107 protein-coding genes and 1 tRNA gene (2 of these 108 running past the window's edge) are annotated in these 115343 nt (G+C 64.0%); 36 read left to right on the top strand and 72 right to left on the bottom strand.

Annotated features, from left to right (window positions below):
• On the bottom strand, positions 1-872 hold the 5' portion of the coding sequence (locus tag FJ423_RS12830; protein WP_140842171.1) for a LacI family DNA-binding transcriptional regulator. Its footprint begins 172 nt before the window's first position; only the first 872 of its 1044 coding nucleotides appear in the window; its start codon is at positions 870-872; the stop codon falls past the left edge of the window.
• A 240-nt stretch (positions 873-1112) separates the two neighbouring features.
• Between FJ423_RS12830 and FJ423_RS12825 the strand changes: the two genes are divergently transcribed.
• The 4 genes from FJ423_RS12825 (at position 1113) to FJ423_RS12810 (ending at position 5851) form a co-directional block, all read left to right on the top strand.
• Positions 1113-2267, top strand: a complete 1155-nt coding sequence (locus FJ423_RS12825; RefSeq protein WP_140842169.1) for a dihydrodipicolinate synthase family protein — start codon at positions 1113-1115, stop codon at positions 2265-2267.
• Between the two features lie 80 nt (positions 2268-2347).
• Positions 2348-3454, top strand: a complete 1107-nt coding sequence (gmd, locus tag FJ423_RS12820) for a GDP-mannose 4,6-dehydratase (protein WP_140842167.1) — start codon at positions 2348-2350, stop codon at positions 3452-3454.
• 11 nt (positions 3455-3465) lie between these two features.
• A complete protein-coding gene (locus tag FJ423_RS12815; protein ID WP_140842164.1) occupies positions 3466-4434 on the top strand; it encodes a GDP-L-fucose synthase in 969 nt (322 codons plus the stop codon).
• Entirely contained in the window at positions 4421-5851 is a 1431-nt protein-coding gene (locus FJ423_RS12810) for a hypothetical protein (protein ID WP_246680154.1), read from the top strand. The genes FJ423_RS12815 and FJ423_RS12810 overlap by 14 nt, the downstream gene beginning before the upstream one ends.
• Positions 5852-5984: 133 nt before the next feature.
• On the opposite strand, the gene FJ423_RS12805 is transcribed toward FJ423_RS12810, so the two are convergent.
• Positions 5985-6059, bottom strand: a tRNA-Val gene (locus FJ423_RS12805).
• A 115-nt stretch (positions 6060-6174) separates the two neighbouring features.
• Positions 6175-6537 carry a response regulator gene (locus tag FJ423_RS12800; RefSeq protein WP_006199474.1) on the bottom strand — a complete coding sequence of 121 codons (363 nt, stop codon included), beginning with the start codon at positions 6535-6537 and terminating at the stop codon, positions 6175-6177.
• A gap of 150 nt (positions 6538-6687) precedes the next feature.
• On the opposite strand from FJ423_RS12800, the gene FJ423_RS12795 reads away from it, so the two are divergent.
• Together FJ423_RS12795 and hisN are read left to right on the top strand one after the other, a co-directional pair.
• Positions 6688-7644 carry an N-formylglutamate amidohydrolase gene (locus tag FJ423_RS12795; protein WP_095766700.1) on the top strand — a complete coding sequence of 319 codons (957 nt, stop codon included), beginning with the start codon at positions 6688-6690 and terminating at the stop codon, positions 7642-7644.
• 357 nt (positions 7645-8001) lie between these two features.
• A complete protein-coding gene (gene hisN, locus FJ423_RS12790; RefSeq protein ID WP_140842162.1) occupies positions 8002-8775 on the top strand; it encodes a histidinol-phosphatase in 774 nt (257 codons plus the stop codon).
• 58 nt (positions 8776-8833) lie between these two features.
• On the opposite strand, the gene FJ423_RS12785 is transcribed toward hisN, so the two are convergent.
• The gene (locus FJ423_RS12785; RefSeq protein WP_140842160.1) at positions 8834-9286 is read right to left on the bottom strand and encodes a hypothetical protein; all 453 of its coding nucleotides are present in this window, start codon (positions 9284-9286) and stop codon (positions 8834-8836) included.
• A 294-nt stretch (positions 9287-9580) separates the two neighbouring features.
• On the bottom strand, positions 9581-10537 hold the full coding sequence (locus FJ423_RS12780; protein WP_140842158.1) for an alpha/beta hydrolase: 957 nt from the start codon (positions 10535-10537) through the stop codon (positions 9581-9583).
• Positions 10538-11152: 615 nt separating this feature from the next.
• Here FJ423_RS12780 and FJ423_RS12775 point away from each other — a divergent pair.
• Together FJ423_RS12775 and FJ423_RS12770 are read left to right on the top strand one after the other, a co-directional pair.
• On the top strand, positions 11153-11620 hold the full coding sequence (locus tag FJ423_RS12775) for an Hsp20 family protein (protein WP_095766320.1): 468 nt from the start codon (positions 11153-11155) through the stop codon (positions 11618-11620).
• Positions 11621-11755: 135 nt separating this feature from the next.
• On the top strand, positions 11756-12508 hold the full coding sequence (locus tag FJ423_RS12770; RefSeq protein ID WP_140842156.1) for a sulfite exporter TauE/SafE family protein: 753 nt from the start codon (positions 11756-11758) through the stop codon (positions 12506-12508).
• Between the two features lie 10 nt (positions 12509-12518).
• On the opposite strand, the gene FJ423_RS12765 is transcribed toward FJ423_RS12770, so the two are convergent.
• Together FJ423_RS12765 and FJ423_RS12760 are read right to left on the bottom strand one after the other, a co-directional pair.
• The gene (locus tag FJ423_RS12765) at positions 12519-13412 is read right to left on the bottom strand and encodes an MBL fold metallo-hydrolase (protein ID WP_140842154.1); all 894 of its coding nucleotides are present in this window, start codon (positions 13410-13412) and stop codon (positions 12519-12521) included.
• Between the two features lie 25 nt (positions 13413-13437).
• Positions 13438-14487 (bottom strand): low specificity L-threonine aldolase, encoded by a 1050-nt coding sequence (locus FJ423_RS12760; protein ID WP_140842152.1) that lies wholly within the window; start codon positions 14485-14487, stop codon positions 13438-13440.
• A 490-nt stretch (positions 14488-14977) separates the two neighbouring features.
• On the opposite strand from FJ423_RS12760, the gene gltB reads away from it, so the two are divergent.
• Positions 14978-19714, top strand: a complete 4737-nt coding sequence (gene gltB, locus FJ423_RS12755) for a glutamate synthase large subunit (protein ID WP_140842149.1) — start codon at positions 14978-14980, stop codon at positions 19712-19714.
• Positions 19715-19856: 142 nt separating this feature from the next.
• Positions 19857-21311: a glutamate synthase subunit beta gene (locus tag FJ423_RS12750; protein WP_140842147.1), complete on the top strand. Its 1455-nt coding sequence runs from the start codon at positions 19857-19859 to the stop codon at positions 21309-21311.
• A 41-nt stretch (positions 21312-21352) separates the two neighbouring features.
• Here the strand turns inward: FJ423_RS12750 and FJ423_RS12745 are convergent, their stop codons facing one another.
• From FJ423_RS12745 to FJ423_RS12735, 3 genes are all read right to left on the bottom strand, one after another.
• Positions 21353-21760: an MAPEG family protein gene (locus FJ423_RS12745; protein ID WP_140842146.1), complete on the bottom strand. Its 408-nt coding sequence runs from the start codon at positions 21758-21760 to the stop codon at positions 21353-21355.
• 120 nt (positions 21761-21880) lie between these two features.
• Complete coding sequence (locus tag FJ423_RS12740) at positions 21881-23098, bottom strand: DUF459 domain-containing protein (RefSeq protein ID WP_140842144.1); 1218 nt, start codon at positions 23096-23098, stop codon at positions 21881-21883.
• 112 nt (positions 23099-23210) lie between these two features.
• Positions 23211-24431, bottom strand: coding sequence for a lytic murein transglycosylase (locus tag FJ423_RS12735; protein ID WP_140842142.1), 1221 nt, complete (start codon positions 24429-24431; stop codon positions 23211-23213).
• 235 nt (positions 24432-24666) lie between these two features.
• Here FJ423_RS12735 and galU point away from each other — a divergent pair, with 235 nt between their 5' ends.
• Positions 24667-25572 carry a UTP--glucose-1-phosphate uridylyltransferase GalU gene (galU, locus tag FJ423_RS12730; RefSeq protein WP_140842140.1) on the top strand — a complete coding sequence of 302 codons (906 nt, stop codon included), beginning with the start codon at positions 24667-24669 and terminating at the stop codon, positions 25570-25572.
• A gap of 158 nt (positions 25573-25730) precedes the next feature.
• Here the strand turns inward: galU and FJ423_RS12725 are convergent, their stop codons facing one another.
• Positions 25731-27494: an outer membrane beta-barrel protein gene (locus tag FJ423_RS12725; RefSeq protein WP_246680153.1), complete on the bottom strand. Its 1764-nt coding sequence runs from the start codon at positions 27492-27494 to the stop codon at positions 25731-25733.
• Between the two features lie 179 nt (positions 27495-27673).
• On the opposite strand from FJ423_RS12725, the gene FJ423_RS12720 reads away from it, so the two are divergent.
• The gene (locus tag FJ423_RS12720) at positions 27674-28675 is read left to right on the top strand and encodes a KpsF/GutQ family sugar-phosphate isomerase (RefSeq protein WP_140842136.1); all 1002 of its coding nucleotides are present in this window, start codon (positions 27674-27676) and stop codon (positions 28673-28675) included.
• A 55-nt stretch (positions 28676-28730) separates the two neighbouring features.
• Here the strand turns inward: FJ423_RS12720 and FJ423_RS12715 are convergent, their stop codons facing one another.
• From FJ423_RS12715 to FJ423_RS12665, 11 genes are all read right to left on the bottom strand, one after another.
• Complete coding sequence (locus FJ423_RS12715; RefSeq protein ID WP_095766329.1) at positions 28731-29195, bottom strand: NfeD family protein; 465 nt, start codon at positions 29193-29195, stop codon at positions 28731-28733.
• A 20-nt stretch (positions 29196-29215) separates the two neighbouring features.
• Entirely contained in the window at positions 29216-30166 is a 951-nt protein-coding gene (locus tag FJ423_RS12710) for an SPFH domain-containing protein (RefSeq protein ID WP_140541853.1), read from the bottom strand.
• A 240-nt stretch (positions 30167-30406) separates the two neighbouring features.
• On the bottom strand, positions 30407-31471 hold the full coding sequence (gene hemH / locus FJ423_RS12705) for a ferrochelatase (protein WP_140842134.1): 1065 nt from the start codon (positions 31469-31471) through the stop codon (positions 30407-30409).
• Positions 31472-31616: 145 nt separating this feature from the next.
• Complete coding sequence (locus FJ423_RS12700) at positions 31617-33752, bottom strand: bifunctional metallophosphatase/5'-nucleotidase (protein WP_140842132.1); 2136 nt, start codon at positions 33750-33752, stop codon at positions 31617-31619.
• Positions 33753-33942: 190 nt separating this feature from the next.
• Positions 33943-34317 (bottom strand): hypothetical protein, encoded by a 375-nt coding sequence (locus FJ423_RS12695; RefSeq protein ID WP_095766333.1) that lies wholly within the window; start codon positions 34315-34317, stop codon positions 33943-33945.
• A gap of 188 nt (positions 34318-34505) precedes the next feature.
• Positions 34506-35951 carry a homospermidine synthase gene (locus FJ423_RS12690; RefSeq protein ID WP_140842130.1) on the bottom strand — a complete coding sequence of 482 codons (1446 nt, stop codon included), beginning with the start codon at positions 35949-35951 and terminating at the stop codon, positions 34506-34508.
• 131 nt (positions 35952-36082) lie between these two features.
• Positions 36083-37018: a DUF3445 domain-containing protein gene (locus FJ423_RS12685; protein ID WP_140842128.1), complete on the bottom strand. Its 936-nt coding sequence runs from the start codon at positions 37016-37018 to the stop codon at positions 36083-36085.
• A 39-nt stretch (positions 37019-37057) separates the two neighbouring features.
• Complete coding sequence (locus tag FJ423_RS12680) at positions 37058-37720, bottom strand: aminotransferase class IV family protein (protein ID WP_140842126.1); 663 nt, start codon at positions 37718-37720, stop codon at positions 37058-37060.
• Entirely contained in the window at positions 37669-38814 is a 1146-nt protein-coding gene (locus FJ423_RS12675) for an aminodeoxychorismate synthase component I (protein ID WP_140842124.1), read from the bottom strand. The genes FJ423_RS12680 and FJ423_RS12675 overlap by 52 nt, the downstream gene beginning before the upstream one ends.
• A gap of 153 nt (positions 38815-38967) precedes the next feature.
• On the bottom strand, positions 38968-39672 hold the full coding sequence (locus FJ423_RS12670; protein WP_140842122.1) for a proton-conducting membrane transporter: 705 nt from the start codon (positions 39670-39672) through the stop codon (positions 38968-38970).
• Between the two features lie 353 nt (positions 39673-40025).
• Positions 40026-41864, bottom strand: a complete 1839-nt coding sequence (locus tag FJ423_RS12665; protein WP_181174785.1) for a M3 family oligoendopeptidase — start codon at positions 41862-41864, stop codon at positions 40026-40028.
• A 156-nt stretch (positions 41865-42020) separates the two neighbouring features.
• On the opposite strand from FJ423_RS12665, the gene FJ423_RS12660 reads away from it, so the two are divergent.
• Positions 42021-43568 carry a sigma-54 dependent transcriptional regulator gene (locus FJ423_RS12660; RefSeq protein ID WP_140842120.1) on the top strand — a complete coding sequence of 516 codons (1548 nt, stop codon included), beginning with the start codon at positions 42021-42023 and terminating at the stop codon, positions 43566-43568.
• A 379-nt stretch (positions 43569-43947) separates the two neighbouring features.
• On the top strand, positions 43948-45804 hold the full coding sequence (locus tag FJ423_RS12655; protein WP_140842118.1) for a DUF882 domain-containing protein: 1857 nt from the start codon (positions 43948-43950) through the stop codon (positions 45802-45804).
• Positions 45805-45875: 71 nt separating this feature from the next.
• On the opposite strand, the gene FJ423_RS12650 is transcribed toward FJ423_RS12655, so the two are convergent.
• Positions 45876-46514 (bottom strand): 2-dehydro-3-deoxy-phosphogluconate aldolase, encoded by a 639-nt coding sequence (locus tag FJ423_RS12650; protein ID WP_140842116.1) that lies wholly within the window; start codon positions 46512-46514, stop codon positions 45876-45878.
• Between the two features lie 170 nt (positions 46515-46684).
• Here FJ423_RS12650 and FJ423_RS12645 point away from each other — a divergent pair, with 170 nt between their 5' ends.
• From FJ423_RS12645 to FJ423_RS12635, 3 genes are all read left to right on the top strand, one after another.
• Complete coding sequence (locus FJ423_RS12645) at positions 46685-47602, top strand: rhodanese-related sulfurtransferase (protein ID WP_140842114.1); 918 nt, start codon at positions 46685-46687, stop codon at positions 47600-47602.
• Between the two features lie 123 nt (positions 47603-47725).
• Complete coding sequence (locus tag FJ423_RS12640) at positions 47726-48457, top strand: tellurite resistance TerB family protein (RefSeq protein ID WP_140842112.1); 732 nt, start codon at positions 47726-47728, stop codon at positions 48455-48457.
• A 239-nt stretch (positions 48458-48696) separates the two neighbouring features.
• The gene (locus FJ423_RS12635; RefSeq protein WP_140842110.1) at positions 48697-49458 is read left to right on the top strand and encodes an SDR family oxidoreductase; all 762 of its coding nucleotides are present in this window, start codon (positions 48697-48699) and stop codon (positions 49456-49458) included.
• A 12-nt stretch (positions 49459-49470) separates the two neighbouring features.
• Here FJ423_RS12635 and FJ423_RS12630 read toward each other — a convergent pair whose 3' ends face one another.
• Positions 49471-50655 carry a pyridoxal phosphate-dependent aminotransferase gene (locus FJ423_RS12630; protein ID WP_140842108.1) on the bottom strand — a complete coding sequence of 395 codons (1185 nt, stop codon included), beginning with the start codon at positions 50653-50655 and terminating at the stop codon, positions 49471-49473.
• Positions 50656-50737: 82 nt separating this feature from the next.
• Here FJ423_RS12630 and FJ423_RS12625 point away from each other — a divergent pair, with 82 nt between their 5' ends.
• From FJ423_RS12625 to denD, 4 genes are read left to right on the top strand one after another with little or no spacing between them, the layout of a single operon-like run.
• Positions 50738-51424, top strand: coding sequence for a GNAT family protein (locus FJ423_RS12625; RefSeq protein WP_140842106.1), 687 nt, complete (start codon positions 50738-50740; stop codon positions 51422-51424).
• 13 nt (positions 51425-51437) lie between these two features.
• Positions 51438-52421 carry a cation diffusion facilitator family transporter gene (locus FJ423_RS12620; protein ID WP_140842104.1) on the top strand — a complete coding sequence of 328 codons (984 nt, stop codon included), beginning with the start codon at positions 51438-51440 and terminating at the stop codon, positions 52419-52421.
• A 51-nt stretch (positions 52422-52472) separates the two neighbouring features.
• Entirely contained in the window at positions 52473-52679 is a 207-nt protein-coding gene (locus tag FJ423_RS12615; RefSeq protein ID WP_095766345.1) for a hypothetical protein, read from the top strand.
• A 2-nt stretch (positions 52680-52681) separates the two neighbouring features.
• Complete coding sequence (gene denD, locus FJ423_RS12610) at positions 52682-53674, top strand: D-erythronate dehydrogenase (protein ID WP_140842102.1); 993 nt, start codon at positions 52682-52684, stop codon at positions 53672-53674.
• Positions 53675-53864: 190 nt separating this feature from the next.
• Here the strand turns inward: denD and FJ423_RS12605 are convergent, their stop codons facing one another.
• The 5 genes from FJ423_RS12605 to FJ423_RS12585 form a co-directional block, all read right to left on the bottom strand.
• On the bottom strand, positions 53865-55031 hold the full coding sequence (locus FJ423_RS12605; RefSeq protein ID WP_140842100.1) for a hypothetical protein: 1167 nt from the start codon (positions 55029-55031) through the stop codon (positions 53865-53867).
• 628 nt (positions 55032-55659) lie between these two features.
• Positions 55660-56772 carry a nickel/cobalt transporter gene (locus FJ423_RS12600; RefSeq protein WP_246680152.1) on the bottom strand — a complete coding sequence of 371 codons (1113 nt, stop codon included), beginning with the start codon at positions 56770-56772 and terminating at the stop codon, positions 55660-55662.
• A gap of 103 nt (positions 56773-56875) precedes the next feature.
• Positions 56876-57544, bottom strand: coding sequence for a DUF1007 family protein (locus FJ423_RS12595; RefSeq protein WP_140842096.1), 669 nt, complete (start codon positions 57542-57544; stop codon positions 56876-56878).
• A 76-nt stretch (positions 57545-57620) separates the two neighbouring features.
• A complete protein-coding gene (locus FJ423_RS12590) occupies positions 57621-58523 on the bottom strand; it encodes a LysR family transcriptional regulator (protein WP_140842094.1) in 903 nt (300 codons plus the stop codon).
• Between the two features lie 2 nt (positions 58524-58525).
• Positions 58526-59722: an amidase gene (locus FJ423_RS12585; RefSeq protein ID WP_140842092.1), complete on the bottom strand. Its 1197-nt coding sequence runs from the start codon at positions 59720-59722 to the stop codon at positions 58526-58528.
• 539 nt (positions 59723-60261) lie between these two features.
• Here FJ423_RS12585 and odc2 point away from each other — a divergent pair.
• Positions 60262-61395, top strand: a complete 1134-nt coding sequence (gene odc2 / locus FJ423_RS12580; protein ID WP_140842090.1) for an ornithine/lysine decarboxylase — start codon at positions 60262-60264, stop codon at positions 61393-61395.
• Between the two features lie 342 nt (positions 61396-61737).
• Positions 61738-62262, top strand: coding sequence for an N-acetyltransferase (locus FJ423_RS12575; protein WP_224636875.1), 525 nt, complete (start codon positions 61738-61740; stop codon positions 62260-62262).
• A 119-nt stretch (positions 62263-62381) separates the two neighbouring features.
• Here the strand turns inward: FJ423_RS12575 and FJ423_RS12570 are convergent, their stop codons facing one another.
• The 7 genes from FJ423_RS12570 to flhA form a co-directional block, all read right to left on the bottom strand.
• Positions 62382-62666, bottom strand: coding sequence for an SCP2 sterol-binding domain-containing protein (locus tag FJ423_RS12570; RefSeq protein WP_027165149.1), 285 nt, complete (start codon positions 62664-62666; stop codon positions 62382-62384).
• Between the two features lie 191 nt (positions 62667-62857).
• Positions 62858-63385: a hypothetical protein gene (locus FJ423_RS12565; protein WP_140842088.1), complete on the bottom strand. Its 528-nt coding sequence runs from the start codon at positions 63383-63385 to the stop codon at positions 62858-62860.
• 30 nt (positions 63386-63415) lie between these two features.
• Positions 63416-63835, bottom strand: coding sequence for a hypothetical protein (locus FJ423_RS12560; RefSeq protein WP_140542843.1), 420 nt, complete (start codon positions 63833-63835; stop codon positions 63416-63418).
• Positions 63836-63843: 8 nt separating this feature from the next.
• Positions 63844-64413, bottom strand: a complete 570-nt coding sequence (locus FJ423_RS12555; RefSeq protein WP_224524267.1) for a rod-binding protein — start codon at positions 64411-64413, stop codon at positions 63844-63846.
• A 69-nt stretch (positions 64414-64482) separates the two neighbouring features.
• Positions 64483-64869, bottom strand: a complete 387-nt coding sequence (locus FJ423_RS12550; protein WP_140842086.1) for a hypothetical protein — start codon at positions 64867-64869, stop codon at positions 64483-64485.
• 2 nt (positions 64870-64871) lie between these two features.
• Positions 64872-65624: a flagellar biosynthetic protein FliR gene (gene fliR, locus FJ423_RS12545; protein ID WP_140842084.1), complete on the bottom strand. Its 753-nt coding sequence runs from the start codon at positions 65622-65624 to the stop codon at positions 64872-64874.
• Positions 65621-67708 carry a flagellar biosynthesis protein FlhA gene (gene flhA / locus FJ423_RS12540; protein WP_095766356.1) on the bottom strand — a complete coding sequence of 696 codons (2088 nt, stop codon included), beginning with the start codon at positions 67706-67708 and terminating at the stop codon, positions 65621-65623. Before flhA ends, fliR begins: the two co-directional genes overlap by 4 nt.
• Before the next feature lie 119 nt (positions 67709-67827).
• Here flhA and FJ423_RS12535 point away from each other — a divergent pair, with 119 nt between their 5' ends.
• Both FJ423_RS12535 and FJ423_RS12530 read left to right on the top strand, forming a co-directional pair.
• Positions 67828-68127 (top strand): putative quinol monooxygenase, encoded by a 300-nt coding sequence (locus FJ423_RS12535; RefSeq protein ID WP_140842082.1) that lies wholly within the window; start codon positions 67828-67830, stop codon positions 68125-68127.
• A gap of 322 nt (positions 68128-68449) precedes the next feature.
• Positions 68450-70231 (top strand): chloride channel protein, encoded by a 1782-nt coding sequence (locus tag FJ423_RS12530; RefSeq protein WP_095766358.1) that lies wholly within the window; start codon positions 68450-68452, stop codon positions 70229-70231.
• 99 nt (positions 70232-70330) lie between these two features.
• Here FJ423_RS12530 and FJ423_RS12525 read toward each other — a convergent pair whose 3' ends face one another.
• The 32 genes from FJ423_RS12525 to FJ423_RS12370 form a co-directional block, all read right to left on the bottom strand.
• A complete protein-coding gene (locus tag FJ423_RS12525) occupies positions 70331-71974 on the bottom strand; it encodes an MFS transporter (RefSeq protein WP_140842080.1) in 1644 nt (547 codons plus the stop codon).
• Between the two features lie 149 nt (positions 71975-72123).
• Positions 72124-73989, bottom strand: a complete 1866-nt coding sequence (asnB, locus tag FJ423_RS12520) for an asparagine synthase (glutamine-hydrolyzing) (protein WP_140842078.1) — start codon at positions 73987-73989, stop codon at positions 72124-72126.
• A gap of 159 nt (positions 73990-74148) precedes the next feature.
• Positions 74149-74415 (bottom strand): flagellar biosynthesis protein FliQ, encoded by a 267-nt coding sequence (gene fliQ, locus FJ423_RS12515; protein ID WP_095766361.1) that lies wholly within the window; start codon positions 74413-74415, stop codon positions 74149-74151.
• Between the two features lie 125 nt (positions 74416-74540).
• A complete protein-coding gene (gene flgD / locus FJ423_RS12510) occupies positions 74541-74948 on the bottom strand; it encodes a flagellar hook assembly protein FlgD (protein WP_140632323.1) in 408 nt (135 codons plus the stop codon).
• Between the two features lies 1 nt (position 74949).
• Positions 74950-75387: a flagellar biosynthesis repressor FlbT gene (flbT, locus tag FJ423_RS12505; RefSeq protein ID WP_095766363.1), complete on the bottom strand. Its 438-nt coding sequence runs from the start codon at positions 75385-75387 to the stop codon at positions 74950-74952.
• Positions 75384-75731: a flagellar biosynthesis regulator FlaF gene (gene flaF / locus FJ423_RS12500; RefSeq protein ID WP_040989989.1), complete on the bottom strand. Its 348-nt coding sequence runs from the start codon at positions 75729-75731 to the stop codon at positions 75384-75386. The genes flbT and flaF overlap by 4 nt, the downstream gene beginning before the upstream one ends.
• A 31-nt stretch (positions 75732-75762) precedes the next feature.
• A complete protein-coding gene (locus FJ423_RS12495; protein ID WP_140842076.1) occupies positions 75763-76812 on the bottom strand; it encodes a flagellar hook-associated family protein in 1050 nt (349 codons plus the stop codon).
• Positions 76813-76815: 3 nt separating this feature from the next.
• Positions 76816-78267 carry a flagellar hook-associated protein FlgK gene (flgK, locus tag FJ423_RS12490; protein WP_140842074.1) on the bottom strand — a complete coding sequence of 484 codons (1452 nt, stop codon included), beginning with the start codon at positions 78265-78267 and terminating at the stop codon, positions 76816-76818.
• Between the two features lie 29 nt (positions 78268-78296).
• Positions 78297-79550 carry a flagellar hook protein FlgE gene (locus tag FJ423_RS12485; RefSeq protein ID WP_140842072.1) on the bottom strand — a complete coding sequence of 418 codons (1254 nt, stop codon included), beginning with the start codon at positions 79548-79550 and terminating at the stop codon, positions 78297-78299.
• A 214-nt stretch (positions 79551-79764) separates the two neighbouring features.
• On the bottom strand, positions 79765-80433 hold the full coding sequence (locus FJ423_RS12480) for a response regulator transcription factor (RefSeq protein WP_095766367.1): 669 nt from the start codon (positions 80431-80433) through the stop codon (positions 79765-79767).
• A gap of 221 nt (positions 80434-80654) precedes the next feature.
• Positions 80655-81245, bottom strand: coding sequence for a transglycosylase SLT domain-containing protein (locus FJ423_RS12475; RefSeq protein WP_140842070.1), 591 nt, complete (start codon positions 81243-81245; stop codon positions 80655-80657).
• Complete coding sequence (locus FJ423_RS12470; RefSeq protein ID WP_140842068.1) at positions 81175-82524, bottom strand: flagellar hook-length control protein FliK; 1350 nt, start codon at positions 82522-82524, stop codon at positions 81175-81177. Before FJ423_RS12470 ends, FJ423_RS12475 begins: the two co-directional genes overlap by 71 nt.
• Positions 82521-84062: a chemotaxis protein MotC gene (locus FJ423_RS12465; protein ID WP_246680151.1), complete on the bottom strand. Its 1542-nt coding sequence runs from the start codon at positions 84060-84062 to the stop codon at positions 82521-82523. The genes FJ423_RS12470 and FJ423_RS12465 overlap by 4 nt, the downstream gene beginning before the upstream one ends.
• Positions 84059-85462, bottom strand: coding sequence for a MotB family protein (locus FJ423_RS12460; RefSeq protein WP_140842066.1), 1404 nt, complete (start codon positions 85460-85462; stop codon positions 84059-84061). The genes FJ423_RS12465 and FJ423_RS12460 overlap by 4 nt, the downstream gene beginning before the upstream one ends.
• Entirely contained in the window at positions 85459-86085 is a 627-nt protein-coding gene (locus FJ423_RS12455; RefSeq protein WP_140842064.1) for a hypothetical protein, read from the bottom strand. Before FJ423_RS12455 ends, FJ423_RS12460 begins: the two co-directional genes overlap by 4 nt.
• Before the next feature lie 3 nt (positions 86086-86088).
• Positions 86089-87747: a flagellar basal-body MS-ring/collar protein FliF gene (gene fliF / locus FJ423_RS12450; protein WP_140842062.1), complete on the bottom strand. Its 1659-nt coding sequence runs from the start codon at positions 87745-87747 to the stop codon at positions 86089-86091.
• A gap of 173 nt (positions 87748-87920) precedes the next feature.
• Entirely contained in the window at positions 87921-88991 is a 1071-nt protein-coding gene (locus FJ423_RS12445; protein ID WP_140842060.1) for a flagellin, read from the bottom strand.
• Positions 88992-89250: 259 nt separating this feature from the next.
• Positions 89251-90246, bottom strand: coding sequence for a flagellin (locus FJ423_RS12440; protein ID WP_140842058.1), 996 nt, complete (start codon positions 90244-90246; stop codon positions 89251-89253).
• A gap of 247 nt (positions 90247-90493) precedes the next feature.
• A complete protein-coding gene (gene fliP / locus FJ423_RS12435) occupies positions 90494-91225 on the bottom strand; it encodes a flagellar type III secretion system pore protein FliP (protein ID WP_095766375.1) in 732 nt (243 codons plus the stop codon).
• On the bottom strand, positions 91222-91716 hold the full coding sequence (locus FJ423_RS12430; RefSeq protein WP_140842056.1) for a flagellar basal body-associated FliL family protein: 495 nt from the start codon (positions 91714-91716) through the stop codon (positions 91222-91224). The genes fliP and FJ423_RS12430 overlap by 4 nt, the downstream gene beginning before the upstream one ends.
• An 18-nt stretch (positions 91717-91734) precedes the next feature.
• Positions 91735-92439: a flagellar basal body L-ring protein FlgH gene (flgH, locus tag FJ423_RS12425; protein WP_140842054.1), complete on the bottom strand. Its 705-nt coding sequence runs from the start codon at positions 92437-92439 to the stop codon at positions 91735-91737.
• A complete protein-coding gene (locus FJ423_RS12420) occupies positions 92436-92981 on the bottom strand; it encodes a MotE family protein (RefSeq protein ID WP_224524356.1) in 546 nt (181 codons plus the stop codon). Before FJ423_RS12420 ends, flgH begins: the two co-directional genes overlap by 4 nt.
• 68 nt (positions 92982-93049) lie before the next feature.
• Positions 93050-94138, bottom strand: a complete 1089-nt coding sequence (locus FJ423_RS12415) for a flagellar basal body P-ring protein FlgI (protein ID WP_224603773.1) — start codon at positions 94136-94138, stop codon at positions 93050-93052.
• 149 nt (positions 94139-94287) lie between these two features.
• Complete coding sequence (gene flgA, locus FJ423_RS12410; RefSeq protein ID WP_181174784.1) at positions 94288-94809, bottom strand: flagellar basal body P-ring formation chaperone FlgA; 522 nt, start codon at positions 94807-94809, stop codon at positions 94288-94290.
• Between the two features lie 6 nt (positions 94810-94815).
• A complete protein-coding gene (gene flgG / locus FJ423_RS12405) occupies positions 94816-95604 on the bottom strand; it encodes a flagellar basal-body rod protein FlgG (protein WP_095766381.1) in 789 nt (262 codons plus the stop codon).
• Positions 95605-95608: 4 nt separating this feature from the next.
• A complete protein-coding gene (locus FJ423_RS12400) occupies positions 95609-95938 on the bottom strand; it encodes a flagellar hook-basal body complex protein FliE (RefSeq protein WP_140842050.1) in 330 nt (109 codons plus the stop codon).
• Positions 95938-96354 carry a flagellar basal body rod protein FlgC gene (flgC, locus tag FJ423_RS12395; RefSeq protein WP_095766383.1) on the bottom strand — a complete coding sequence of 139 codons (417 nt, stop codon included), beginning with the start codon at positions 96352-96354 and terminating at the stop codon, positions 95938-95940. Before flgC ends, FJ423_RS12400 begins: the two co-directional genes overlap by 1 nt.
• 2 nt (positions 96355-96356) lie before the next feature.
• The gene (flgB, locus tag FJ423_RS12390) at positions 96357-96737 is read right to left on the bottom strand and encodes a flagellar basal body rod protein FlgB (RefSeq protein ID WP_140842048.1); all 381 of its coding nucleotides are present in this window, start codon (positions 96735-96737) and stop codon (positions 96357-96359) included.
• Positions 96738-96932: 195 nt separating this feature from the next.
• Positions 96933-97709: a hypothetical protein gene (locus FJ423_RS12385; RefSeq protein WP_140842046.1), complete on the bottom strand. Its 777-nt coding sequence runs from the start codon at positions 97707-97709 to the stop codon at positions 96933-96935.
• Positions 97690-99096 (bottom strand): flagellar protein export ATPase FliI, encoded by a 1407-nt coding sequence (fliI, locus tag FJ423_RS12380; RefSeq protein WP_140842044.1) that lies wholly within the window; start codon positions 99094-99096, stop codon positions 97690-97692. The genes FJ423_RS12385 and fliI overlap by 20 nt, the downstream gene beginning before the upstream one ends.
• Positions 99097-99100: 4 nt before the next feature.
• On the bottom strand, positions 99101-99823 hold the full coding sequence (gene flgF / locus FJ423_RS12375) for a flagellar basal-body rod protein FlgF (RefSeq protein WP_112096306.1): 723 nt from the start codon (positions 99821-99823) through the stop codon (positions 99101-99103).
• Positions 99824-99830: 7 nt separating this feature from the next.
• Positions 99831-100952 carry a DUF1217 domain-containing protein gene (locus tag FJ423_RS12370; RefSeq protein WP_140842042.1) on the bottom strand — a complete coding sequence of 374 codons (1122 nt, stop codon included), beginning with the start codon at positions 100950-100952 and terminating at the stop codon, positions 99831-99833.
• Positions 100953-101099: 147 nt separating this feature from the next.
• Between FJ423_RS12370 and motA the strand changes: the two genes are divergently transcribed.
• Genes motA through FJ423_RS12340 form a run of 6 tightly spaced genes read left to right on the top strand, consistent with a single transcriptional unit; the run spans position 101100 to position 105984 of the window.
• Positions 101100-101975, top strand: coding sequence for a flagellar motor stator protein MotA (motA, locus tag FJ423_RS12365; RefSeq protein WP_095766389.1), 876 nt, complete (start codon positions 101100-101102; stop codon positions 101973-101975).
• A gap of 34 nt (positions 101976-102009) precedes the next feature.
• Positions 102010-102945, top strand: coding sequence for a FliM/FliN family flagellar motor switch protein (locus tag FJ423_RS12360; RefSeq protein ID WP_140842040.1), 936 nt, complete (start codon positions 102010-102012; stop codon positions 102943-102945).
• Between the two features lie 30 nt (positions 102946-102975).
• Entirely contained in the window at positions 102976-103356 is a 381-nt protein-coding gene (gene fliN, locus FJ423_RS12355; protein WP_095766391.1) for a flagellar motor switch protein FliN, read from the top strand.
• A gap of 43 nt (positions 103357-103399) precedes the next feature.
• A complete protein-coding gene (locus FJ423_RS12350) occupies positions 103400-104422 on the top strand; it encodes a flagellar motor switch protein FliG (protein ID WP_140842038.1) in 1023 nt (340 codons plus the stop codon).
• 24 nt (positions 104423-104446) lie between these two features.
• Positions 104447-105529 carry a flagellar biosynthesis protein FlhB gene (flhB, locus tag FJ423_RS12345; RefSeq protein ID WP_140842036.1) on the top strand — a complete coding sequence of 361 codons (1083 nt, stop codon included), beginning with the start codon at positions 104447-104449 and terminating at the stop codon, positions 105527-105529.
• Positions 105530-105546: 17 nt separating this feature from the next.
• Entirely contained in the window at positions 105547-105984 is a 438-nt protein-coding gene (locus FJ423_RS12340) for a hypothetical protein (RefSeq protein WP_095766394.1), read from the top strand.
• Positions 105985-106145: 161 nt separating this feature from the next.
• Here the strand turns inward: FJ423_RS12340 and FJ423_RS12335 are convergent, their stop codons facing one another.
• From FJ423_RS12335 to FJ423_RS12320, 4 genes are all read right to left on the bottom strand, one after another.
• Entirely contained in the window at positions 106146-106916 is a 771-nt protein-coding gene (locus tag FJ423_RS12335; protein WP_140842034.1) for a helix-turn-helix transcriptional regulator, read from the bottom strand.
• Positions 106913-107623, bottom strand: a complete 711-nt coding sequence (locus FJ423_RS12330; protein ID WP_140842032.1) for a helix-turn-helix transcriptional regulator — start codon at positions 107621-107623, stop codon at positions 106913-106915. Before FJ423_RS12330 ends, FJ423_RS12335 begins: the two co-directional genes overlap by 4 nt.
• A 432-nt stretch (positions 107624-108055) precedes the next feature.
• Positions 108056-109087, bottom strand: a complete 1032-nt coding sequence (locus tag FJ423_RS12325; protein ID WP_140842030.1) for a histone deacetylase family protein — start codon at positions 109085-109087, stop codon at positions 108056-108058.
• Positions 109088-109128: 41 nt separating this feature from the next.
• Positions 109129-109782, bottom strand: a complete 654-nt coding sequence (locus tag FJ423_RS12320; RefSeq protein ID WP_140689327.1) for a TetR/AcrR family transcriptional regulator — start codon at positions 109780-109782, stop codon at positions 109129-109131.
• A gap of 249 nt (positions 109783-110031) precedes the next feature.
• Here FJ423_RS12320 and FJ423_RS12315 point away from each other — a divergent pair, with 249 nt between their 5' ends.
• The 5 genes from FJ423_RS12315 to FJ423_RS12295 form a co-directional block, all read left to right on the top strand.
• On the top strand, positions 110032-111699 hold the full coding sequence (locus tag FJ423_RS12315; protein ID WP_140842028.1) for an amidohydrolase: 1668 nt from the start codon (positions 110032-110034) through the stop codon (positions 111697-111699).
• A gap of 141 nt (positions 111700-111840) precedes the next feature.
• A complete protein-coding gene (locus FJ423_RS12310; protein ID WP_140842027.1) occupies positions 111841-112941 on the top strand; it encodes an ABC transporter ATP-binding protein in 1101 nt (366 codons plus the stop codon).
• A 9-nt stretch (positions 112942-112950) separates the two neighbouring features.
• Positions 112951-113874, top strand: coding sequence for an ABC transporter permease (locus FJ423_RS12305; RefSeq protein ID WP_140842026.1), 924 nt, complete (start codon positions 112951-112953; stop codon positions 113872-113874).
• Positions 113867-114670: an ABC transporter permease gene (locus FJ423_RS12300; RefSeq protein ID WP_140842025.1), complete on the top strand. Its 804-nt coding sequence runs from the start codon at positions 113867-113869 to the stop codon at positions 114668-114670. Before FJ423_RS12305 ends, FJ423_RS12300 begins: the two co-directional genes overlap by 8 nt.
• A 27-nt stretch (positions 114671-114697) precedes the next feature.
• Positions 114698-115343, top strand: the 5' portion of a protein-coding gene (locus FJ423_RS12295; RefSeq protein ID WP_140842024.1) for an extracellular solute-binding protein. The gene runs 389 nt beyond the window's last position; 646 of the gene's 1035 nt are visible here — the first part of the coding sequence; its start codon is at positions 114698-114700; the stop codon falls past the right edge of the window.

The following is a 115343-nucleotide window of genomic DNA, read 5'->3' as shown; positions in this document are numbered from 1 at the left end:
AGCGCCGGGCTGTAGTGCTCGGCCTCGGCGACGTCGTCGAAGCCGACCACGGCAAAGTCTGCGCCCGCCTCGAGACCGCGTTTGCGCAATGCCAGCATGACGCCGAAGGCTACCGCATCGTTGAAGCATAGCGCCGCGGTCGGTGGCTGCGGCACGGCAAGGGCCGTCTCCAGGCAGGCCATGCCGCCCTTGCGGCTGGTCTCGCCCTCGACGATCAGCCGGTCGGAAGCTGGGATGCCGAGCGTTTCGCAGGCTTCAAGGAAGCCGCCCAGGCGCTCCTGATAGACAACGAGATCGGATGAACCGCCGAAGAAGGCCAGGCGGCGATGGCCCCTGCGGATCAGGTGTTCGGCGGCAAGCACCGCGCCGCGATGATTGTCCGGCGCGATCACCGGAATGCGGCTGTCCGGCAGCCTGCGCATGGTGAAGACGATCGGGACGCCGGCCGTCTCTATCCGGCGGAAGGTGCCGGGCGTGGTGCCGCGCGCCGGCGAGACGATCAGGCCGGCGATGCCCTGTTCCATCAGCGACTTCAGCACCTCTTCCTGACGCACCGGGTTTTCCGCCGTGTTGGCGATGAAGGGGACGACGCCCGCCGCCTGGAAGACGCGCTCCATGCCGACCGCCAACTCGGCGAAAAAGGGGTTGGTGAGATCGTTGATCACCATGCCGATGACATTGGAATGGGCCTTGCGCAGATTGGCGGCGCCGCGGTTGTAGACATAGCCGACATCCTCGATCGCCTTGCGCACCCTGGTCGCGGTTTCAGGCCGGATCAACCCGCTGCCCTGCAGCACGAGCGACACCGTCGATTTGGACACGCCGGCCTCGCGGGCGATGTCCAGGATCGTCGCCTTGGCCCGGCTGGCCATCCTCGTCATGTCCTCCAAGTTTCGAGAAGATCTATTGGAACGTTCTAATCATCGATCCAAATCCGAGTCAATCACGATTCCGCTGAGATTCGAAAAATTGATTGGAGCGGTTCAAAACCTCAATGAATGTAAGGGCTATTCCAAAGGAGACGCAATGTCTTCCGGCTTGGATGCCGTGAATCATAAAGGTTCTTGATTTATTGGAACGTTCCATTTATAGCGACCGCACGGGAGAGTTCCATGGACATCACCTTGCCTGCGGCAAACGGCGACCGCGTCAGCTACCGGCTTGTCGGCAAACCGGTCGAACCGATCGAGGGCGCACGCTTTTCGCGCATCGCCTATGCCGCCGCCCATGTCGTTGCCGATCCCATCGCCATGACCGATCCGTGGTCGCGGCCGGCGGTCGACTGGGACAGGACAATGGCGTTCCGTCATCATCTGTGGCGGCTCGGCTTTCGCATCGCCGAAGCCATGGACACGTCTCAGCGCGGGATGGGTTTCGACTGGCCGAGCGCGAAGGAACTGATCCGCCGCTCGATCGCGGAAGCCAAAACGGTGCCGGGCGCCGACCTCGCGTCGGGGGCGGGGACCGATCACCTGGCGCCGGCGGCGGCCAAGACGCTCGACGACGTCATCGGCGCCTACGAACAGCAATTCGCCTTCATCGAAGGCGGGGGCGGCAAGGCGATCATGATGGCGAGCCGCGCGCTGGCGGCGGTGGCAAAGGGGCCGGACGATTATGCCCGCGTCTATGACCGCATGCTGTCCCAGGCATCGGGCAAGGTCATCCTGCACTGGCTGGGCGACATGTTCGATCCGGCGCTCAAGGGCTATTGGGGCAGCAACGATTTCGATACCGCGCTCGACACGGTCGTCGCCATCATCGAGCGGCATGCGGGCAAGGTCGAAGGCATCAAGATATCGCTGCTCGACGCGGAGAAGGAGGTCTTTCTGCGCAACCGGCTGCCCGACGGGGTGGTGATGTTCACCGGCGACGATTTCAACTATCCCGAACTGATCGCCGGCGACGGCAGGAGACACTCGCACGCGCTGCTCGGCATCTTCGACGCCATCGCGCCGGTGGCAAATGCCGCGCTGGCGAAGCTGGCGGAAGGTGACAAGGCCGGCTATGACGCGCTGATGGCGCCGACCGTGCCGCTGTCGCGAAAAATCTTCGAGGCGCCGACCGAATACTACAAGGCCGGCATTGTCTTCATGGCCTGGCTGAACGGGCATCAGGACCACTTCACGATGGTGGGCGGCATGCAATCGGCGCGCGGCATATGCCACTACGCGGATGTCTTCCGGCTCTCCGACCAGGCCGGGCTGCTGGCCGACCCCGATCTTGCCATCGCCAGGATGAAGACCCTGCTGGCGGTCGCGGGCGTTTAAGCCGGTCCCCGTGCGGGGATTTGCGTTTCGGCGATAAATCGTATTCGCTTGCCGAAAAATAGGCGCGGGCGCACATGGCAATGGCGGAGAAAGTCGCCCCGGCAGACAAGGTCGCCCTGGCAGACAGGGTCGCGCTTGTCACCGGGGTTACCGGGCAGGACGGGGCTTATCTGGCTGAGCTGCTGCTCGGCAAGGGCTATGTGGTCCACGGCGTCAAACGCCGGTCGTCTTCCTTCAACACCGAGCGCGTCGACGACATCTATGTCGATCCGCATGAGGACGGGGCGCGCTTCTTTCTGCATCATGGCGATCTGACCGACGCGACCAATCTGATCCGCCTTGTGCAGGAGACGAAGCCCAGCGAGATCTATAATCTCGGCGCGCAAAGCCATGTCCAGGTGAGCTTCGAGACGCCGGAATACACTGCCAATGCCGATGCGCTGGGGACGCTCAGGCTTCTCGAAGCGATCCGCATTCTCGGCCTCGAGAAATCGGTGCGCTTCTACCAGGCCTCGACCTCGGAGCTCTATGGCGATGCGGTCGAAGCTCCGCAGAACGAGAGCACGCCGTTCCGGCCGCGCTCGCCCTATGCGGCAGCCAAGCTTTATGCTTACTGGATCACGGTCAATTACCGCCAGGCCTATGGCATGTTCGCCGCCAACGGCATCCTGTTCAATCACGAGAGCCCGACGCGTGGCGAAACCTTCGTCACCCGCAAGATCACGCGCGCCGTTGCCGCGATCCATCACGGCCTGCAGGACACGCTCTATCTCGGCAATATCGACGCACGTCGCGACTGGGGCCATGCGCGCGACTATGTCGAGGGCATGTGGCGCATCCTGCAGCATGACGAGCCGGACGATTTCGTGCTCGCGACCGGCGAGGCACATTCGGTGCGCGAATTCGTGGAACTCGCCTTCGCCGAGGCCGGACACCGCATTCGCTGGCAGGGCAGCGGCGCCGATGAAGTCGGCATCGACGCAGCCACTGGCGCCGCGCTTGTGCGGATCGATCCGCGCTACTTCCGGCCGACCGAAGTGGATACGCTGGTCGGCGACTCCGCCAAGGCAAGAAAGGTTTTGGGCTGGTCGCACACCATCGGCTTCAAGGACCTGGTGGCGGAAATGGTTCGGGCCGACCTGGTGCGCACCGCCGGCGCTGCTTGGCGCAACGGCAGTTCAACCTAGGACCTGCGCTTATGGACAAGAGTTTTGATCTCAAAGGAAAGCGCATTTTCATTGCCGGCCACCGCGGCATGGTCGGCTCGGCCCTGGTGCGCCGCCTGGCTGGCGAGGATTGCGAGATCGTGACCGTGGCGCGCAGCGAGCTCGACCTTCTCGACCAGGCCGGCGTGCGCCGCTGGATGGAGGCCCGGCGGCCGGACGCCGTGATCATGGCGGCCGCCAAGGTCGGCGGCATCCTGGCCAATGACAGCTTCCCGGTGGATTTCCTTTACGAAAACCTCGTCGTGCAGACCAATGTCGTCGAGGCCGCCTTTCGCAGCGGGGTGCAGAAGCTCCTGTTCCTGGGCTCGTCCTGCATCTATCCGAAGCTTGCGCCGCAGCCGATCCCGGAAGACGCGCTGCTCACCGGCCCGCTCGAACCCACAAACGAATGGTACGCCGTCGCCAAGATCGCCGGGTTGAAACTTTGCCAGGCCTACCGGCGGCAACATGGCGTCGACTACATCTCGGCCATGCCGACAAATCTCTACGGTCCGGGCGACAATTTCGACCTCGACAGCAGTCATGTCGTGCCTGCGCTGATGCGCAAGGCGCATATGGCGAAGCTAACCGGTCAAAAGACCCTGCAGGTGTGGGGTTCGGGCCGGCCGATGCGAGAATTCCTGCATGTCGACGACGCCGCCGACGCCTTTGTCTGGCTTTTGAAGACTTATTCCGGCGACGGCCACGTCAATGTCGGTAGCGGTGAGGACATCACCATCGCGGAGCTTGCCGGCACCGTCGTATCGGTCGTCGGCGCCGGCGCCGAGATCGCGTTCGATCCGACGAAGCCGGACGGGATGCCGCGCAAGCTGATGGACGTCTCGCGCCTGTTCAAGACCGGCTGGAGGCCGGCCTATTCGCTTCGAGATGGATTGGAACAGACCTATGCCTGGTTCCTCGACCATGTCGAGAAAGGCGATATCCGTCTTGGCACTGCATGATTCTCAATCGAAACTCATCGCGGCGACCAGGGAGGACGGCTTGGGCGGCCGGCTTCTGGCTATGGTCAACGCCAAGGCGCTTGCCGACACGCTCGGCTATCGCTTCGGCTTTGCCTGGAAGCCGATCCATGATGACAAATTTCACTCGGTCGAGAAAGTCGACAAGATATTCTCCGCCGATTTCATCGAGAAGCACTGGCTGGGGGAGACGGTCGAATCATTGGGTTTCGATGTTCTCGGAGAGGTAGCCTTTAGCCGTGCCAGTCTCGATGCCGCGGCGGCACGGCGAAGGTTCCGCGGCTGGATCTGCAACGAGTTTGAGATACTGGATCATTTTCACGGCGGACCCCAACTCGTCCAACGATCGGAGACATTGCGAGGTTTCGGTTTTTCCAAGACCGTGAATCAGGCGCTCGACGCCGCCGACAGGTGCCTGTTTCCGGGGCCGATCGCCGCTTTGCATCTTCGCAGCGGCGACATCGTGCGCGGCAAGTATCGCTTCATGCTGCATTTCAGCGACAAGGTAGTGGCCTCGACCTTGGTCAAGGCTGTCGCGTCGGAGCTTTCGTCAAAAGGCCTGACAACTCTTCTGATCGGTCAGGATCGTGAAACGCTCGAATATCTGCGGTCGGAAACGGGAGCCTTGCTGGGCGACGATCTGGGATCGGCGGAATTCGCAGATGAGACGCTCAAGGCATTCTTCGAGATGAGGCTGATGGCGCGGTGCCAGAAAATCTATGCAGGCGGCAGCGTCTATGCGTCCGTCGCATCGACGATGGGCGATGTCGGTCTCGTCCATCCGAAAACCTTGTTCGACGGTTCGAGAGCCGCGGAAATGATTCTGGCCGAACTCAGCCGACATCAGGGCGATTACCACCCGCTCGAGGCGGCCTTCGGCTATCAAACCGCGTTTCTCGATCTCGAGGATCAAATCAATCCCGCGCGAGCAAGAGACATCCTGGAAAAGGCTCACGCGCTGGATCCGCACAACGACGTCTATCCGCTCAAAATCGCGGCGGCCTTTTTTCGCGAACGCGACTATCGGTCCGGCGAAGCCGTTTTGAAGGCGCTCATGACAAGACAGTTCGAAGCCTCTCCCGCAATGCCGTTGCGCGCGATTGGCGTGCTGGTCTGCCGAACATGGCGCGGTGATGTCATGTCGAAGGATTTCGAGTCCTTCTTCGCGGCGGCCGCAGAGGGGCATCCCTACGCCGCGGCGTGTTCGGCGCATATTCTCCATGCAACATTCGGGAAGGTGAAGCCGGCTCTGCGGATGATTGCGAAGTCGCTGGAGGCGGAACCGGCCAATGCCTTGTTCAAGAGAATCAAACGGCACATACGGCCATTGACGACGCCTCAGTCCGGTCCTCTGGCGAAGGCGCGGCTGCGACTCTGGAAGGCGGGGATCCGAATATAGGGGACGGGCTCGCCGTCTTAGGCGAAAAGGCTTGTGCTCGGTCGAAGAGGTCTCGGGTAGTCGCTAATCGCAGTGCAGCCAGACAGTCAGCCGCAGGGTCTGTGCTCGCCAGATATCTAAGTTATTGGAAGGATGGTGGGCGTGACAAGGATTGAACTTGTGACCCCTGCAATGTCAATGCAGTGCTCTCCCGCTGAGCTACACGCCCATCCGAAGCCGCGCATACACCACTTTTGATCCGGCGCGTCAATAGCGGGAATGTGGAAAGACGGCTTCCGTTTGTCGCATCGGCGCGGCGCATCGTCGATGCCTGCCGAACTGGCTCAGGCCGCCTGCAGCATCTTCTCGACCTCATTGACGAGATCGCGCAGGTGGAAGGGCTTCGACAGCACCTTGGCGTCCTTGGGCGCCTTGGAATCCGGATTGAGCGCGACTGCGGCAAAGCCTGTGATGAACATCACCTTGAGGTCCGGATCGATCTCGGTGGCGCGGCGGGCAAGCTCGATCCCGTCCATCTCCGGCATGACGATGTCGGTCAGGAGCAGCGAAAAAGGCTCTTCGCGCAGCCGCTCATAGGCGCTGGCGCCATTGTCGAAATCGCTTACCTGGTAGCCGGCGCGTTCCAGCGCCTTGACGAGGAAGCGGCGCATATCGTCGTCGTCTTCCGCCAGCAGAATGCGTGCCATCATATCCCGTCCGAATCACCCGCCCCAAGCCTGCCGCCGGGCAAGGCTGTTAACCATGCTGTATATGAGGATGTGTCGGTAAACATCAAGTGAATGAAGGGCGTCCCGCATCCGGTTCAAGCTGCGGTTTCGTCGCCCGAAATGCTGGACATGCCGCACGCAAGGTGGCAAGTTTTACGTCATGATGCAGTGTTGTTTCCTGGTTCGTGCAAATTGAAAACGGCAGCCGAGGATTTTTCGGTCGTCCCACCCTTCGAAATCCGATCGGGCGCCGAGCAGCGCGTCCCTTTCCTGTTCAACTCACCGCATAGTGGCCGCCACTATCCGGAGCGCTTCCTGGCCATGGCGCGGCTTGACCGCAACGCCATCCGCCGGTCGGAGGACTGCTATGTCGAGGAGCTTTTCGGCGGCGCCGTGCCGCTCGGCGCGCCACTGCTGGCGGCCAATTTTCCGCGCGCCTATCTCGATGTCAACCGCGAGCCGTGGGAACTCGATCCGCGCATGTTCGCGGAGCCGGTCCCGTCCTTCTGCAACATTCGTTCGGCGCGTGTCGCCGGCGGGCTGGGCACGGTGCCGAAGCTTGTCGGCGAAGGCCTCGATATCTATCCCGGCCGCCTGCCACTGGCCGAGGCGGTGGCGCGCATCGAAGCAGTGTACAAGCCTTATCACGAGACGCTGAAGCGGCTCCTGACCAGAACGCATGCCAGGTTCGGCTATGCCGTGCTGATCGACTGCCACTCGATGCCGGCCAGTATACGCGTCGGCGACAACGGTGTGCGGCCCGACTTCATCATCGGCGATCGGTTCGGAATTTCGGCCTCGCCGGCGCTCACCGAGATGGCCATCGGCCTGCTTGTCCGCATGGGCTACACCGTCGCGCATAACAAGCCCTATGCGGGAGGGTTCATCACCGAACATTATGGCAGGCCGGCGCGGCATCTGCATGCGTTGCAGATCGAGGTCAATCGCGGGCTTTACATGGACGAGCGGACGTTCCAGAAATCGGCCGGCTTCGACGCCTTGGCCTGCGACCTGACCCGCTTCTCGGCCGACCTGATGTCGATGCCCGACCACCATTTCGTCGATTTGCCGCTTGCGGCGGAATGACGGCGCGGTTGGCGCGCCGAGTTCTTGTATAAGCAATTCCGGACGGAAAACCGCTTCACACTTTCCCGGAATTGCCTGAAAAAAAGACCGCATCGTTTTCACGACACGGTCGAAGTCTAGGGAGGAAACGCCCAAGGAGGGCATGGACAGGAAAACCTGTCCGATGACAAAATTATTGTGCGCCGCACAAATGTCAATCGACAGCGGGCTTTTTTAATTCAATATGATGTGGAAATTCCGCTTCGGCGGCTCACATGTGACATTCGGGCAACAGAAAACGGGCGTCTGACCGGTCTTCAGCGCGCCTGTTCCGCGAGAAACAGGCAGCCGGCAACGGCCGCGATGGGGGAGAGCGACTTGGATATCAGCACCGATTTCATGCGGCGCATCGCGCATGCCGCCGCCGCCGAAACCCTGCCGCGCTTCCGCAGCCAGGGGGCGGTCACCAACAAGCTTACGGGAAGCTTCGATCCGGTAACCGAGGCCGATCGCGAAGCCGAGCGCGCGATCCGGACGCTGATTTCGTCCGAATATCCCGAGCACGGCATCCTCGGCGAGGAGCATGGCAGCCAGAATCTCGCCAGCCGACATGTCTGGGTGATCGACCCGATCGACGGCACCCGCGCCTTCATTTCCGGCATCCCAGTGTGGGGAACGCTGGTCGGGCTGACCGTCGACGGCGAGGCGGTCGCCGGCATGATGTCGCAACCCTTCACCTGTGAGCTGTTCTACGCCAACGCTTCCGGGTCGCATTATGAAGGACCGGGCGGCCCGCGCCGGCTCGCGACCCGCAAGACGACCGAACTCGCGCAAGCGACGCTGTTCACGACTACGCCGGCATTGTTCCAGGGCGATGCGCGCAAGCGCTATGACCAGTTCGAGACAAAGGTGCAGCTCGCCCGCTACGGCACCGATTGCTACGCCTTCGCCATGCTGGCGGCCGGCAGCATCGACATCGTCGCCGACCCGGGCCTGAAGCCTTACGACATCGTCGCACTGATCCCGATCATCGAGAAGGCCGGCGGCGTCATCACCACTTTCGAAGGCGGGCCGGCGGAGAAGGGCGGCGACATACTGGCGGCCGCGACGCCCGAGCTTCACGCGGCAGCGATGGCGGCGCTGCGCGGCTGAGCACCAGGCGGGCCCAAGAGACCGTTTCATGCAAAGCCGGCGCAGACTGCGGCGCGCTCTAGCTCTCGGTTGACGAAGGGTCTGCAAGGCGCAAGCCCCACAGAATGAGCGCGAAAGCAATGAGGCCGGTTGGCGCCGACGAATATCCGATGCCTTTGATCGCCGTCTCCTGAAAGGCGCTGCCGTGGAAGGCTCCGGCCGCCAGGGGCATCGTCTCGTTGCCGGCACCCCAGACGCTCGCCATCACGTAGGCGGCCAGAATGGCAAGAGCCGAATAGATCAGAAGCCAGAACGCAACCCGCGATGCGGCGGCGCTGAGATTGAGCCTTTCCCAAAGGAGACCCAGCGCCAGCAGGAGAACGGCCTCCAGGCCGCTGAGCGTATGCGCCGACAGCCCCAGGCGCGGTGCGGCGAGGTACGGGATTGCAAATCCTTCGAACGACGAAAACAGCAGCAGGGCGACGCCGATTTGCAACAGGCGATGTCCCTGACGTGACAGCGATACGTTCATGTCCGTTCCTCCTCCCGGCAGTGTCGGCTGGCGATGGCGCCCGGAAGGTATCTAGCGCTCCGTGCCTTGGCGGAAACGAGGTGTCGCTCCCGCGCGGGCGCGCCTTCCAGTCAGCCGTTTGTGCCCGCGTTTGCCGCAGGATTGGGAATGACTATGCAGCTGACAACGCCGGCAACGCTGGCAGCTTTCAGCCGAGATTTGGCGGACGGAGCGCCGAGGTCGCGAACCCATTGGCCATGAAGCTCGTGTGCCGGCCGTAACGCGCCGCCAGCGGCGGCCCCCCACGACCGGGCGTCAAGTGGCATCGCCGGTGCCGGGAATGAAGGCGTCGAAAGCGGCCAGGAGCTGCTCGCGATATATGTCCTTCTCCTGCAGGATTTCGTGCTGAGCGCCGTCGATCATCAACAGCGAGCCGACGCGCAGTTTCCTGGCATAGGCCTCCACCGCCTTGGTCGAGACCACCCGGTCGGCGCCGGCGGCGACGATCAGCATCGGCACCTTCACCCTTGCCATGAAATCCGGATCGCTGACGGCTTTCGCGGCCGCGGCGGCGGCCCTCAGCCAGCGGATGGTCGGACCGCCGAGCGCGAGCTGCGGCCAGGCCTCGTAGATACCGACATTGCGCCGGTAGCGCGCAGCATCCGAGGTCACCTTGTTCACCTCGAAAGCGGGCGGCACTTTCGGGCGCGGACCGAGCGCGGCATAGAGCCGGCCGAGACCCAGCGCGCAGAAAACCGTGCAGACGCGCCGGACCGTGGCGATCGAGACCGGCAGGTCCGGCACCTCGAGAAAAGGAGCCAGCAGCACCATGCGTCGCACCCGGTTGACCATCGACGGCGAGGCAAGCAGCGCAATCACCGCGCCCGTGGAGTGCGCGAGGATGTAATAGGGGCCGCGGCAGTCGGGCAGCACGATTTCTTCGAAGAATTGCTCGAGATCGCGCGTATAGTCACGGAAGCTGCGGACATAGCCGCGCTGGCGGTCACGCAGCAGGCGGCTGGAATCGCCCTGGCCGCGCCAGTCGAGGATGGCGACGCCGAAGCCGCGATCGGCGAGATCGCGGATGGTCTCGAAATATTTCTCGATGCATTCGTTGCGCCCGGTCAGCAGAACCACCGAGCCCTGCAGCGGGCGGCTGACAGCGGCAAAGACGCCATAGCGGATCTTCTTGCCGTCGCGTGTGGTGAAGAAGCCGCCCGCGGCATTCTGCGGCGCGGGATTGTCCTCGGTCAGATGGAAAAGATCCGTCATGCGGCGTCGTTGCTTGTTCTTTGCCCGGACGGGCGAGGCGTCGGCATGGTGATAGACGGCCAGGCGGCAAAAGCAAAGGCGTTGCGAGTATTTACGCGGTTGCCGCGCATGACCCCGAAAATCGGAATCGATTTCGGAAAGGATCATGCGCGAAATCAAAAGTGCTACTGCGTCCTTAGCGCGTCCAGAGGGCGCGCGGCGCTGCAGTGCGGGGAAGGCCGGAAGTGCCTGCGGTGCACTTCCGGCCTCTGTCGATCCGGGAGGAAGGGACGTTGCACCCGGTTCGGCCTCGTCGCGGCGCAGGGAAGGGGGCGCCGCTTGTCTCTCTGTCTTGACGCAATTCCAGACGGAAAACCGCTTCACACTTTTCCTGGAATTGCTCGAACTTGACCGAAGCCTAATGCCGCATGACTGAACGGATGCCGAAGCCGTGGTTCATCCACCGTTCATGAACGTGGCTGCATTGCGACCAAGGAAAACCTTGAAATGGCTTTTTGAGCTTCCCAAATGAATGCTGTGGCCGCCGATGTCGGGGCCGCTGGCCTATCCGGAACGCCTTTCGAGGGTTTCGCACCGGGTCATACGCAAACCATGTTGCTCAAAAGGAGAACACTCATGCGTCACGTCGATTTTTCCCCGCTTTATCGTTCGACCGTCGGCTTCGACCGGCTGTTCACCATGCTCGATTCGCTCGGCCAGCCCGAGACCGCGCAGACCTATCCGCCCTATAATATCGAGCGCACGGGCGAGAACGCCTATCGCATCTCGATGGCCGTTGCCGGCTTCTCGGAAGACGAGATTTCGATCGAAGCCCACCGCAACGTGCTGACCGTCAAGGGCGAGCGCAAGGAAGAGAACAACAGCGAGGGTTCCGAGCTGCTTTACCGCGGCATCGCCTCGCGGTCCTTCGAGCGCCGCTTCCAGCTCGCCGACCACGTCGAAGTGGAAGGCGCCACGCTGAAGAACGGCCTGCTCTTCGTCGACCTCAAGCGCAACATTCCCGAGGAGCTGAAGCCGCGCAAGATCGCGATCACCTCGTCCGCGGACAAGGCCAAGCAGATCGAAACCAAGGCCGCCGCGTAACCCGCGGGGCCCGTAGTAGACAACGTCTCCCTCCCGAGACGAAAGCGGCGCCGCGAGGCGCCGCTTTTTATTGTGCCACCGGCAACGCGCGGTTCTGGCTCTTTTGAAGCATGCAGCGGCGGATCATGAAGGGCGATGTCCGATTTTTCCCTGCTGCTGACACTCACCGTTGCAATCACTTTCCTGCTTGCCGGTATCGTCAAGGGCGTCACCGGCATGGGCCTGCCGACGCTGGCCATGGGATTGCTTGGCACAATCATGCCGCCGGTGATCGCGGCGTCGCTGCTGATCGTGCCGTCCTTCGTCACCAATGTCTGGCAGCTTTTCGCCGGCCCGAGTTTTTCGGCGGTCCTGCGCCGGCTTTGGCTGATGATGGCGGGCATTCTGATCGGCACGATCATCGGCGCACGGCTGCTCGCCAGCGACAATGTCAAATGGACGACCGCCGGCCTCGGCGCGGCATTGATCGTCTATGCCGCCTATAGTCTGCTCGCGCGGCAGCCTGTCGTTCCCGAGAAAAGCGAGCGCTGGTTTTCGCCGGCCGTGGGCTTCCTCACCGGCGTCGTCACGGGCGGCACTGGCGTCTTCGTAGTGCCTGCCGTGCCTTACATCCAGGCGCTGGGGTTGAGCCGGGACGATCTGATCCAGGCGCTCGGTCTTTCCTTCACGATGTCGACGATCACCCTGGCGCTGGGCCTTGCCTCGCATGGCGTCTTCGAGGCGGGACATCTGGCGATGTCCTCGCTTGCCGTGCTGCCGGCCCTGCTCGGCATGTGGCTGGGGCAAATCCTGCGCCGGAAGATCAGCCCGGCAACTTTTCGCCGTTGGTTCCTGATTTTTCTGGTCCTGCTCGGCGTCGAGTTGTTGCTGCGGCCCTTTGTGGCCTAGCTGCAGGGGCCTACTTATTATTTGCCGCAAGAACGGCTTCGACATTCCGCCGGTGAACGGCTTCATATGGCGCGAAATACTCGGTCGCCGTGGTGGCGAAAATCTCGGCGCCGAAGGTCCGCAGATCCTGCTTGGCCAGGTCGGGGTCTTGCCGGCAGGCAAGCAGCTTTTGGACGTAAGTCTCGGTGGCGTCGATGAAGCTTCTGTCATAGCCGCCGGCTTCGATCGCCTCAAAGGAACCGTGGTTGGGCAGAATTCGATCGAACTGCCAGCTGGACATGCGCCCAAGGTCGACCAGATGCTCGCTCAGGCGCTCCGGCTCCGACACATAGGTGACGGAGTCTTCCAGCGTGTCGCCTGCCAAAAGCAGGCCGGCGTCGGGCATCAGCAGCACCGTGCCGTCATGGCTGTGGATCTCGACCTGGCGCAGTTCGATGGGGACCGCCCCGACCGTCAGGCTGAGGCTGTTGTCGAAAACTCTGTTGGGCAGCACGAGCGGCTTGATCGGCGGATTACCGCCCTCGATGTCGGCCCGGCCGCGTTCGAGCGCCAAGGCGGTGAGGCGGTTGGCGATGATCTCGCAATCCTCAAACACCTCGTTGCCGGCGATATGATCGTCATGCCAGTGGCTGAGCACGACGCGCATCGAGGTTACGCCCATCTCCTCAAGGGTTTTCCGGATGAAGCGGGCATGGGGCAGGGATATGTGCGTGTCATAGACAAGCGCCTGCGAGCCGTCGACGATCGCATGGGTGCAGATGCCAAGCGTGTAAGCGCCGTCGTCAAGCCAGTTCGGCTCGTGCGACCAGATGCGAACGCCTTCGATGCGGCCGTCATAGAAGCCCAGCACGTTCGGCGCCGGACGAACCAGCCGCATCGTCGAGCCGAGAGGCGGCTTGGTCATCTGGCTGCTCCCGAGTGCCGCAAGCTCAGCCAAGCAACTGGCCGAGACGGTCGATCTCTTGCGTCGTGGTGGCGAAGCTGGCGACGAAGCGGTAGATCGCTTCATTGTCGCCGAGGTGGCCATCGAACCCCTGCGGCACGCCCCACTCGTAGAATTTGGCGCCAGCCGCTTGCAGCTTTTCCGCGGTGGCCCGACCGAGGATGGCAAACACTTCGTTGGCCTGCGGCAGCCAGGCGAGCTTGCCGGCCGGCGCATCCTCGATAGTCTCGGCCAGATGCGCGGCCATCGCATTGGCGTGGCCTGCCATCCTCAACCACAGATCGTCGGTGAAATAGGCCTCGAACTGGGCCGAGATGAAGCGGGCCTTGGAAAAAGTCTGTCCGGCGCGCTGGCGCAGCAGGCGCAGATCCTTGCCGACATCCGGATTGAGAACCACGACCGCATCGGCCATCCAGCAGCCATTCTTGGTGCCGCCGAAGGATATAAGATCGACGCCGCTCTTCCAGGTCATTTCGGCCGGGCTGACGCCGGTCGCTGCAATCGCATTGGCGAAGCGCGCGCCGTCCATGTGCAGCGGCAGCTTGTGGCGGCGGCTGACCTCGGCGATCGCCTTGACATCGTCGACGCTGTAGACCGTGCCGACCTCGGTCGCCTGGGTCACGGTGACCGCCATCGGCTGGCCGGCGGGGGCCAGGTCCTGCGAATATCGCTTGATGGTCCGGTCGAGGGCCTCCGGGGTCATGCGCCCCAGCGGTCCCGCCACCGGCGCCATGCGCGCGCCGCCGGTGTAGAAACCCATCGCGCCGAACTCGTCGACATTCATATGCGCTTCGAAATGGCAAAGCGCGATGCCGCCGATGCGGTTCAACGCAGCCATCGAAAGCGCGTTGGCCGCCGTGCCGGTCGCGACGAAGAAGACCTGCACCTCACGCTCGAAGATCTCGTTGAAGCGACGATAGACGGCGCGGTCAAGATCGCCGTCGCCATAGGCGGTCGCGATGCCTGCGGCGTGGCGCGACAGGTTGGCCGAAATGTCGGGATGGACGCCCGCCCAGTTGTCGGATGCAAAGAACATCGAGAAATCCGTATCGTGATCGGCGAAAGTGGCGGGACTTGACCGCTTCGGCAGTCGAAGCGCAAGGGCCAATCGTCGGCGAAGCGGTGAAGCCAGCAATCGACGCCAAAATGCCTGGACCAAAGCTTGCGTTTCCGACGCCTTTCACGAAATTTTGTGTCGTGGCACGCCCAAGTTTTTTGTGAATCGGTCTTGTGCGGCTGTCTGATTTCTGCCATAAAAAATTTAGGACAGTAGTGCTGTCTTATTTTGTCGCACAAAACAGGCCGGACTGGCGTATCATCGCTGCCATTCCGGCCATTGTCGCGAGCGGCGGGTAGACGGCCCGGCTCTGGCCTGTACGATACCGGATGCGAACCGGGCGTATAGCCGTTTGGTTCGGTGGATTTCGCGAGACGTGCAGCAACATGAAGGGGAAGCATCATGCTTCCCAAGGTAAACCAGCGTCCTGAGACAGTCGGGGCCAAGGTGGAGAACGGAGGATAGGACGATGACGGAACTGACGCCATCTGCGATCAACGGCCAGGCCGCGCAGACGAAAGCGGCAGCCGTTAAAAATACCGTCCTGACCAAAGGGCTGCGAACCGCCAACGGCATGACCGCGCAGGGCCTCTATGATCCGCGCAACGAGCACGACGCCTGCGGCGTCGGCTTCATCGCCAACATGAAGGGCGTGAAATCGCACGGGATCGTCGAGGACGGCCTGGCGATGCTGGAAAACCTCACCCATCGCGGCGCCGTCGGCGCCGATCCGCTGGTCGGCGACGGCGCCGGCGTGCTGGTGCAGATCCCGGACGCTTTCTTCCGCGAAGAAATGGCGGTCGTGGGAGTCGAACTGCCGCCGGCCGGCCAATATGGCGTCGGCCACTGGTTCATGCCGCAGGACGCGGCGCTGCGCGCCCATATCGAAGAGATCATCGCCGAATCGGCGCAGTCGGAAGGGCTGCCGCTCATCGGCTTCCGCGACGTGCCGGTCGACAATTCGTCGCTGTCGAAGGCGCCGGATATCGTGGCGTCCGAGCCGTTCCATCGGCAGGTGTTCATCGGCCGCACGGCCGACATCCCGGACGACGAGGAATATGAGGCGCGGCTTTACCTGCTGCGCAAGGTGATCTCGGGCCGCATCTATGCCGAGAACGACAACAAGGATGTCGGCGCCTATTGCGTGTCGCTGTCGGCGCGCACCATCGTCTACAAGGGCATGTTCCTGGCCTATCAGGTCGGCGCCTATTACAAGGACCTCAAGGATCCGCGCTTCGAAACGGCGCTGATCCTGGTTCACCAGCGCTTCTCGACCAACACCTTCCCGTCATGGAAGCTGGCGCATCCCTATCGCATGGTCGCGCATAACGGCGAGATCAACACCGTGCGCGGCAACAACAACTGGATGGCGGCGCGCCAGGCCTCGGTCGATTCCGAGCTGTTCGGCAACAACATCTCGAAGCTCTGGCCGATCTCCTATGAAGGCCAGTCGGACACGGCGTGCTTCGACAACGCGCTCGAGTTCCTGTTCCAGGGCGGTTACTCGCTCACCCACGCCATGATGATGCTGATCCCGGAAGCCTGGGCCGGCAACAAGCTCATGGACGCCGACCGCAAGGCTTTTTACGAGTACCATGCGGCGCTGATGGAGCCGTGGGATGGACCGGCGGCGGTGGTCTTTACCGACGGCCGCCAGATCGGCGCTACGCTCGACCGCAACGGCCTGCGCCCGGCGCGCTATATCGTCACCGACGACGACCGCGTCATCATGGCGTCGGAGGCCGGCGCGCTGCCGGTGCCGGAGGAAAAGATCGTGCAGAAGTGGCGGCTGCAGCCCGGCCGCATGCTGCTCATCGATCTCGCCAAGGGCCGCATCGTCTCCGACGAGGAGATCAAGTCGGAGATCGCGACCAGGCACCCCTACAAGACCTGGCTCGCCAACACGCAGCTGATCCTGGAAGATCTGAAGCCGGTCGAGCCGCGCGCGCTGCGCAAGGATGTCAGCCTGCTCGATCGCCAGCAGTCCTTCGGCTACACGCAGGAAGACACCAAGCTTCTGATGGCGCCGATGGCCACCACCGGCCAGGAAGCGGTGGGTTCGATGGGCACCGACACGCCGATCTCGGCGATGTCGGACAAGTCGAAGCTGCTCTACACCTATTTCAAGCAGAACTTCGCCCAGGTCACCAACCCGCCGATCGACCCGATCCGCGAGGAGCTAGTGATGAGCCTGGTGTCGTTCATCGGGCCGCGGCCGAACATCTTCGATCTCGTCGGCACGTCGCGCCGCAAGCGGCTCGAAGTGCGCCAGCCGATCCTGACCAATGGCGATCTGGAGAAGATCCGCTCGATCGGCCACACCGAGGACCGTTTCGACACCAAGACGATCGACATCACCTATGGCTCGAACGAGGGCGCCGCCGGCATGCAAGGCGCCATCGACCGGCTCTGCGAGCGCGCGGAGGCGGCGGTCGCCGGCGGCTACAACATCATCATCCTGTCCGACCGCCAGGTCGGCCCGGACCGCATCGCGATCCCATCGCTGCTGGCGACGGCGGCCGTGCACCATCACCTGATCCGCAAGGGCCTGCGCACCGCGGTCGGCCTCGTGGTGGAATCCGGCGAGCCGCGCGAGGTGCATCATTTCTGCTGCCTGGCAGGTTACGGCGCCGAGGCGATCAATCCCTATCTCGCCTTCGACACGCTGCTCGACATGCACAAGCGTGGCGAGCTGCCGGAAGAGGTCGACGAGTACGAGGTGGTCTCGCGCTACATCAAGTCGATCGGCAAGGGCATCCTCAAGGTGATGTCCAAGATGGGCATCTCGACCTACCAGTCCTATTGCGGCGCGCAGATCTTCGACGCTATCGGGCTGAAGTCAGACTTCGTCGAGAAGTATTTCACCGGCACAGCGACGCTGATCGAAGGCGTCGGCCTGGACGAGATCGCCACCGAGACGCTTAGCCGCCACAGCGATGCCTTCGGCAGCGATCCGGTGCTGCGCAACAGTCTCGAGGTCGGCGGCGAATACATGTTCCGCATGCGCGGCGAGGCGCATATGTGGTCGCCCGATGCCGTCGCCAGCCTGCAGCACGCCGTGCGGCAGGGTTCCTGGGACACGTTCAAGGACTATTCGGCGCAGATCGACAGCGCGACCGCTCGCGCCCAGACCATTCGCGGCCTGTTCAAGATCAGAACAGCGGAAGAGACCGGCCGCAAGAAGGTCGCGATCGAGGACGTCATGCCGGCGGCCGAGATCGTCAAGCGCTTCTCGACCGGGGCGATGTCGTTCGGCTCGATCTCCAGGGAAGCGCACACCACGCTGGCGCGTGCCATGAACGCCATCGGCGGCAAGTCGAACACCGGCGAGGGCGGCGAAGAGGCTGACCGCTATCTGCCGCTGCCCGGCGGCGGCAAGAATCCGGAACGCTCGGCGATCAAGCAGGTCGCGTCGGGCCGCTTCGGCGTCACGGCGGAATATCTGGTCAATTCCGACGTCATGCAGATCAAAGTGGCGCAGGGTGCCAAGCCCGGCGAGGGCGGCCAGCTGCCCGGACACAAGGTCGACGCGACCATCGCCAAGGTCAGGCACTCGACGCCCGGTGTCGGCCTGATCTCGCCGCCGCCGCATCACGACATCTATTCGATCGAGGATCTGGCGCAGCTGATCTACGATCTGAAGAACGTCAATCCGGCGGCCGATGTCTCGGTCAAGCTGGTGTCGGAGGTCGGCGTTGGCACGGTCGCGGCGGGCGTCGCCAAGGCGCGCGCCGACCACATCACCATCTCCGGTTATGACGGCGGTACCGGCGCTTCGCCGCTGACCTCGCTCAAGCATGCCGGCAGCCCGTGGGAAATGGGCCTTGCCGAAACGCATCAGACGCTGGTGCTCAACGGGTTGCGCTCGCGCGTCGCGCTGCAGGTCGATGGCGGCTTGCGCACCGGGCGCGACGTCATCATCGGCGCGCTGCTCGGCGCCGACGAGTTCGGCTTCTCGACCGCGCCGCTGATCGCGGCCGGCTGCATCATGATGCGCAAGTGCCACCTCAACACCTGCCCGGTCGGCGTGGCGACGCAGGACCCGGTGTTGCGCAAGCGCTTCAAGGGCACGCCCGAGCACGTCATCAACTTCTTCTTCTACGTGGCCGAAGAGGTGCGGGCGCTGCTTGCCGAGATGGGCTTCACCCATATCGACCAGATCATCGGCGACACCGATCTCCTGGAAAAGCGCGACGTCATCCAACACTGGAAGGCGCGCGGGCTCGATTTCTCGAAGATGTTCTTCAAGCCGCACGCGCCGCATGAGGCGCTGCACTGGACCGAGCGGCAGAAGCATCCGATTGACGACGTGCTCGACCGCAAGCTGATCGAGCTGGCGAAGCCGGCGCTGGACGCCAAGCAGCCGGTCACCATCGAGCTGCCGATCCGCAATGTCGACCGCTCTGTCGGCGCCATGCTGTCGGGTGAAGTCGCCAAGCGTTTCAAGCACAAGGGCCTGCGCGAGGACACGATCAAGGTGAAGCTGACCGGCACCGCCGGCCAGTCCTTCGCCGCCTTCCTGGCGCGCGGCGTCTCCTTCGAGCTGGTCGGCGCCGGCAACGACTATGTCGGCAAGGGCCTGTCGGGCGGCCGCATCGTCATCCGGCCGCCGCAAGAGGCCAAGATCGTCGCGGCGGACTCGATCATCGTCGGCAACACGGTGCTCTACGGCGCCACCGAAGGCGAGGCGTATTTCGCCGGCGTCGCCGGCGAGCGTTTCGCGGTGCGCAATTCCGGCGTGGCGGCCGTCGTCGAGGGCGTCGGCGACCACGGCTGCGAATACATGACCGGCGGCATCGTCGTCGTGCTCGGCAAGACCGGGCGCAACTTCGCGGCCGGCATGTCGGGCGGCGTCGCCTATGTGCTGGACGAGAAGGGCGATTTCGCCGAGCGCTGCAACATGGCGATGGTCGAGCTCGAGCCTGTCCCGGAAGAGGACGACCTGATGGAGAAGCTGCTCCATCACGGCGGCGACCTCGACCACAAGGGCCGCGTCGACGTCTCCGGCGACATGACCAGTCATGACGAGGAACGGCTCTATCAGCTGATCTCGAACCACGTGCATTTCACCGGTTCGGTGCGCGGTCGCGAGATTCTCGACAACTGGCAGAACTTCCGGCCGAAATTCCGGAAAATCATGCCGGTGGAGTATCGCCGCGCGCTGATCGAGATGGAACGCATGCGCATGAGCGTGGCGGCGGAATAGTTTCGGGCACGGCCGGAAAGATGACTTTCCGGCCGGCATCCTCACCAACAATCCTGACCTCGGAACGAAGGTTGCCATGGCAGCCTTATGGGGTTAACGGGTGCGCTGCAAAAGCGTGCCTTCGGACAGCAGGGACTGGACTATGGGCAAGGTAACAGGCTTTCTCGAGATCGACCGGCAGGTGCACAAGTACCAGCCGGCCTCCGACCGCATCCGGCATTTCCGTGAATTCACGCTGCCGATGTCGGACAAGGAAGTCGAGAAACAGGCCGCGCGCTGCATGGATTGCGGCATTCCGTTCTGCCATGGGCCGACCGGCTGCCCGATCCACAACCAGATCCCGGACTGGAACGACCTCGTCTACAATGGCGACTGGGACAGCGCGATCCGCAACCTGCACTCGACCAACAATTTCCCGGAGTTCACCGGCCGCATCTGCCCCGCGCCTTGCGAGGAAGCCTGCACGCTGAACCTCGAGGACATTCCGGTCGCCATCAAGACGGTCGAGCAGGCGATCGCGGATAAGGCCTATGAGACCGGCCACATCCGGCCCTATCCGCCGGAAAGGAAGACCGGCAAGCGCGTTGCCGTCATCGGCTCAGGCCCGGCCGGCATGGCAGCGGCGCAGCAGCTCGGCCGCGCCGGTCATGACGTGCATGTCTATGAGCGCGAAAGCCGCCCCGGCGGGCTGATGCGCTACGGCATACCGGACTTCAAGATCGAGAAGCACTATATCGACCGGCGCATCGAGCAGATGCAGGGCGAGGGGGTGACCTTCCATTGCGGCGTCAATGTCGGCGTCGACATCAAAGCGGCCGATCTGCTCGGGGAATTCGACGCCGTGCTCTATTGCGGCGGTTCGGAGACGCCGCGTCCGGCCGGCATTCCAGGCAGCGACCTCAGCGGCGTCTATGACGCGATGCCCTATCTGGTGCAGCAGAACCGTCGCGTCGGCGGCGAGCCGATCCAGTCGGTGGCCTGGCCCTCGCACCCGATCATTGCCGGTGGCCAGCATGTCGTGGTCGTCGGCGGCGGCGACACCGCGTCCGACTGCATCGGCACCGCCTTCCGCCAGGGCGCGGTGCGCGTGACGCAGCTCGACATCCGCCCGCAGCCGCCGGAGAAGGAAGACAAGCTTGCCGTCTGGCCCTACTGGGCGACGAAAATGCGCACGTCCTCTTCGCAGGCCGAGGGCGCCGAGCGCGAATTCCAGGTGGCGACGCTCGAGTTCATCGGCGAGGAAGGCCAGCTGACCGGTGTGCGCTGCTGCGAGGTCGACGACAAGCGCAAGCCGATCGCCGGCAGCGAGTTCGTCATCCGCGCCGATCTCGCCTTCATCGCCATCGGCTTCGCCGGTCCGGCGGGCGACAGCCTGATGAAGGAGCTCGACGGCAAGATCAAAGTCGTCACCGACAGCCGCCGCTCGAACAATGTCGAGGCCAACGATCGCGACTACAGGACCAGCGTCGACAAGCTCTATGCGGCGGGCGACGTGCGCCGCGGCCAGTCGCTAGTGGTGTGGGCCATCCGCGAGGGCCGCCAGGCGGCGCGCTCGATCGACGAGGCGCTGATGGGATCGACGGTGCTGCCGCGGTAAGGCTTCAAAGCACTCACTGACCCGTAAGCTTCTTGAAGCGCCTAACCGGCCAGCAGCTTTACCGCCCAGTAGAGGCCGATGGCCATCTGGATCGCGAACGCGGAAAATCGAGCCTTGACCGCGTTTGGACTTGTCGACGCCAGATGAATGGCCGACTGGATTAGCCGCGCGGCGATAAACCAGTATGCAAGGGGGTCGGTGATCCCCGTCCGCGAAGTCATCATGGCCACGCCCATGAGGCCACCGAATATCGGGAGTCCCTCAATGCAATTGGCGTGGGCTCGCGCAAGCCGCTGCAAAAAGGGCGAAAGACTTGCGTTATCCGGCGTGAAGCCATTTGCCGGGATGCGGCCGCTCACCACAAGATGGGTGCGCAGGATCTCCATCCATACAAGCAGGAGGAGGGTCCAAGTTACGAAGCCAAGCAAGGCATAGCCCGTCGCCGACATGTTCGCCCCCCTGTAATCCCAGCGGGATAGAACAATGCCATTGTTCGGCCTGGCGTGAAATCGCTTTCGCGCAGGACGATCAAAGGGTGATCTCATCCCGACGAATCCGATGGACGTCGATTAAGGGCTGGCGGGCGTGGAGTCCGACTCGACGGCTGCTGTCGCCGGCTGCGTCTTCGGCGGCCACGAAAAATCGTCGGCGCGGCCGGGCGAGGCGGCGGGCGCCTTGCCTTCGACGATCAGTTTTTCGCCTGGCAGGTTCGGATCGGCCCTGGCCGGCTGCGCGGCGCCGAGCAGCTCGGTGCCGCCGTCGAGCGCCGGGTCGCCGAGAAGCATCGGCGCGGTGCGGTCGACGATGACGGGCGCCGCGGCCGGCTTCGGCGCCTCAACCGGAGCTCCGGCCGGCGCCGACACGGTCGTGACGCTTCCCGGCGCCGCCAAGCCCAGGATCTTCGCCAGCGGCTTTTCCGTATAGAAGGCGAGCTTGCGCTTGCCGGCCTTTGTGACGTTGATGCCGTCATCGGAACGCAGGCGAACAGGCTGGCCGTTGATGTCCGGGCCGGAGGTGACGAAAGCGCCGTTCTCGTCGACGAAGCCGTCCCAGACGTCGACGAATTCGCCGCCATGCTTTTCGGCGACCGAATGGTAGATGTCGTTGAAGGCGAGCATGTCCGAGTTCATCTTCGACATACCGAAAGCCGGCATGCCGACCCACAGGAACGGCACCTTGGTGTCCTGGATGGCCTTGCCGAGCGCATCGGCGCGGCGCTCGTATTCCTTGGTCCAGTTCTCCGAGCGCGGCTGCTCGCGCACTTCGCCGACCCGCATCTGCTGGCGGTCATTGGAGCCCAGCATGACGATCACGGCCGACGGTTTCTCGGTTTCGATCAGCGATTTTATCTGGGCTGGCCAATTGTAGACATCGTCACGAACGAAACCGGACGAACCGTTGGCGCGGGTGACGATCCTGACGGCGGGATTGTCGGCAAAGGCGGTGTCCAGGCCCTCGGCCAGCCCGCCCGCCAGAAAATCGCCGACCACCAGCACGACATGGGCGTCGTTCGTCTTCTCGACGATCGGCGTTTCCGGCTCGGCCGGCGGGCGCGGCTTGGATTTCTTCTTCGGTTTCGGCCTTGATTTCTGGATTTCGAACGGTGGCTCGACGCGTTCGCTGCGGCGCGGGAACAGAAGGTCACGCAACGACCAGCCGCGGCTTTCCTCCTGCGCGAATGCCGGTGCGTGGAAGGCGCCGACGGCGGTGACGACGAGCACGGCCAGGGCGAGAAACAGGATCGGCGCCCGGCGAATGCCCTGCCTGATACGCGCAACCGAAACCAAACACCTCTCCATCCCTTGGCGCATGACCGGAAGACGTGGGAAAGTCATGCGCAAGCCGAAGCGCTACAGCATCCTTGCCGTCTTTGAGAGGATGCTGGCGCTTCCCCAGGCTTTACTGCTTGCGGAGCCATTTGAGCACTTCCAGGCTCGGATAGCCATCCTGGTTCAAGCCGACCTTGGCCTGGTAGGCCATGATGGCGGCTTTCGAGCCGTCGCCGATCTTGCCGTCGAACTTGCCGTCATAGTAGCCGTGATCTGAAAGCCGCTTCTGCAGTTCCTGCCGTTCCTCGAAGCTGAGCTTGGTGAAAGGCCGCTGCCAGTCCTGAACCAGGCCGGTGCCGCCGGCGATCTCGTCGGCCAGAAGGCCCACGGCCAGAGCGTATTTGTCGGCGTTGTTGTAGGCCTTGATGACAGAGAAATTCCTGATCATCAGGAAGGCGGGTCCACCTCGGCCGTCCGGCACTTTCAACGTCGCCTTGTCGGTCAGGTTCTTGAACGGCTTGCCGCTGGCCCTGACGACGCCGAGCGCCTGCCATTGGGCGATCGTCTTTGCGCCGCCGGGCAATTTGCCGGCTGGTATGGAGACCTCATAGCCCCAGGTCTTGCCGGCCTGCCAGCCGTTCTTCTTGAGCAGATTGGCGGAGGTCGCCAGCGCGTCGGGGATCGAACTCCAGATGTCGCGCTTGCCATTGCCGTCCATGTCGACCGCATAGCGCTGGTAGCTGGTCGGGATGAATTGCGTCTGGCCCATCGCGCCTGCCCAGGAGCCCATCAGATGGCTTTCGTCGATGTCGCCGGTCTGCAGGATCTTCAAGGCCGCGATCAGTTGGGTGCGGGCATATTTCGAGCGCTTCGGATCGCCATAGGCAAGCGTCGCCAGCGAGCGGACGACGTTGCGCATGATGTCGTCGCGCTTGAGCGTCTCGCCATAGTTCGATTCCATCGACCAGATGGCTAAAAGGATGTTGCGGTCGACACCGAACCGCGCCTCGATGCGATCGAGCCACGGCCTCCATTTCTTCGCCATCGCCTGGCCGTTGGCGACTGCCTGGTCGTGCACGCGGTTGTCGAAATAGTCCCAGGCGGGCGCGGTGAATTCCGGCTGGGTGCGGGCCTTTTCCAGCACGACCGGGTCGGGCTCGATGCCTCTCATGGACTGGTCGTAGACCGCGCCCGAAACGCCGCCCGCCACAGCGGTGGCGCGGAAACCCGAGACCCACTGCCGGAATCCGGCATCGGCGAAAGCGGGTCCGGCGGGCATCAGCAAGGCCAGCGTGAGGCCGGCGGCCGTCGCCAGTGCCGTCAGGCGCCTCGCGGTGTTGCGAACGGACATCATTTCCTCCTTCGTCAAATCAGGAAGATCATTCAACGCCGAACCGGGTTAGCATTTGGTTTACCATAGGTCCCGCGCGGAACGAAAAGAGGTGTCGCGGCTTTTAGTTCTCACGTTCACTGCTCGCCCTTAATCCAACATTCCGGCGTGAAAATGATTTCCGTCGGGAAATGTTTGGGGGATTGCGGAGCGTGCCGCCGAGCGGATAATTGGCTGAAACGCAGGGGGTGTCAGCATGAAGCGCGTTCGCAAGGCAGTTTTCCCGGTCGCCGGCCTCGGCACGCGGTTTCTTCCGGCCACCAAGGCCATCCCGAAGGAAATGCTCACCGTCGTCGACCGGCCGGTCATCCAATATGTGGTCGATGAGGCACGTGAGGCCGGCATCGAGCATTTCATCTTCGTGACCGGACGCAACAAGGCGGTCATCGAGGACCATTTCGACGTCCAGTTCGAGCTGTATGACACGCTTGCCCAGCGCGGCAAGGACGATCAGCTCGCCCGCCTGCAGCGGCTTCAGCCGGCGCCGGGACAGACGAGCTTCACGCGCCAGCAGGTGCCGATGGGCCTTGGCCACGCCGTCTGGTGCGCCCGCGAGCTGGTCGGCGAGGAGCCGTTCGCCTTGCTTTTGCCGGACATGATCATGCAGTCGGAAAAGAGCTGCACGAGGAGTATGGTCGAACTCTATGCCGAGACCGGCAACAATATCGTCGCCGTGCAGGAATGCGATCCGGCGGAAGCCCATAAATACGGCATCGTCGGCCGCGGCGAGGACGCGCATCACGGCTTCCGCATCACCGGCATGGTGGAGAAGCCGAAACAGGGGACCGCGCCCTCCAATCTTTACATCAACGGCCGCTACATCCTGCAGCCGGAAATCTTCGGCATCCTGGAGAGCCAGGAGCGTGGCGCCGGCAACGAGATTCAGCTGACCGACGCAATGCTGAAGCTGGAGAAAGAGCAGCCCTTCTACGGCTATCACTACAAGGGGCGCACGTTCGATTGCGGCTCGCCGGAAGGTTTCGTCGAGGCCAATGTCGCCTTCGCGCTCTGGCGTAGCGACATGAACGGAAGCATGGCCGGCGTTATTCGCACGCTGCTGGACGAGGTGCGGCCAGTAGAGCGGCGCGGCGCCGCGTCTTAGCCTATGCCGATATTCAGGTGAGGCCGGTCTGCGAACGGCAGTTTCCTGCGCTTCCGGTGCTCACGTACTTTGAGTACGCTCCGCTCCGGTTCTCGGAAGCCACCGTTCTCGACTCGGCTGACCTGAATCTCGGCATAGGCTTGGGCCGTTGCTGCTCTTCAGCGCTGGACCTTCAGGCCGAGATAGACGCTGTTGGTCGTATAGTCGCGGCCAGGCAGGTTGCTGGTCAGCTTCTCCGTCCTCACCCTGGTGGTGACCCCGGCATAGCGGTTCAACCACCAGGTCAGCCCGGCCTCGGCGCTCAGGATCAGATCATGGCCGTCGGAGCCGGTGTAATCGCGCCAGTCGAGGCCGAGCGCCGAGTTCGCCGTCAGATTGGCGCGGATCTGGCGCTCGCCGGTCAGACGGCCGGAGTAGAGGATATCGCCGCTCTCATTAGCCGTCGTGGTTGTTTCGACCCTGGTCTTGCCGGTCAGGCCTATAGTGGTGCCGCGCTCGGGCGACCATTTGAGGTCGGCATCGATGCTCGGACCCGCTACCGCCGGAAGGCGGTTGTCGTCGATCGCCTCGCGCAGCCAGCCGACGGAAAATTCGCCGGACAGCTTCTCGCCCATGTCGAGCTCGAGCCCGGCGCGCGCGCCAAGCCTGGTCGAGGATCGCTCGAAGCCGTCGGTGTCGACGCGCAGGTCATAGAGGCGCCGCCCGGCCTCGACTTCCGTGAACGGCGTCAGCGCCGGCGAAATCTCGTAACCGGTGCGCAAGGTTGCGGTGTAGAGCGTGGAGTCGCGATCCTTCTGCGAAACGGTGGTGCCGTCGGAGAGCTCGGCATCGCCGTAGAAATCATGCGAGACCGCGCCGGTCAGCGCGTAGCGCATCTTGCCGACACTCTTTTCGAGACCGAGGCTGCCGTCGACGGTCTGGCGCAGCGGCTGTTGGGTGACACCGGCGATCGCATCCGGCGAGGAGGCCGATTCCGGCGCGGCCTCGTAGCCCAGCTTGGCGATGGCGCGCAGCTCGTTGTCGAGGTCGACATTGAGCTGGCCCTCGATACGGCCCTGCGCGTCGTTGATCTTCTGGCCAGAGACGGTGTTGCGGAACTGGCCGTAGCCGGTAATCAAAGCCGAATTCTCGCGCCAGTCGGAGGTCGCGGTGAAGCGCAGCGCCGTCTCGGACAGAACCGCCGATTTGCCGGTGCTGCTGGAATCGGCGTTGGAGGTCGCGGTGAAGCCCTGCTCGAGCGTCGGCCGGAAGAGAAAGGTGCCGACCTTGACGCCCGGCGCGGCGAAGGGATCCTCCTCCGGTTTGACTTTCAGGCCTTCGATGGAGGCGGTGCGCTCCTGACCGGGGTCTAGCTTCTGCTTGTCGACGCTATCGATGGTGACGGCACGGCGGTTGCTGCCGTCTTCATCGCCGGTGGCGGTGGCGTCGGTCCGGTTGCCTGTGCCGACGGTCGCGGCGGTGGTCGTGCTGTCCGTCGCTTCGCCGGTTTTCTTCTTGGCCTTTTTCTTGTCGGCGGTCTTGGCGCCGGCCTTGGCGTCCTGAGCACGCTGCTTTGCCGTCGACGGTCGGCGGGGTTTTGCCGGAGCCTTCGTGACGGCCAATGGATCGTCCGTTGCCTGCGGCTGATCGAAGATGCTGTCCGTCGCGCCCGCCGTCTGATCATCATCGGGAACGGCGCCGGGGCTTGACGGTTGGTAGGTCGTCGATGCCGTGTCCTGGACGGCGGCGGCGGGCGGCGTCTGGCCCTGCGATCCCTGCGCCCGCCTGGCCTTGCGCTGCTGGTCGGCGAGTATGGCCGACTCGGAGACCTCGCCGCGCAGCTCGGTTTCCTGCGAGAATGCCGGCGCGGGACGCAGCAGGGCTAGCGCGCCTGCCGTCAGCAGCAGTGCTGCAACGGCAAGGCCGCTTCGGCCGATTTTCATTTCAGATTGGCCCCCGGACATCGTCACCACTGCTTGCGCGGCGCGGTTGCGCCATACTTACCGAACCGTAAATGCGGATGGTTAACGGAGGGTTGAGAGAGCCGCCTCTGGGCCCCCAATCGGAGGTTGAAGGCAATTCCGTTGGACAGGGGCGCGGCAAAGCGCTAATCGCTTGCGCCATGCATGCGGGGTCCCCAGAAAGAAAGCAGCCGGACAGGCAGGCCGCGATCGAATCGGCGCTGAGAACGGTGGCGACGGAGCAGACCGGCGTGGCGGCCCTGGCCGCCGCGCTCGCAAACGGGCTGACCGAGCCTTTTGCCGCCGCGATCGACCTGATCTCACGGATCGAGGGCCGCGTCATCGTCACCGGCGTCGGCAAGAGCGGCCATATCGGCGCCAAGATCGCCGCGACGCTTGCTTCGACCGGCACGCCAGCCTTTTTCGTCCATCCCGCCGAGGCCAATCACGGCGATCTCGGCATGATCGCCAAGGACGACGCCATCATCGCCATGTCGTGGTCGGGCGAAAGCAAGGAATTGATGGGCATCGTCGCCTATTCGAGGCGTTTTTCCATCCCGCTGATCGCCATTACTTCCGGCGAGAGCTCGGCGCTGGCGCGTGCGGCCGATGTGGTCTTGCTGCTGCCGGTCGTGCCCGAGGCTTGTCCGCACGGGCTGGCACCGACGACGTCGACGCTTCTCCAGCTCGTATTGGGCGACGCATTGGCTATCGCTCTGCTCGAAGCGCGGGGCTTCACGCCGGATCACTTCCGAACCTTGCACCCCGGCGGGCAGCTTGGCGCCAACCTGACCCTGGTGTCGGAGATCATGCGGACCGGCGATCAGGTGCCGCTCGCCCTGCTCGGCACCAAGATGCCGGAAGCGGTGATGACGCTGTCGCAGAAGAAAGTCGGGTGCGTCTGCATCGTCGATGCGAGCGGCAAACTGGTCGGGATCGTGACCGACGGCGACGTTGCACGCAATCTGCATCGCAATCTGGCCGACGTGACCGTCGACGAGGTCATGACCCGCACGCCCAAGACGATCGATCCGCAGACGCTGGCGGGCACGGCGATCGCCATGCTCAACGAGCACAATATCGGCGCGCTGGTCGTGACCAAAGACAAAATGCCGGTGGGCGTGGTTCACTTCCACGACCTGCTGCGCATTGGCGCAGCTTAGCCACGCCCTTTCCTGGAATTGCCTTAGTCTCAGCCCGTCCGATACCTGTCTCGGGTCAGGCCGCCTCGACCGTCAGCTCCAGGTCGGTGTCGGCGGCGCCGACAACGCGCACTTGCGTGCCGGCAGGGAGGTCAGGACCGGAAACGCGCCACAGCGTGTCGCCGAGCTTGATGCGGCCGCGGCCGTCCTTGATCGGCTCGGCCAGCGTCGCCAGCTTGCCCACCATCTGCGCGCCGCGGCGGTTGAGCAGCGGCTGGTCGGCATCGTCGTGGCGGCCGGCCATCAGTTTCTTGCCGACGAAAGCCGAGATCAGCGACAGGATCAGGAACGCCAGCACCTGCACCTGCCAGGTCCAGAAAGCGGCGTCCCATATCGCCAGCGACACGGCGCCGACGATGAGCGCGGCGATGCCGATCCACAGCATGAAGACGCCCGGCGCGACGATCTCCATCACCAGGAGCACGAAGCCCAGAACCATCCAGTTCCACGGGCCGAGTTCGGAAACGATACGGTCGAACATGGGAGCAGCCTCCTATGATCTCAGTTTTCGTTCGGCCGAACCAGCGGCGGGCGTGCGGCCTGCCGCTGCGCGCCGGCCGTACCTTCACTCCTGAAAACTTCCTTGGCGATCTCGCCGATGCCGCCGAGCGTTCCGATCAGCGACGAGGCTTCAAGCGGCATCAGCACGATCTTGCTGTTCGTGGCCGAACCGATCCTGGTCAACGCCTCGGTGTATTTCTGGGCGATGAAGTAGTTGAGCGCCTGGACGTCGCCCTTGGCGATGGCCTCCGACACGACCTGCGTCGCCTTGGCCTCCGCTTCGGCCGAGCGCTCGCGCGCCTCGGCGTCGCGGAAGGCTGCTTCCCTGCGGCCCTCAGCCTCGAGGATCTGCGACTGCTTGAGGCCTTCGGCGGCCAGGATCTGGGCGCGCTTGTTGCGCTCGGCCGTCATCTGGCGGCCCATAGATTCGATCAGATTGGCCGGCGGATTGATGTCCTTGATCTCGACGCGGGTGATCTTGATGCCCCACGGATGCGCCGCCTCGTCGACGACGCGCAACAGGCGCTCGTTGATGGCGTCGCGGTTGGACAGCAATTCGTCGAGGTCCATCGAACCCATGACGGTACGGATATTGGTCATGGTCAGGTTGAGAATGGCGTTCTGCAGCCCCGCCACCTGATAAGCGGCCTGCGCGGCATTGAGGATCTGGTAGAAGGCGATGCCGTCGACACCGACGATGGCGTTGTCGCGGGTGATGATCTCCTGCGTCGGCACGTCGAGCACCTGCTCCATCATATTCATCTTGGCGCCGACGCGCTCGAAGATGGGGTTGATGATGTTCAGGCCAGGCGTCAGCGTCTTGGTGTACCGGCCGAAGCGTTCCACCGTGTAATTATAACCTTGCGGCACCGTCTTGATGCCTTTGAAAAGAAGGATGATGACCAAGAAGACAAGAACAATGATGGCAATATCGAAACCGCTGAAGCCCATTTCGTTTCTCCCTCAAAAGGCGGCGACCTCACGGAATCACTTAAGTGTGTTTCCGCAGCGTTACAATCAGGTGATCGGGAATATTGGTTAGCGAAGGCTTTTGCGCACCGGTTTCGAGCTAAAAGCGCGTCGCGCTGAAAGGGGGTCGGTCGACGCGCTTTAAGTCTTTGTCTTGATGCATGTCGTTGTCCCAGAACCGCTGCACACTTCTGGGCGACATGCTTCAGCCGGTGAAACCGGTCACACCCAGCCGGAAAGCTCGCGCCGCGCCAGCGCTTCGATGACCGCCATGCCCTCGGCGCTGTCGTTGAGGCAGGGGATGTGCGCAAAATTCTCGCCGCCGGCGTGATGGAAGGTTTCAGCCGCCTCGCGGCCGATCTCGTCCAGCGTCTCGATGCAGTCGACGGAGAAACCGGGATTGACGATGGCGATCGATTTCACGCCATTCTTGGCCAGTTTCTCGACGGTGACATCGGTGTAAGGCTGCAGCCATTCCTGCGCGCCGAAACGCGACTGGAAGGTGGTGATGAGCTTGTTCTCGCCCCAGCCGAGCCTTGCCCGCAGCAGCCGCGTGGTCTCCAGGCAATGCATCCCGTAGGGATCGCCCTTGTCGGAATAGGGCTTGGGGATGCCGTGATAGGAGGCGATCACCACCTCCGGCACGAAATCGAGGGTCGCCAGGTGCTGCTCGATCGAACGCGCAAGCGCGTCGATATAGACCGGTTCGTCATAATAGGGCGGCACGCTGCGGATCGCCGGCGCGCGCCTGATCTTCATCAACGCGCGAAACAGCTGGTCGTTCGCGGTCGCCGTCGTCGTCGCCGAATATTGCGGATAGAGCGGAAAGGTGAGGATGCGGTCGCAGCCCTGGTCGACCAGCTTCTGAGTGACGCTTGCCGTCGAGGGATTGCCGTAACGCATCGCCCAGTCGACCACCACATCGGGCAGGTCGGTAAGTGCGGCGGCCAACTTCTGACCTTGAGCGCGGGTGAAAGTGCGCAGCGGCGACTCGTTCATCTCCCGGTTCCAGATACGGGCGTAGTTGGCACCGGATTTTTTCGGCCGGGTCGTCAGCACCAGTCCATACAGGATCGGATACCAGATCGCCTTGTTGAGCTCGATGACGCGCGGATCGGAGAGGAATTCGCGCAGGTAGCGCCACATCGGCCTGAAGTCTGTGCCGTCGGGCGTGCCGAGGTTGACCAGCATGATGCCGATCTTGCCCGGCCTGACCGGCGCGGCATGCGCCGGCGGCAGGCCGACGGCCTTTGCGGCTTTGGCATCGGTGGGGTTGGCAACGGTCATCAACAGTCTCCGGTAGCGCCGCGGAACCTAGCGATGCCCTGCCGGTTTTCAATGCTGCGTCTGGCCGCACCTTATCGCGTCAGGACCTCAAAAAGGAACACCCGCCCGGTTGCCCGAGCGGGTGCCATGCTTTCCGGATGACCGGTTACTTCGCGGCCGGCGGGATGGTCAGCGTCGCGCCGAGCGGCAGGCGGCGCGGCTTATAATCCTTGTTTGCTTCGGAGATGAGCTTCCACTTGGTTGCGTCGCCGTAGGCTTTCTTGGCCAGGTCCCAATAGGTATCGCCGGCGGCGATGGTGTGGCTGGTCTCGGCCGGTTTCGCTTCGGCCTGCGTTGCCTGCGCCGGTTTGGCCGGCTCGGCTGCGGGAGGAGGCGTTGCCGGGGCGGTCTCGGCGGGCTTTGCCGGTTCCGCGGCCGGCGCCGCGGGCGCGCTCTCTGCCGGCTTCGCGGTCTCGGTGGGCGCGGCCGGAGCGGTTTCAGTAGAAACCGCCGGCGGCGTGCCAGCTATGTCGCTGGAACTGGAAGGCGGAGCCGGCATGGCGGGCTCGCCGCTTGCCGGCGACGTCTCGGCTGGTTTTGCTGCCCCGTTCGCAGGTGCCTGGGTGGCGGGGGCCGTCTCGGCAGGCTTCGCCGGTTCCGCAGGCTTGGCCGGCTCGGCCGCCGCCGTCGTTGCCGCAATCTCGGTGATGCGGCCGTCGAGCTTGGGCGTGTAGGGACGGTGGGCGCCGAGGTAGTCGGCCACCACTTGCTCCAGGCCGGGGCCGTAGTCATAGGCGTCGGTCGCCTTGTCGGCGAAAACCTTGTAGCCGTCGCCGCCCTGGCGGACGTAGTTGTTGGTGGCGACGAGGTACTGCTTGTCCGGGCTGATCGGCGTCCAGGCGCCGTTCTCCATCACCTCGACCGATTTGACGCGGCCGGCATTGGGCGCGACGGATCTGTCGAAGGAATATTTGATGCCGGCAACCTGCGGGAAGCGGCCGGCGCCGTCCTCGATCTGGCTGAGGCCGTTTTCAAGGCCCGCAACCAGGTCCTTGCCCGAGATCTTGAAAGTGGCCAGCGTGTTCTGGAACGGCAGCACGGTCAGCACCTCGCCCATAGTCACCGTGCCCTGGTCGATCGAGGCGCGCAGGCCGCCGCCATTCGAGATGACGATTTCGACGCCCTGGCCCTTGGTGCGCTCGAGAATGGCGTCGGAGACGAGATTGCCCATCTCGCATTCGCGCGCGCGGCAATTCTCGCGGCTGCCGTCGATGGCCTTGGTGGTCTCGGCCACCTCCTTGTTCTTCAGCGCCTCGATCGGTGCGCCGAGCTCCTTGATGCGGGCAAGAACGGCGGGATCGGGGGTGATCGACTTGTCGAGATAGATCGGCGCGCCGCTCGCCTCCTTGACGACGCCGTTGTCGTCGAACACGACCTTGAACTCGCCGAGATATTTCGAATAGGACGCCGCCTGCACCACCGGCACCTTGTAACCGTCGGGGTTGTCGACCATCGTCGGGTACGGTCCCTCGGCCTTCGGATCGGTGTTCGACAGAAGGGTGTGGCTGTGGCCGCCGACCACCACGTCGACACCCGGGATTTTCGCTATGACTTCGCGCTCGCGCCTGTAGCCGATATGGGTGACCGCGATGATCTTGTTGATGCCTTGTGCCTTGAGCTTCTCGACCTCGGCCGTGACAGACTTGACATCGTCGGCGATGGCGATGTTCGGGCCGGGCGAGGCGAGTTCCGGCGTGTCGTTGGTGACGGCGCCGACGATGCCGATCTTCTGGCCACCGACCTCGACGACGATCGAAGGCTTGATCTTGTCCTTGGCGCCGGACTTGTCGTTGGGCACGACATTGGCGCTGACGATCGGGAATTTCGCCTTGTCGAGATAGGGAACCAGCGCGGTCTCGCCGTCGTCGAACTCGTGGTTGCCGAGCGTTACCGCGTCGGGCTTGATCTGATTGAGGAATTCCTCTTCCGCCGCACCCTTGTAGGTGATGTAGAACAGCGATCCCTGGAAGCTGTCGCCGGCATTGAGCAGCAGCAGGTTCTGGCCTTCGAGCTTCTTGCGCTCCTGAGCGATCGCCGTGATCAGCCGGCCGGCGCCGCCGATGCATTCGCCCTTGGTCTCTTCATCGGCGGAGCAGGTCGACTCGTATTTGTTGTTGCCTTCGATGCGGCTGTGCCAATCGTTGAAATGCAGGATGTTCAGCGTGTAGTCGGCAAAAGACGCGCCTGCCGACAGGCCGAGCGCCGAGGCCGACAGGGCTAGGATCGCGGCAATCTTCTTCATCTTCGTCTCCCGGATAAGCTGACTTGGAATATGCTTAGCGCCCTCGCTTGACTGGAAAATAACAGTCAGCTCCGGTCATGTTCACATCGGGTTCCGGTCGATGCAAGCACAAATCAGGGAGATGTTTGCCGGCACAAAAAAGGACGGCGGCTTGCGCCGCCGGCCCTGTCGGCTGACGATTTGCGAACGCTCAAGCTCGGCGCGTCAGCACGAAATTCTGGCCGCTGGCGCTGGTGCAATTGAGTTGGCTGATGGAGACCATCAGGCAGTTGAAGCTGACCGGCGTCTGGCGGATCAGCGAGGTGCCGTGGATCTCGACCGAGGTCGCTCCGGTCATGGTGTAGCTGCCTTCCGACAGCTTCTGGCCGGTGTCGGTGGCGACGGTGGTGAAGCTGCCCGCCGCGAAGGTCGACAGGCCGGTGCCCTTGGCGTCGATCCAGTTGCCCTCGACGCCCTTCGGCGCCGCCATCGAAGGCTGGTCCGCGGGGCCGGTGGTGGTGCAGGCGGCCGCAGCCAGAAGGCTTGCCGCGGCGCCTGCCGAAAGCAGTTTGCGCGCAATGGTCATTTTGAAAATCCTCTCCTCAGTCCGCCGATACTCAATCGCCCGATTTCCGGGCGATTGCAAGGCGCAGAGGGAGAGCGTCTCCACCGTTTCGCGGAAACAGCGAACCGCTCTATCCCCTTGTTTTCACGCAAATCCGGACGGAAAACCGTTTCACACTTTTCCTCGAATTGCTCCGGTAGGTCCGGCTGCTATCGGACCAGAATGTTGCGGAACTGCCACGGGTCGTCCTTGTCCAGGTCCTCGGGGAAGAGACCCGGCCGGTTATCCAGCGGCGTCCAGTCGGTGTAGTAGCCCCTGACCGGCCCGAGATAGGGAAGTTGCACTTCGAGGCAGCGCCGGTAGTCCATCTCGTCGGCCTCGACGATGCCGGCGGTCGGGTTCTCCAGCGCCCAGACCATGCCGGCGAGCACAGCCGAGGTCACCTGCAGGCCGGTTGCGTTCTGGTAGGGGGCGAGCTTGCGCGCCTCGGCCAGCGACAGCTGCGAGCCATACCAGTAGGCGTTCTTGTCGTGGCCGTAGAGCAGCACGCCGAGCTCGTCGACGCCGTCGACCAATTCGTTCTCGTCGAGCACGTGGTGGACGGGCTGCGACTTGCCGGCGGCGCCGAACATCTCGTCCAGCGACAGCATGGCGTCGTTGCAAGGATGGTAGGCGTAGTGGCAGGTCGGGCGATACTGGACCTTGCCCTTTTTCGAGCGCACGGTGAAGAAGTCGGCGATCGAGATCGACTCGTTATGCGTCACCAGCAGGCCGTATTGCGCGCCGGGCGTCGGGCACCAGCTGCGCACGCGCGTGTTGGCGCCGGGCTGTTCCAGATAGATCGCCGCTTTGGAGCCGTGCTTGTGCTTCTTGCCGTTCTTAGGCATCCAGTTTTCATGCGTGCCCCAGCCGAGCTCGGCCGGCTGCAGGCCCTCCGAGATGAAGCCTTCGACCGACCAGGTGTTCCAGAACACGTTCATCGGCTTCGGCTTCTTCGTGCGCTGGGTGTCGCGCTCGGCGATATGGATGCCCTTGACGCCGGCCTTCTTCATCAGCCTGGCCCAGGCCTCGCGCTCCTCCTGCGCGGGCTCGGAAAACTCGAGACCGAGATCGGTGGCGAGGTTGACCAGCGCCTTCTTGACGAACCACGAGACCATGCCGGGATTGGCGCCGCAGGTGGAGACCGCCGTCGGGCCGCCGGGCTTGTCTTGCTTTTCCTTGATCATCGCCTCGCGCAGCGCATAGTTGGTGCGGCTGGCATTGTCGGCCTCGGTGTCGAAATAGAAGCCGAGCCACGGCTCGACGACGGTGTCGATGTAGAGCACACCGAGTTTGCGGCACAATTTCATCAGGTCCACCGAGCCGGTGTCGACCGACAGGTTGACGCAAAAGCCCTGGCCGCCGCCATTGGTCAGAAGCGGCGTCAGCAGCTTCTTGTAATTCTTCTCGGTCACCGCGTCCTGCATGAAGGTGATGCCGCGCTCGTCGAGCAGCTTGCGGTCGGTGTCGCGCGGGTCGATGACCGTCATACGCGACTTGTCGAACTTGAAATGGCGCTCGATCAGCGGCAGCGTTCCCCGCCCGATCGAGCCGAAGCCGATCATCACGACGGGACCGGTGATTTCACCGTAAACGGGCCAGTTTTCGTTCGCCATTTTTTCGCACACTCCTTCAAACACGCGCAAAGCCGGGCCCTTTGCCCGACGGCCAAGCGCTACAACCACAGATCATTGTCATAAACCAGCGAAAAGCACCAATCGCCGGCCAGGCCAGCCTGGAACCTTGGTTAAGGCGTGCAGGCCATGCCGCTGAGGAATTCGACCAGCCGGTCACGGTCGGCGGTCAGGCCCTTATAGTCGAGTTGTTGCTGGTCGAGGGCCAGGAGCTGCTCCGCGAAGGAGACGGCGAGGGCTGCCCGGTCAGGATGGCGAATGAGCAGCTTGAGCGGATCGAGATGGATGCGGATGGTGAAGAGGATGTCGCGCGACAGGGGAAGCTTGCGCAGCGTCTGGCGTTCGACGCGGATGAAGGCGTGGGCGTCGACATCGCCGTCGGCGAAGCGGCTCGGGCGGTTCGTGGCGCGGTCGATGCGTTCGACATTGGAGAGCGGATGATAGAGCGCATCGCCGGCCTGGATCGACCAGTTGAAGCGCTCGACCGCCTGGCCCTGCAGGCCGTCGAACATGCGGTTGATGAGCTCGGCCGGCCGCGTGCCGGGCCCGAATCCAGGCACCGGTTTGTGAATCTCCTGCAATGGCTTGCCGAATTTTTCCTGCAGCGACCAAGACGAAGGGAAGCAGAGCGAGCCGGCGGCGAGCCGCCAGCCGTGCTCGCCGCGGCGCATCAGGATCAGATCTTCCTGGACGAGCAGCGAAGCGTTGGCCAGCGGCGCCTCGCGCAGGGCAGGAGGCAGCCTGTCGCTTGCCGTCTCGAAACCGATCGGCTCGACATCCTCTCCGTTGCGACGATGCGTGCCGGGATGCGCGGCTTCGAGATGCGCGACGAGCAGGTCCAGCACTTCGCGCTGAGCCTCGCTTGTGTGGTCTTCCTCGACAAAGACCTTTTCCGGGATTTCCGCATAGAGCCGTTGCTTCTCGGCCAGATGCGGCAGCAGCAATTCGTCGACCTCGATCCAGAGGTCGAAGTCGAGCGGCTTCAGCCCGATGGTGAAGAGCTTCGAGGACCCGTCATAGGGTGTATGGGTCGGCTGGCGGATGGTCATGCCTGTTTGGGTGCTATCCAGTTTATGTCTCCGGCGCGGTCAGCCAAGCCGCGCCGGGATCAGCCCGCGTAGCGAGTTGCCGACGAAGATCGCCTTCGCCGCCTTCAGATCGTCGAAGCTGTAGATCGCTTCCACGGCGCGGCCTTCGTCCAGAAGCGCGCCGCGCAATATTCCAGGCAAAAGGCCGCAGTCGAGCCGAGGCGTGGCAAGCGGGCCGTCGCCGAAGTCGGCGAAGAGATTGGTGATCGTGCCCTCGCAGAGCTCGCCGCGCTCGTTGGCCAAAAGCACTTCGTCGGCGCGGGTGGCGAGATATTCGGCGCGCGCCTGCGCGTAGACCTGGCGCAGGCTTGTCTTGTGACGCAACAGCGTGTTGGCCGAATCGATCCGTATTCGCGCCAGCTGCAGCCGCCAGACCTTGTCGGCGGGCAGGGGTTCATAGGCTTGAGCGGCGGCTGCGGCTTCGCCATTGCGCTGCAAGGCAAGGCGTACGCGCATGGCAACTCCGTGTCCGCCGACGGCGCCGGAAAGCACCTCGCCGATCCGCGCCGGATCGCAGGCGAAGCCGAGTTCGGCGGCGGACGCATAGAGCCTCGCAAGGTGGCGCTCGAAGCGCAGGAAGCCCGAGCCAGGCTCCCAGCGCATGGTCTCGATCAGCTCGAAGCCGGCACCGTTCCCGTCGCGAAGCGCGCTTTCAACAGGCACTCCCGATACTCCTCCTCGGCGGTGGAATCGAAGACGACGCCGCCGCCGACATTGTAGACGGCCTCGCGGTCGGCAAAGAGCGAGATGGTGCGGATCGCCACCGAAAAACGCATCCTGCCGCCCGGCGCGATCCAGCCGATAGCGCCGCAATAGACATCTCGCGGTACGTCTTCCAGCTCATGCAGGATTTCCATGGCACGGATTTTCGGCGCACCGGTGATCGAGCCGCAAGGGAAGAGCGCGGCGAAGACCTGGCGGATGCCGATGTCCGGCAAAAGCCTTGCCCGCACGCGGCTCACCATCTGGTGCACCGTCGGATAGGTCTCGATGCGGAACAGTTCCGGCACCTCGAGCGTGCCGACTTCGCTGATCAGTGAGATGTCGTTGCGCAGAAGGTCGACGATCATCCGGTTCTCGGCCTGGTTCTTCTCGTCGTTGCGCAGGAAGGCTTTCAGCCGGGCGTCTTCGGCCTTGTTCGCGCCGCGTGGCGCGGTGCCTTTCATCGGATGCGTCTCGATCATGCGGTCGGCATCGATCTCGAAGAACAATTCGGGCGAGCGCGACAGGACGATCGGATCGCCGAGCGAGACCAGCGCGCCATATTTCACCGGCTGGCGTTCCGTCAGCGCGTCGAAGGCCGCAAGCGGATCGCCGGACCACTGCGCGCGGACCGGGAAGGTGAGGTTGCCCTGATAGCAGTCGCCCTTGCGGATGTGATTGTGAAGACGCGCGAAGCGGCCGGCATAGTCCTCGGCCGACCAGGCTGCGCGGGCATCGAAGATCGGGCCGTTGCTGGCAGGCCCGGTGTTCGGCGACACAGCCTGGTCCACAGGCGCATCGAACACGCCAAGACAGACCAACGGCGCGCGGCGGCCTTCGGGCAGCAGCGGCACCAGCTTGGGCTCGAGCAGGTAACCGGCTTCGTAGGAGAAATAGCCCGCCAGCCATTTGCCGGAATCGGAGGCTGCCTGCGCCCTTTCAAGCGCGGGCGTGAACTCTTCCGCCTCGTGCGCGACGATGATCTCACGCGGCCTATCGAAGACCAGCTGACGAGCGGTCGCGTCGTTGCGGAAGATGGCTGCGGGCAGAGACATGAACCCTTGGGTGCGGACAATTCAGTCGACCGCTCTATATGGGGGTTCGGCGAGGCGCAATCGAGGGAACGGCGTGGGGCGGCGCAAAGGCGGCTGGCCCAAAACAAAGACGGCGCCCGTGAGAACGCCGCCTTACGCCAACAGGCGGATTGTTCAGCTGTTGCTTGCGGTTCCAGCAGAGGGGAACTGGCGGGCGAATTCGGCCTCGTCGCCGGCGGCCAGCAATTTCGCCTGCTCAATCCATTTTTCGCGCGCGATGCGGCCGTCGAAATTGAGCACCTCCTCAATGCGTTTGACGTCGGCGGCGGTCCAGGCGGCGATCTGGGCGTAGGTGGTGACGCCCTGGCCTTTGAGCAGCCTTTCATTGATCGGCCCGATGCCGATGAGGCGGCGCAGATTGTCTGCCTTGCCGGACGCGGCCTGCGGCGCTGCCGCCTTCTTTGCCGCGGGTGCTGCCGTCTTCTTCGGCGCGGCGGCTTTGGCCGCCGGCTTCGGTGCCGCTGCAGTCTTCGTTGCGGCCGGCTTCTTTGCAGCGGCGGGCTTTGCGGGCCCGGCCTTTGCCGCCGCCGATGTCGTCGGCATCAGCGCCGACGGCGCCGGCGTGGCGGCCTTGTCGGCGCCGGCCTTGGCGGAAGGCGTGTCGCGCAGCCGGCTTTCGAGATCGGCGCGGGCACGGCCGCTGGCGTCGAGCTCGCCCTTCAACCGATCGCTGTCGGCGCGCAGCCTGTCGCGCTCGCTTCGCGTGCGGTCGAGATCGCCACGCAGACTGTCGAGCTCGCCGCGCAGACGGCCCCAGATGAACCAGCCGACCAGGATACCCACAACGAACGCCAGGAGCATGTAGAAAAAAGTGCTCATTTCCCTCTCCAGTCCGATCTGTCGGCCGAGGCCCGGAAAGGCGAGCTCACGCCAGGGATCGTCAAAGGTTCCGTGATCGGCGCAATCGCCGACTTCAATCGAGCCATCGGCGTTGGCCTTGTCCGAAGCCGACGGCCGTCATCGCATTCGCCGTAGCGGCGCGACCAGCCATCTCTGGCCTGCGCGATGCGTCCGGCTGAGCTTGAGGCCGGACGCTATCATATGGCTTGTCGAAAGCCAGTTGAAAAATGCGCCGGAGAGTTATTCAAGAACAGCTATTTAGGGCAAGAATAGATTCTTGCTAATATGCGTCTTGGCTAAACTATAGCTGCCGATGCGCCCTTCGTTGCTGTTCACCTCTCGAGCGCTTCCAACTCGTCGATCAGCGAACCGATCACGCCAAGGCCGATCTGCCAGAAAGCGGGATCGGTGGCGTCGAGGCCGAAGGGCGCCAGAAGCTCCGAATGATGCTTCGTGCCGCCGGCGCGCAGCATCTCGAAATACTTCTCCTGAAATCCGCGCTCGGCATTCTGGTAAACGGCGTAGAGCGAATTCACCAGGCAATCGCCGAAGGCATAGGCATAGACGTAGAAAGGCGAGTGGATGAAGTGCGGGATGTAGGTCCAGAAGACCTCGTAGCCCTCGCGCAGCTTGATCGCGGGCCCCAGGCTCTCGGCCTGCACCTCCAGCCAGAATTCGCCGAGCCTGTCCGAGGTCAGCTCGCCGTTCTTGCGCTCGGCATGCACCTTGCGCTCGAACTCGTAGAAGGCGATCTGGCGCACGACGGTGTTGATCATGTCCTCGACCTTTTGGGCGAGCATGGCCTTGCGCTCGCGGCGGTCAGCGGTCTGCTCGAGCAGCGAACGGAAGGTCAGCATCTCGCCGAAGACGGAGGCGGTCTCGGCCAGCGTCAGCGGCGTCGAGGCCATCAGCGCGCCCTGGCCGGCGGCCAGCACCTGGTGCACGCCATGGCCGAGCTCATGCGCCAGCGTCATCACATCGCGCGGCTTGCCCATGTAGTTCAGCAGCACATAAGGATGCGCCGACGGCACCGTCGGATGGGCGAAGGCGCCGGGCGACTTGCCCGGCCGCACCGGCGCGTCGATCCATCTGCGATCGAAAAAGCCGCGGGCGATCTCGGCCATGTCGGGCGAGAAGCGCTGATAGGCGGAAAGCACCGTGTCCCTGGCGTCGTCCCAGCGGATCACCGCCTGCGGCGTCTCCGGCAACGGCGCGTTGCGGTCCCAATGGTTCATCACCTCCATGCCGAGCCAGCGCGCCTTCATCGCGTAATAGCGATGCGACAGCCGCGGATAGGCTTCGCGCACGGCCGCGGCCAGCGCGTCGACGACATCGCGCTCGACGCGGTTGGCGAGGTGGCGCGAGTCGGCAATATCCTGGAAGCCGCGCCAGCGGTCGGAGATTTCCTTGTCCTTGGCTAAGGTATTGGTGATGAGGGTGAAGGTGCGCAGGTTCTTGCGGAAGGTCGCCGCGAGCGCCTCGGAGGCACGGCGGCGCACCTCGCCATTGGCATCCTGCAGTCGGTTCAGCGCCGGCTCGAGCGTCAGCTCCTCGCCGTCGACGTCGAAGCGCAGGTCGGTCATCGTCTCGTCGAACAGGCGGTTCCAGGCGCCCCGCCCAGTGACAGACTTTTCGTGGAACAACTGCTCGATGCGATCCTCGAGTTGGTAGGGCTTGTCCTTCCTGAGGTCGAGCACCCAAGGCCGGTAGTGGCCGAAGTCCTTGTCGGCGGCCAAGGCGTTCTCGATCGCCGCATCGTCGATCAGGTTCAGCTCGAGCGCGAAGAACAAGAGATGGGCGCTGGCGTCCGTCATCTTTTCCTGGACGTCGCCATAGAGCTTGGCGCGCTGCGGATCGGCGGTGTTGCCGGCATAAACGAGCCCGGCATAGGAGACGATGCGGCCGATCAGTTCCTCGAGCGCCTCATAGGTTTTCAGCGCCTCGCCAAGCCGGCCGGCGCCGCCGCGCCCGGCCTCGGTGGCCAAAGTGCCCTTCCAGCGGGATTCGAAGGCGATGGCGTCGCTGGCCGCCTTGGCGATGTCGCGCTTCAACTCGGGCGCTTCCATGCCCGAATAGAGATCGGCGAGATTCCACTCCGGCAAGTCGCCAAGCTCCGCCGCGCCCTGGCCCGACGCTGGGGCCGCAAGCCGCCGACCAAACATCATGCGCATCGACAATACCTTCTTTGAACCAAGGCCAGAATCAAAGGGAAAGGAGAAGCCGGTCAAATCCTAAGGAATTCGTTCACCGGGTTTTTTGAAACCTTATTTAGAACCCTGTGCCAAGATGATCCATGGGATTTTCTCGGGCGGACAACTCAAACAGTCATGACAGGTTCCATACTCATAGTCGATGACGATCCGGTGCAGCGCAGGCTGGTCGAGGCCGCATTGACCAAGTTCGGCCACACCGCGATCGTCACGGATAGCGGCGCCGCCGGCCTCGACGTGCTCGACGGGCCGAATGCGCGCGAGGTCTCGGTCGTCATTCTCGATCTCGTCATGCCCGGTCTCGACGGCATCGGCGTGCTGAAGGCGATGCGCGAGCGTGCCATCAACATTCCCGTCATCGTGCAGACCGCCCAGGGCGGCATCGAAACCGTCGTCTCGGCGATGCGGCACGGCGCCTTCGACTTCGTTGTCAAGCCGGCGTCGCCCGACAGGCTGCAGACCGCGATCTCCAACGCGCTCAAGGTGGAAGCCGTCGAGGACGAGATGAAGCGCGCTTCGCGGCGGCGGGGCGGCGGCCACCTCACCTTCAGGGACATGATCACGCGCAGCCCGGCAATGGACCGCGTGATACGCCTCGGGCAGAAGGCGGCGGCCTCCAACATCCCGATCCTGATTGAGGGCGAATCCGGCGTCGGCAAGGAGCTGGTGGCGCGGGCCATTCAGGGCAGCGGCGATCGTCGCTCGAAGCCCTTCGTCACCGTCAATTGCGGCGCTATCCCCGACAATCTGGTCGAATCGATCCTGTTCGGCCATGAGAAGGGCTCCTTCACCGGCGCAACGGACAAGCACATCGGCAAGTTCGTCGAGGCGAATTCCGGCACGCTGTTCCTCGACGAGATCGGCGACCTGCCGCTCGACGTCCAGGTCAAGCTTTTGCGCGCCGTGCAGGAAGGCGAGGTCGATCCTGTCGGCGGCCGCTCGACCGTCAAGGTCGATATAAGGCTGATCTCGGCCACGCACCGCAACCTTCTACAGCAGGTCAAGGACGGCAAGTTCCGCGAGGACCTGTTCTACCGGCTGAACGTCTACCCGATCTTCGTGCCGCCGCTGCGCGACCGCCGCGACGACATTCCCTACCTGGTCCGGCATTTCATGGAGAAGGTCGCTCCGACAGATCCGCGCCGCCGCCTTGCCGGCATATCGGCCACGGCGCTTGCGATGCTGCAGGCCTATGACTGGCCGGGCAACATCCGCCAGCTGGAGAATGCGGTCTTCCGGGCGTCGGTGCTTGCCGAGGGCGACGTGCTGACCGAGGAGGAATTCCCGCAGATCCGTGCGCAGGTGGAAGGAACGGTCAATCTCGGAGCGGAACCGGCATCCGCCATCGCCGATACGGTTGCGGACGCGACTCGGCAAGGGGATGAGACTGTCGCAGATGCAATGGGAGCCGGCTTGTCCGACGGCGAGGCGTCAGCCAGGCCGCAGCCGCGTTTCGGAACGCTCCGTGCGCTCGATGAGCGCGGCAATGTGCGGGCGCTGGCCGACGTCGAGCTCGAGATGATCAAGCTTGCGATCGACCATTACAACGGCCAGATGAGCGAAGTCGCCCGGCGATTGGGCATCGGCCGCTCGACACTCTACCGCAAGTTGAAGGAATATGGCATTGATCCCGAAGCTGGTCGCGTCGACCGGCTTGCCTCATGAGGGGCAAGCCTCGAACCAGCTTGCCTGCCTAAAATCCGAATCAAATTGTCGCTTTTGACCTGAAAACGCTTGGTTTTCAGCGGTTGGCGTTGCCGAGGATCACGCATTAACGCTAACGGTAACAGATCGTGTTCTCGGCGAGGCCGGATTCTTGATATAAACCAGCGGTTTACCACGAAATGCCGTGCATCATTTTTGACGGGATATCGCCACGGTGTTACCGCATTTCGGCTTCAATAAACGATGATTAACCATTAGGATCGATATTCGGATGTGAAAACGACGCATCCGTTTGGTCAAATCCGGGGACAAACGGCAGCCTGCAAGGCCATTTGATTTGAACAAAGTCGAACGACACAACAACGGGCGGCATTTTCACATGAGCGTCTGGCCGAGGTGGCTGGCGTTCGTGATTTTGGCCGTCGGTTTTCTGTCCGCGGCGACGTCGGGCGCCCGGGCCGAGGTTCGTACGCTCAAGCTCTATCACCTGCACACCCACGAGAAGGCCGAGATCGTCTACAAGCGCAACGGCCGCTACGATCCCGAAGGCCTGCGCAAGATCAACATCATCCTGCGCGACTGGCGCCGCAACGAGCCGACCAAGATGGACCCGCGGCTGCTCGACCTCGTCTGGGAAGCCTATCGCGAAAGCGGCGCGACCGACTATATCCAGGTCGTCTGCGGCTATCGCTCGCCGTCGACCAACGCGCTGTTGCGCTCGCGCAGCCGCGGCGTCGCCGAGAAGAGCCAGCACATGCTGGGCAAGGCGATGGATTTCTACATCCCCGGCGTGCCGTTGAAGAAACTGCGCAACATCGGCCTCAAGATGCAGGGCGGCGGCGTCGGCTATTACCCGACTTCCGGTTCGCCCTTCGTGCATATGGATGTCGGCAACGTGCGCCATTGGCCGGGCATCAGCCGCCAGGAACTGGTCAGCCTGTTCCCCAACGGCAAGACGCTGCATGTGCCGAGCGACGGACGCCCGCTGCCCGGCTATGAGCAAGCAGTGGCAGCGTATCAGGCCCGCAAGGGGGCCGGCACCCCGAACATCGAACTGGCCAGCGCCGGCGGCTCGACCAAGCGCTCCGGCGGCCTGCTTGCGGCCCTGTTCGGCGGCGGTGCCGACGAGGCCGACGACGCCGCCGACGAAAGTGCCCCGGCGCCCCAGCGGAAGGCCGTGAAGCAGGTTCAGGTCGCGAGCGCCGCCACGGCACGCGACAGCAATCTTCCGGGCATCGCGATTGTTTCGCCGAAGGATGCCAAGCGCGCCAGCATCCCGCAGATCGCGGATGACGGCGCCGACGAGCAACAGCAGGATACGCCGGAGACGATCATCGCCGCCCTGCCGCCCAAGGAAATCCCGCTGCCCGATTTCGCCCCGCGTCCGAAGGTTGATGTCGGCCAGCAGACGCCGCAGAACGTGCCGTTCGCCATGGCGGATGCCTCGGCGACGACGGAGCAGGCGGTTTCGACTGCGCAGGCGCCGGTGCCGGACAAAGTTCCGTTCGCCACGGCCAACGCCGCCGAGGCCGCGAGCACCGATCCGGCCCAGGTAGCGGTCAACAACATCCCGCTGCCGACCTGGCGTCCCGACCGCTCGGCGACGCCGGCCGATCTGGCGCCGAAGGACAAGAGCGTGCTTCTGGCGCTGGCCGAAACGGCTTCGCAGGACAAGAGCGCGACCGACGCGTTCTCCGTGCTGCCGACCGCACGGCCGCAGCCCGGCAAGCAGGACGAGGTCAAAGCCGTTCTCGAACAGGCCAATGCCACCGTCGAGGCCGATGGCGTCGGCGGCGCCGAATATCAGCTTGCGTCGCTGACCGAGCCGGAGCCGCGCTCCGCATTCAACGATCCGTCGGGCGTCGATGCGGCCTCGCCGCGCCAGGCCATTGCCGCGCTCCCGGCCGGGAGCGATCCGGCGCAGGCAATTGGCGCCGGCGTGAAGACGACGGCCAAGGAAGCCAGGGCGTCTGCCCACGATCTGAAGCCCGGGCCCAAGGCCATGGTGGTGGCGACGCCGCCGCAAGCCGCGCGCTGGGCGTTGGGCAGCGGCGTCAACATTGCCACGGTATCCGACCCGACGACAGCGCCGCGCTATGCCTATAACATCGTGCATACGCCGCCGAGCGAAGTGTATACGGCCGGCTTCCAGGCGGATGGCGGGGTGCCGGACGCAAGCCGGTTCACGGGCAACGCGGTGAAGTTCCTCTCAATCGCGCGCTTCCAAACGAAATAGGCGAGCCAGCGTGGCCGCTGAAAAGCCGCGTTGGCCCGCCAGCGCGGCTTTTGCTTTATGGGGCGGACCGATTACTTCTTGAGCTTGCTCGCCTCACGCGCCAGCGCCTCGATCTCGTCCCACTTGCCGGCCTTGATGAGATCGTCGGGCGCGACCCAGGAACCGCCGACGCAGATGACGTTGGGGAGGCTCAGATAGTCGGCGGCATTCTTGGCCGTGATGCCGCCGGTCGGGCAGAATTTCACGTCGGCGAGCGGCGAGGCGAAAGCCTTCAGCGAAGCGATGCCGCCGGACTGCTCGGCCGGGAAGAATTTCAGGAAGCGCAGGCCGGCTTCGCGCGCGGCCATGATCTCGCCGGGCGTGATGGCGCCGGGCAGCAGCGGAACGGGGCTGTCCTTGGCCGCGTCGAGAAGCTGGCTGGTAATGCCGGGGCTGACGATGAATTTCGAACCGGCGCGGGCTGCTTCGTCGAACTGCTTCGCGTCTAGAATGGTGCCGGCGCCGACCAAGGCTTCCTCGACCTCGGCGGCCACACGGCGGATCGCTTCCAGCGCGTCGGCGGTGCGCAGCGTGATCTCGATCGCAGGCAGGCCGCCGCGCGACAAGGCACGGGCGAGCGGCACCGCGTCCGCGACATTGGCGATCTTCAGCACCGGGATGACCGGTTGACCGTTGAGAAGCGACAGGAGCTTTTCGGTCTTGCTGGTCATGTGCTGGTCTCCATCTCGATCATTTTAAACCGATTAGCAGAAGGCATTTGCCAAGTCCACGAAGGCAGGCGTGTCGCGATGCCGCGCAGCGGATCGCCGACGGCCTTTGAGCCTCCTCCGCCTTGAAACCGCTTTCACCACGGTCTAGTGGCATGACCATGACAACAGCCATGGAAGTTCAGCCAGTCCGCGTCGCCGCGCTCTACAAATTCGCGCGGATAGACGGATGCGAGGCCCTGCGCGCGCCGCTCGCCGCCTTCTGCTGCGGCCGCGGCATCAAGGGCACGCTGCTTCTGGCGCATGAAGGCATCAACGGCACCGTTGCCGGCAGCGAGGACGCGATTGCCGCGCTGATCGACCATCTGCAAGCCATCGAAGGCCTTGCCGGTCTCGAAGTCAAATACAGCGCCGCCGCCGAAATGCCGTTCCACCGCATGAAGGTGCGGCTGAAGCGCGAGATCGTCACCATGGGCGTCGAGGACATCGATCCGGCGGCGAGCGCCGGCACCTATGTCGCGCCGGCCGACTGGAACGCGCTGATATCGGATGCCGACACGCTCGTCATCGACACGCGCAACGCCTACGAAGTCTCGCTCGGCACTTTCCAGGGCGCGGTCGATCCCAAGACCACCAGCTTCCGCGAGTTCCCCGCCTGGGTCGAGCAGCATCGTGGAGAGCTCGAAGGCCGCAAGGTGGCGATGTTCTGCACCGGCGGCATACGCTGCGAGAAGGCGACGGCCTATGTGAAGTCGCTCGGCCTCAAAAACGTCTTCCATCTCAAGGGGGGCATCCTGAAATATCTGGAGGACGTGCCGGCCGAAGAGAGCCTCTGGCAAGGCGAATGTTTCGTGTTCGACGAGCGGGTCTCCGTCTCGCATGGTCTGGCCGTGGGGGAGGCGGAGCTCTGCCGGGCTTGCCGGCATCCGCTGACGGTCGAGGACCGCCTGTCGCCGAAATATGCAATCGGCGTTTCATGTCCGCATTGCTTTGAAGCGCGCTCCGACGAGGATCGCGAGCGCTATGCCGAACGCCACCGCCAGGTCGAGCTGGCGCAAGCGCGCGGCGGCAAGCGCCATATCGGCAATTAGAGCGGCCAGCTCTGCGAGCGAAAAGCTGTCCCCGTCATTGTAATGTCGATGCACGGGGCCTACCTCTTGCCGGTCCGAAACCCTGCCCGGGCGCGTTCGGCCGGGCCCATTCTGGAGGCATTGATGCTCGATCCCAAGAAGCTGCTCGACGACCTTCTCGGCTCGCAAATCCCCGGGACCGGCTCGACTGTCCGCGACAAGGCGGGGCAGGCGGTGCAGATGGCAAAGGACAATCCGCTCGCCGCCGGCGCGCTGGCAGCCGTGCTGCTCGGCACCGGCACTGGCCGGCAGGTGACGGGCGCGGCCGTCAAGCTCGGCGGCCTGGCTGCGATCGGAGGCCTCGCCTACAAGGCTTATCAGAACTACAAGGCCGGCAAGGAGCCGGCGCAGGCACCGGCCGCCGGCGAGCCGGAGCTGCTGCCGCCGCCGGCCGACACCGCCTTCCATCCCTCGCAGGCGCCGCAGGGCGAGGCCGAGTTCACGCTGACGCTGGTCAGGGCGATGATCTCGGCGGCGAAGGCAGACGGCCATGTCGACGATGACGAGCGCAAGAAGATCGCCGACAAGCTCAAGCTCGCGGGCATCGGCGCCGAAGCGGAAAAATTCCTGCTTGCCGAGCTCGAAAGCCCGCTCGATCTCGACGCGCTGGTCGCCGGCGCCAAGACCGATGCGCAGAAGCTCGAACTCTACACCGCATCGCGGCTCACCATCGATCCCGACACGCGCACCGAGCGCGGTTATCTCGACCTGCTCGCCGGCCGCCTCGGCCTGCCGGACGCCCTGGTCGATCATGTCGAGGCGACGGTTTCGGCGGCCAAGGTGCCGGCGGGAACGGCGCCCAATTCACCGTGGTGATTCGGCGTGGTAAACGTCCTTCGGGGACGCCTTGCCGGTCGTTAATCTTCCGTTAACCCAGCAAGCGCATCATTCTAATCAGTCGGACCGGCTTTTCCTCCTCCCAAGCGCGGTTCAGATCGGGGCGGTCGCCAATGGCGGCCCTTTTTGTTGGCCTTTTCTTTATTGCCAACAGCGGCTTGCCATGACCCCAGGCATTTGCGATGCCACGTCTTTCCATCCATGACCGGAGGACGGCGATGACAGCCATAGCAGAGAAGACCGCCATCGTTACCGGCGCCGGCACCGGCATCGGCAAGAGCGTCGCGACGGCGCTGCTCAAGGCAGGCTGGAACACGGTGTTCTGCGGCCGCCGCAAGACGCTGCTGGAAGAGGCGATCGCAGAGGCGGGCAAGACGCAAGCCAAAGCATTGGCCGTCGCTTGCGATATCAGCAAGGCCGAGGAAGTGGACGACATGTTCGAGACCGTGCTCGAAGGCTTCGGCCGCGTCGACCTGCTCTTCAACAATGCCGGCATGGGCTACAAGTCGACGCTGATCGACGAGATCCCGGTCGAGGTGTGGAACGATGTCGTGGGCGTCAATCTCACCGGATCGTTCCTGTGCGCCCGCGCGGCCTTCGGCGCGATGCGAAGGCAAAAGCCGATGGGCGGCCGGATCATCAACAACGGCTCGGTGTCGGCCTATGCGCCACGCCCGGGCTCCACGCCCTACACGGCGACCAAGCACGCGATCACCGGGCTCACCAAGACGCTGGCACTTGACGGCCGGCCCTTCGATATCGCCTGCGGCCAGATCGACATCGGCAATGCGCTGACCGAGATGGCGCAGCCGATGACGGTGGGCGTGCCGCAGGCCAATGGCTCGATCGCCGCCGAAGCGGTGATGGATGTGCAGCGCGTCGCCGACGCGGTGCTGCATATGGCCAGCCTGCCACTCGACGCCAATGTGTTGTTCATGACGGTGATGGCGACGAAGATGCCATTCGTCGGGCGCGGATGAGCGCTTGATCGATCACTTGTTCAGGAACGCCTCGATCCGCTCCAGCGCGCGCAGGATGTTCTCCTCCGAATTGGCATAGGAAAGCCGGATATAGCCTTCGCCGAGAACGCCGAAATCGGGGCCGCCGATCAAAGCGACGCCGGCATTCTCGAGCAGCGCCGAGGCAAGCTTCTTCGCCTTCCATCCGGTCTTCGAGACATTGGGGAAGGCATAGAAGGCACCTTTAGGCGTGATGCAGGAAATGCCGGGGAGCGCGTTCAGCCCTTCGACCACGATCTTCCTGCGATTGTCGAAGGCGCGCATCATCTTCTCGACATCGTCCTGCGGACCGTCGATCGCGGCGATGCCGGCATACTGGCTCGGCGCGTTGACGCAGGACCAGCAGTTCACCGCCAGCTTGCGAACCTTGTCGTAGAGATGCGCGCCCTTGTGGCCGTTCGGCCAGATCGACCAGCCCATGCGCCAGCCGGTCATCGCCCAGGTCTTCGACCAGCCGTTGAGCACGATCAGCCGGTCGCGGATCTCGGGGAAATTGAGTAGCGAGCAGTGGGTCTCGCCGTCATAGGTCATGACGTCGTAGATCTCGTCTGACATGATGGCGACCTCAGGATGTTTCTCCAGGCCCTTGACCAGCTTCTCGATCTCGGCCCGCGGGGTGACGCCGCCGGTCGGATTGGCGGGCGAGTTGAGGATCAGCAGCCTCGTCTTCGGCGTGATCAGCGCCAGCGTCTCGTCGGCCGAGAAGGCAAAGCCGTTTTCCTCGCGGATCGGCACCGGCACCGGAGTGGCGCCGGTGAACTCGATCATCGAGCGGTAGATCGGAAAGCCGGGATCGGGGTAGAGGATCTCGGTGCCGGCCTCGCCGAACATCAGGATCGCCGCGAACATGGTCGGCTTGCCGCCGGGCAGGATCATCACGTTCTCGGGCGACACCTCGACGCCGGTGGTGGTCAGCGTGCGGCGCACGACGGCCTCGCGGGTGGCCAAGAGGCCGTTTGCCGGCGTGTAGCCATGGTGGCCGTCGCGCAGCGCCTTGATCGCCGCCTCGACGATGTGCTGCGGCGTCTTGAAGTCGGGCTGGCCGATGCCGAGGTTGACGATGTCGCGACCCTGATGGGCAAGCGCGGTGGCCCTCGCCAGCACCGCGAAGGCATTTTCCTCGCCGAGACGGTCGAAGGCCGCGATCGTGTGGAGCATTTTTCCCGTTCCTGTGGTTCTTTCTGTGGGCGAGCGTTTTTGTGACCGTCCGCAGGCAAAAGTCAAACGGATTGGAATGGCCGTGTCGGAAGATCTGAAGAATTGGCAGCCGCGCCCGCGGCCGGAACGCAAGCCGATCGAGGGACGCACGGTCAGGCTCGAGCCGCTGAGCGCAGCAAGGCATGGCGATGGTCTTTACGAAGCGTCGTCGGTGCCCGACGCCGGCGGACGTTTCGCCTGGCTGCCGGACTATCCGCCGGAGACCCGCGCGGCCTTCCAGCCTTGGCTGGACAAGGCCGAAGCGAGCGAGGACCCGCTGTTCTTCACCGTCATCGACAAGGCGAGCGGCAAGATCGCCGGGCGTCAGACGCTGATGCGCATCGACGCCGCCAACGGCGTCGGCGAAATCGGCAACATCTATTGGGGTCCGCTGATCTCGCGCAAGCCGGCCGCGACCGAGGCGCAGTTCCTGTTTGCGAAATATCTCTTCGACGATCTCGGCTACCGCCGTTACGAGTGGAAGTGCAACAACCGCAACGAGCCCTCGAAGCGCGCCGCCGAGCGCTTCGGCTTCAGGTTCGAAGGCATCTTCCGGCAACACCTTGTCGTCAAGGGTGAAAACCGCGACACGGCGTGGTATTCGATCATCGACAAGGAATGGCCGGCCTTGCGCAAAGCCTATGAGGGCTGGCTCGATCCGGCGAATTTCGATGGCGAAGGCGGCCAGAGGCGGCGGCTTGAGGATTTCCGCGCTGATTTCGGCGCGTGACAGGAGTTCAGCGATGGCGCATGACCACGCTTCGCACCATCACGGCCCGGCCGGTGCCGGCCATGTGCATGGCTCGACCGACAAGAAACGGGTGCTGATCGCGACCTGCCTGACCGCGGGCTTCATGGTCGCCGAGGCACTGGGCGGCTGGCTGACCGGGTCGCTGGCGCTGGTCGCCGATGCCGGGCACATGCTGGCGGACGCCATCGCGCTCGGTCTTGCCTGGTATGCCTTCCACCTGACAGGCCGTCCGGCCACCGGCCGCCTCACCTATGGCTTCGCCCGGGTGAAGACGCTCGTCGCCTACACCAACGGCATCGCCATCTTCGTCATCGCGCTCTGGATCGTCTATGAGGCCTGGGGGCGGCTGATGAACCCGGCGCCGGTGCTCGGCGGGCCGATGCTGGTAGTGGCGGTGGCAGGCCTTCTGGTCAACATCGCTTCCTTCATCGCGCTGCATGGCGGCGATCGGGAAAGCCTCAACATGCGCGGCGCCATCCTACATGTGCTGGGCGACCTGCTTGGCTCGGCCGCGGCAATCGCGGCAGCCCTCATCATCCTGGCAACCGGCTGGACGCCCATCGATCCGATCCTGTCGGTGCTGGTGTCGCTGCTCATTCTGTCGACGGCATGGTCGCTGATGCGCCAGGCGGCCCACGTCCTGCTCGAAGGCGTGCCGGCCAGCCTCGATCGCGACCTGATCGCCAAGGACATCGAAGGCGCTGTCAAGGGCGTGCGCGAGGTGCACCATATGCATGTCTGGTCTCTCGACGGGACCTCCAACATGGCGACGCTGCATGCTTGCCTGAATGACGGCGTCGATGCGCATGTGGCGGTGAGCGCCATCAAGAAACGGCTTGCGGCCGAGCATGGCATCGAGCATGCCACTGTCGAACCCGAATTCGGCCAATGCGCGGACAGCCATGACGAGCACGACCACCATCATGATCACGACCATGCGCATGAGGCGCCGCGCGATCGCCGGCACTATCACTGATCGCGGCGTGATGATGAACCCGAACAGCCTCGAACTGAAGAACGCCAGCTGATGGATCGTGACACCCGCAACGCGGCGACGGCCGCGGCCGTGATACTGCTCGTGTTCGGCCTCGCCGCCTATTTCCTGCCGGCCATCATGCTGGCCGCCGGCAAGGTGTCGACGGTGCTCGCGGCCGTCATCGCCGCGATCTTCATGGTCGGTCTGTTCGTCGTCCTGTGGCTGCGCGGACGCAGCCAGCGCAAGAAAGGTCTCTGAAGATGAGAATACTGATCACGGGCGCGGCCGGCATGGTCGGCCGCAAGCTTATCGCGCGGCTCGCCAAGGACGGCGCCTTGCGCGGGCGAAAGATCACGGCGCTCGACCTGCATGACATCGTGGCGCCGCAGGCGCCGGCGCTCGCCGGCGTCGATGTCTCGATCCATACCGGCGATCTTTCCGCGCCCGGCGCCATGTCCGCTCTCGTGGCTCCGCGCCCGGATGTGATATTCCATCTGGCGGGCATCGTCTCGGGCGAGGCAGAGGCTAATTTCGACCTCGGCTACCGCGTCAATCTCGACGGTACGCGCACCCTGTTCGACGCCGTGCGGCTGGCGGCGTTCGCGCCGCGCCTCGTCTTCACCTCGTCGATCGCCGTGTTCGGCGCGCCGTTTCCGGACGTCATCCCGGACGAATTCCATCCGACGCCGCTCACCTCCTACGGCACGCAGAAGCAGATAAGCGAAGCGCTGCTCGCCGACTATACGCGGCGCGGCTTCTTCGACGGCATCGGCATCCGGCTGCCGACGATCTGCGTTCGCCCCGGCAAGCCGAACAAGGCGGCGTCGAGCTTCTTCTCAGGCATCATCCGCGAGCCGCTCGCCGGCCAGGAGGCGATCCTGCCGGTGCCGCGATCGGTGCTGCATACTCATGCCAGCCCGCGTTCGGCGGTGAATTTCCTCATCCATGCAGCCGAGATCGACGGCGACAAGGTTGGTCCGCGCCGCAACCTCACAATGCCGGGCGTCGCCGTCACGGTCGGCGAGCAGATCGAGGCGCTGGAACGCATCGCCGGCGCCGAAGTCGCGAAACGGATCCGCGAGCAGCCCGACGAGATCGTCTGGGCGATCGTCAAAGGCTGGCCGACGCGGTTCGAGGCCAGGCGGGCGAGGGAACTCGGTTTCGCCGCCGAAAGCAGTTTCGACGAAATCATCCGCGCGCATATCGAGGATGAGCTCGGCGGGAAGATCCAGGGTCAAACCCAATCACTCTGAACGACCGGGATCGAACCCTAACCGGCCATCGACCAAGGCGAAGACCTTCGTTCGCGCAGTGTGACGGTCAAGGTCCGGAGCGGACATTCACACTGTTGAAAGTCTCCTGATGCACGATCGCAATAGCGGACGAGAATATCGCGAATCGATAGCGCGCAGGGCGACGCGGCCATGAAAGAAAAAGAAAGAATTAAAAATAGAAATCGAGGTTCCTTGTCGACAGCGTATTGGCAACCCAAGCCCAAATGCATTCGGCGTGACTCGCGTACGCGCTGTGTTCATCCCCACCGAGCACCATCCCGTACCACTGGTTGATAAGTTCATGGGGGCCGTTTTCGGACAGGCCGAAGCGAACTGCAGAGCCAGAGTCGCCGGGACGACTGACCGGTTGTACGATGTACATCCGCTCACGGTGGCCCAACATCAGAACGTCGCCTACGGAATGGAGACTGCCATCATTAAATAGATCGATCGACTTCCGGACCGTCACGGCAGATATCCTAGCAGGCGTCGACCTGTGGCGGCTTGCTCCGCGGAACTGCACCGGTTCTTCCTGAAATACCGACGAAATCGGCTTCAGGAATGCCTGCCCGATCACCGCCTCATTGCGCGAGCGCTCAACCCGCTTGTTGCAGGCTACTAGCGCTGCGTCGAGTTGAGTGGTGACTCTTCCGATCTTCATCTCCGGACCACACATCGTATGATGCCTGGTCGACCCGAACGAACTGAAGGTAGATCCAAATGCGAATCTCCAAAAGCGACGGGGATGTTCGACGAGAACCTCTCCTCGGTCCCGAGTGACATGTCCGCATGTCAGCCCGAATGCCAATCCATCGTCGGTCTCGAAGAGGCCACAAAGAGTGCCGTATCCACCTCGCTTCTGAAACTTGTCAACAAGCCGATCTCCTGCGCTGAAATTTGCACGAGCCGGAGCACTGCGACGATAGATTATAGGGGTTTCCTCGTAGGACCGGGGCTCGGAATATCTCTCACTCCAATACTTCGGATCGATGTCGATAATTATTTCTAAGCGGGGAAAGCCGTCATCTTTGTATTTATAAGTGGGAGGCCTTTCACCTAAGACGACATCCGAATGCATCAGTGGATCGGGATATCTCGTGAGGCCAAGTCGGTCTAGAACCCTGGTCATGGCATGGTTTCGACTATGTCGACCGTCGTAGAACCCTTCAATAAGATCGTAACCAAAGAAACCCCAATGAGAATCGATCCAGTCTGGAGCGAAGCGCAAATGCTGGCCTGTCGACTGCTGCGGATCGACGTAGTTGTACAGCCCCTCCTCAAAGAACCCCTGAAGACGGCCTGAAAATGCTTGGTACCTCAAATAGTCGATGAGCATAGGGGTTTATCCGGCAACAGCCGTTGTCGCAGACGTAAAAAGGGACTGCCAGCCGATGCCTAGCGGGAACAGGGCGGCAAGCTGAACCAGCACCGGCTTCTTTGGGTCAAATGATGACTTATAAATTCCAGGCAAGATTACTATTCCGACTATCAAACCAAAAAATACGCGTCCCCAGAGCGTAGAGAACCCTACACTCCACGACGCGTTGTCGATGTAGTGCCTAAGAAATGGCTCAACAATAACCCCCAGGGAGACCGAAAGATACTGCGGAAGCACAGGCGCGGGGGACGTACCTGCCCTGTGACCGGCCGCAGTCGCCGAGCGTTGAGCGGACTGCAGGTCAAAGTAGCGAACTACTCTATTCAGCATTTTTTTGCGCCCCCGAAAGTTCTCTCTATGGCGGTGGCAGGCTTCCACCCTCCCGCAACTCAGAAGTGCACAAAAATAGCATAATATTCAAGGAAAGAATTGCCGGCGTTCCGCCGATCGGTGGAACTCGCCACGAATGGCCGATTCGAGACCGCGCGAAGCAGAAGTGATTTGGAAGATCAATCGATTTCACGACGAACGACCGCTTCCCACCCATCCCGGTCATTGGCGGCAGCCTGCCGATTGAATTTTTGACTTAGCCTGACAGGCTGGCCGACAACAGCAGCAGGCCGACCAGGAAGATGAAGGCGGCGCCGCCGATCTCGACAATCGAATGGATGCGGTTGCCGAGGCGTCCGTCGCCGGCGAAATAGACCGCCCAGTTCTTCGCCAGCACTGCGATCGTCGCCAACGCCGAGACGGTGATCGCGGTGCCGATCGACATCGCCAGCACCGACAGCAGTCCGCCGACCCACAGGCCGTTGAGCAGCGCGAAGCTCAGCACGATCAGCGCGCCGGAGCAGGGGCGGATGCCGACGGCGGCCACCGCCGACCAGGCCGTGCGCCAGTCGAAGCGGTCGCCCGAAAGCATCGCCGGGTCCGGCGCATGCGAATGACCGCAGGCGTCGCAGACTTCGCCTGGGCCATGGTCGTGGTGGTCGTGACCGGCGTGATCGTGACCGTGCGAATGATCATGATCGTCATGCACGTGCAGTGCATGCGTATGAGCATGCGAGTGGCCCGCATGCCCGCCATGCGAATGGCCGGCATGAGCGGCCGACAGGCTGTAGGCAGGCGTCCTGCCGAACAGGCGCAGGATCGACGGACCGAGCTTGCGCCACAACAGCCAGGCGCCGAACAGCGTCACCAGCACGTAGCTCGAGATTTCGAGGAACCAGGCCGCGTCGGTCATCGAGATCGCGGTGCCGCGCAGCACGAAATAGGCAAGCATCATCACGACCACCGCCGTCAGCCCCTGCAGCATCGCCGAGACGAAGGAGAGTATGATGCCGCGTCTCAACGCCACTTCGTTGGCGACCATATAGGAGGAGATCACCGCCTTGCCGTGGCCGGGGCCGGCGGCGTGGAAGATGCCATAGGCGAAGGACAAGCCGATCAGCAGCCAAAGCTTGCTGCCGTCCTGGCGCATCGCCTTCATGGCGGTCGCCAGCGAATGGTAGAACTCCTGCTGACGCAGATTGATCCACATCAGAATATGGGCGAACGGACCCGTGGTGGTGGGCGCCATGCCGTCATTGGTGCCGATGCCGAGCGAACTTTGCGCATGCGCGACGACGGGCAGATGGGTCACAATCAAGGCGGCGGCCAAGAGCCCGAAGGCCAGTCGGATATTCGTGGGATGTCCCACGAATATCCGCTTGGATTCCCTTGTTTGTCGCAGGTTCCGATCGCAAAACCGTGAGACACTTTTGCGGAACCTGCTTGCGCGCAACGAAGGTTTCATCACCAAATCATCCTTCCGGCGGGCAGTTCAACTCGAGCTTGGTGGCGAAGATCTTGCTCATGTTGGTGCCTGTCGGATCGTTGAAGAACGCCTCCGTCAGGGTCTTCTGGTTTTCCTTGATCGCCTCGTCAGGATCGGGCCGGATGACCTTTTTGGTGCAGGTCGATGGCAGGCCTTCGACGGCAAGGTTCGCGTCGTCGGTGAAGTCGATCGCCGTATAGAAGGTCGGATCGTAGACGCCGATGTCGACCTTGCCGGCGAGCTTGATCGGCGTCTTCGGCTGCGACTCGAACAGGATGATCAGCTGGTCGTTGTCGAAGTTCGCCATCAGATGCGGCGGCGGCACCATCGGCACGTCCTTGCCGTCCTGGGTGACGAGCTGGAAGTAATTGAACTCGGCAAGCGAGGAATGGACGGTGTCGGCCACTTCCTTGAGCTCTTTGTCGTCAAGTTTCAGATCGGAGTTCTTGTCGAACTCCATCATCACCGTACTCGAAAAAAGGTCGTCGAAGCGCCAAAGGTGGCGCAGCGCCGTCACACTTTGGTGATCCTGGCTGAGGATCACGTCGAGGCGAGCCTCGGCGAAGACATGCGGGTGCACCTCGGCCTGCTCGACCGAGGCGAACGTGGCCGCGAGGGCCGAAGCCAGCATGGTTGCTTGCCGTTTCAGATGCATTCCGGGCCGCGATTCCATCGACTTCGGGAGTGAGGGCCCGAGAGTTAACATAAAGGGGGCGAAATTGGGACGCGGGTTACCACGCTGTGTCGCGCGTCTTGAACCACTGCACCAGGAAATCGACGAGGACCCTTACCTTGGCCGGCAGATAGCGGCGATGCGGGTAGACGGCGAAGATGCCGGTGCCCGCCAGGAGACGATCGTCGAGCGCGGTGACCAGCTTGCCGGACGCGACGTCGGGGGCGGCGACGAAATCCGGCAGCATGGCAAAGCCCAGGCCGGAGAGCGCGGCGGCTCTCGCCACGATCGGGCTGTTGACCTCGATCGGGCCTGAAACGGCGACGCTGATGGAGTCCTCGCCCTCGCCCTTGAAGCGCCAGTTGGACAGCGAGCGGCCGTTGGTGTCGACGATGCAGGGCATGTTGGCGAGATCCTGCGGACGTGTCGGCTTGCCATGCTTGGCCATCAGCTCCGGCGACGCGCAAAGCCTGACCGAGAACGGCGCCAGCCGCCTGGCGATCAGCGAGGAGTTCTCCAGCCGCGAGATGCGCACGGCAAGGTCGAAACCTTCCTCGACCAAGTCGACGAAGCGGTCGTCGAGATGGATGTCGAGCACGATGTCGGGGTGCTGCCTGGCGAAGTCGACCAGCGACTGGCCGATCGGCGCATCGGCGAAGGTGCGGGCGGCCGACAGCTTGATCCTGCCGCGGACGTCGCCGGAAGACTGGCGCACCGCCTCGGCGAGGCTGTCGACCTCGCGCACAATCTCGGAGGCGCGCTGATAATAGGTGTGGCCGGCTTCGGTCAGCGAGAACTGGCGCGTGGTGCGGTTGAGCAGCAGCGCGCCGAGCTCGTCTTCCAACTCGCGCACATATTTCGACAACAGCGCCTTGGAGCGGCCGATCTTGCGCGCCGCGGCCGAAAAGCCTTCCGCCTCGACCACGTCGATGAAGGCGCGCATGCGCGTCAATGTATCCATGGTCAGACCTTTCGTGCCGCGTCGAGAATCCTGCGGCCGAGCCGTATCAGGGCAACGTCGCTGCCGGAAGGGCCGAGCAGCGAAAGACCGAAGGGCGCGCCGTCGACGGAGCCGATCGGCAAGGTGATCTGCGGAAAGCCCGAGAGACCGGAAAGACACAAGAGATGCAGCGCCCTTTCGCGATAGGCCTGGAACTGTTCGGGCGTGCTTGAAGCGAGCGGCGCCGCGCCGGGAACGGTGGGCAGGACCAGAAAGCCGTTGTTGCCGAGCAGCGCCGCGAATTCGGCCCGGAACGCCAGGCGGCGCGCGGCTTCGGTGGCGGCAGTCTTGGCGTCGATGGTGCGGCCGAAGCCGAAACGCTCCTCGACGCCCGGGCTGAGCCGGCCGCCGGCCGCGATCCAGGGGCCATGCTCGCGCCAGGCCTCGAAGGCCTGCAAGCGGCGGAAGCACCAGTAAAGCTCGTCCGGGAAAGAGGCGAAGGCGTATTCGGTCTCTACCGGCTGCCCGATGACGCCGGCCGCCAGCGCCTTCATGCGCGCATATTCGGCGGCTTCGGCCGGACCGATGACGAAGGCATCAAGCCAGCGGATCGACAGCGGCCGGTTGAGCGGATGCTGGTGCGGGTCGCGGCCAAGCAGCAGCTTGCCGACCGCCTCATAGGTTTCGATGTCGTCGGCGAACCAGCCGAAAGTGTCGAAGCTCGATGCCAGCTTCATCGCGCCGTCGAGCGGAATGCGGCCATGGGTGGTGCGCAGCCCGATCAGGCCGCAGAAGCTTGCCGGCGCGCGGATCGAGCCGCCAGTGTCGGAGCCGGTGGCGATGTTCGCCAGCCCGCCGGCAACAGCGGCGGACGAGCCGGAGGAGGAGCCGCCGGTGACGCGATCGGGCGCGGCGGGATTGACCGGATAGGGGAAATGCGCGTTCTGGCCGAACAGCGAGAAGGCCAGCTCGTCGGTCTGGGTCTTGCCGACGAATCGCGCGCCGGCGTCGAGGATCGTCTGCACCGCTTGCGCCGTGCGCGAGGCAGCGTGCGCCTCCTCGAATTTTTGCGGGTTGCCGCAGCCTGTGCGGTAGCCGGCAACGTCATAGATGTCCTTGACGGCCAGGCGAAGGCCTGCGAGCGGGCCCAATTCCGCATTCGCTACAGGCATTTGGCGCAGATCGAGGAAGGCGTTGAGCGGTGCTTGGGTTCCTGGCATCGTTCGATATCCGGATACAGTGCGGCAAGCATTGTTCGATGCCAGAAATTTTACAACCTGCGCTTACGATTTTTATTGATTGTGAAATCCTTCGCTCCTATATCGCGCTTGCCCAAAGTCGCACGTGCCTGTGGGTGTCCGCCGATCCTCGAATGGTGAGGGCAATCGGTAAGGTAACTGGAGCCAACCCCTCTAGTCGGTCAGTGGCCAACCACAAGACCGAGGACACCTTGAAGCAACGACGGTGCGGGCCTTTCTGGTTCTCTTCCGGTTGTCCAAAGACCGGGGTTACTAAAGAGGCACACCTTCATTGCCGGCAGTGCGGACGGGTCTCCCATCCAAGCCAAGGCAGACAAAGCGAACCGAGGCCGGGCAAGGCCAAGGTTCATCGCCGCGAGACGGCATTTCATGGTTCCGGGGTCTCCACCGGCTGGTCCCATGGATTTGACGTCCCGCCTTTGTCCACCGCGTGCTCGCGAGGCCGACAGCCCGCGTCCCGCAGCCTTATTGCACGCCGAAAGGCGTTATGGAGAGACCCGATGGCCACCCAGCGCATCCTTGATTTCCTCGCCACCCGACGTCCGAACGGCCCTTGCCTCGTCGTCGACCTCGATGTCGTGCGCGACAATTTCCGCGCCTTCGAGAAGGCGTTGCCCGATTCCAAGATCTACTATGCGGTGAAAGCAAACCCGGCGCCGGAAATCCTGCGCCTGCTTGCTGCGATGGGCTCGTCCTTCGACACCGCATCGGTTGCCGAGGTCGAGATGGCGATGGATGCCGGCGCGCCGGCGGACCGCATTTCCTTCGGCAACACCATCAAGAAGGAGCGTGACATCGCACGCGCCTACCAGCTCGGCATTCGCCTCTACGCGGTGGACTGCGTCGAAGAGGTCGAGAAGATCGCGCGTGCCGCTCCCGGCTCGCGCGTGTTCTGCCGCGTGCTGACCGACGGCGAAGGCGCGGAATGGCCGCTGTCGCGCAAGTTCGGCTGCGTGCCGGCGATGGCCGTCGACGTGCTGCGTCATGCCAAGGGCCTCGGCCTCGATGCCTATGGCGTTTCGTTCCATGTGGGCTCGCAGCAGACCGACCTGTCGGCCTGGGATCGCGCGCTGGGCGACGCCAGGAAGGTGTTCGCGACGCTCGCCGAGGAAGGCATCGTCTTGAAGATGGTCAACATGGGCGGCGGCTTCCCGACCCGTTACCTGAAGGACGTGCCGGCGGCCCAGGCCTACGGCCAGGCGATCTTCTCGGCCCTGCGCAAGCATTTCGGCAACGCGCTGCCCGAGACGATCATCGAGCCGGGACGCGGCATGGTCGGCAATGCCGGCGTCATCAAGTCGGAAGTCGTGCTGATCTCGAAGAAGGCCGACAACGACAATGTGCGCTGGGTGTTCCTCGACATCGGCAAGTTCGGCGGTCTCGCCGAGACCATGGACGAGGCGATCCGCTATCCGCTGGTCACCCGCCATGACGGCTCGGAGACCGCGCCCTGTGTGCTCGCCGGCCCGACCTGCGATTCGGCCGACGTGATGTATGAGAAGACACCTTATCCGCTGCCCTTGTCGCTGACCATCGGCGACGAGGTGCTGATCGAAGGCACCGGGGCCTACACGACCACCTATTCGGCGGTCGCCTTCAACGGCTTCGAACCTCTCCGATCCTACGTGATCTGAGCATTTCGCAAGAAACCGCTCAGGTCAAACCGGCGCGGGCGCCTTCGCCCGCCCGGGCTCGCTTGTGGGACAGATCTCCGCTCGTGAAGGATCGCGGATATGGAATACCTGACCAAATCGGCCTTCGCGGCCACTGAAATTGCCCCCTCGTCCGGACCGTTGGCTGAGCTTTTCTCCGCGGGGGAGAACGGCTCGACGTCAGTGCTTCTTGGCGCATTTTCTTACGGCGAACCCGTTTCCACTTCGCCTGAAAATGCGTTTGCGCCCTCCCTGGCCCTGCGGGCACAGGCTGGCTCGCGCGGCGCACCGGACGAGGGGGCCGCCCAGGCGCCGGCCTTCGTCATTCTTGGCGAAGGCGCGGGCGACGTCGCGGCGCGCGAAGCGCTGCTCGACCGCGCCATGGGGCCGAAGCGCAAGAAGAAGTCATCCGAGAAGCTGCGGCGCGGCCGCCGGCCCTCGGAAGGCCTGGCCTTTGTCGCCCGCGATGCGTCGGGCGCGGTCGTCGGCACGGTGCGGCTGTGGGATGTGAGGTTGGGGGAGGGCGGTCCGGCTGCGCTGCTGCTCGGCCCGCTCGCGGTCGAGCCGGGATTGAAGAGCGGCGGCATCGGCTCGGCGCTGATGCGGCATGCAGTCGCCGAAGCGGCGCGGCTCGGCCATGGCGCGATCCTGCTCGTCGGCGATGCGCCCTATTACGGGCGGTTCGGCTTCTCAGCCGACCGCACTGGGGCGCTTGCCATGCCTGGCCCCTATGAGCGGCACCGGCTTCTGGCGCTGGAACTGCAGGAAGGCGCGTTGGACGGCGCCAAAGGCACGATCAAGGCCGCCGGCCGCAAGATCAAAGGACAGGCGCTGGGTTTCGTCGCCTGAAGCCTTTGTTTTCACGCAATTCCGGACGGAAAACCGCTACGCACTTTTCCTGGAATTGCTTTAGGTTCGACAAAACAGCAACGCCGCCCATCGGGCGGCGTTGCTGTTTTTGCGAAGGATCAGCCGAGCAGCTGGCTGAGCGCCATGGCGACGGTCATGTCGCCCTCGACCTTCAGCTTGCCGGACATGAAGGCCATGGTCGGATTGAGGTCGCCGGCAATCAGCGAATCCAGATCGTCGAGCGACAGCTTGACGGTGCAGTCGGTCGGCGCATCGGTGGTCGAGACGGTCGCGCCGTCGATGACGATGACGCCGTCGCTGCCGGTGTCGAACTTGACCGAATGCTCGAAGCCGGCGCTTGCCACGCGCGACTTGATCTTGTCGGCAATCTCCTGAACGCCCATGGCGGTTCTCCTCGTTGGTTGCGTTGACGCGCACCGGCGCTTGGCCGCTGGGCGAGGTAGACGCGCCGCGCTCCAGCGCGACCACAGGCGCATATAGCTTCGAGTTGACGTTTACGTCAACGCGGTCACCATGCGTCATATCGCTTAGGGAAACTGGGCCATGTCTATCGCCGGCGCACGCGGCTAGGCAGTCAATGCTCCGGCGCCTGGAAAGGCTTGGTCATCGCCGCCGCGGTGTCGCCGGCATTCTTGCGGCGCCGAAGCGCGTTGTCGCGGATATCGTCCTTGGACAGGAAGTTGACCTGGTCGATCAGCACCTCGTGCACCAGCTCGACGCCGACGCGGGTGTTGATGGTGTCGCGGATCGACTTGCGGAAAGCGTCGAGATCGATCGATTCCTTCTTGGTGAAATCGATCTGCGGGTTGGAATAGAGATAGGAATAGACCTGGTCGGTCATCAGCGCCTGCGCCGGGATCGACAGCTTCTTTATCTGGTCCGGCTCCACCGTGTAGACGAGCTTGGTGAGGAAATAGCCCTCGATCGTCCCGTCGCGCAGCAACGGCACCGAGATCATGTCGGTCTTGACATAGTCGAGGCCGCCCAGCATCGGCTTCGGCGGCTCGGCCGCGCCGCGCTGGCCCGCCGCCTGGAAGGAATAGAAGACCGCGCCGAGCGTCACGGCGCAGATCCACAGCGCGGCGGCGATGAATTTTATCACCGGGTCTGTCCTTGCGCCTCGATCATCTCATCAGGCTCGCGCCATTCCGAACTCACCGGCCGAATAGGTGCCGTCGGTATCGGCGCGCTGGATGGCGTTCCTCAAAAGCGTGGCGACTTCGTTGACCGCGTTGAGATGGGCAAGGATCGCCGCCTCGTTCCTGGCCAGCTTCTGGCGCAGCCGCAGCAGGCCTTCGCGATGCTGCTCGAGGAATTCGATCTCGTTGGCGCCCTTCATGGCGCGGTTCAGCTCGTAGAGATACCGGCTCTTGCGCGCGTTCGAGGCCTTGAGATCATAGGCCGTTCCGCTGCGGATGCCGGCGGTTTCCTCGTCCACGACTTCCTCGATGCGACCGATGATGGCGGCGAGGTTGCCGGGTCGCGCGGCGGCGGGCGCCTCCATTGCGCTGGTGCGTGCGGGAAGGTTGGAAAGCTCCGTTTGGTCGGCCATGTAGGTCCCTAGATCTTGATATCTGTTTTTATGATCGTCTCGTCGCCGGTCATCGACCGTGCTGCTTTGCGCTCAAGCTCCTCGATCATCGAGGTCGAAAGCCGGGTCTGCCGGTCGATCTCGGTTTTCTGCGCTCCACCGGCAATGGGGCCGACCGGCACCTTGTGCTTGCCGTCGAGATAATGGTCGGCAAGCATGGATCTGGCGATGCCGATGCCGCCATGCGCGGCCATGACATCGGCCACCTTTTCGGCGAGCTGCGACTTCCACATGTCGCCGGCCAGGCCCTTGCCGTAAACACCCTCGGTGTCCTTGGGCATCATGTTCTGGATGAAGGTGGTCAGCACCATCGCCTCGAAGCGCTGGAACTTCTTCGCCGGATTGGCGGCTTCCGCCTTGTCGGCCGTTGCGCGCGAGAGAATGGAGCCGGCATCGACCGTCGCGGATGGATCGACAGAGAAAGGCGCCGAGGTGCCATTCGCCCTTCTCGCGAGCGCCGCGCGCGCGGCCTCGACATCGGCCGGCTCCGCTGCGCGGGCAACGTCCATGACGATGTCGCTGGGTGGGGAAATGGCCAAGAAAGTCCGCCCTTTGCCGGTTTTGTTAGTTCACAATGACTGAAGAAGCTTGTGGCAGGCTTGCGATGATCAGCCGTCGGAGATTCGCTTCTGCATGATCAGATCGAGCCGCTCGCGGTCGGAGCGTTCGCGCTCGTCGCGGCGGCGCTCGTCCTTGTAGGCGCGCTCGACCATGTTGGTGCGCGCCGTCGCAGTGGCGATCAGCGATACTTCCTGGCGGGCGTTCTCGAGGTTCCGTTCCTGACGGCCGAGCGCGTCGGTGATGCGGCGGTGGTAGATTTCCGGAAAGAGGGAACCCAGCGAGCTGTCGGTGTCGAAGCGCTCGATCAGCTCCTTGGCCTCCGTTTCGGCCTTGCCGGCGGCGGCGAGGAAGCCGGCATGGCGGGTCTCGTGCAGCGCTTTCAACTGCTCCTGCACCTTGACCAGTTTCTTCAGGCGGTCTTTGCGCGCAGTCATGGCTATCTCGCCAGCGTGAGGTCGACGAAGCCGTCGACGAACAGCGACAGCAAGGTGCCGACGGCGAAATAGAAGATGATCATGCCGCCGGCGATGACGAAGGGCAGCGAGATGAAATAGACCGGGATCTGCGGCGTCAGCTTGTTGACGAAACCGATCGTCAGATTGACCAGGATGGCATAGGCGACGAACGGGCTGCCGAGCCGAATGACCAGAAAGAACGCATCCGACACCGTGTCGGTGACGTCGACCAGGGCGGCCTGCGGGTTGAAGAACACGTTGACCGGAGCGACCTGGTAGGAGGCGACGAGCGCCTTGACGATCTCGTGGTCGAAGTCGAAGACGAAGAGCAGAAGCAGCGCCGAGAACGAGATGATGGCGGCAAGCGCCGCCTGCGGTTCCGGCTCCTCGATCGCCGGTCCGCCCGAGCCGCCATAGCCGATCAGCATGGCGATGGCCGAACCCATGAAGCGCAGCGCCTCCATGTAGAGCCTGGTCATGGCGCCGATCAGGCCACCGACCAGGAGCTCCGAGACGATCATCGGCGCCAGGACCTGCGGGCGCGGATCGACGAACGGGTAGATGCGGTCCCAAAGGAAAGCGAGCAGGCCGCCGGTGGCGGCGAGCGAAACGAACAGCCGGATCTGCAGCGGCACGCGGGCGCTGGACAGGCCGGGCATCAGCATGAAGCAGACGCCGATACGGCAGAAGGCGAGGAAGGCGGCGATGACGACGCCTTGCGAGAGCGCGTTCACGAGATTGTTCCGAGCACCTTGATCTCGACGCCCTTGGCGATCTCGACATGGCTGAGAACGGGAAGCGTCGTGAACAGCCGCTCGATGATCATGCGTACATAGGGACGGGCGTCGGGCGCGGTGACGAGCACAAAACGCTCGCCGGCCTCGAGATGCTTGCGGATCGCCTTGGTGGCGTCCTGGCCGAATTCCTCGAGCTGACGCGGATCGATGTCGAACTCGCGCACCTCGCCCTTGGCGTCGCGTTTGAGGCTCTGATGGAAGGCCAGGTCCCAGCGGTTGCCCAGGCGCAGCACCTTGAGCGTGCCGCCTTCGGAGAGGTCGCCGCAGATCTGCTGCGCCATGCGGATGCGCACGTGCTCGACGATCTGCTCTGTGCGGCGCACATGCGGCGCGATCTCGGCGATCGCCTCGATGATCAAATGCAGGTTGCGGATCGAGACGCGCTCGGCGAGCAGCAGCTTCAGCACGGCCTGCAGGCCCGGATAGGAGATGTGCGAGGTGCATATCTCGTCGGCGAGCTTGCGGTATTCCGGGTCGAGCCGCTCCAAGAGCGCCTTCATGTCCTTGTAGGACAGAAGCTGCGGCAGGTTGTTGCGGATCACCTCGGAGAGATGCGTGAGCAGCACCGACATGTTATCGGCGAAGGTGAAGTTCTCGCGTCTCAGATCCTCGGCGAAGGTTTCGAGCACCGAATAGGCGCGCATGCCGAAGGCCGGCTCGCGAATTTCCTCGCCGGGGATTTCCGGCACGCCGCGCGTGCCGAGCAGCACCATGATCTCGCCGACGCGCATCTGGTATTCGGCGACCACCGTGCCGTGCACCTTGATCTGGTAGCTCTTCGGCGGGATGGCGAAGTCGTCGGCGACGCGCACCTCCGGCACCACGAAGCCGTATTGCTGGGCGAATTTCTTGCGCATCTTCGACATGCGGAACACCAGTTCCTGATGCGCCACCATCAGCCTTGTCGAAAGCTGCTTGCCGATCAGAAGCTCGATCTCGGCGGTGACCAGCGAGGCCTTGACCGAGTTCTTCTCTTCCTCGACCTTGTTCGCCTTTTCCTGCGTCTTCAGGGCTTCGGCGGCGGCGCGCTCGCGGCTCAGGCGCAGCGGGATGATGTAGCCGAGGCCCGCCATGCCGCCGGCAAGCGCGAAGAAGGGGAACAGCGGCAGGCCGGGCATCAGGCCGAGGATGACCAGCAGCGAGGCCGCGACGTAGAGCGCGCGCGGATGCGCGCCGAGCTGGCCGAACACCGCCTGGTTGGTCGAGCCGCGCGTGCCGCCCTTGGAGACGAGCATGCCCGCGGCGAGCGAGACGATAAGCGCCGGGATCTGTGTGACGAGGCCGTCGCCGACCGACAGCTTGATGAAGACGTCGGCCGCCTGGCCAAGGCCCATGCCGTGGCGCAGATAGCCGATGGCGATGCCGCCGACGATATTGATGGCGGTGATGATCAGGCCGGCGATGGCGTCGCCGCGCACGAATTTCGAGGCGCCGTCCATCGAGCCGAAGAAGGAGCTCTCCTCCTCCAGCTCGCGGCGGCGCAGCTGCGCGGTCTTCTCGTCGATCATGCCGGCGGAAAGGTCGGCGTCGATCGACATCTGCTTGCCGGGAATGGCGTCGAGCGTGAAGCGCGCGCCGACCTCGGCGATACGGGTCGCGCCCTTGGTGATGACGATGAAGTTCACCACGATCAGGATCATGAAGACGATGAGGCCGATGACGAAGTCGCTCGACATCACCAGCTTCGAGAAGCCCGAGATGACATAGCCGGCAGCATGCGTGCCCTCGTTGCCGTGCGACAGGATCATGCGCGTGGTGGCGATGTTGAGCGATAGCCTGAGCATGGTGGCGATGAGCAGCACGGTCGGGAAGGACGAGAAGTCGAGCGGCCGCTGGATCCACAGCGCCACCATCAGGATCAGCACCGAAAGCGCGATCGAGAAGGCGAGGCCGATATCGATCAGGAAGGCCGGAATCGGCAGGAACAGCACCGCCAGGATGAAGACGATGCCCAGCGCGAAGAAGATGTCGCGGCCGTTCTTGACCGCCAGGCCGGACGGTAGTGTTTCGCTGATCGCCATGTCGTCCTCAAATCCAGGGCAGCCACGCACAGGGCAGGCCCTCGACCGTAACCCTCCAAGCTTGCGCGAAGGTGGGAGAGCGGCTACGGCGCCTTAGCCACCTATCGGAAGGAAATCGCATGCTCCTGATCATCGGCACGATCCGCTTGCCGCCCGACAGGCTCGAACAGGCAAAGCCGGCGATGCAGCGAATGATCTCGGCGAGCCGCGCCGAGCCGGGCTGCCTCGGCTATTCCTACGCGCAGGATGTGCTGGATGCCGGGCTCGTCCATGTCTCGGAGGCCTGGAGCGACCGCGCCGCGCTCGAGGCACATTTCAAATCGGCGCATATCGCCGAATGGCGCGCGAGCTGGGCCGAGCTCGGCATCGGCGAGCGCAAGCTCACGCTTTTCGAGACGGACGGCGGCGCGCCGACCTGATCGTGTAAGTCATTTACGGCTGTGCCGCCTCCGCGGTCGCGACGGCGACCAGCCAGCGCCGCACGGCGCGTTCCTCCTCGGCGGAGAGGCCGGCGGGCGGAGCTGCTGGCGATCTTCGTCGTACAAGACGATTCCGGCCCTTTCACCATACCGGTGCCCGACTAAGTCTATCTCCTGGTCACGCGGCAAGTCTTGCTTAAGACTAATGCGGCGCAACGCCAAAATGGCGCCACATGCGGTCGGCATTGCGATTGCCACGCAAAGCCGCCGCGCGTATCAGGCACGGCAGTTCTTATCTTTCGCATACCGGCGAGCCGCTTCGTTGCCTGCCAGAAACGACCCACAAGTTTACGCCCGCCGGCTTCGCGCGGTGCTGATCAGCTCGATCCCCGTGCTCGAGGCGCGCGGCATCGTGATCGTGCTGATGGCCGGCATGGTCGGCGTCATCGCGGGCGCGCTGGTCACCGGCATGAGCGCGCTGGTGCAAGGCATGCATTACCTGCTGTTCGACGTGCAGCCGGGCGGCCGGCTTTCGGCGATGTTCTCGCTTGCCGACCCCGTACAGGCGATGTTCCCGGCGATCGGCGGCCTGCTGCTCGGACTTTCCGTCCTCTGGCTCAGAAAGCGCAAGTTTCGCACACCTGTCGACCCGATCGAGGCCAACGCGCTCTATGGCGGCCGCATGTCGCTCACCGACACGTTCATCATCGTGGCGCAGACGATGATCTCCAGCGGCTTCGGCGCCTCGGTCGGATTGGAAGCCGGCTACACGCAGATCGGCTCCGGCGTAGCTTCCCGACTTGCCCGCGCCTTCCACCTGCGCCGCAATGACGTGCGCATTCTGGTCGGCTGCGGTGCGGCCGGCGCGATCGCCGCCGCCTTCGACGCGCCGCTGACCGGCGCCTTCTACGGTTTCGAGCTGGTCATCGGCATCTACTCCGTCGCCAATGTGGCGCCGGTGATGGCGGCGGCGATCGCCGCTTCGCTGACGGCGGAAATGTTCGGCGGCGTGCCGTTCCCGCTGGAACTCTCAGGTCTGCCGAATCTGACCGCCAGCGAATATGTGCCGTTCCTGCTGCTGGGGCTGCTCGGCGGGGCTGCCTCGATCGCGATCATGCATCTGGTGAGCATCGTCGAGCGGCTCTTTGTACGGTTGTCGATCGACGTATCGGTCAGGCCGTTCATCGGCGGCATCTTCGTTGGCTTGCTCGGGCTGGTCACGCCGCAGGTGCTCTCCAGCGGCCATGGCGCGCTGCACCGCGAGTTCGCCATGAATTATGCCCTTCCCGTGGTGGCGAGCGTCTTCGTGATGAAGCTGGCGGCCTCCGCCATCTCGCTCGGCTCGGGCTTCCGCGGCGGCCTGTTCTTCGCCTCGCTGTTCCTGGGGGCTTTGCTCGGCAAGGTCTTTGCCGGCGTCATGGCGCTGACCGCGCCGTCGGCTGGCATCGACCCGGCGGTCGCCGCCGTCGTCGGCATGACCTCGCTTGCGGTGGGCGTCGTCGGCGGTCCGCTGACCATGACGTTCCTGGCGCTGGAATCTACCCGCGACCTGACGCTCACCGGCGTGGTGCTGGCCGCCTCGATCATGTCGGCGATCCTGGTGCGCGAGACCTTCGGCTACTCCTTCTCGACCTGGCGTTTCCACCTGCGCGGCGAAACGATCCGCAGCGCCCATGACGTCGGCTGGATGCGCAGCCTCACCGTCGGCTCGATGATGCGCAAGGACGTCCGCACCGTCCCTGCCTCGACCACGCTCTCCGAATTCCGCAAGGAGGTGCCGCTCGGCTCGGCGCAGCGGGTCATCGCCGTCGAGCAGGCCGACCAATATGTCGGCATGCTGCTGGTGCCGGAACTGCACAGCGATCGCTCTGATGGCGAAATGCCGGTGAGCACGCTCGCCCAGTTCAAGGATGCGGTGTTGGTGCCGTCGATGAATGTCCAGACCGCCGCCGAGACCTTCCAGCGCACCGGGGCCGAGGAACTGGCGGTGGTCGAGGATTTCGACGAGCGCATCGTGCTTGGCCTGCTCACCGAAAGCCATCTGATGCGCCGTTATGCCGAAGAGCTCGACAAGGCGCGCCGCGATCTGTCGGGTGAGGGCTAGTCGGTCGACGGCACAGCCACTCGCAAGCTCTACATGATCCAGAGCGCCGACTGATCGTCGACCCTTTGCACGCCGAAGCAGGCTTCGGACGACGTGCGATCAGTGATCGATCGGCCCCTTCGGCGAGACAAGCGTCGTGCCCGCGGTGGTCGGACGCTCGATCATGCGGCGCACGCGCGGCGGGTTGTCGCCGCTGTGCAGCGCGCGGATGCGTTCGCCGACCACGGCGTCGGCATGGGTGGCGCGCCGGTTGTGGCGGATATACTCGACCCAGGTCGGCGTGTGGTAGTGCTCGATCCACACCGACGGATTTTCGAGGTCGCGGGCCAAAGTCCAGTTGCGGGCGCCGTCACGGCGGCGGATGCGGCCGCGCTCGGCCATGGTCGCCAGGAATTCCGGCACGTCCTCCTCGCGGATGATGTATTCGATCATGATAGCGATCGGGCCGCTGCGCGGCTTGAGGTCGAGCGCCAGCATCGGTTCCTTGAAACGGTTGAGCGGATCGAGGTTGAGCACCGTCTGCCGCGGCAAGGGTAGGACGAAGCCGATGGCGCCGCCGGCGAGCATCGCGACCGCCGCAGCGGTCAACGCGGTCTCCGCGCCATGCGCGTCGGCGACGACGCCCCAGATCCAGCTGCCCAGCGCGATGCCGCCGAAGGTCGCCGTCTGGTAGATCGACAGCACGCGGCCGACCACCCAGCGCGGCGTCGACATCTGCACCGTGACGTTGAAATGCGAGAGTGCGATCACCCAGCAGGCGCCGCCGATGAGCAGGCCCGCCGATGTCTGCCAGGCATTGCGGCTGACTGCGGCGTTGAGGGCGCAGAGCGCGAAGCCGCTAAAGGCCATGCGCACCATCGTCTCGCTGGACAGCAGCTGCCTGAGCCGCACGCTGATCAGCGCGCCGCCGACCGCGCCGATGCCGAAGGCGCCGAGCATGATGCCGTAGGTCAGCGCATCGCCCTTGACGACATCGCGCGCCACCAGGGGAAGAAGCGCCAGCACCGCGCCGGCGCTGAAGCCGAAGGCCGAACCTCGGACCAGCACCTTGGCGATGTTGGGCGACATGGCGACATAGCGCAGGCCGGCGCCCATTGCCGCGCCGAGTGACTCGCGCGGCAGGGTTTGCTCGGGCAGCGCCGGCTTCCAGCGGGCGAGCACGACGATCAGGCCGATATAGCTCACGGCGTTGGCGGCGAAGGCGGCCGCCGCACCCGCGGCGGCGACGATGACGCCGCCGATGGCCGGGCCGACACTGCGGGTGATGTTGAAGCCCAGCGAATTGAGCGCGACCGCCGCCGGCACCTTGGCGCGCGGCACCATGTCGCCGACCGAGGCCTGCCATGACGGGCTGTTCAGCGCCGTGCCGCTGTCGATCAGGAAGGTGAAGGCAAGCAGCGTCCAGGGCGTCATCCAGCCTTGCCAGGTGAACAAGGTCAGCAGCGCCGAGACGACCAGCATGAAGGTCTGCGCCACCAGCATCACCTTGCGGCGGTTGAAGCTGTCGGCGATGGCGCCGGCAACGAGCGCGAACAGCATGATCGGCAAGGTAGTCGAGGCCTGGACCAGCGCCACCTGGTAGGGCGAGGTGGCGATCGTGGTCATCATCCAGGCGGCGCCGACGCCCTGGATGAGGCCGCCGAAATTCGACACCAGGCTGGCCGACCAGACGGCGCGGAAGATGCCGTGCCGGAACGGCGCCAGCGCGGAGACGCGTTCGCTTTCCGGCTCGTCGTCGATCATGGTTGCGCCTTCGTCCGCTATAGAGGCTCGCCGAGCCGGGGAGGCGGGCGACTCGCCAAAGAGTGCGACCCAACAACAGGATGGCAAAGGCGAAAATGCGTCGGCGAAGCTTTAAGCCAAGCATCTGGCCTGTCTGGACCAACTTTTGGCTATGTCGCGTTTCTCGCCTCGGCATGCAGGGCCTCGGTCAGGCCGCCTGTTGTCTCGCCATTCATGTACAGCCTGAGCAGCATTTCCATGCCGACGAGACGCAGGCGCGACGTTTCCTGGCTGCTTGCCATGTCGATCAGGTCGTCCAATTCGGAAGCAGACCACTTCATCGCGTCGCGCAGCAGGCCACCGCGCAGCAGGCCCTGTGTGCCAGCCGAAAAAGCGGCATCCATCTCGAAGCCGTTCTTTACGGCGCGAATGTTTTCGCGCGGCAGATGGCGTTCGGCGACCTGCTTGAGCAGCCACTTGCCGGTCCCGTCGCGGTATTTCTGCCGGCGCGACAGGTGAAGGGCGAAGTCGATCAGCCGGTTCTCGAGGAACGGCACCCTGAGCTCGACGGACGCCGCCATGCTCAACCGGTCGTGCCGGTGCAGCAGGTCCTGCAGGTGCGAATAGAGGTCGTAAAAGCAGCTTGCCAGGAAAGCGCGATCGCCGGGCGGCGCGACACCGTCCAACCTGTCGAACAGCTTGATCTGCAGGAAGTTCAGCTCGGGCGACAGGGCTCTGAGCGCCAGGGCGCGGTCCGTCGGCGAGCCGCGACCGATCGAGTTGCGGAACGGGGCGCGGCGCAATTCAGCGAATTTGCGGTCACGCCCGGCCTTCGACCGGAACAGGCGCTGCAGCCAGGACTGGCGCCAGAGCCTAATTGTGGATGCCTGCCATTTGTAGCCGCCGAAAAGCTCGTCGGAACCCTCGCCGGTCAGCAGCACCTTGACGCCGTCGGCGCGGCACTGCTCGGCAAGCGCCAGCAGCGCCGCGTGGCTGGCATGCCACCCGTCGGTTTCGAGGTGCCAGACCGCGCGCGGCCAGAGCTCGAGGAACCGGTCCTTGTCCAAAGGCACCCGACGCAGGCTGACGCCGACATGCCGACCGGTCCGCTCGGCATCCTCGGCCTCGCTGCGGCCGAGCTTGGGGTCGACGACGTAACCATGCATCTCAGGCCTGAAGCGTTTGGCAAGCGCGGTGATCAGGCCGGAATCGATGCCGCCGCTGCAGGCGGTGGCAAGGCTGGTATCGGCGATGCAATGCAGCTCGACACTTTCCTCGAGCAGCGTCCGGAGCGTCGCCATATGTTCGGCGTCGGATGTCTTGTCGCCGGCGATGCGCGCGGTCTCCAGGATGTCGAGAACGTGCCAGAAGCGGCGCTTCTCGATGCCCTGCGCCGTGATCTTCCAGAGGCCGGCCGGCGGCAGCCGCTCGATGCCGTCGAAGACGCTGTAGCTCGAATCGCGGCTCTGCCAGGCCAGCCGTAGCGTCAGCTCGCGCGTGTCGATCCGGCGGGTAAAGTCGTGGCAGGCGAGGATCGCCTTGTCCTCTGAGGCGAACAGCAGGCGGTCGCCGGTCTCGGCGACCGACATCGGTTTGATGCCCAGCCTGTCCCTGGCAAGCCACAAGGCGCCGGCGCGGGCATCGAAATAGGCGAAGGAGAACATGCCGTCGAACAACGGCACCGCTTTTTGCGGGCCCCAGTGATGCAGGGCCTGAAGCACCACCTCGGTGTCGGACACCGTGCGGAACGTCAGGCCTTCCGCCTCCAGCGACTTGCGCAACGAGCGAAAATTATAGACCTCGCCATTGTAGCACAGCACACCGTCGCCGGATGCGGTCAACATCGGCTCGCGCGCGGCGGGCGATGGATCGATGATGGTCAGCCGGCGGTGGCCGAGCGCCAGACGGGCGTCGTTCCAGTTGCCGTGATCGTCGGGACCGCGATGCGCCAGTGCCTGCATCATACGCGCGACGTCGCGACGATCGCCGCTGCCGATCGGATCGCGCTTTCGCCAGACGCCGGCTATTGCGCACATGGCCCGCCGGCCGTTCTTGCCTGATGCATCGCTTCCTGAAAGTGGCCTAGGACAAGGGCGCCGACCGATGCCGGCGCGCTTCACAATCTAGCTGCTACAGATGCCGCTGCAAGATCATCCGGGTCGGGGCGGAGGCCACCCGACGCTCGCTGCCTTGCGTCAGAAGCCGTGCTCGATGCGTTCGAAGATGACGTTGGTGAAGGCCGAGATCTGGCCGCCGATGAAGGGGCCGGTCAGCGCCACCACGAGCATGATGGCGACGATCTTCGGCACGAAGGTCAGGGTGATTTCCTGGATCTGGGTCAGCGCCTGGATGAGCGCGATGCCGATGCCGACCACCATCGCCACCAGCACCACGGGAGCGGAAGCGGTAAGAACCGTCCACACGGCGTACTGGACGATATCGAGGGCATCGGCCTCGTTCATGGCTGACCCTTGTGCGAACCGGCTAGAGCAGGTCGCGTGAAAAAAGTTTCACGCGACCTGCTCTAGGCTTTTTGATTTTAAGCATGTCTTTGCCCCGAAACCGGACCCACTTTCGAGAGACCTGCTTATGCGGCCGGCTTGATCGACACGCCCGCGCCGACGGGAACCTGGGTGCCGTCCTGCAGCACGGCGATCAGGCCGCTGCTGGAGAGCGTCACCGAAGCCACCGTGCCGGTTGTCTTGCCGTCGGCCGAGGTGATCGAGCGGCCGATCAGCGCATCGGCCTGCGACAATGCCGAGGACTGCATGATCTGGTCGAGCTTGGTGTTGGTCTGCACCGACTGCTCGACCTGGGAGAAGGTGGCGAGCTGCGCGACATATTGCGTGGAATCCATCGGCTTGGTCGGATCCTGGTTCTTCATCTCGGCGATCAGGAGCTTCAGGAACGACTGGTAGTCAACCGCCGTCTTGGACGTCTTCTGGCTGGCCTGGTTGGCGCCAACCGGAATCGTTGTCGTCATGTCGACGGCCATTTTATGCTCCTACAGCCAGTGCGCGCGGCGTTTGGGAAATGTCGTCATCGTCTTCGAGCACCCTGCGCTCGAGCGGATAGAGCGCGCGGATCGCTTTCAGCGCCTCGTAGATCTCATCCTCTCCGACCATGCGGTCGATCTGCTTCAGGCTCTTGCAGATGTCCTGGTTGTCGAAGCTCGCGATCAGCATCGGCAGCGAGCGGCGGAACATCTCGCGCGCCTCGGGGGCGCCGAGCGGGTTGATCAGCATGATCTGCACGATGAAATAAAGCTGCCTGAGCGGCGTAGAGGCCTGATCGGCCTGGAGGACATGGCTTTCGAGCAGGAACTGCACGTCGTTCATCAGCTCGATGGTGACCTTGCGGTCGACGCGGATGACCGCGCCGTTGATATAGATCTTCTCGTTGGGCTTCAGCGAGATCTTCAGCGTGTTGGTCATTGGATGCCGTCTCGGATGATCTGGGAGACCTCGATCAGTCCTTCGAAATTGTTGGTGCGGCCCTGGCGGATGTCTTCCGTCTCGCGCAGCAGCCATAGGCCGATCGAGATCAGATTGGCGCGCAGTTCCTTGGGCAGGGCGTTGTCGCTGGAGCCGAGATCCTCGACGAAGGTGGTCCAGATGCGGTTGGTGAAATGCAGCGCCTCGACGGCTTCCATCGACTCGGTGCCAACGGCTGCTGCCGCGGCCAGCATGTCGATCGAACGGGTGAGCAATTGCCGCTCCCGGTCCTTGGCATCGGCGACGGAGTCGGTCTGGATGTCGGCGTAGGAGAATTGATACATCGTCGGCGCTCTGGCGTTCCGGTTTACGTGTTCAAGTCAGATAGTTCAGCAGGCTGAGCTGCTGCAGACGCGCGGTCAAGGCGAAGGAGGTCTCGATATGCTGCGTCAGGTCGGCGACCCGGGTAGCGGCTTCCGCGGGATCGACGCCTTCGAGATCGACGATATGCTTCTCGAACAGGTCGACCTGGGTTTTCATGCGGTCGCTGGCGTCGGATACGCGCTGCTGGGCAAGGCCCGTTTCGGCCCGCACCTGGGTAATGCCGCTGATGGCTTCGCCGACCAGCGCCTGCGCGCGGCTGACGACCGCGTTCTGGGCGGCCTCGCTGATGCTGCCGGTAAGCAGGCTGCTGACCATGGCGGACGCCATGGCGAGCTTGCGGATGCCCTGTTCGTTGGCGCTGACCGAGGTCTGCGTGGTTTCGTTGAGTGAGATGCGGCTGGTGATCTGCTCATCGGTGGCGCTCGACCAGTTGGCCTGCCAGCCAGCGCCCAGGAATTGCGGCTCGACCTTGGTGGTGATGAAGTCGTCCATCTGGGCAGCGGTGATGTTGGCCGCCGCCGGGGCGGTCTGGGCAAAGCCGAAATAGCTCGAGAAGGCGGCATCGAAGGCGGCTTTGGCCGGCGAGCCCGTGGCGTTGAAATCGTCGATCGGCTTGACGTCGGTGTTGGTGCCGGCAAACAGATATTCGCCGTTGACGCTGGTGTTCAAAATACCCGTCATCTGCTGCAGCGCCGAGGCGCCGGCGGTCTGCAAGATGCTGGTCGAGGAGTCGCCCGACACGCCGCTGGTCAGCGCCGACAGGAAGCTCTGCGCGGAACCGGCGATCTGGCCGAGCGAATCCTGGGTCGATGTCAGTCGCGCGGTGACGAGCGCGTTGGAATCGACGATGCCGTTCAGCCGGTCGAGGTCGCGCTGGAAGGTGACGGCCTGGGTCGTGCGCCCGCCAAGCGCCAGACCGACATCCGCGACCTTGCCGGTCGTGGATTCCGTCGTCGCCTTCACAAGATCCGCCTGCATTTTCGCTTGCTGGTAACGCAGGGCGTTGGAGATAGCGGCTGAGGAAACGGCTGTCGCTTTCATGAATTATCCTACCGCGCTCATCAGGGCGTCCAGCATGTCGCTCACGGTCTTCATCATATGCGCCGAGGCCTGATAGGTGTGCTCGAGATCGAGAAGCAGAGACATCTCCTGGTCGATATTGACCCCGGTATCGTTGGACAGCGCTTCGGCCGTGCGCGCTGCCAGCGCCTGCTTGCTGTCGGCGTTGGTCGAGGCCTGCTGGCGCACGCCTTCGAACCATCCGATGGCATTGGCCGCGTAATCGGAGACACCGGAGCTGACGGCGATGCCGGCCGAGGGATCAAAGGCCATCGGCTGATCGAGCTTGTTGCCGTAGCCGATCAGAAGGTCCGAATAGGATGCGTTGCCGGTGTTGACGACATAGGCCGCGCCGTTGGCGCCGCCGTCGCGCAACAGCGCGGGATTGCCGCCAGCGCTCGGATCGAAGGCGGCGTTTACGCCGATCGATCCGGCGAGGCCGTCGACCAGGGTGCCGGCGGCCGGGATTGCCGGCGCGCCGGACCATGTGAACAGGCCGGCCGCATTGGGCTGCGATGGCGCGGTTTCGGCAAATGCGGTGATAAGGCCGCGCGCGATCTCGTCGAGCTGGCTCTGCATGGTCGAGGCGACGCCGTCGCGCAGCTTCAGCAGGCCCGCAAGCTTGCCGTCGGCGGTCGCGTTGTCGCCAGTGCCGGCCGAGACCGGCACATTGTCGATGTAGACCGTGTTGCCGGGCGTGCCGGCCGAATAGCCGGCCGATGGCGCGAAGGTCACCGAGCGCGGCACGGTCTCGAACAGCGTCGTGCCGTCCTTGGTGGTGACGACCATGTCGTTGTCGCCGCGCGTGAAGGTCGATACCGGGACATATTCCGATATCTTCTTCAGGAGGGCGTCGCGCTGATCGAGCGCGTCGGACACGTCGGTGCCAGATCGCGTGCCGGAGATGACGGCCTTGTTGGCATCCTGGAACTGGCCGAGCAGGGAGTTGAGGTCGTCGACGGCGGTGGCGATCTGGCTGTCGGCCTGGGTGCGGAAGTCCTGGATCGCCTTGGTGCCGCTGTTGAGAGAATTCACCACCTGCTTGGCGGCATCGATGACGCTGGTGCCGAGGTTCTGGTTCGATGGCGTCGTGGCGTAAAGCTGCAGAGATTGTTGCAGCTTGGCGATGGCCGTCGAGGGAGAGGACGCGTTGTCGACCCCGTTGACCGACAGTTCGAGTTGATCCATGCCGTTGTAAAGCGCGCTCTGGCCGCTCCATGCCGACAGCGCCGAAAGGTTCTGGCGGAACAGGAGCTCGTTCGCGGCGCGTTGGATTTCCACCGCCCGGGCGCCCGGCGCCGTGCTGGTCACCACGGCGATGCGGCGGGTATAGTCAGGGTTCGACGCGTCGGCCACATTGCGCGATACGACGCTGGTCTGCTTGGACGTGGCCAGGAGCGCCGATTGGGCAATGCTTAGTGCGGAGGAAAGCGACATGCTGATCTTTCACGGGCGGCGCCCGTCGTTTATCTCTTCAAGTTGACGAGGACGTCCATCAGGTCCGAGCCGGTCTGGAAGACCTTGGAATTGGCGGTGTAGCTGCGCTGCGCCGCAATCATGTTGGTCAGTTCCTCGGCGATATCGACGTTGGAGTTTTCGAGCGCCCCGGAGACGATGGAGCCGAGCTTGCCCTCATTGGCAAAGCCGATGTGGACGGCGCCGGAGTCGGTGCTCTGCACATAGATGTTGCCGGGCATTGCGGTGAGATTGTCGGGGCTCTGAACGTCGGCAAGCGGGATCTTGTAAAGCGCCTTGGTCGAGCCGTCCGCGAACTGAGCGTAGATGACGCCGTCCTGGCCGATCTGAACCTTCTGGATGGAGCTCGGTGCGTTGCCGTTGACCTTGGCGTCGGCGACGGTGAAGCCGGTGCCGAGCTGGGTCAGCTTGGAGAGATCGAGGTTGAGGGTCTGGCCGCCCGGAACGGTGAAGGAGACGCCAGTGGTCGCGCCGGTGAGCTTGCCGGTGGTGGTGTCGAAGGTGAGGTTGGCCGATCCCAGCGCACCGCCGGTATAGGGGAAGGATGTGCCGGGGGTCGCCTTCGACTGATCGAAGACCGAGACTTCCCATGTTCCGGTGCCGGTCTTGGTGAAATAGACGTCGAGCAGCTTCTTGTTGCCGAGATTGTCATAGGCGACCAGCGACGTTTTCGACGTGTATTCGGCGGTCGCGCTGTTGCTGGACGGCAGCGGACCGGAGGGCGGCGTCGCGCCCGCGGGCAGGTTGCCGGAGAACAGGCCCTCGGTGCTCGGCGTCGCCGTCATTTGCTGATCGGAGATCTGCACCGGCACGAGGCCCTCGAAGCCGTTGGCGGTCGCTGCCGGATCGCCATTGGCGTAGTCGTAGGCCATGAGCTGGTAGCCCGCGGCATTGACCAGCCGGCCCTGCGCATCCGGAACGAAGGAACCGGCGCGGGTGAGGTAGGGCGTGCCGCCGGCATCCTGGACGACGAAGAAGCCGTCGCCGTTGACGGCAAGATCGGACACCGAGGTGGTGTAGGTCATGACGCCTTGCGTGCTGACGGCCGAGCGGATCGCGGTGGTCACGCCACCGGAATTATAGGCGCCGCCGGTGCCGGGCATGATCAGTGACGAGAACTCGGCCGAAGAGCGCTTGTAGCCGGTGGTGTCGGAGTTGGCGATGTTGTCGGCCACCGCGGAGAGGCGGTTAGCCTGCGCGTTCATGCCGGAAACGCCGGTCCGCATCATTCCGTAGAGGCTCATCGATGGATCTCCGCAGTGCCTGGATAGCAGGCCGTAAAACTATGCCTCGTGTCTTGCGCGAGGCTGGCGCGGGATGGGCCTAGACCGCGATGGCGCTTCGTTGAATCGCCAACGCGCTCTGACTCTTCGTTGGAGCATGATCCTTGTCCGAAAACCGGCTCCCACTTTTTGCTTTCGCTGACCTTCGGTTCGGGATCACGCTCGAGGGCGGCCATCAAAACACCAGCCGATAGCCGAGGAACCTCTTGGAATCGATCGGATCGTGACCGAGCTTCTCGCGCAGCTTCTTGCGCAGCTTCGAGATGTGACTCTCAACCACGTTCTCCTCGACCTCCTCGTCGAAGATGCCGTAGATGGCGTTGAAAACCTGGGTCTTGGTCACGCGCCGGCCGCGGTTGCCGGCCAGATATTCCAGGATGCGTCGCTCGCGCCGCGGCAACGGCAGCGGCTCGCCGTTGATCTCCGGATCGCGGCCGTCCATGAAGATCCGCATCGACCCGACCTCGGTATAGGCGGCCTCTTCGGAGCCGCGGCGGCGGATGGCGGTGATGCGGGCGAGAATCTCTCGGATATGCACCGGCTTGCGCACGACATCGTCGACGCCGCTTTCGAACAGCCGCAGCGTGTGCTCGAGCGAGTGATGTTCGCTCAGCGCGATCACCGGCGCGCCGGTGCGGTCGCGGATCTGGCGCGGCGATATCGCGCCTTCGCGGCAGTCGCCGATGAGAAAGGCCCTGACAGATCTGAGATCGGTGTCGGCAGCGGAACTCACCCACTCGCCGAATTCGCCCGGCGCGAAGCCGGCAGTGGCCACCCCCTCGCGATCGAAAAGTGAAGAGTAGCCCTCTGTCACGAGCTCTCGCTCGTCAACGATCACGATCATCGGCCCGCCCTCCGAATCATTTCACTTGCCCCGTGGGGAAAGGCGTACCCGGCTCGATGAATCCTGAAAAACCATCATTTCTTGTAGCTATTTTCTTGGGAGTTTTTTTGGGAGCCGTAATAAAAGCGGTTGCGCTGGTGTATTCGCGCCAACTGTTGGCAGACGAATATCGGCGCCGGCGGATAGGCTGGCGAAGGTCGACCGGCTCTCACGTACAACAACTACTGATTGCAGAAGGTGCTGGCATTCGGCGTCCATTTGCCGAAGCCGGTGGCGACCATGTTGGCGATGACGCGGCAGACATAGACCTTCTGCGCGGGGTCGTTGTCGGGGCCGGCATGATAGCGGGCGACGGCCATCGACCAGGTCATGTGCCGGGCATGCAGGCTGACCAGGAAGCGCGCCGCGTAGTCGACATTGTGATGCGGGTCGAGCATGTCCTCGACGCTGCGGAACTGCGCGCCGTGATAGCGATGGTTGATCTGCATGCAGCCGAGATCGATCAGCGTCTTGCCCTCGCGACGCGCATTCTCGAATGCGGCGAGCGCTTCGCCGCGGCTGCGAGGAAACACGGCTTTTCCTTCTATATTCAAGGCATTAGGCTGAAGGCTGCCCTTCTTTCCGGTCTCGGTCAGGCCGACGGCGTACAGGATTCCGGCGGGCACCCCGTAGCGATCGGCGGCGCGCAGGATCTCCGGCTCGCAGGGATTGGCTGCGGCGCTGGCCGCGCCGGCAGCGAAACTAGATATACATATCGTCGTCAGCACGCTCGCGAAGAGGCGAAGCGGGTCGACCGAATTCCTGTGCGCCATCGCCATTATTCCTTCCCGGTTGCCGGCCGCCGCCCGCGCCGTTGCCGCCCGAGTTCCCAGGCTGGAACGAAGGCTGGTCGCGGCCTGTCGACATCGGCATGGGGCTGGTTGCGTCGGCGCGGCTGGCCGCATGCGTCGCTATCGAGGGTTGCAGGATGGTGACCTTGTCGACGTCGAAGCCGAGGCTGCGCATCGACTTGACGACGGCGTCGCTGTCGGCGGTGAGACGGCGGTATGCCTCGTGTGTCTCGGGTTTCATCTCGATCGAAAGTCGCTCCCCCGAGAGCCGCAGGCTGGCGACAACCGATCCGAGCTCCGAAGGGTGCAACTCGATCTTCAGCACGTGTGTCGGAACGGCAACAGAATTGGTCGTCTGGGAGCCCGTCGAAGCGCTTGCAAAGCCTTGCTGGACGCCATTGTCGGAGGCAAGCCCTTCAACCAGCGCCGATGCCGTCTGGCCGATCGGGTTTTGCGCCGGCGCCGGGAAGCTCTGCTGGCTGACGACTTCCATGCGTCCGGCGGAAGAAGACGGCTTGCCCGGGGTCTGCTGCGCGGCAGACTGCGATTGCAGCGGAGCCTTGGATGCGGAAGCCGGCCGCCAGCCTTGCGGCGGCAACGGGCTACCGGCCGCCGGATCATCCCCTTGCGCCGGCAAGGCATCGGCATCACGCCGGCCCGGCAAATCGAAAGCCATTTGCGCCTTCACCGGCTTTTGCCCAAAATCGGGCCCGGAATCGTCCGCTGCCGTCGAACGGGTGGATCGCGACAGCGGCTCGGCGGAACTGTCGATCGCCGTGCGCTTGCCGGCGCGCAGCCGCAGTTCCAGCGATCCGTGGTCGCCGGCGGCTTCTTCACCATCAGCGCCGCCCGCGCCCGACGATTGCGCGAAATGCTTCATGTCGCCCAGCGCCATCAGCAACGGCAAGCGGTCCTGCAGCGGCGTGGAATCATCGGCTTGCGCCGCGGTATCGTTATCCGCGGTCTGCTTCGCGGATAAGGATCGCCCGTCGGTCTTCGCGGACTTAACCGTCGCCTTCTGCGAACCGCTTTTCCCCTGCGGGTCCTGATCCGGCTCATGCTTGCCGGCATTGGCCGGCAAGCGCCTTGCCGGATGCGCGTTCGGTATCACCGGTCCGGCCGTGTGCTTGTCCTGTGGGCTCTCGGTCCCATGCACCATCTTGCCGAAATTCTGATCCCCATCCTTGTCGCCGGCAGTGTGCTGCCGGGACTGGGCCTGTGTCGAAGCAAAGCCCGGCAAGGTCTGGTTGACGCTGGTCATTTTGGGGCTGCTCCGAGGAGTTGGTCGATCTGGTCGAGCTGACGCCGCGTGCTGGTGACCGCCGCATCGATCGGGTCTTGCATATCGGGCTTCGCCGGCGCGGACGCCTGTACCACCGGCGCGGCGCCGGTCGGAGCCGGAGCGGCCGCCAGGGTTTCAGCCGATGCTTGCGCGGGCTGCGGGACAGGGGGCGGCGAAGCGGCGGGCGGCGTGTCTTTCGCCTGGTCGCTCGGCGCGACCGGCGGATCGCTCACCGCGACCGCTGCCTCGGGCATCGCTCCCTCCACGGGAGGCAAGTCCGCACTGGCCGGGTCAGCTGAGGCTTCGGTCGCGGATTTAGCTCCGTCGCCTCTTGCAACGATTGTCGGTGCGGTTTCGGCATTTGCGGGCGCTTTCACCGGCGCCATCACTTCGCCCGCCACGGCCTGCGCGGCGTCGAGCAGGTCGCGGTCGCCTTGCGAAAGCTTGCCGCGATCTATCTTGCCGAGCTTGGCGCGCACTTCATCGACATTGGCCGATGTCATGGTGGAAAGGCTCGAATAGAGCTGAGTGCGCGGGTCGTCCCGGCTGCCGTTGCCGTTGCGGCCCAGCTCGGCCTTCGCCGAGGCGAAAGCCGAGAGCTCGGTCATCCCGTCGATCGCGGCACGGCGGGCGATGCGCAGGTAGATCACTTTCTCGCGCTCGGGATCCATCATCGAGGTGATGTCGGCGATCTTGTCCTGGCTGATCGCCATGTGCAGCGTGATGACGCCGGAAACAAAGGCATCGGCGAACTGGCTGGCGTAAGGCGAATAGAGGTAGGAGGCGACATACTGGGTCGAAGCTAGCGCGAAACGGGCGGCGTCGCCCTGTGCGGCCGCGATGCCCACGGAGCGGCGAAGCGCTGCCTCCTCGACCAACGTGCCGGGGCTGAGCAGGCGCGCCTCGTCGAGCAGGTTCAGCGCTGCCGCAGGGTCATCGGTCGCAAGCAGCGAACCCTTGACCAGCGCCAGGAAGGCGCCGAGGTCGGCGGGCACGCCCATCGGATCGATCGGCTTCAGCATTTCGATCGCCTCGGCCGGCCGGCCGCTCAGATAGGCGACGACGCCTTTGGCGATGACCAGGCTTTGCGGGTCGGTTATTGCGCGCGAAGCCGCCGCCGCGACCGTCACCGGGTTGCCGCCGCTCATGCCGTAGACGAGCAGAGCGCGGAAGTTCTTCGGCTCCTTGAAATCCTCGGCATCGGCATTGCGCATCCGGGCGTCGATCATTTCGAGGAGTTTTGCCTGCATCGGCAGCGCGGCATGATCGCCGCCGGCAATGCGATCCTGGATCAGCTGCAGCGAACGCACCAGCTGATAGGGCTGCAGGGCGTCCTGCGCCATGGCCACCGATGACGGCCCGGCAACGAACAGCGCCAGCGCCAGCGCTATTCCGGGAAAAGCGTGAGGCGGTCTTCCGTTCGGAATTGCGCCAAGGCAAGGAGGTGGAGCGGTTCGCCGTTTCGCTGAAACGGCGAGGCGCTCCATCGCATGCCCGATGACGGTCTTGGCCCTCATTCGCCGGCCGCCATCAGGATTTCGATGCGTCGGTTCGCGGCAGCCATCGGATCGGAGGCGATCTTTGGCTTCCGGTCGGCGAAGCCCGCGACCTCGGCGATGCGGCTTTCGTCGACGCCCCCGCGCACCAACATGTAGTAGGCCGAATGGGCGCGCGCGGTGGACAGCCGCCAGTTGTCGTAAGTGTCGCTGCGAAACGGCCGCGCGTCCGTGTGGCCGCTGATGGTGATGGTGCCCTTCTTCTCGTTGACGATGCGACCGATCTTTTCCATCGCCAGCACCAGCTCGCGGCGCGGCATGGCCGAGCCGATCTCGAACATGCCGAAATCGAGCTGGTCGGTGATCGAAATGACGACGCCCTTGTCGGTGGCCTCGACCGAGACGCCGTCGGCGAGCTTTTCACCCGGCAGGAATGCCTTGGCGAGCTCCTTCTTGATATCCGCCGCTTCCTGAAGAGCGGCTTTGCTCGGCGCCTTGTCGCCTTTGTCGGCGGCTTGCTCGGGTTCAATCTTTTCCGCCTTCGCGGTTTCGGCCTTGGTGTCCGCCGCTGCAGCCTCGCGCTTGTCCGCTTCAGCTTTCCCGGTTTGGGCTTTCTCGGTCTTGCCTGCTTCGCCCGACAGCTTCCCGGCGTCGCCTTGCGCAGCTTTTGCCCCGCTCTTGGCGTTGGTCTTTTCCGGGCTTGCCAGCGGCTCCAGCGGCGCAGCCGCCGAAACGACCTTCACCTTCGGTACCGCGACGGTGGCGACCTTCTCGCCGGGCCTGACCGGATCGCCCTCGATCCTGGCGCGTTCGGCGGTGGCCTCGGCGCCGGGCGCCGCCACCTGCTGCGACCAGAAATCCGGTGCGAACGGATCGCGATAGGATTCGCCGCCGGACGCGCCGGTCGCCGGACCGGCCGCCTGAGCGCCGCCTTCGCCTTTGGCGCTGACGTTCTGCATCACGCCCGTATCGGCGGCGATCTCCGCCAGCACCGCGTAGGGATCGGCAAACAGCTTTTCGTCGGAAAGCTGGGCATCCTGCGCCCCGGCCTTGGTCTGGCGGCGTTCGGAGGAACCGGCGCCGCCCTTGCCGTCATCGCCCGCCTTGGTCGCGCCCTGTTGCGGGTTGTCCGCAGTCAGCCCGACCTTGCTCGGGCCGTCGCCGAGGTCTTCCAGGCCCTTGCGGCTGGAGTTGCGATCGATCAGCTCGACCGGATTGAAATAGCTGGCGACGGCTGCCTTGGTCTGCTCGTTGGCGGCGTTGATCAGCCACATGACGAGGAAGAAGCACATCATGGCCGTCATGAAGTCGGCGAAGGCGATCTTCCACACGCCACCATGGTGGCCGTCGTCATGACCGTCGTGATTGCGCTTGACGATGATGATCTCGTGCCGGGGGTCGGCATGGTCGACGGCGCTCATGACAGGACCTCCGACAAGGACGCCGACCACTCGGCGATACGCGTCTCGAACACCGTTTCGTCGATGGTGACGGTCAGGTCGAAGCCCGGCGCCTCGCTGAAGTCGAGATTGGCGGCGCGGGATCCGAGCGCCGCCTGCAGCGGCTCGAACAGCGACAACGGCCCGCGGACAGCGATGCGCACGGCCTCGCTGTCGGCGACCGCCGCACTGATGGCACGGGAAAGGGCGGCGAGCGAACGCTCCTGCAGGTCGTCGCTGAGAAGGCCCCCGACGATACGGGCGACGGTTGCGCCGGCAAGCTCGGCAACGCGCTGCTCCATGGCCTCGATGCGCGTGGCGACGGCGGCGCCGAGATCGCCGCCGAAGCTCTCAAGGAAAGTTTGCGCGGCCTGGTCGCTGGCCTGGCGCTCGGCCTCGAGCGCTGCCTGATGGGCCAGCGCGAGGCGCGCCTCGAGCGCTGCCTCCGCGTCGGCCACGGCCTCGGCGATCAGCGCGCCGATATCGGCCTGCGGCTCCGGCGCGGCCGGCAGATGCTCGGCGTCGCGCGCGGTCGGCGCCTGATTGGCACGCGGCGTGCGCGAACCAAAATCGGGCAGGAGATCGAAGAGGGCTGCCGAGGCCATGGCCTAACCTACGGCTTCCGGGACGGCTGCCCATTTGCGCAGAATCTGCGCGGTGCGCTCCTCGTTGAGGTCGACCATGCGGGCAAGCCGGTCCTGCGGCGCCGGCCGGATTTTCTGGCGCAGGTCATCGAGCGGGGTTGCACCGGCGCGCGCGCCGGGCAGGGCGCCGGCCGGGGCATCGGCGGTGATCGCGGCGACCGGCGCATCGGGCGTCGGTAAGGAACGCTGCACGTCGTCGAAGCTCGGGCCGGCAATGGCCGCGGGCCTTGCCGACGCCGTCAGCGCGGCGGCCATCGGCTTGAGGCCGAAGAACGCCACCAGGAAGACGACGACGATGAAGGCGCCGGCATTGATCAGCGTGCCGGTATAGGTGCCGATCGAGGCGAGAATGCCAGGCTGATCTATCGGCTCGCCGTCGAGCCCGTTGATGAATTCGACCGCCGAGACGTCGATGATGTCGCCGCGCTTGTCGTCGAAGCCGGTCGCCGAGGCGACCATCTTCTGGATATCGGCGACTCGCTTGGCGATCTGCTCCGGCGTCGCGTCCTTGCCGAGAATGGTCTTCAGGCGATCCTGGTTGACGACGACCGCGATCGACATCTTGTTGACCGTGTAGCCGTTGGAGACGGTGGCGATCTTCTTGGAATTGATCTCGTAGTTCGTGATCTCTTCCTTGCGGTCGTTCTGCGATGTGGATTGCGGGCCCTCGGTGGTGGTGGTCTGCGTCTCGGGCAGGTTCTGCTCGACGCTGGTCGGGGTCGAAGCCTGCTTCTGGTTGCTGGCCTCGTTGGTCTTCACCGACTGCACCGAACGCTCGACGCGCGAGTTCGGATCGAAGATCGTCTCCTCGGTCTGGCGCGTGTCGGTGTTGACGTCGGCCTTGACGCTGGCGCGGAAATTGTCCGGGCCGAGATAAGGGGTGAGCGCGCGGCGGATGTTGTCGCCGATCTGCGCCTCGACCGTCTGCTCGACGCCCAGCGTGCGCGCGGCGCTCGTGTTGGACGGGTCGTCGCCGGCGGCCAAAAGGTTGCCGTTGGAATCGAGCACGGTGACCTTGTCGGCCGAGAGGCCGGGAACGGCCGCGGCGACGAGGTGGCGGATCGACATGGCGCTCTTCTCGGCATCGCTGCCCGCATAGCGGATGACCACCGAGGCGGAGGGCTGCTGCTCGTCGCGACGGAAATTGGCACGCTCGGACATGACGATGTGGACTCGAGCCGCCTTGACGCCGGAGATCGACTGGATGGTGCGCGCGATCTCGCCTTCCAGGGCGCGCACGCGGGTGATCTGCTGCATGAAGGAGGTGAGGCCGAGCGAGCCGACATTGTCGAACAGCTCATAGCCGGCGTTGGCGCTTGTCGGCAGGCCTTTCTCGGCAAGCAGCATGCGCGCCTGCGCGGTGGTGCCGGCCGGCACCATCACGGATGTGCCGTCAGAGCCGACATCGAAGCCGATGCCGGCGTCGGCCAGCACCAGTCCGATCTGATTGACGTCGGAACGCTCGAGGCCGACATAGAGCGTCTCATAGGCCGGGCGGTTGAGATAGACCGACGCGATGCCGATGACGGCCATGACCAGGGCCGCGATGCCGCCCATGAGCGCCAGACGCCTCACGCCGAAGCTCTTCAAATTCGCGATGACGCTCTGGATCTGTTCCGGCACGATTCAACCGCTCCCAGCATGACTGTCCGCCGGAAGACTAGACTGCGAAGCTTGTGCGAGGATGATAGGCGTGCCGCCGAAGGTCCAGCAAAGCGTCGACCCGGCTCTTATCGAAAAACGAAAAAGGCCGCGCCCGTGGCGCGGCCTTTCGCCGGTCGGAATATTTCTGCCGATTAGCCGTTCTTGAACAGCGCCAGGATCGACTGCGAGGAACTGTTGGCGATCGACAACGACTGGATGCCGAGCTGCTGCTGCACCTGCAGCGCCTGAAGGCGGGTCGATTCCTTGTTCATGTCGGCATCGACGAGCTGACCGACGCCGCGGTCGATGGAGTCCATCAGGCTCTGGGTGAAGGTCTTCTGCAGGTCGATCGAGCTCTTGGCGGCGCCGAGCACGGTGGCGGCGTCGGTAAGCTGACTCATGACGTTGTCGATCTTGGTGACCATCTGCGTGATGATGTCGTCGGTCACGCCCGTTGCCGTGATGTCGAGATTGAAGGCGGAGACGTTGTCGATCTTGACGGGCGAGCCCGACACAGCGGCCTGGCCCGCGGTGTTGGCGGCGATGTCGGTGGCGCCGCCGGCGATCGAGGCCGCGTAAGCGGCATCATATGCGGACTGGTCCGCGGCGGTGGAATAGATCGAAGTCTTGCGATCGAGAATGCCCTGGTTCTTGACGGCCGTTGCGAGGCCGGAATCGAACAGCTTGGTGCTCTCGACATTGATGTCGATGGTTCCGAGCGAGATGGCGCCGGACGAGGAGCGGTTGAACGAGGAGACGATCTGGGCGTCGGGCTGGACACCGTCATTGGCGGCGGCGACTTGGGTCGACGTGACCGAAAGGTAATTCGAACCGGAGAAGGTGGCGGCATCGGCGAAGGACTTCATCTGCGCCTGAAGCGAGGTGATTTCCGTCTGCGTCTTGGCTTTGTTGGCACCCGATTGGCCGACGCTCGAAAGCAGCTTGGTCTTGAGCTGGCCGATCGTCGAAAGGACGTTGTTCATGCCCGTATAGGCGGTGTCGACCTTCGAGGCGCCGAGGCCGAGCGCGTCCTGCACGGTCGACAGCGCCGAGTTGTCGGAGCGCATGGTGGTGGCGATCGACCAGTAGGCGGCGTTGTCGGAGGCCTCGGAGACCCGGTAGCCGGTGGAGATCCGGGCCTGCGTCTGCTCGAGCGATTTGTTGGTGGCGTTGAGGCTTTGAAGTGCAGTCAACGCCGCAGCGTTCGTCATGATGCTCGCCAAGAAACTCGCTCCTTCTCAAAAGCCGGCATGCCACACAGGTCGGGTCTCGACCTGTCCATGGGTTGCGAATCGTGCCGGTCGGGCCGATTCGACAACCTAAGTGATTGGTTAACCATACCTAGCGCGATATGGTTAATGGCCTGTTAAAAGTAGGCTTCCGAGAGGTTAGGGAACGAGGGTTGCGCGAGCCTTGAGCAAACGCAAATCGGGCCGCGCTTTTGGCGCGGCCCGACGCTTTGGTCCGGTCAGTATGGAGCGATCAGCCGCGGAAGAGCGACAGGATCGACTGCGACGAGCCGTTGGCGATCGACAGCGCCTGGACGCCGAGCTGCTGCTGCACCTGCAGCGCCTGGAGGCGGGTCGATTCCTTGTTCATGTCGGCATCGACGAGCTGGCCGACGCCGCGGTCGATGGAGTCCATCAGGCTCGAGGTGAAGGTCTTCTGCAGGTTGATCGAGCTCTTGGCGGCGCCGAGCTTGGTCGCGGCGGTCGTCATGTCCTTCAGCGCGGCGTCGACGACTTTCATCATATCCGCGATCTGGGTATCGCTTGCAGCGGTGGTGCCGGAGAAGATCTTCATCGTGGCGACCGAATAGGTGTCGCCCGCCGCAGCTGCCGCACCCAGGGTCGGGTTTTGCGCAGTGGTGGTGACAGCGCCGGTCGCACCGACGCGGTCGGCGTCGAGGATACCTTTCGACACGCCAGCCGCGGTGCCGGCTTCATACAGCTTGATGCTGTCGACCTTGACGTCGATCGTCGAGATCGAAACTGCGCCGGTGGCATCGCGGTTGAAGGCCGAAACGATCTTGACGTCGGCTGCGCTCGTGGCGGTGGCGCCGCTGTTGACCGACAGCATGTTCGTGCCGGAGAACGTGGCGCCATCCGCATAGGCCTTCAACTGGTTCTGAAGAGCGGCGATTTCGACCTGAGTCTTTTCCTTGGAAGCATCGGTCTGGCCGTAGGAAGCGGTCAGCTTCTGCTGGATCTGGTTGATGGTCGAGATCGCACTGTCCATGCCGGTGTAAGCGGTGTCGACCTTCGAGGCGCCGAGGCCGAGCGCGTCCGAAACGGTGGACATGGCCTGGTTGTCGGAACGCATCGTGGTGGCGATCGACCAGTAAGCGGCGTTGTCCGAAGCCTGCGAGACGCGATAGCCCGTCGAGATACGGGACTGGGTGGTGTCGAGGTTCTTCTGGGTGGCATTCAAGCTCTGCAGCGCGGTCAACGCCGAGGCGTTGGTCATGATACTGGCCATGGTACTCGTACCTTGTTTTTACACGGATTTTTTTGACATACCGGCATGTCCGGTATGACGGTGCGGCATCATGCCAATGACCGCTCAGTTGGGTCACCCGCCATCTGCGAGCGACTATGGCGGCAAGTTGCTACCAAAGAGCTAAATCGGACGGTTAATCGAAAATAATGTTGGAAGGCTTGCGCGCACCTTCCTCAAGCCGTCGAGACGCGACGCGGCACGCTTGCGCGCGGTCCGGCGGAAACGATCAGGTGAAGGATCGTACCAGGCTGCCGACCAGAAGGTTCCAGCCGTCGATCAGCACGAAGAACAGGATCTTGAACGGCAGCGATACCACTGTCGGCGGCAGCATCATCATGCCCATGGCCATGGTGACGGTGGCAACGATCAGATCGATGACGAGGAAGGGCAGGACGATCAGGAAGCCGATCTCGAAGCCGCGCCGGATCTCCGATATCATGAAGGCGGGCACCAGTATGCGCAGGTCGACAGTCTCGCGCGAGACGGTCTGGCCGCGCTCGCGAGCGAGGTCGGCGAAGAGGTCGAAATCCTTGTCGCGCACATTGTGCAGCATGAAGTCGCGGAACGGGCCGGAAATCTTCTCGAACGCCTCGCCCTGCGTGATCTGGTTGTCCATCAGCGGCTTGACGCCGGTGTTCCAGGCCTGGTCGAAGGTCGGCGCCATGACATAGAAGGTCATGAACAGCGACAGCGAGATCAGGATCAGGTTGGCCGGCGTCGATTGCAGGCCGATGCCGGCGCGCAGAATCGAGAAGGCGATGACAAAGCGGGTGAAGCTCGTCACCATGATCAAAAGGCCCGGGGCCACCGAGAGCACTGTGAGCAGGCCGAACATCTGAATCAGATAGCCGACGGTCGTGCCGTCGGCCTTGCCGATGCCGCCAAGATCGAGCTGCTGAGCCGCGGCGACGGACGTGGTGACGACGATGAGCGCCGTGGCTATGAGGAACTTTCTCATTCGAGCAGCATCGTCCTGACGAGAACCTGTTTGACGTGGCCGCCGCTGCGCAGCGCCGCGCACTCCTCGAGATCGGCCTTGAGATGCTGGTAGCCGCTGGCGCCTTCTATCTGATGCAGCTTGAGCGTGCGCACATAGGCGAGCAGGTCCTGGTGGATCTGCTCGGTCATCTCCTGCGGCTGCGGGGCATCGTAGAGCAGCGACGCCTCCAGCCGGATCCAGACTTCCGACGGCGAGGCGAGATTGGTGGTGATCGGCGCCAGCTGCACCAGCGCTGGCCCGGCGCCCACCTTGCCGCCTTCGGCGGCTTTTTCCGCGGCACCGGCGTTTTCCGGCGCTGCGGGCACCGCTGCCGGCGTTTCGCCTTGCTTGAGATAGCCGCCGGAAAGCCAACCCATGCCGACGGCCGCGCCGGTCATAGCCAACAGCATGGCGAGCTGGATCGCCAGAGAAGGTCCCTTTTTCGGCTGGACTTGCTCGACATTTGCCACGGCAGCGCTCCCCCGGTCCTAGAAGGGAAGCACTTGGTCGAGGATCTGCTGGCCATAGGCCGGCTGCTGGACCTCGCTCACACGGCCACGGCCGCCATAGGAAATGCGCGCCTCGGCGATGCGCTCGTAGGGGATGGTGTTTTCCGCGCCGATGTCGGACGGACGGACCATGCCGGCGATGGTCAGCACCCGAAGCTCGTAGTTGACGCGAACCTCCTGCGAGCCCCTGATCATCAGATTGCCGTTGGGCAGCACGTCTGTGACGACGGCGGCGACATTGAGCTCGAGGTTTTCCGAACGTTTGATCTCGCCATCGGCATTGGTCTCGGTGCTGGAGCTCAGGCCGGCGTCGCCCTTGCCGCTGGTGCTTGCCTTTTCCCATCCGAGATTGATGTCATAGCCAAGCTTGCGCGCGGCGGTGCGGCTGCGGTCGTTCTGGTTCTTGAAATTGGCCTTGTCGTTGAGCCTGATGTTGACGGTCAGGATGTCGCCGGCGCGCAGCGCGCGCGGATCGGTAAAGAGCCGGCTCTGGCGATCGTCCCACAGCGAGAATTTCTTCGGCCGGGAGGCAGGCGGCTCGGGGTAGCTGTAAGGGCCGGAACCGCCTTCGCCGATGCCGGAGCCGACCGGCGACAAAGCGGGCTCCCTGCCGACCTCCCTGAGATCGGTACCGCAGCCGGCCAGGGTGGCGAGGGCGATCAGGGCCAGCAATTTCAACTTCATGACGGATCAACCCTTCGCGCCGCGCTGGCCATGATGCCGGTGAGCGTCGCCGCCGCCTTCTGGTCCATTTCGTTCAGGATGACGCCGGCCTTGCGCGAATCGAGCTTCATCAGGATGGCCGCCGCGAGCTCGGCGTTGACCATCGCCAGACGTTCGGCGGCGGCATCGGGCTTCATGCCGGCATAGATCTTGACGACGCCGTCCTCGGCACGCGCCAGGAACACCTCGCGGCGCTTCAGCCATTCCTCGTATTCGGCCCGCTTTGCCTCCAGCGCTTTCATGCGCTCGTCGATGCCGGCCTGCAGCTGCTTCAATTCCTCGGCCTGGAGAGCGTAGCGGCGGTCGCGCGCGGCGTCCGCGATGTTGGAACAGAAGCGCTGGATCTCGCTTTCGTCCGGCGCCTTGCCGCCTGCGAGCGCAGCCGGCTGAAGCGGCGCGTTTTCATGTGTGAGCTGTGCCGGCTGAACCGGCGCCTGACCGCCCGGCAACACCTGTCGTACCTCGTCCGCATGGGCAGCGGTGCCGCCAAGCAGAGCAACCATTGCTGCGATGGCCCGGAAGCTCAGGTGACGGCGGGGTGTTAGGGAGGAAAGCGCGATCATCGGCATGCCTATTGGAGAACCAGATCGGCCTGCAAGGCGCCGGCCGATTTGATGCCTTGCAGGATGGCGATGATGCCGTCGGGCTTCACGCCGAGGCGATTGAGGCCCGAGACCAGCGTTTCGAGGTCGGGACCGTCGAGCACGGCAACGCGGGCGTCGGGCCGGCTCGCCTCGATGGCGGTGAAGGGCTCGACGGCGGTGTGGCCCCTGGAGAAGGGTTCCGGCTGAACCACCTTCGGCGCTTCGGTGATGCGCACGGTGAGGGTGCCGTGGCTGATCGCCACGCGCGAGATCCTGACATTGCTGCCGATGACGATGGTGCCGGTGCGCTCGTCGATGACGACGCGGGCAGGGGCGTCGGATTCGACGACGAGATTTTCGATCTCGGCATAAAAACGCGCGGCCGAGACATTCCTCGGCCGCCTGATCTGCACCGTGCGGGCATCGCGTTCGGCGGCGACCCGCATGCCGAAGCGCTGCGAGGTGTAGTCGTTGATGGCGTCGGCGATGCGGATGGCGGTCGAGAAATCGGGATTGCGCAATTGCAGCGTCAACACGCCCTGATCATCGAACTCGGCCGGCACCGAGCGCTCGACGATAGCGCCGTTCGGCACGCGGCCGGCGGTCGGCACGCCTTGCGTCAACTGCTCGGCCTGGCCCTGGGCGGTGAAACCGCCGACGATCACCGAGCCCTGCCCGACGGCATAGATTTCGCCGTCGGCCGCCTTCAGCGGCGTCATCACCAGCGTGCCGCCGGCGAGCGAGGTGGCGTCGCCCATCGAGGAGACGTCGATGTCGATTCGGCTGCCCGACTGGACGAAGGGCGGCATGTTGGCGGTGACGATGACCGCGGCCACGTTCTTGGCGCGCGCGCGGCCGTCTTCGGTGGCAATGCCGAGATTCTCCAGCATGGCTCGGATCGACTGTTCGGTGAACGGTGAGTTGCGCAGGCTGTCGCCGGTTCCGGCGAGGCCGATGACAAGGCCATAGCCGACGAGCTGGTTGTCGCGCGCGCTCTGCAGCTGGGCGATGTCCTTGATGCGCGCCGCGACCTGACCGGGCGGCAGCGTGCTTGGCCCGGTCGAGACCCGGAACATGCGCTGGGTGGTGGCCGGATCGTATTCCGGATCGTCGTAGACACCGCCATTTTTCTGCGCGAGCTCCCGCTTGGCCTTGGGCGTCAGCCCATCCGCGAATGCCGGCTGCAGGCCGATGGCGGCGCTCAGCAGAAGAACAAAGGCGCGCATCACGAAGCGCCGACCTTGACGGTGCCGTCGGCCATCACCGTGCCGGAGATGATCTTGCCGCTGTCGGTGTTGCGGATCTTGATCTGGTCACCGGCAGCACCTGGTTGCAGCGTGACGCCTGCGGCCGAAATGGTGAGCGCGCCGGCGGTGAAATAGACCTGCACGGAAGCGCCCTGCTCGACCAGCCAGGCGTCGCGGATGGCGGTCACCGGGATGTAGCGGCCGGGCAGCAGCGTGCGCTTGGCAACCTTACCCTGAAGCTCCTCGGAGCGCGTCGCCATGCCGTCCGGCTTGTGCTTGCCCGGGATGAGCGTCACCTGCTTGAGCGAGGCGGGCTCGATGGTCTCGCCGGGATAGATGACCCGGTTGGGGATCAGCACGGCCTCGCCGACGACCTGGCCGGCGGCGATCTGGTTTGCCGACTGGCCGGACGGGTCCTGCGCCAAAGCCGGCGTGCCGGCGGCCACCAGGGCGGTGGCCAGCACGGCGCGACGGAGCGCGGAGGAGATCGGCCAGGCCATCATCCGTTACCTGATGTTCTTGGAGACCACCGAGGCCATGTCGTCGGCGGCCTGGATGACCTTGGAATTCATTTCGTAGGCGCGCTGCGCCGAAATCAGCTCGGTGATTTCCTTCACCGGATCGACGTTGGAGGATTCGAGATAGCCCTGCTGGATCGTGGCGAAGCCCGGATCGCCGGGGACGCCCACATTGGCCGGGCCTGAGGCGGCCGTTTCCTGGAAGAGGTTGTCGCCGAGCGGCGCCAGGCCCGCCTCGTTGGCGAAGTTGGCGATCTGAAGCTGGCCGAGCAGCTGGAGGTCCGTCTGGCCCTGGATGCGGGCGAAGACCTGGCCTGTCTTGTTGACGATCACCTCGACCGCGTCGGTCGGCACAGAGATGGCCGGAATGACATTGGCGCCGTCGACCGTCACGAGCTGCCCGGTGGCGTTGGTGTTGAAGGCGCCGGCACGGCTGTAGAGCGTGGCTCCATCGGCGCCCTCGATCTGGAACCAGCCCCTGCCGGTCAACGCCAGGTCGAAGCTGTTGCCGGTGCTGGTCAGCTCGCCTTGCGTGTGGACGTTGCGCACCGCCGTCGTCTTGACGCCAAGACCGATCGAGACGCCTTCCGGCACCAGCGAGGTGTTGGAACGGTTGGGCACCCCTTGGGTGCGGTCGACCTGGTAGAGCAGGTCGGAGAATTCGGCCCGCGCCCGCTTGTAGCCGGTGGTGTTGATGTTGGCGATGTTGTTGGCGATGACTTCCAGGTTGGTCTGCTGGGCGTTCATGCCGGTGGCGGCGATGGCAAGGGCTTTCATGACGCTAGATACTCATGCGGCTGATTTCGAGATAGGCCGAGACGACCTTGTCGCGGATCGCGATGGTGGTCTGCAGCGCCTGCTGGGCGCTCAGCACCGCATCGACGACCTGGCGCGTATCGGCGTCGCCCTTCAGGGCCTGTATCGACATCTGCTCGGCGCCCTGCAGGGTGTTGACGGTCTTCGTCGCCGCTTGGCTGAGCACCTCGGTGAAGCTGCTGCCGACGCTTTCGCCGGTCTGCGTTCCGACACCGCCCTGCAGCAGGTTCGGTGACGCCTGCTCCGCCCCGTCAACCGCCGTCTTGAATTGTATTGCCCCGATACCGCCGATCATTACTGGTTCCTCATCAGGTCGATGGTCATGGAAATCAGATCGCGAGCCTGCTTGATGACCTGCAGGTTGGCTTCATAGGAGCGGTTCGCCTCGCTCATGTCGGCCATTTCGACCAATGTGTTGACGTTGGGCATCTTGACGTACCCTTTGGCGTCGGCGGCTTCGTTGCCGGGCTGGAATTCGATCGGGAAGTCCGAAGGATCGCGGGAGATCGCGTTGACTTCCACCAGCGAGCCGCCGGTTGCGCGGTCGACCTCGGACTGGAAGGTGATGGTCTTGCGGCGATAGGGATCGGCGCCGGGCGTGCTGCCGGTCGACTGGGCGTTGGCAAGGTTCTCCGAGACCACGCGCAGCCGCTCGGACTGGGCGCCAAGGCCGGATGCCGCGACTTTAAGGGCTGCAGTCAGCGCATCCATGATCAGCTCTTCACCACCATCGTCATCATCGAGTGGAAGGCCTTGACGATCGCCGTGTTGAGCTCGAAGGAGCGGCGAACCTCGCCGGCTTTCATCAGCTCCTGTTCGAGAACCACGGTGTTCTTCGACGGCATGATCGCGCCGTCAGGGTCCTCCGGCTTGACGTTGAAGCCGGCATTGGCCGCTTTGGCGCCAAGGTGGCCAGTCTGCGTGGCGGCAAGCGTCACCGCGGTCCGGTCGAGGACCTTTTCGAAGGGCTCGACGTCATTGGCGGTGTAGCCGGGCGTGTTGGCATTGGCGATGTTGGAGGCAATCGCCGACTGGCGCACGGCCAGCCATTGCGACTGCCGCGTGGCGAGATCGAAAAGATTTACGGGTTCCATGGGAATCTCCCGGGCAAGTACGCGCAAGACTAGGCGGCCAGTCTTGCGTGGACCTTGCGCGGGGTGGGCTTGCCCCCTGGAGCCGTATGATTTCTGGTCTATGGACCTGAAATCTGAATCCGCTTCTAAATCAAGGAATAGAGCACGACGTCGTCCGAAAACCGCTTCACACTTTTCGGCATCATGCTCTAGCGGCTACTTCGAGAGCTGGATCACCTTATCGGCGCTGGTGACGATCACCCATTTGCCGCCGCGCTGCTCGATCGAGGCGACGCGGCTGGAATCTGGCAGGACGGAGCCGCGCTGCACGATCCACAGACCGGTATCGTCCTCGATCATGGCGCGGCCGTTGGCGGCATGCACCATCTTGAATTCCGAAGCGGCGGCCGGGAAGGGCTGATCGCCGGGCGCCGGCGCGGGGTCGTCCTGCACCGTTCCGGTGGCAAACAGGTCGATATCGGCATTTGGAATGTCCTTGACCGTCAGCGGCCCGCTGCGTTCGGCCACAACGCCGCCGCCCTCGCGTCCGGAATTGCTGCCGCTGCCGCCGAACTTGATGGCTTGAACGCCGAACTGCTCCTGGTTGAAGAAGATGTACCAGGGAAACAAGGCGCAGATCAGCCCGAGTGTGATGCCGAGCGCGGCGATGACGAAATCGCTGCGGCGGTCCGCGCTCTTGTCGGCGAGGCGCGGGAACTGGGTTTTCGGCGGTTCCGGCCACTCGGTGCGGGGAAAAAGGCCATCGAGCAACGAATCGCGGCTGGCCTGTGCAATGTCGGCGGTCGCCCTCGGCGGATGCGGCCTGTTGGCTCTGCTTGGAAGAGCCGTCGCCTTCTCCGTCCTGGCGCGCGCGGCTCTGTTCCTGGCAATTCTTGCTTCATCGGCAGTGGCTTTCTCCGCCGCCTCGGCCTCGGCAAGCATGTCGCGCAACATGCGCTCGGTGTATCGGAGCTCAGTCTCCTTGATCGCCATTCAGCTTCCCCTTGAGGTGGCGGGCGAGGTCGGCGAACGGATCGGCCGATGCGCGGTCTCTCGGCGATTGCGAGAGCGCCTCGTAGATCAGCGGCACCTGGCGCACCGCGATGTCGAGCTCGGCATCGGCGCCGCTCTGGTAAGCGCCCAGCAGACGGATGTCGCGCGTGTCCTCGAAGCGCGCGATCATCGATTTCAGCCTTGTCACCAGCATGCGCTGCTCCGCGCTCCAAGCCTTGTCGGCGAGGCGCGAGATCGACGACAGCGGATTGACCGGCGGATAACGACCCTGCTCGGCAAGCGCGCGGTCGAGCACGACGTGGCCGTCGAGGATGCCGCGCACCGAATCGGCGACCGGATCGTTGTGGTCGTCGCCGTCGACCAGCACGGAAATGATGGCGGTGATCGAACCCTTGCCTTCGGCTCCCGGCCCGGCTCGTTCGAGCAGCTTCGGCAGGTCGGTGAAGACCGAAGCCGGATAGCCGCGCGCGACCGGCGGCTCGCCGGTTCCCGTCGCCACCTCACGCAGCGCATGGGCGAAGCGGGTGATGGAATCCAGCACCAGCAGCACGCGATGGCCCTGGTCGCGGAAATGCTCGGCCACGCACATGGCGGTATCGGGCGCGCGCCGGCGCATCATGGCGCTTTCGTCGCTGGTGGCGACGACGGCGACGGTCTTGGCCATGCTCTGGGCGCCGATCGTATCCTCGAGGAATTCGCGCACCTCGCGGCCGCGCTCGCCGATCAGCGCCACGACCACCGTATCGAAGGCCTCGGCGCCGGCCAGCATCGCAAGCAGCGTCGACTTGCCGACGCCGGAGCCGGCGAAGATGCCGAGCCGCTGGCCGAAGCAGAGCGGCGTGAAGATGTCTATGACCCTGACGCCGGTGAGGAAGCCGGTGCCGACGCGCTGACGTGCCAAGGCGCCGGGTGTCGCCCCGTCCGCAGCACCGGCGGCATTCGGCCTGATCAGCGGCGGTCCGCCGTCGATGACCCGCGTCAAGGCATCGATGGCGCGCCCGCGCCAGGAGACATGCGGTGCGACCGCGAGCGGGCCGCGGCGGAAAACGACGTCGCCGATGCCGGCGTCGGCGCTGCGCTCGAAAGGCGCGACCACCACCTCGTCGCTGCCGATCTTGACGATCTCGCCGCGGCGTGCGCCGGCCTTGCCGCGCTGCTCGACGATGTCGCCGAGCCTGGCAATCCCGGACAGGCCGCGGACCTTGTAATGCGTCGGCGATATCTCGGCGACGCGGCCGCCGCGTGAAAGCAGCGCCTGCGGATCGTCGAACCGCCGCCAGACGCGTTCGAGCGCGGCCAACCTGTCGGGCCGTCCGGTATCCGCCGGGCTGTCGGAAGCGCGCAACAGGGACGAGCCGGTCGTCATGCCGTCACTTCGAGCCGAGCGTCTTGATCGCGTCGTCGGTGGAGGAATCGGTCTGCCGCATCAGCGCCGCCGTGTTCTCGAAAGCGCGCTGCACCTGGATCAGCCGAGTCATTTCCAGCACCGGGTTGACGTTCGACTCTTCCAGAAACCCTTGGGCGATACCGACGTCCGAGCGGTCGGTGACGGGTTCGGGCGTGCGCGCCGGAACGACACCCGAATTGCCATAGCGGACGAAATTCTCGCCGGGGTCGAAATTGTAGAGGCCGATCGCGCCGACCAGCTGATCGTTCTGCCTGAGCGAGCCGTCGGCACCCGCCTTGGGCGGGCCGTTGCGCGGATCGAGCTGGATCGGGGCGCCGCCGCCGTCCAGGACGGGGTAGCCTTCGATCGACATCAATTCGCCGTTCTCGTTCATGGAGAAGCGGCCGTCGCGCGTCATCACCGTGCCGGCGGGCGTGTCAATGGCGAACCATGCGTCGCCCTGCACGGCAAAGTCGAACGGGTTGCCGGTTTCGGTCAACGCGCCATGCGCGCCGGAAAGATAGGTCTTGCCGGAAGAGGCGAAGGAAACCGACTTCGGCCCGGTGCCCGAGACCACGTCCTCGAACTTCACGCCGGTGGCGCGAAAGCCGATAGTCGAGGCGTTGGCGACATTGTCGGCTATGGTGTCGAGACGGCGCTCGAGCGCGATCTGAGAGGAAAGGGCGACGTAAAGGCTGTCCTGCATGATCTTCTCAGAACTTCAACTGCTGCATGGCCATCATCAAATCGGTGGAGATGCCGACACTGGTCGGCTGCGCGAAGAGCACGCTGACAGACGTCACCGCCGTCGAGGTCGGGTGGTTGATCTCGTACATGCTGGTGAAGCGGGTCAGGAATTTGCTGAGCTTCTCGGGGTCGGTGAAGTCTTTGATGTCGAGCTTCTGCTCGAACAGCTGCGCCTGCTTGTCGATGTCGGCGGTGGCGAAGGAATCGGGCAGGCCGAGCGCGGTACGCGCCACGCTGGCCAAAGCGGTGTCGGCCAGCACGTCGTACCAGCTGGTGATGTCCGACGCCTTGCGTTGGAAATAGAGCGCCAGCCGCACGCCCTCGTTGGTCTGGCCGGCGTCCTCTTCCAAGGTCTGGCGCAGGTATTTGTCGACGGTCGGCTGCTGCGCTGGAACATAGGTGGTGGCATTTGCGCCGTACTGCTCGAAGTTGAGGGCCGAGGCCAGCCCGGCATAGGCCTTGTTGGTCTGCTTGTTGGCAACGCTGTCCGCATCGCGCACACCGCCCTCAAGGACCTGCCTGATCAGGTCCTTGTCTTCGGTGGCGGAGTCGAGACCGAATGCGGCCAGCGCGTAGGTGTAGAGCCGGTCGTTCGACATCAGGTCGTCGACCGATTTCACCTTGGTGATGTTGGCGAGATAATATGTCGTCTCGCCCTTCACATAGTCCGAATCCGGGTCGAGACCGGCGATCTCAGCCTGCATTGCGTAGTTCTTCGTGACCAGCTGCTGCGCCGGATTGTAGACCGTCGCATCGGCGCCATCCGCCGCGAAGTTGAATGCGGCGACAAACTGCGCGTAGCGCTTGTCGGTCAGCTTGTTGGCGAAGCTGTCGGGATTGGAGACGCCTTCCTTCAGCGCCTTGACCATAAAGGCCTTGGCATAGTCCATGTTCTCCAGCCCGTAAGCCTTCATGGCGTATTTGAACAGGCGGTCGTTGTTGACGAAATCGTCGATCGATTTCACCTTGGTGATGTTGGCCAGATAGTATTGGGTATCGCGATCGACCGTCGGCTGCTGCTCGATGCGGGCGATAGACTTAGGGATGTCTTTGGCGATCAACTGGTAGCTGATGTAGGTGCTAAGCAAAGGGCATGCCTCCGGCCGAAGCTATCCCCGCACAATAGCGTCACTTCCTTGCGCGAAGCTGAATCGCGTTCGCTGCCTCGATTCAAGCCTCACACAAGGCACGGGGACTATCCCTGATCCACGATGTGACATGCGGAAGGACCTGTCGTGGGCATTCTGATCGGACTTGTGGTGACGCTCGGCTGCGTTCTCGGCGGCTTCATGGCCATGGGCGGCCATCTGCATGTGTTGCTGCAGCCGTGGGAAGCGGTGGTGATCTGCGGCGCCGCCCTCGGCACCTTCCTCGTCGCCAATCCGATGAAGACGGTCAAGGATACCGGCAAGGGCATTCTCGAAGCCTTCAAGCAGGCGGTGCCGAAGGAGCGCGACTACCTCGAGACGCTGGGCGTCCTGCACAGCCTGATGCGCGAGCTGCGCTCGAAGTCGCGCAGCGAGGTCGAGGCGCATATCGACAATCCGGAGGAGTCGGCCATCTTCCAGGCCTTTCCGACCGTGCTGAAGAACCACGACCTGACCCATTTCATCTGCGACTACTGCCGCATCATCATCATCGGCAACGCCCGCTCGCATGAGATCGAGGCGCTGATGGACGAGGAGATCCAGACGATCCGTACCGACAAGCTGAAGGCCTATCACGCGATGGTCGCGGTCGGCGACGGCCTGCCGGCGCTGGGCATCGTCGCGGCCGTGCTCGGTGTGGTGAAGGCGATGGGTGCGCTGGACCAGTCGCCGGAAATCCTCGGCGGCCTGATCGGCGCGGCACTCGTCGGAACCTTCCTCGGCATCTTCCTGTCCTATGCCGTGGTCGGTCCGGTGGCCACCAAGATCAAGACGGTGCGCGAAAAGAAGAACCGCCTCTACATCATCGTCAAACAGACACTGCTTGCGTATATGAACGGCGCCCTGCCGCAGGTGGCGATCGAATTCGGCCGCAAGACCATATCCTCTTACGAACGTCCGACGATCGATGCGGTGGAGCAGAGCACCATGAACGCCGGCACCGCCGAGAAGAAGGCGGCCTGAGCATGCTCCATCGCAGACAGGGCCGCCTGCCGTCATGACCAGTCCGGCCAGTCCGTCAGAAACGCGGGCCTTGATCATCGAGCGGCTCGTCGGCGACAGCGGCGAGGCGGCGCAGGTGATCGGCGTCGGCCGCGGCATGGCGGAGCGGGCGCTGCCGTTGCTGCAGAAGGCGCTTGTCGCAGAACTCGGCGCGGCGGTGACCGTCGAGCTGCAAGTGGTAGAGGTCGGCCGCGTTCCAGAGGCGCGTTCGCGCGCCGGCGATGCCTTCGCGCTGACCATCGTGTCCTCGCCGGCCTCGGCCGACGCTATGACGCTGGTGATGGATGCGCATGCGGTGGCCGTCATGGTGAGCGCGCTGTTCGGCGGCGATCCCGACCAGCCGGTGGCGCCGATCGAGCGCGACCTGTCGCAGATCGAGGCCGATGTCGCGACCATGGTGTTCCAGGAGGTCGCGGCGGCGCTCAACGGATCCGGCAAGCGCTCGCTCGAGCTGCGCCTGCCGGTGCCAAAGGCGACGTCTGGCGGCGAAGCGAGGCGGCGCGTGCTGCGCGACGGCGCCGCGGTCCGCATCGTGTTCGGTGTCTCCACGCCGACCGATACCGGCACCATCACGGTGATGATTCCGCAGCGCGTCCTTCTGTCTACGCGCGGAGCCACCGCCAGAACTGAAGAAGGCGAAGCCAGTGAATTCGACTGGCGGGCCCGCTTCTCCGAAGAGGTGATGCGCTCGACCGTCCGGCTCGAAGCGACGATGCCCCTCGCCCGGCTGACGCTCGGCGACCTCGCCGCGTTCGAGCCCGGCCAGGTGATCGAATTGGAGGAGAACGCCCAGCTCAACGCCAGGCTCAGCGCCCGCGACAAGACACTGTTTGTCTGCGAGTTCGGCAAGCTGGGGCAGAACTACACCGTCCGCATCAGCCATCCGCATGACGCCGGGCAGGATTTCATCGACGGACTGATGCCGGGCTGACGCCAGGCACGGGATTCATGGAGACGACAGATGGCAAAAACCAAGGTGGAAGCCGAACCCGATCAGCCCGACGAGCAGCTCGACCGCGCCATCGAGGAACTGCGCGGCGTGCTGCGGGAAGAGGAGAGGCGTCCGGACGCCGCCCTTCAGTCGAGCGCCAATTCCTCGATCATCATGACCATTCCGGTCGACGTCCAGATCATCCTCGGCAGCACGGAGATGCCGGTGTCGGAGCTGATGGCGCTGCAGAAGGGTTCCACGGTCGCGCTCAATCGCCGTATCGGCGAGCCGGTCGACGTCGTGGTCAACGGCCGCAGAATAGCGCGCGGCGAGATCACGGTGCTGGAAAGCGATCCGACGCGTTTCGGTATCCGGCTCACCGAAATCATCGCCGCGACGAAGAGCGCCTGAGAATGGCCGGCGGGCGGACCAATCGGCAGCGAGGACAACACGCATGACGACGGCATTGGCGCTCACACGTCCGCAAAAGGCGGCGGCCATATTGGTGGCCATGGGCAAGCCCGCGGCCAGCCGCCTGCTCAAATTCTTCAAACAGGACGAGCTGAAGGCGCTGATCGAGGGCGCGCGTCTCCTACGCACCATTCCGCAGGCTGATCTGGAACGGATCGTCGCCGAGTTCGAAGCCGAGTTCACCGAGGGCGCCGGCCTGCTCGATTCAGCAGACCGGATGGATACGATCCTCAACGAATCGCTGTCGCCCGAGGAAATGAGCGCCATCATGGGCGACAAGAAGTTCGAGCCGGTCCCGGAAGGACCCGCGCCGATCTGGCCGGACCTAGAAAAGCTCGAGCCGGCGCGTCTCGGCTCCTTCCTTGCCGGCGAGCATCCGCAGACATCCGCCATGGTGCTGTCGAAGCTTGCGCCGCAGACAGCCGCCAACGTGCTGCTCACCATGGAAAAACCGATGCGTAGCCAGATCATCAAGCGCATGGTGACAATGGCCAACATCCCGGACGCGGCATCGCGGATCGTCGAGAACCAGCTGCGCGTGAGCGTGCTGTCGCAGAAAGCCAGCCGGGACACCACTGCCGGCCAGGAGCGCGTCGCCAGCATGCTCAATGAAATGGCGAAGCCGGAACTGGACGACCTTATGCAGGACCTGGAGGAAGCCGGCACGCCAGATCTTGCCGGCGTCAGGTCGCGGCTGTTCGCCTTCGACGATCTGCCGCTGCTGCCGCAAAAAGCCCGGGTTCTGCTGTTCGACGGGCTATCGACAGAACTGGTCACGCTGGCGCTGCGCGGCGCGCCGCCGGAACTCGTCGAATCGGTGCTCTCGGCGATCGGCGCACGCTCCCGCCGCATGATCGAATCCGAGCTCGGACAAGGATCGGAAGGCATTGCCCTTGCCGACATCATGGCGGCGCGCAAGAGCATATCGGTCGCCGCCATCCGGCTGTCGCGCGAAGGGGCTTTCGAGCTGCCCTCGACGCAGACCGCCACCGCCGAAGCCGCCTGACGATCATAGCCCGGTCAGGACGCCATGGCTGAAGCGGTCGACAAGGATTCCAAAACAGAGGAAGCCACAGAAAAGAAGATCCGCGACACGATCGAACAGGGCAAGCTGCCCCATTCGCGTGAGACCGCGATCTTTGCCTCCTTCCTCGCCATACTGGTTTTCGCCGTTTTCTACGCCAAGGACGCGATCGTCGATCTCGGCATGTTCTTGTCGACGTTCCTGGAAAAGCCGGAAGCCTGGCCGATGGACACCGAGACCGACGTCATCTCGCTCTACAAGCAGGTCTTGGTCGAGATCGGCGGCGCCGTCGTCAGCCTGCTGGTGCTCTTGACGGTTGCCGGCATCGGCGCCTCGGTGTTCCAGAACATGCCGCAAATCGTCGGCGAGCGGATCAGGCCGCAGCTGTCGCGCATCTCGATCGCCAAGGGCTGGAGCCGGATGTTCGGCGTGCAGGGCTGGGTCGAGTTCCTGAAGTCGCTGGCCAAGCTCGGCTTTGCCATCGCGGTGCTGAGCTTCACGCTCTCGGAAGACCATCGCAAGCTGCTCGCCGGCATGATCACCAATCCGGTCTCGTTCGGCCTGGTCATACGCGGCATCTTCGTCGACATATTGGTGGCGATCGTCTTCGTCATGGGGCTGATCGCGGTGGTCGACATCGTCTGGTCGCGTTTCCACTGGCGGCGCGACCTGCGCATGACCAAGCAGGAAGTCAAGGACGAGCTGAAGCAGTCGGAAGGCGATCCGATCGTCAAGTCGCGGCTGCGCTCGCTGGCGCGCGACCGGGCGCGCAAACGCATGATGACGGCCGTGCCGCGCGCGACGCTGGTGATCGCCAATCCGACGCACTATTCGATCGCGCTGAAATATGTGCGCGAGGAGGATTCCGCGCCAATCGTGCTGGCCAAGGGACAGGACCTGGTGGCGCTCAAGATCCGTGAGATCGCCAGGGAGAACAACATCCCGATCTTCGAGGACGTGGCGCTCGCGCGCTCCATGTACAAGCAAGTTTCGGTTGATAGCGTGATCCCGTCGCAATTCTACCAGGCGGTCGCCGAGTTGGTGCGGATCGTCTACTCGAAGAAGGCAGCGCGAAAAGCAACCCAATGAACGGACGCCGCTAACCCATGGACCGGCAACCACACGCCAATTCCCGCGAGCTGATCGTCGCCAGCGCCATCGAGCCCGTGGTGGGCGAATTGAGGCTCATCGACGTTGCCGACTATATCGCCTTCATCCGGCTTGAGCATTTCGCCTGCCTCTCGGACCTGGTGGATTCGGCGGCCGAGCTCTACTTCCGGCCGGGCATGCTGCGGCTCGGCCATGGCGGCGAGGCGCATGTCGACTGGAGCGGCAGCCCGCGCATCGTGCTCGACCTCGAGCTTCGGCCGCGCGGCGTGACGGTCTATTTCCAGCTTACGCTGATCGAGCACGAGGCAGCCGTGACGGTCAACTACGTGTCGTTCGAGAAGCCTGGCGAGACGCCCGAGCACAACACGGCCTTGCTCGAGGACGCGATCGAAGAGGCGCGCATCCGCAGGACCGAGCCGCTGGCATTCCCCTGAGATTGATAGCAGGCGAGCCAACCTAAAGCGCGTCGCAATCTTTTGGATTCGCTCCCTGCGCTTTAGGCTTTTGATTTTGCGCATGTCTTTGCCCCGAAACCGGTTCCCACTTTCGGGAGACATGCTTTAGCCGCGGCACGTTCAGCGCCGCAGGCGTGACGTCACTCGATCAAGCCGAGCCGCAACGCCTTAGCGACCGCCTGGTTGCGGTTGACCGCGTTGAGCTTCTGCGTCGACTGGGTGAGGTACTGGTTGGCGGTATGCACCGAGAGCTTGAGGAGCTTGGCGATCTCCTCGCTGGTGTTGCCGTTGGCGGTCAGCTTCAGGCATTCCAGCTCGCGCTTGGAGATTGAACGCGCCCTGCCGGTGTCGCCGGGGCGGATGCGGGCGACCGCCGCGAAAAGCGCGAAGGAGCGGGCGTGGATCTCGCACAGCGTTTCGTCGGACAGCGCGATCTCCGAGCCGAGGAAGACGACCAGCCCGCATTGGCCGCGATCGGCATGTACCGGAAAGGCGATGCCGTTGGTGCCGGGCGCCAGCGGCGTGGTCGGCTCGGCCCAAGCGAGCGAATGGAAGACCTGCCGCGATCCGGCGCTGCCGTCGTCGGCCCACCAGCGCGGCGCCGTCGAGAGCCGGCTGTGGCGCACCATGTCCTCGCCATTGGCGCCGGAGAGGAATTTGGTCGCGACCGCGGTGCCGGGATAGTCGGAATCAAAACACGCCACGAGACGCGCGCGCTCGGGCGATGGGCTGACGAAATAGAGACCGAAGGCCGAGGCGTTGATATCGACAGCAATCCAGCGGCAGCGACGCACGGCATCCGGAATGGTGACCGCTTGATGGGTCTCCGAGCCGAGCGAGAAGGCGCCGAACGGATTGCGCTGATCGTTGAAAAGGGCGGCGGCCGCCTCTTTGACCTGTGCGTGCTTCAAATGATGCCGCTCCTGATCGCGGTCGCGATCGCCATCGCGCGGTTGCTGGCCGCGAACTTCTGGATGGCGTGCGTGATGTAGCTGTTGACGGTGTTCGACGAGACACCGAGGATGACGGCCACCTCATCGGTGGTCTTGCCTTCCGAAACCCAGAACAGACATTCGCGCTCGCGGTCCGACAGCGGGTCCTGCATGGATGCCGCCGCGATCAGCTGCGGAATGCTGGAAAGCGCATAACAGCATTTGATCTGCGCCTTCATCAGGGCGGCCAGGTCGATCCTGCCTGCCTCGGCAGCCGAGAACAGCACGAACAGGCGCTGCCGGCCGACATTGAGCCGCAGCGAATAGATTTCGGCGTGACCGAGCACGTCGAGCAGGCGGGCTTCCTCGCCGTTCAGCAACGCACCGGCGTCGGGCGCGTGCGCCGCCACCAACGGTTTCGGGCGTACGCCCGGCGCCACGGTCAAGGGGCCTAGCGCCAAATTGGCGATCAGCCTTTTGCCGATCAGCTCGATGGCGTCGAAGATCCAGTTGGAGGAGACGATGCGCGCATCGTTACGGTCCTGGTCATGCACGATGGCGACCAGCATGTAGCTGTCGGCGCCGATATCGGCGGCAAGCTGCATGAAGAAGCTGGTGAGATCGCCGCGCGACGTCAGGCGCGAGCCTGAAGCGTCGGGTTGGAGAAGCGCGGCGGGACTGCTCATTTTAATTCTTGGATTCTTGCCGGAATCGATCCTTGTGCCCGGTGCTGGCGAAGCCAACGGCCGGACCCGAAACGCGTCACGTTTACGAAGACACACTCACGGGCGCGAACGGCGCCCAACCGCGCCGAATCCTTCTAGGGAACGCGAAACCGTCCGCGTCTGGTGCCGGCCTGGCGCCGGACTCGAGACTTTGGGTGGTCGCCGCGCCCCCGTGGACCGGCTGATTCGGGTCTAATCTACCCGCAGATGAATCTGACATCAAACGCGATTTGACAAAATCGAATCCGATGGACTCGCATTGCGACTCAGCAGCCGGTCTTCGCGTTATTTGGCGGTAGTTCAAAGCTGAATTGAGTCGATGATTTCGAGGCGAGGTCGTAAAAAAAATACGCCCCCGGTTGCATCCGGGAGCGCATGGCCTTGAACAGGGGCTTAGCGATCCTCGAAGCCGGTCAGCACGCCGACGGCGTTGATGCCGATCTCTTCCACGGCGTAGCCGCCTTCCATGACGAACAACGTCGGCAGGCCGAGCTTGGCGATACGGCGACCGATCTTGGGATAATCCTCGCTCTTCAGCTTGAACTGGCTGATCGGGTCCTTCTCGAAAGTATCGACGCCGAGCGAGACGATGACGACATCAGGGGCGTAGGCCGCGAGCCTGGCGCAGGCGTCCTCAAGCGACGCGCTCCAGCCGTCCCAATCGGTGCCGAAAGGCATCGGGTAATTGATGTTGAAGCCTTCGCCGTCGCCTTCGCCGCGCTCGTCGGCATGGCCGAGGAAGAAGGGATACTCGACCATCGGATCGCCATGCAGGTTGAGCACCTGGACGTCGCCGCGGCGATAGAAGATTTCCTGCGTGCCGTTGCCGTGATGGTAATCGACATCGAGGATTGAAACGCGCTTGGCGCCGTGGTCGCGGAACCACTGCGCGACGACGGCGGCGTTGTTGATGAAACAGTAGCCGCCCATGAAGGCAGCGCCGGCATGATGGCCGGGCGGGCGGCAAAGCGCGAAGGCGCCGCGCTCGCTGTCCTTGACCAAAGCGGCGGCGGTCAGCGCCACATCATAGGACGACTTGATCGCCGCCCAGGTGCCTTCGACGAAGGTGGCCCCGGCGTCGAAGGAATAATAGCCGAGCAAGGCATCGACGCGCTTCGGCGGCACATCGCCGCGCAGGCCGCGCGTCGGCCAGGTGAACCCCATCGCCGATCCCGTGAAGCCGGCGGCGACCCATTGCGGCCACACCGTCGGCAGGAAATCGATGTAGGCGGCTTCATGCACACGTTTCGCGGCGGCGAGGTCGTGCTCGGTCGGTCCGATGATCGGCCCGAGCTTCTCGCTCTCAACTCGCGCCTTGATGAATTCCGCCCGCGACGGCTTCTCGAAACCCGGCACGATCGCCGACGTGACCAGTTCCATCTGGCCTGAATGGCCGGCATGAAGTGGCGAATAGACAGTTTTCATGGAAACTCCCTGGAAGTGCGAAATCGGTTGGAAGTGCGAAATCACTCGAGATTGAGATGGGGGCTGACCAGGGCGAGCCACATTGTTTCCACATCGTCCTCGATGAGGTCGTAGGTCCTGCGGTCTCTCTTCAGCCCGACAAGCCGGCAGACATGGCCGACTTCCATCATCAGCACGCCGAGCCGACTGGCGATCTTGTCCTCAAGCGCCGGATTCACATGCCGCAGCCACGCGGCGTAAAGGGCGACGATCTCTTTGTCGTATTCGTCCTGGATTGGCCTCAGGTCGGCGTTGCCGGATATTGCCTCGATCACCGGCATCAGCGTGGCGTTTTCGAGATAGAGCCTCGATGTGTCGGCGAAGAGCTTGCGCACCTCGCGCCGAAACTCGTCACGGTTGGTCGGCCGGGGGACGTTGATGCGTTTCCGGATCACCTCGGGAAAAGACGACAGCCAGCGCCGGGCCAGGTCCAGAAGAATGGCTTCCTTGTTGGGAAAGTACTGATAGACGGAGCCCACCGACAGGCCCGCGCGCTGCGCGATGGCGAGCGTCGTCGGCGTTCTGGTTCCTTGCTCTCGCGTCAGGATCAGGGCCGCATCGAGGATTCTGTCGACCACCTTGCTTGACCGTTGTTGCCGCGGCTGCTTGCGCGGTTCGAGCGCTATCCTGGTCTTGCGGTCGAGACTGCGCTTCACTGCTGTCGCCCCCGTTCCCCGCTCGGCCTCGCCATCGGCGCGCGGTGCAGTCCACAGTACATTCTAAATCCGGCATGTTGACAAACGCGAATAATCAGTCGCATTCTTTATCCACGCTGTCTTCCACGATAACAAGGGGAATTTCGAAGACGGCGCATCGGCATCGATTTGTCCCACGGCGCTGTCCATGTGGAGCGGCGGCTCGTTGGATCTGGGGTTGCCGGTCCCTCAGCAAAATGTGGAGTCGCGATGTCGGTTGCGGATGGTGGTGCGGATCTTGTGGTCGTCAACGGCCGCGTGCTGACCATGGACAATGACAATCCCGCTGCCGAGGCCGTTGCCGTCAAGGACGGCGCCATCATCGCCATCGGTAGCCGCGCTTCTATAGAAGACATCAAGACACCGGCCACCAAGGTCGTCGACGCCCAAGGCGGCTCGGTGCTGCCGGGCTTCATCGAGGCGCATATGCATCTGTTCGGCGGCGCGGCCGAGCTCGACAATCTGCATCTGGCGGGTGTGCACGGCTTCGAGGCGCTGCGCGACGCGATCCAGGATTTCGCGGCGAAGCGCCCGGACGCCAGGCTTCTGATCGGCGCCGGCGTCGACTACGCCATCCTGCCGGAGCCGGTGACGCGCCACGATCTCGACCGCATCATTCCCGACCGTCCCTTCGCCATGTCAGCTTCGGACCACCACACGATGTGGGCGAATACCAAGGCGCTGGAAGAGGCCGGCTTGCTCCAGGGTAGGCAGGTCGGACAGGGCAATGAGATCGTCATGGGCGCCGACGGGCTTGCCGCCGGCGAGCTGCGCGATAGCGAGGCATTCGGTCCGGTCCTCGACCATTACGGGGCGAGCCGGGCCCGGCTTGGCCTCGAGGGCGCCGAGCCGGATCCATATCCTTCGGAGACGGAATTGGCGGCCGATCGCGATCTGATGCATCGCGGCCTTGAATGGTGTGCCAAGCATGGCATCACCTCGATCCAGAACATGGACGGCAATCTCTACCAGCTCGAGCTGCTGGCCGGGCTGGAAAAAGAGGGGCGGCTCCTTTGCCGCACCAAGATCCCGTTTCACTTCAAGAATTTCATGAAGCTGGACATGCTTGAAAAAGCCTCGCGGATGGCCGCGAGCTACAATTCCGAGTGGCTGTCGTCCGGCATGGTCAAGCTCTTCTATGACGGCGTGCTGGATTCCTGGACGGCGGTGATGGTCGACGACTATGCCGATCGGCCCGGATGGCGGGGCGAGCCGCTGTTTTCGCCTGAACATTTCGCCGAGGTGGCGGTCGAGGCCGACAGGCGCGGGCTGCAGATTGCCGTGCATTCGATCGGCGACGGCGCCGTGCGGGCAGTGCTCGACGGCTACCAGGCGGCGCTGAAGAAGAACGGTCGGCGCGACAGCCGGCATCGCGTCGAGCATATCGAGGTGATCACGGCCGCCGACGTGCCGCGTTTCGCCGAGCTCGGCGTGTTGGCGTCGATGCAGCCGGCGCATCCGCCCGGCGCGATGAACTTCCCGCTCGAGCCGACGATCTCGCGCATCGGCCGCGACAAATGGCCGTTGAGCTATGCCTGGCGCACGCTGAAAAACGCCGGCGCGCGCGTGGTGTTCGCGTCCGACTGGCCGGTCTCGCCGGTCGATCCGATCCTGTCGATCCAGGCGGCAGTGATGCGCAAGCCTTGGGCAGAAGGCATGCCGGACCAGAGCTTCTCGTTGCAGGAAGCAATAGAGGGCTACACGGTGGAGGGCGCTTATGCGGAGTTCAACGAGCACCGCAAGGGCCGCCTCAAAACCGGATATCTCGCCGATATCGTCGTTTTGTCGGCCGATATCGAGGCGACCGCGCCGGAGGCGCTGCACACCGTTCATCCGGTGACCACCATCTGTGGGGGGAGGATCACCTATCAAGCCTAACGATGGCATAGGAATTGCTTAATTGAATGGGGACTCGGGATCGAGTCACTGCTGCGCAGTTGCCAAGCCGATCGGCTTGTGGTGACAATCAAAACAGGAACACACCTGCCGACAAGAGCAGGCGCTCTCAATGGGGTAATCGTGCCGGAACAACCGGGTAAGAACGCGATCGAAGTTCGCGGTGTTCGCAAGGTCTTTGGAACAGGCGAGAACCAGGTAGCCGCTCTCGACACCGTGTCGGTGTCGATCCGCGAGAACGAGTTTTTCACACTGCTCGGCCCGTCCGGATGCGGGAAGACGACGCTGCTGAGATTGATTGCCGGTTTCGATTTTCCGACCGCCGGCGAGATCCTGCTGCACGGGCAGGACATCGCGCCGCTGCCGCCCTACAAGCGTCCGGTCAACACCGTCTTCCAGAGCTATGCGCTCTTCCCGCACATGACGGTGGCGCAGAATATCGGCTTCGGGCTGGAGATGCTCGGCAAGCCGAAAGGAGAGACCGAAGCGCGTGTCGCCCAGATGCTGAAGCTGGTCAAGATGGAGGCGCTGAAGGCGCGTCGCACCAGCCAGATCTCGGGCGGCCAGCAGCAGCGCGTGGCGCTGGCCCGCGCGCTGGCGCCGCAGCCCAAGGTGCTCTTGCTCGACGAGCCGTTGTCGGCGCTGGACTACAAGCTGCGCAAGGAGATGCAGATCGAACTGAAGCGTCTGCAGCACGAAACCGGCATCACCTTCATCTTCGTCACCCATGACCAGGAAGAAGCGCTGACGATGTCCGACCGCATCGCGGTCATGTCGGCCGGCAAGATCCTGCAGGTCGGCACGCCGCGCGACATCTACGACCGGCCCGCCGAACGCTTCGTCGCCGACTTCATCGGCGAGACGAATTTCATCGAGGGCGAGGTGAAAAGCGCGGCCGATGGGCGCGCCACCGTCAGGCTATCGACCGGTGCGGAAATCCCGGCATCGTTGCCGGAAGGTTTTACGCCGTCGGGCAGCGTTACGCTCGTGGTGCGGCCGGAGCACGCCCAGATCGGTCCGGCCGACGCCAATGCTTCGCTCAGGGGCACGGTCGAGAACGTCGTCTATCTCGGCACCGACACGCATCTCCATCTCAAGCTCGACGACGGCAGCGCCTTCATCGTGCGGCGGCAGAACAGCCGCGGCGGTGGCGAAGCGCTTGCGCCGGGCAACCGCGTGGGCGTCGCGATCGGCCCGAATGCCGCTCAGGCGCTGAAGGACTAGAGGACAATCATGGCCAACGCCGAGGAAATTGCTCGCGCCGCCGACGCCAGGGACATACGCGACCGCTGGCTGCTCTCGGCGCCGGCGCTCGTCATCATCCTTCTGGCTGCCACTGGGCCGCTTTTCGTGATGTTGGCTTATTCCTTCATGCTGAAGGGCGACTATGGCGACGTGCAGTTCGGCACCTTCTCGCTGGACGGATGGACATCGGTCCTGTTCCAGCGTGACATCTTCGACGACACGCTGGGCCTGGCGGACGCGCATCTGTCCATCTTCTGGCGTTCGATAAGCCTGTCCTTCTACACCACCGTGCTGACGTTGCTCTTCGGCTTCCCCACAGCCTATTTCATCGCCACGCGACCGCCGAAGACACGTGAGGTCTGGGTTTTCCTCGTCACCATTCCGTTCTGGACGAATCTCCTGATCCGCACCTTCGCCATGCAGCAGGTGATCCGCAACGAAGGGCTGGTCAACACGGCGCTGATGGCGCTCGGCATCATCAAGCAACCGCTGCAGATCATGAATACCGACACCGCCATCTTGCTCGGCATGATCTATATCTACCTGCCTCTGATGGTGCTGCCGATCTACGCCTCGATGGAGAAGCTCGACTTCAGGCTGGTCGAGGCCGGATATGACCTCTACGCCGGCCGCTGGCAGGTTCTGCGCCGCATCATCTTCCCTTTGATCAAGCCCGGCGTCATCGCCGGCTCGATACTGGTGTTCATTCCCTCGCTTGGCGCCTACGTCATTCCGCGGGTGCTGGGCGGCGGCAAGAACATGATGCTCGGCAACCTGATCGAGCTTCAATTCGGCGCGGGCCGTAACTGGCCGCTGGGCGCGGCCATCTCGATTACGCTCATGGTGCTGGTGATGATCGCGCTGCTGTTCTACGTGCGCAACGCATCCGGGTCGGAGGGCGCCCATGGCTAAGCGTCCGTTCGACATCCAGGCGCAGCCCGGCTTCGGCTTCATGGCGCTTCTGACCTTCTTCGCGCTCTATCTGCCGATCGCGGCACTCGTCGCCTATTCGTTCAACGCGGCGGATTCGCTTTCGCGCTGGGATGGTGTCTCACTGCGCTGGTTTATTTCGGCCTGGCATAATTCGGCGGTGCAGGACGCCTCCATCCGCTCGCTTGTGCTGGCGGTCTCGGCTGCCGCGCTGTCGACGATCACCGCCACCATGGCTGCGCTTGCCACGACCCGCACGCGGCCCTATCCCGGCCTTACCTTCAAATACGCTTTCATCAACCAGCCGCTGATGGTGCCGGAGATAGTCACCGGCGTCGCGCTCCTGATCGTGTTCTCGCGCATCAAGGTCTGGACCGGTTACTCAGGACTCGGCTACCTGATCGCCGCGCACACCGCCTTCTGCATCCCGTTCGCTTACCTGCCGATCCGGGCGCGGCTGGAGAGCATGGACCTGACGCTGGAGCGCGCAGCCGCCGACCTATACGCCACGCCGTGGAAAGCCTTCCGTTTCGTGACGCTGCCGCTTTTGAGGCCGGCCATCATCGCGGGCTTCATGCTCGCCTTCGTCATTTCGCTCGACGATGTGGTCATCACCGAATTCGTCAAATCCGGCGGGCAGGATACGCTGCCCACCTACATGCTCGGCCAGTTGCGGCGCGAAACGAGCCCGGAAATCAATGCGATCGCCACGGTGTTCCTGGCGTTGTCGGTGGTGCTCGTAACCGCGTTCTACTTCGTCAATCGGCGTAAGCCATAACCAACGATTGCCAACGGGAGAATAGCAATGAAATGGAAGACAACGGCCGCCACGGCGGCATTCGCATTGTTTGCCTTTGCGGGCAGCGCGTATGCGGACGGCGAACTCAACATCTTTAATTGGGGCGACTACACCAGCCCCGAGATGATCAAGAAGTTCGAGGATACCTACAAGGTCAAGGTGACGATCACCGACTACGACTCCAACGACACCGCGCTATCCAAGGTACGCGCCGGCGGTCACGGCTTCGACATTGTGGTGCCGTCGGCCAACTACGTGCAGATCTGGGTGAAGGAAGGGCTTCTGCTGGAGGCCCGGCCCGACCAGATGGAGAACTTCAAGAATGTCGACGAGCGCTGGGTGAACGTTCCTTGGGATCCGGGCCGTCACTACACGGTTCCGTGGCAGTGGGGCGTGACCGGTATCGGCGTCAACACAAAGGTTTATGGCGGCGATATCAACACGTCGGCCATCTTCCTCGATCCGCCGAAGGAACTGGTCGGCAAGATCAACGTCGCGCCGGAAATGAATGACGTGCTGTTCGCCACCATCAAGTATCTGGGCGGCGACTGGTGCACGGACGACAAGGAACTGCTCAAGAAAGTGCGCGACAAGCTGGTGGAGGCCAAGCCGAAATGGCTGGCCATGGATTATAGCGTGACCGAGAAGCTGC

The organism is Mesorhizobium sp. B2-8-9, assembly GCF_006439475.1.
In the GTDB taxonomy this organism is placed as follows: Bacteria; Pseudomonadota; Alphaproteobacteria; order Rhizobiales; family Rhizobiaceae; genus Mesorhizobium.
This window is presented reverse-complemented; position numbering and strand designations above follow the sequence as displayed.

Excerpts from the sequence above, each read along its gene's own strand:
- FJ423_RS12635 (WP_140842110.1), top strand. The coding sequence starts at position 48,697 with ATGACAGCCATAGCAGAGAAGACCGCCATCGTTACCGGCGCCGGCACC.
- FJ423_RS12385 (WP_140842046.1), bottom strand. The coding sequence starts at position 97,709 with ATGGCGATCAAGGAGACTGAGCTCCGATACACCGAGCGCATGTTGCGC.
- FJ423_RS12495 (WP_140842076.1), bottom strand. The coding sequence starts at position 76,812 with ATGAAAGCGACAGCCGTTTCCTCAGCCGCTATCTCCAACGCCCTGCGT.
- FJ423_RS12560 (WP_140542843.1), bottom strand. The coding sequence starts at position 63,835 with ATGGCCGACCAAACGGAGCTTTCCAACCTTCCCGCACGCACCAGCGCA.
- FJ423_RS12735 (WP_140842142.1), bottom strand. The coding sequence starts at position 24,431 with ATGTCCGTTCGCAACACCGCGAGGCGCCTGACGGCACTGGCGACGGCC.
- asnB (WP_140842078.1), bottom strand. The coding sequence starts at position 73,989 with ATGTGCGCAATAGCCGGCGTCTGGCGAAAGCGCGATCCGATCGGCAGC.
- FJ423_RS12785 (WP_140842160.1), bottom strand. The coding sequence starts at position 9,286 with ATGAACGTATCGCTGTCACGTCAGGGACATCGCCTGTTGCAAATCGGC.
- FJ423_RS12595 (WP_140842096.1), bottom strand. The coding sequence starts at position 57,544 with ATGCATCTGAAACGGCAAGCAACCATGCTGGCTTCGGCCCTCGCGGCC.
- FJ423_RS12525 (WP_140842080.1), bottom strand. The coding sequence starts at position 71,974 with ATGATCGACGACGAGCCGGAAAGCGAACGCGTCTCCGCGCTGGCGCCG.
- FJ423_RS12690 (WP_140842130.1), bottom strand. The coding sequence starts at position 35,951 with ATGGCGAACGAAAACTGGCCCGTTTACGGTGAAATCACCGGTCCCGTC.
- FJ423_RS12305 (WP_140842026.1), top strand. The coding sequence starts at position 112,951 with ATGGCCAACGCCGAGGAAATTGCTCGCGCCGCCGACGCCAGGGACATA.
- FJ423_RS12605 (WP_140842100.1), bottom strand. The coding sequence starts at position 55,031 with ATGCTCATCGACTATTTGAGGTACCAAGCATTTTCAGGCCGTCTTCAG.
- flgK (WP_140842074.1), bottom strand. The coding sequence starts at position 78,267 with ATGTCGCTTTCCTCCGCACTAAGCATTGCCCAATCGGCGCTCCTGGCC.
- FJ423_RS12460 (WP_140842066.1), bottom strand. The coding sequence starts at position 85,462 with ATGAGCGCCGTCGACCATGCCGACCCCCGGCACGAGATCATCATCGTC.
- flgA (WP_181174784.1), bottom strand. The coding sequence starts at position 94,809 with ATGGCCTGGCCGATCTCCTCCGCGCTCCGTCGCGCCGTGCTGGCCACC.
- flhA (WP_095766356.1), bottom strand. The coding sequence starts at position 67,708 with ATGGCGATCAGCGAAACACTACCGTCCGGCCTGGCGGTCAAGAACGGC.
- FJ423_RS12775 (WP_095766320.1), top strand. The coding sequence starts at position 11,153 with ATGCGTCACGTCGATTTTTCCCCGCTTTATCGTTCGACCGTCGGCTTC.
- odc2 (WP_140842090.1), top strand. The coding sequence starts at position 60,262 with ATGGCCACCCAGCGCATCCTTGATTTCCTCGCCACCCGACGTCCGAAC.
- FJ423_RS12655 (WP_140842118.1), top strand. The coding sequence starts at position 43,948 with ATGAGCGTCTGGCCGAGGTGGCTGGCGTTCGTGATTTTGGCCGTCGGT.
- FJ423_RS12325 (WP_140842030.1), bottom strand. The coding sequence starts at position 109,087 with ATGAAAACTGTCTATTCGCCACTTCATGCCGGCCATTCAGGCCAGATG.
- FJ423_RS12400 (WP_140842050.1), bottom strand. The coding sequence starts at position 95,938 with ATGATCGGCGGTATCGGGGCAATACAATTCAAGACGGCGGTTGACGGG.
- FJ423_RS12440 (WP_140842058.1), bottom strand. The coding sequence starts at position 90,246 with ATGGCCAGTATCATGACCAACGCCTCGGCGTTGACCGCGCTGCAGAGC.
- FJ423_RS12485 (WP_140842072.1), bottom strand. The coding sequence starts at position 79,550 with ATGAGCCTCTACGGAATGATGCGGACCGGCGTTTCCGGCATGAACGCG.
- flhB (WP_140842036.1), top strand. The coding sequence starts at position 104,447 with ATGGCTGAAGCGGTCGACAAGGATTCCAAAACAGAGGAAGCCACAGAA.
- FJ423_RS12765 (WP_140842154.1), bottom strand. The coding sequence starts at position 13,412 with ATGACCAAGCCGCCTCTCGGCTCGACGATGCGGCTGGTTCGTCCGGCG.
- gmd (WP_140842167.1), top strand. The coding sequence starts at position 2,348 with ATGGCGGAGAAAGTCGCCCCGGCAGACAAGGTCGCCCTGGCAGACAGG.
- FJ423_RS12650 (WP_140842116.1), bottom strand. The coding sequence starts at position 46,514 with ATGACCAGCAAGACCGAAAAGCTCCTGTCGCTTCTCAACGGTCAACCG.
- FJ423_RS12710 (WP_140541853.1), bottom strand. The coding sequence starts at position 30,166 with ATGGGCTTCAGCGGTTTCGATATTGCCATCATTGTTCTTGTCTTCTTG.
- FJ423_RS12760 (WP_140842152.1), bottom strand. The coding sequence starts at position 14,487 with ATGTTCTTTGCATCCGACAACTGGGCGGGCGTCCATCCCGACATTTCG.
- flgD (WP_140632323.1), bottom strand. The coding sequence starts at position 74,948 with ATGGCCGTCGACATGACGACAACGATTCCGGTTGGCGCCAACCAGGCC.
- FJ423_RS12620 (WP_140842104.1), top strand. The coding sequence starts at position 51,438 with ATGGCGCATGACCACGCTTCGCACCATCACGGCCCGGCCGGTGCCGGC.
- fliP (WP_095766375.1), bottom strand. The coding sequence starts at position 91,225 with ATGAGAAAGTTCCTCATAGCCACGGCGCTCATCGTCGTCACCACGTCC.
- FJ423_RS12475 (WP_140842070.1), bottom strand. The coding sequence starts at position 81,245 with ATGGCGCACAGGAATTCGGTCGACCCGCTTCGCCTCTTCGCGAGCGTG.
- FJ423_RS12415 (WP_224603773.1), bottom strand. The coding sequence starts at position 94,138 with ATGTTCCGGGTCTCGACCGGGCCAAGCACGCTGCCGCCCGGTCAGGTC.
- FJ423_RS12720 (WP_140842136.1), top strand. The coding sequence starts at position 27,674 with ATGCATGCGGGGTCCCCAGAAAGAAAGCAGCCGGACAGGCAGGCCGCG.
- flaF (WP_040989989.1), bottom strand. The coding sequence starts at position 75,731 with ATGTATCAATTCTCCTACGCCGACATCCAGACCGACTCCGTCGCCGAT.
- FJ423_RS12350 (WP_140842038.1), top strand. The coding sequence starts at position 103,400 with ATGACGACGGCATTGGCGCTCACACGTCCGCAAAAGGCGGCGGCCATA.
- FJ423_RS12630 (WP_140842108.1), bottom strand. The coding sequence starts at position 50,655 with ATGCTCCACACGATCGCGGCCTTCGACCGTCTCGGCGAGGAAAATGCC.
- denD (WP_140842102.1), top strand. The coding sequence starts at position 52,682 with ATGAGAATACTGATCACGGGCGCGGCCGGCATGGTCGGCCGCAAGCTT.
- FJ423_RS12590 (WP_140842094.1), bottom strand. The coding sequence starts at position 58,523 with ATGGATACATTGACGCGCATGCGCGCCTTCATCGACGTGGTCGAGGCG.
- FJ423_RS12725 (WP_246680153.1), bottom strand. The coding sequence starts at position 27,494 with ATGAAAATCGGCCGAAGCGGCCTTGCCGTTGCAGCACTGCTGCTGACG.
- flgF (WP_112096306.1), bottom strand. The coding sequence starts at position 99,823 with ATGCAGGACAGCCTTTACGTCGCCCTTTCCTCTCAGATCGCGCTCGAG.
- FJ423_RS12360 (WP_140842040.1), top strand. The coding sequence starts at position 102,010 with ATGACCAGTCCGGCCAGTCCGTCAGAAACGCGGGCCTTGATCATCGAG.
- fliQ (WP_095766361.1), bottom strand. The coding sequence starts at position 74,415 with ATGAACGAGGCCGATGCCCTCGATATCGTCCAGTACGCCGTGTGGACG.
- FJ423_RS12340 (WP_095766394.1), top strand. The coding sequence starts at position 105,547 with ATGGACCGGCAACCACACGCCAATTCCCGCGAGCTGATCGTCGCCAGC.
- FJ423_RS12465 (WP_246680151.1), bottom strand. The coding sequence starts at position 84,062 with ATGAGGGCCAAGACCGTCATCGGGCATGCGATGGAGCGCCTCGCCGTT.
- FJ423_RS12770 (WP_140842156.1), top strand. The coding sequence starts at position 11,756 with ATGTCCGATTTTTCCCTGCTGCTGACACTCACCGTTGCAATCACTTTC.
- FJ423_RS12455 (WP_140842064.1), bottom strand. The coding sequence starts at position 86,085 with ATGGCCTCGGCAGCCCTCTTCGATCTCCTGCCCGATTTTGGTTCGCGC.
- FJ423_RS12470 (WP_140842068.1), bottom strand. The coding sequence starts at position 82,524 with ATGACCAGCGTCAACCAGACCTTGCCGGGCTTTGCTTCGACACAGGCC.
- fliN (WP_095766391.1), top strand. The coding sequence starts at position 102,976 with ATGGCAAAAACCAAGGTGGAAGCCGAACCCGATCAGCCCGACGAGCAG.
- hemH (WP_140842134.1), bottom strand. The coding sequence starts at position 31,471 with ATGACCGTTGCCAACCCCACCGATGCCAAAGCCGCAAAGGCCGTCGGC.
- fliI (WP_140842044.1), bottom strand. The coding sequence starts at position 99,096 with ATGACGACCGGCTCGTCCCTGTTGCGCGCTTCCGACAGCCCGGCGGAT.
- galU (WP_140842140.1), top strand. The coding sequence starts at position 24,667 with ATGAAGCGCGTTCGCAAGGCAGTTTTCCCGGTCGCCGGCCTCGGCACG.
- flgH (WP_140842054.1), bottom strand. The coding sequence starts at position 92,439 with ATGAAGTTGAAATTGCTGGCCCTGATCGCCCTCGCCACCCTGGCCGGC.
- FJ423_RS12715 (WP_095766329.1), bottom strand. The coding sequence starts at position 29,195 with ATGTTCGACCGTATCGTTTCCGAACTCGGCCCGTGGAACTGGATGGTT.
- flgG (WP_095766381.1), bottom strand. The coding sequence starts at position 95,604 with ATGAAAGCCCTTGCCATCGCCGCCACCGGCATGAACGCCCAGCAGACC.
- FJ423_RS12675 (WP_140842124.1), bottom strand. The coding sequence starts at position 38,814 with ATGTCTCTGCCCGCAGCCATCTTCCGCAACGACGCGACCGCTCGTCAG.
- FJ423_RS12420 (WP_224524356.1), bottom strand. The coding sequence starts at position 92,981 with ATGGTTGCTCTGCTTGGCGGCACCGCTGCCCATGCGGACGAGGTACGA.
- FJ423_RS12645 (WP_140842114.1), top strand. The coding sequence starts at position 46,685 with ATGGAAGTTCAGCCAGTCCGCGTCGCCGCGCTCTACAAATTCGCGCGG.
- FJ423_RS12640 (WP_140842112.1), top strand. The coding sequence starts at position 47,726 with ATGCTCGATCCCAAGAAGCTGCTCGACGACCTTCTCGGCTCGCAAATC.
- FJ423_RS12695 (WP_095766333.1), bottom strand. The coding sequence starts at position 34,317 with ATGACCATTGCGCGCAAACTGCTTTCGGCAGGCGCCGCGGCAAGCCTT.
- FJ423_RS12750 (WP_140842147.1), top strand. The coding sequence starts at position 19,857 with ATGGGCAAGGTAACAGGCTTTCTCGAGATCGACCGGCAGGTGCACAAG.
- FJ423_RS12670 (WP_140842122.1), bottom strand. The coding sequence starts at position 39,672 with ATGAGCACTTTTTTCTACATGCTCCTGGCGTTCGTTGTGGGTATCCTG.
- FJ423_RS12315 (WP_140842028.1), top strand. The coding sequence starts at position 110,032 with ATGTCGGTTGCGGATGGTGGTGCGGATCTTGTGGTCGTCAACGGCCGC.
- FJ423_RS12300 (WP_140842025.1), top strand. The coding sequence starts at position 113,867 with ATGGCTAAGCGTCCGTTCGACATCCAGGCGCAGCCCGGCTTCGGCTTC.
- flgC (WP_095766383.1), bottom strand. The coding sequence starts at position 96,354 with ATGGATGCGCTGACTGCAGCCCTTAAAGTCGCGGCATCCGGCCTTGGC.
- FJ423_RS12480 (WP_095766367.1), bottom strand. The coding sequence starts at position 80,433 with ATGATCGTGATCGTTGACGAGCGAGAGCTCGTGACAGAGGGCTACTCT.
- FJ423_RS12535 (WP_140842082.1), top strand. The coding sequence starts at position 67,828 with ATGCTCCTGATCATCGGCACGATCCGCTTGCCGCCCGACAGGCTCGAA.
- FJ423_RS12665 (WP_181174785.1), bottom strand. The coding sequence starts at position 41,864 with ATGCGCATGATGTTTGGTCGGCGGCTTGCGGCCCCAGCGTCGGGCCAG.
- FJ423_RS12550 (WP_140842086.1), bottom strand. The coding sequence starts at position 64,869 with ATGACTGCGCGCAAAGACCGCCTGAAGAAACTGGTCAAGGTGCAGGAG.
- FJ423_RS12825 (WP_140842169.1), top strand. The coding sequence starts at position 1,113 with ATGGACATCACCTTGCCTGCGGCAAACGGCGACCGCGTCAGCTACCGG.
- flbT (WP_095766363.1), bottom strand. The coding sequence starts at position 75,387 with ATGACCAACACGCTGAAGATCTCGCTGAAGCCCAACGAGAAGATCTAT.
- flgB (WP_140842048.1), bottom strand. The coding sequence starts at position 96,737 with ATGGAACCCGTAAATCTTTTCGATCTCGCCACGCGGCAGTCGCAATGG.
- FJ423_RS12330 (WP_140842032.1), bottom strand. The coding sequence starts at position 107,623 with ATGAGCAGTCCCGCCGCGCTTCTCCAACCCGACGCTTCAGGCTCGCGC.
- FJ423_RS12615 (WP_095766345.1), top strand. The coding sequence starts at position 52,473 with ATGGATCGTGACACCCGCAACGCGGCGACGGCCGCGGCCGTGATACTG.
- FJ423_RS12585 (WP_140842092.1), bottom strand. The coding sequence starts at position 59,722 with ATGCCAGGAACCCAAGCACCGCTCAACGCCTTCCTCGATCTGCGCCAA.
- FJ423_RS12700 (WP_140842132.1), bottom strand. The coding sequence starts at position 33,752 with ATGAAGAAGATTGCCGCGATCCTAGCCCTGTCGGCCTCGGCGCTCGGC.
- gltB (WP_140842149.1), top strand. The coding sequence starts at position 14,978 with ATGACGGAACTGACGCCATCTGCGATCAACGGCCAGGCCGCGCAGACG.
- FJ423_RS12570 (WP_027165149.1), bottom strand. The coding sequence starts at position 62,666 with ATGGGCGTTCAGGAGATTGCCGACAAGATCAAGTCGCGCGTGGCAAGC.
- FJ423_RS12685 (WP_140842128.1), bottom strand. The coding sequence starts at position 37,018 with ATGACCATCCGCCAGCCGACCCATACACCCTATGACGGGTCCTCGAAG.
- FJ423_RS12745 (WP_140842146.1), bottom strand. The coding sequence starts at position 21,760 with ATGTCGGCGACGGGCTATGCCTTGCTTGGCTTCGTAACTTGGACCCTC.
- FJ423_RS12800 (WP_006199474.1), bottom strand. The coding sequence starts at position 6,537 with ATGGCACGCATTCTGCTGGCGGAAGACGACGACGATATGCGCCGCTTC.
- FJ423_RS12815 (WP_140842164.1), top strand. The coding sequence starts at position 3,466 with ATGGACAAGAGTTTTGATCTCAAAGGAAAGCGCATTTTCATTGCCGGC.
- FJ423_RS12780 (WP_140842158.1), bottom strand. The coding sequence starts at position 10,537 with ATGACGGATCTTTTCCATCTGACCGAGGACAATCCCGCGCCGCAGAAT.
- FJ423_RS12795 (WP_095766700.1), top strand. The coding sequence starts at position 6,688 with ATGCCGCACGCAAGGTGGCAAGTTTTACGTCATGATGCAGTGTTGTTT.
- FJ423_RS12660 (WP_140842120.1), top strand. The coding sequence starts at position 42,021 with ATGACAGGTTCCATACTCATAGTCGATGACGATCCGGTGCAGCGCAGG.